97 protein-coding genes, 2 tRNA genes and 2 pseudogenes are annotated in these 91,791 nt (G+C 60.4%); 79 read left to right on the top strand and 22 right to left on the bottom strand.

Annotated features, from left to right (window positions below; translation table 11 throughout):
- From E8Q41_RS17035 to E8Q41_RS17020, 4 genes and pseudogenes are all read left to right on the top strand, one after another.
- Positions 1-155 (top strand): annotated as a pseudogene (locus tag E8Q41_RS17035) (D-galactonate dehydratase); the annotation flags it as partial.
- A 391-nt stretch (positions 156-546) separates the two neighbouring features.
- Positions 547-1,629 carry a porin gene (locus E8Q41_RS17030; RefSeq protein WP_137156753.1) on the top strand — a complete coding sequence of 361 codons (1,083 nt, stop codon included), beginning with the start codon at positions 547-549 and terminating at the stop codon, positions 1,627-1,629.
- Between the two features lie 329 nt (positions 1,630-1,958).
- Positions 1,959-3,032 carry a porin gene (locus E8Q41_RS17025; RefSeq protein ID WP_137156752.1) on the top strand — a complete coding sequence of 358 codons (1,074 nt, stop codon included), beginning with the start codon at positions 1,959-1,961 and terminating at the stop codon, positions 3,030-3,032.
- A gap of 327 nt (positions 3,033-3,359) precedes the next feature.
- Positions 3,360-4,433 carry a porin gene (locus E8Q41_RS17020; protein WP_137156751.1) on the top strand — a complete coding sequence of 358 codons (1,074 nt, stop codon included), beginning with the start codon at positions 3,360-3,362 and terminating at the stop codon, positions 4,431-4,433.
- A 254-nt stretch (positions 4,434-4,687) separates the two neighbouring features.
- Here the strand turns inward: E8Q41_RS17020 and E8Q41_RS17015 are convergent.
- A tRNA-Thr gene (locus E8Q41_RS17015) sits at positions 4,688-4,762 on the bottom strand.
- Positions 4,763-4,945: 183 nt separating this feature from the next.
- On the opposite strand from E8Q41_RS17015, the gene E8Q41_RS25960 reads away from it, so the two are divergent.
- The 10 genes from E8Q41_RS25960 (at position 4,946) to E8Q41_RS16965 (ending at position 10,866) form a co-directional block, all read left to right on the top strand.
- Positions 4,946-5,140: a hypothetical protein gene (locus E8Q41_RS25960; RefSeq protein WP_137156750.1), complete on the top strand. Its 195-nt coding sequence runs from the start codon at positions 4,946-4,948 to the stop codon at positions 5,138-5,140.
- Positions 5,141-5,304: 164 nt separating this feature from the next.
- Positions 5,305-6,597 carry a UDP-N-acetylglucosamine 1-carboxyvinyltransferase gene (murA, locus tag E8Q41_RS17005; RefSeq protein ID WP_137156749.1) on the top strand — a complete coding sequence of 431 codons (1,293 nt, stop codon included), beginning with the start codon at positions 5,305-5,307 and terminating at the stop codon, positions 6,595-6,597.
- Between the two features lie 87 nt (positions 6,598-6,684).
- The gene (locus tag E8Q41_RS17000) at positions 6,685-7,125 is read left to right on the top strand and encodes a DUF2948 family protein (protein ID WP_137156758.1); all 441 of its coding nucleotides are present in this window, start codon (positions 6,685-6,687) and stop codon (positions 7,123-7,125) included.
- 45 nt (positions 7,126-7,170) lie between these two features.
- Entirely contained in the window at positions 7,171-8,469 is a 1,299-nt protein-coding gene (hisD, locus tag E8Q41_RS16995; RefSeq protein ID WP_137156748.1) for a histidinol dehydrogenase, read from the top strand.
- Positions 8,470-8,471: 2 nt separating this feature from the next.
- On the top strand, positions 8,472-8,948 hold the full coding sequence (locus E8Q41_RS16990) for a UPF0262 family protein (protein ID WP_137156747.1): 477 nt from the start codon (positions 8,472-8,474) through the stop codon (positions 8,946-8,948).
- A gap of 5 nt (positions 8,949-8,953) precedes the next feature.
- Entirely contained in the window at positions 8,954-9,415 is a 462-nt protein-coding gene (locus E8Q41_RS16985) for a low molecular weight phosphatase family protein (protein ID WP_137156746.1), read from the top strand.
- Positions 9,416-9,569: 154 nt separating this feature from the next.
- Positions 9,570-9,788 carry a translation initiation factor IF-1 gene (gene infA, locus E8Q41_RS16980; RefSeq protein ID WP_004435948.1) on the top strand — a complete coding sequence of 73 codons (219 nt, stop codon included), beginning with the start codon at positions 9,570-9,572 and terminating at the stop codon, positions 9,786-9,788.
- Positions 9,789-9,814: 26 nt separating this feature from the next.
- Complete coding sequence (locus E8Q41_RS16975) at positions 9,815-10,438, top strand: Maf-like protein (RefSeq protein WP_137156745.1); 624 nt, start codon at positions 9,815-9,817, stop codon at positions 10,436-10,438.
- Positions 10,435-10,647, top strand: a complete 213-nt coding sequence (yacG, locus tag E8Q41_RS16970; protein ID WP_246660225.1) for a DNA gyrase inhibitor YacG — start codon at positions 10,435-10,437, stop codon at positions 10,645-10,647. Before E8Q41_RS16975 ends, yacG begins: the two co-directional genes overlap by 4 nt.
- A gap of 143 nt (positions 10,648-10,790) precedes the next feature.
- A tRNA-Phe gene (locus tag E8Q41_RS16965) sits at positions 10,791-10,866 on the top strand.
- Positions 10,867-10,913: 47 nt separating this feature from the next.
- Here E8Q41_RS16965 and E8Q41_RS16960 read toward each other — a convergent pair.
- A complete protein-coding gene (locus tag E8Q41_RS16960) occupies positions 10,914-11,210 on the bottom strand; it encodes a hypothetical protein (RefSeq protein WP_137156743.1) in 297 nt (98 codons plus the stop codon).
- Positions 11,211-11,546: 336 nt separating this feature from the next.
- On the opposite strand from E8Q41_RS16960, the gene E8Q41_RS16955 reads away from it, so the two are divergent.
- The 4 genes from E8Q41_RS16955 (at position 11,547) to E8Q41_RS16940 (ending at position 16,728) form a co-directional block, all read left to right on the top strand.
- Positions 11,547-12,614 carry an HlyD family efflux transporter periplasmic adaptor subunit gene (locus E8Q41_RS16955; RefSeq protein WP_137156742.1) on the top strand — a complete coding sequence of 356 codons (1,068 nt, stop codon included), beginning with the start codon at positions 11,547-11,549 and terminating at the stop codon, positions 12,612-12,614.
- Positions 12,611-15,346 (top strand): ribosome-associated ATPase/putative transporter RbbA, encoded by a 2,736-nt coding sequence (gene rbbA / locus E8Q41_RS16950; protein WP_137156741.1) that lies wholly within the window; start codon positions 12,611-12,613, stop codon positions 15,344-15,346. Before E8Q41_RS16955 ends, rbbA begins: the two co-directional genes overlap by 4 nt.
- 3 nt (positions 15,347-15,349) lie before the next feature.
- On the top strand, positions 15,350-16,462 hold the full coding sequence (locus E8Q41_RS16945; RefSeq protein ID WP_137156740.1) for an ABC transporter permease: 1,113 nt from the start codon (positions 15,350-15,352) through the stop codon (positions 16,460-16,462).
- Between the two features lie 74 nt (positions 16,463-16,536).
- Positions 16,537-16,728: a hypothetical protein gene (locus tag E8Q41_RS16940; RefSeq protein ID WP_137156739.1), complete on the top strand. Its 192-nt coding sequence runs from the start codon at positions 16,537-16,539 to the stop codon at positions 16,726-16,728.
- Positions 16,729-16,730: 2 nt separating this feature from the next.
- Here the strand turns inward: E8Q41_RS16940 and E8Q41_RS16935 are convergent, their stop codons facing one another.
- Complete coding sequence (locus tag E8Q41_RS16935) at positions 16,731-17,396, bottom strand: sulfite oxidase-like oxidoreductase (RefSeq protein ID WP_137156738.1); 666 nt, start codon at positions 17,394-17,396, stop codon at positions 16,731-16,733.
- 192 nt (positions 17,397-17,588) lie between these two features.
- Here E8Q41_RS16935 and E8Q41_RS16930 point away from each other — a divergent pair, with 192 nt between their 5' ends.
- The 5 genes from E8Q41_RS16930 (at position 17,589) to E8Q41_RS16910 (ending at position 23,912) form a co-directional block, all read left to right on the top strand.
- Entirely contained in the window at positions 17,589-17,900 is a 312-nt protein-coding gene (locus E8Q41_RS16930; RefSeq protein ID WP_137156737.1) for an SH3 domain-containing protein, read from the top strand.
- Positions 17,901-18,073: 173 nt separating this feature from the next.
- Positions 18,074-20,770 carry an EAL domain-containing protein gene (locus tag E8Q41_RS16925; RefSeq protein WP_137156736.1) on the top strand — a complete coding sequence of 899 codons (2,697 nt, stop codon included), beginning with the start codon at positions 18,074-18,076 and terminating at the stop codon, positions 20,768-20,770.
- A gap of 163 nt (positions 20,771-20,933) precedes the next feature.
- On the top strand, positions 20,934-22,433 hold the full coding sequence (locus E8Q41_RS16920) for an ATP-binding protein (protein ID WP_137156735.1): 1,500 nt from the start codon (positions 20,934-20,936) through the stop codon (positions 22,431-22,433).
- Positions 22,430-22,867 carry a response regulator gene (locus E8Q41_RS16915; protein WP_137156734.1) on the top strand — a complete coding sequence of 146 codons (438 nt, stop codon included), beginning with the start codon at positions 22,430-22,432 and terminating at the stop codon, positions 22,865-22,867. The genes E8Q41_RS16920 and E8Q41_RS16915 overlap by 4 nt, the downstream gene beginning before the upstream one ends.
- A gap of 13 nt (positions 22,868-22,880) precedes the next feature.
- Positions 22,881-23,912 carry a histidine kinase dimerization/phosphoacceptor domain -containing protein gene (locus tag E8Q41_RS16910; RefSeq protein ID WP_137156733.1) on the top strand — a complete coding sequence of 344 codons (1,032 nt, stop codon included), beginning with the start codon at positions 22,881-22,883 and terminating at the stop codon, positions 23,910-23,912.
- 83 nt (positions 23,913-23,995) lie between these two features.
- Here the strand turns inward: E8Q41_RS16910 and E8Q41_RS16905 are convergent, their stop codons facing one another.
- From E8Q41_RS16905 to E8Q41_RS16895, 3 genes are all read right to left on the bottom strand, one after another.
- Positions 23,996-24,562, bottom strand: coding sequence for an RNA polymerase sigma factor (locus E8Q41_RS16905; protein ID WP_137156732.1), 567 nt, complete (start codon positions 24,560-24,562; stop codon positions 23,996-23,998).
- Positions 24,559-24,768: a NepR family anti-sigma factor gene (locus tag E8Q41_RS16900; RefSeq protein ID WP_137156731.1), complete on the bottom strand. Its 210-nt coding sequence runs from the start codon at positions 24,766-24,768 to the stop codon at positions 24,559-24,561. Before E8Q41_RS16900 ends, E8Q41_RS16905 begins: the two co-directional genes overlap by 4 nt.
- A gap of 95 nt (positions 24,769-24,863) precedes the next feature.
- Positions 24,864-25,997, bottom strand: coding sequence for a PQQ-dependent sugar dehydrogenase (locus E8Q41_RS16895; protein ID WP_348640026.1), 1,134 nt, complete (start codon positions 25,995-25,997; stop codon positions 24,864-24,866).
- A 444-nt stretch (positions 25,998-26,441) separates the two neighbouring features.
- On the opposite strand from E8Q41_RS16895, the gene E8Q41_RS16890 reads away from it, so the two are divergent.
- From E8Q41_RS16890 to E8Q41_RS16875, 4 genes are all read left to right on the top strand, one after another.
- Positions 26,442-26,768 (top strand): DUF883 family protein, encoded by a 327-nt coding sequence (locus E8Q41_RS16890; RefSeq protein WP_137156730.1) that lies wholly within the window; start codon positions 26,442-26,444, stop codon positions 26,766-26,768.
- Positions 26,769-26,770: 2 nt separating this feature from the next.
- Positions 26,771-27,190 (top strand): hypothetical protein, encoded by a 420-nt coding sequence (locus E8Q41_RS16885; protein WP_137156729.1) that lies wholly within the window; start codon positions 26,771-26,773, stop codon positions 27,188-27,190.
- A 106-nt stretch (positions 27,191-27,296) separates the two neighbouring features.
- The gene (locus tag E8Q41_RS16880) at positions 27,297-28,103 is read left to right on the top strand and encodes a response regulator (RefSeq protein WP_137156728.1); all 807 of its coding nucleotides are present in this window, start codon (positions 27,297-27,299) and stop codon (positions 28,101-28,103) included.
- A 91-nt stretch (positions 28,104-28,194) separates the two neighbouring features.
- Positions 28,195-29,202: a sensor histidine kinase gene (locus E8Q41_RS16875; RefSeq protein WP_137156727.1), complete on the top strand. Its 1,008-nt coding sequence runs from the start codon at positions 28,195-28,197 to the stop codon at positions 29,200-29,202.
- A 29-nt stretch (positions 29,203-29,231) separates the two neighbouring features.
- Here the strand turns inward: E8Q41_RS16875 and E8Q41_RS16870 are convergent, their stop codons facing one another.
- A complete protein-coding gene (locus tag E8Q41_RS16870) occupies positions 29,232-29,933 on the bottom strand; it encodes a Crp/Fnr family transcriptional regulator (RefSeq protein WP_246660227.1) in 702 nt (233 codons plus the stop codon).
- A gap of 183 nt (positions 29,934-30,116) precedes the next feature.
- Here E8Q41_RS16870 and E8Q41_RS16865 point away from each other — a divergent pair, with 183 nt between their 5' ends.
- A complete protein-coding gene (locus E8Q41_RS16865; protein WP_137156725.1) occupies positions 30,117-30,473 on the top strand; it encodes a hypothetical protein in 357 nt (118 codons plus the stop codon).
- Between the two features lie 12 nt (positions 30,474-30,485).
- Here E8Q41_RS16865 and E8Q41_RS16860 read toward each other — a convergent pair whose 3' ends face one another.
- Positions 30,486-30,944, bottom strand: a complete 459-nt coding sequence (locus E8Q41_RS16860; RefSeq protein ID WP_137156724.1) for a YbaK/EbsC family protein — start codon at positions 30,942-30,944, stop codon at positions 30,486-30,488.
- A gap of 483 nt (positions 30,945-31,427) precedes the next feature.
- Here E8Q41_RS16860 and E8Q41_RS16855 point away from each other — a divergent pair, with 483 nt between their 5' ends.
- From E8Q41_RS16855 to E8Q41_RS16795, 13 genes are all read left to right on the top strand, one after another.
- Positions 31,428-33,029 carry a methyl-accepting chemotaxis protein gene (locus E8Q41_RS16855; protein WP_246660224.1) on the top strand — a complete coding sequence of 534 codons (1,602 nt, stop codon included), beginning with the start codon at positions 31,428-31,430 and terminating at the stop codon, positions 33,027-33,029.
- Between the two features lie 43 nt (positions 33,030-33,072).
- The gene (locus E8Q41_RS16850) at positions 33,073-33,363 is read left to right on the top strand and encodes an STAS domain-containing protein (protein WP_137156723.1); all 291 of its coding nucleotides are present in this window, start codon (positions 33,073-33,075) and stop codon (positions 33,361-33,363) included.
- The gene (gene cheY1 / locus E8Q41_RS16845) at positions 33,363-33,728 is read left to right on the top strand and encodes a chemotaxis response regulator CheY1 (RefSeq protein ID WP_137156722.1); all 366 of its coding nucleotides are present in this window, start codon (positions 33,363-33,365) and stop codon (positions 33,726-33,728) included. Before E8Q41_RS16850 ends, cheY1 begins: the two co-directional genes overlap by 1 nt.
- Before the next feature lie 13 nt (positions 33,729-33,741).
- Complete coding sequence (locus E8Q41_RS16840; protein ID WP_137156721.1) at positions 33,742-36,057, top strand: chemotaxis protein CheA; 2,316 nt, start codon at positions 33,742-33,744, stop codon at positions 36,055-36,057.
- 30 nt (positions 36,058-36,087) lie between these two features.
- Positions 36,088-36,555 (top strand): chemotaxis protein CheW, encoded by a 468-nt coding sequence (locus E8Q41_RS16835; RefSeq protein WP_137156720.1) that lies wholly within the window; start codon positions 36,088-36,090, stop codon positions 36,553-36,555.
- Positions 36,556-36,557: 2 nt separating this feature from the next.
- The gene (locus E8Q41_RS16830; protein ID WP_137156719.1) at positions 36,558-37,460 is read left to right on the top strand and encodes a protein-glutamate O-methyltransferase; all 903 of its coding nucleotides are present in this window, start codon (positions 36,558-36,560) and stop codon (positions 37,458-37,460) included.
- Positions 37,457-38,518, top strand: coding sequence for a chemotaxis response regulator protein-glutamate methylesterase (locus E8Q41_RS16825; protein WP_137156718.1), 1,062 nt, complete (start codon positions 37,457-37,459; stop codon positions 38,516-38,518). Before E8Q41_RS16830 ends, E8Q41_RS16825 begins: the two co-directional genes overlap by 4 nt.
- Positions 38,518-38,907: a response regulator gene (locus E8Q41_RS16820; protein WP_137156717.1), complete on the top strand. Its 390-nt coding sequence runs from the start codon at positions 38,518-38,520 to the stop codon at positions 38,905-38,907. The genes E8Q41_RS16825 and E8Q41_RS16820 overlap by 1 nt, the downstream gene beginning before the upstream one ends.
- Complete coding sequence (gene cheD, locus E8Q41_RS16815) at positions 38,904-39,452, top strand: chemoreceptor glutamine deamidase CheD (RefSeq protein WP_137156716.1); 549 nt, start codon at positions 38,904-38,906, stop codon at positions 39,450-39,452. Before E8Q41_RS16820 ends, cheD begins: the two co-directional genes overlap by 4 nt.
- Before the next feature lie 17 nt (positions 39,453-39,469).
- Positions 39,470-39,859, top strand: coding sequence for a hypothetical protein (locus E8Q41_RS16810; protein ID WP_137156715.1), 390 nt, complete (start codon positions 39,470-39,472; stop codon positions 39,857-39,859).
- A gap of 161 nt (positions 39,860-40,020) precedes the next feature.
- The gene (fliF, locus tag E8Q41_RS16805) at positions 40,021-41,730 is read left to right on the top strand and encodes a flagellar basal-body MS-ring/collar protein FliF (protein ID WP_137156714.1); all 1,710 of its coding nucleotides are present in this window, start codon (positions 40,021-40,023) and stop codon (positions 41,728-41,730) included.
- Positions 41,731-42,045: 315 nt separating this feature from the next.
- Positions 42,046-42,699 carry a helix-turn-helix transcriptional regulator gene (locus tag E8Q41_RS16800; RefSeq protein ID WP_137156713.1) on the top strand — a complete coding sequence of 218 codons (654 nt, stop codon included), beginning with the start codon at positions 42,046-42,048 and terminating at the stop codon, positions 42,697-42,699.
- 135 nt (positions 42,700-42,834) lie between these two features.
- Complete coding sequence (locus tag E8Q41_RS16795) at positions 42,835-43,443, top strand: helix-turn-helix transcriptional regulator (protein ID WP_246660223.1); 609 nt, start codon at positions 42,835-42,837, stop codon at positions 43,441-43,443.
- Positions 43,444-43,459: 16 nt separating this feature from the next.
- Here the strand turns inward: E8Q41_RS16795 and E8Q41_RS16790 are convergent, their stop codons facing one another.
- From E8Q41_RS16790 to motA, 6 genes are read right to left on the bottom strand one after another with little or no spacing between them, the layout of a single operon-like run.
- Entirely contained in the window at positions 43,460-43,921 is a 462-nt protein-coding gene (locus E8Q41_RS16790; protein ID WP_137156712.1) for a hypothetical protein, read from the bottom strand.
- A gap of 5 nt (positions 43,922-43,926) precedes the next feature.
- On the bottom strand, positions 43,927-45,009 hold the full coding sequence (gene flhB, locus E8Q41_RS16785) for a flagellar biosynthesis protein FlhB (RefSeq protein WP_137156711.1): 1,083 nt from the start codon (positions 45,007-45,009) through the stop codon (positions 43,927-43,929).
- A gap of 15 nt (positions 45,010-45,024) precedes the next feature.
- On the bottom strand, positions 45,025-46,059 hold the full coding sequence (locus tag E8Q41_RS16780; RefSeq protein ID WP_137156710.1) for a flagellar motor switch protein FliG: 1,035 nt from the start codon (positions 46,057-46,059) through the stop codon (positions 45,025-45,027).
- A gap of 44 nt (positions 46,060-46,103) precedes the next feature.
- Positions 46,104-46,694, bottom strand: coding sequence for a flagellar motor switch protein FliN (gene fliN, locus E8Q41_RS16775; RefSeq protein ID WP_137156709.1), 591 nt, complete (start codon positions 46,692-46,694; stop codon positions 46,104-46,106).
- 48 nt (positions 46,695-46,742) lie between these two features.
- Positions 46,743-47,675: a FliM/FliN family flagellar motor switch protein gene (locus E8Q41_RS16770; protein ID WP_170976519.1), complete on the bottom strand. Its 933-nt coding sequence runs from the start codon at positions 47,673-47,675 to the stop codon at positions 46,743-46,745.
- A 17-nt stretch (positions 47,676-47,692) separates the two neighbouring features.
- A complete protein-coding gene (motA, locus tag E8Q41_RS16765; RefSeq protein WP_137156707.1) occupies positions 47,693-48,568 on the bottom strand; it encodes a flagellar motor stator protein MotA in 876 nt (291 codons plus the stop codon).
- Between the two features lie 216 nt (positions 48,569-48,784).
- Between motA and flgF the strand changes: the two genes are divergently transcribed.
- The 38 genes from flgF to E8Q41_RS16575 all read left to right on the top strand — a co-directional run bounded on the left by flgF (position 48,785) and on the right by E8Q41_RS16575 (position 81,939).
- Positions 48,785-49,510, top strand: coding sequence for a flagellar basal-body rod protein FlgF (gene flgF, locus E8Q41_RS16760; protein WP_137156706.1), 726 nt, complete (start codon positions 48,785-48,787; stop codon positions 49,508-49,510).
- Positions 49,511-49,569: 59 nt separating this feature from the next.
- A complete protein-coding gene (gene fliI, locus E8Q41_RS16755; RefSeq protein ID WP_246660226.1) occupies positions 49,570-50,922 on the top strand; it encodes a flagellar protein export ATPase FliI in 1,353 nt (450 codons plus the stop codon).
- Positions 50,923-50,924: 2 nt separating this feature from the next.
- Positions 50,925-51,488: a flagellar protein gene (locus tag E8Q41_RS16750; RefSeq protein ID WP_137156704.1), complete on the top strand. Its 564-nt coding sequence runs from the start codon at positions 50,925-50,927 to the stop codon at positions 51,486-51,488.
- A gap of 173 nt (positions 51,489-51,661) precedes the next feature.
- Positions 51,662-52,045: a flagellar basal body rod protein FlgB gene (gene flgB / locus E8Q41_RS16745; RefSeq protein ID WP_137156703.1), complete on the top strand. Its 384-nt coding sequence runs from the start codon at positions 51,662-51,664 to the stop codon at positions 52,043-52,045.
- 3 nt (positions 52,046-52,048) lie between these two features.
- Positions 52,049-52,468, top strand: a complete 420-nt coding sequence (gene flgC, locus E8Q41_RS16740; RefSeq protein ID WP_137156702.1) for a flagellar basal body rod protein FlgC — start codon at positions 52,049-52,051, stop codon at positions 52,466-52,468.
- Positions 52,465-52,785: a flagellar hook-basal body complex protein FliE gene (locus tag E8Q41_RS16735; RefSeq protein ID WP_137156701.1), complete on the top strand. Its 321-nt coding sequence runs from the start codon at positions 52,465-52,467 to the stop codon at positions 52,783-52,785. Before flgC ends, E8Q41_RS16735 begins: the two co-directional genes overlap by 4 nt.
- Before the next feature lie 9 nt (positions 52,786-52,794).
- Positions 52,795-53,583 carry a flagellar basal-body rod protein FlgG gene (gene flgG / locus E8Q41_RS16730; RefSeq protein WP_137156700.1) on the top strand — a complete coding sequence of 263 codons (789 nt, stop codon included), beginning with the start codon at positions 52,795-52,797 and terminating at the stop codon, positions 53,581-53,583.
- A 28-nt stretch (positions 53,584-53,611) separates the two neighbouring features.
- Entirely contained in the window at positions 53,612-54,082 is a 471-nt protein-coding gene (gene flgA, locus E8Q41_RS16725; protein WP_137156699.1) for a flagellar basal body P-ring formation chaperone FlgA, read from the top strand.
- The gene (locus E8Q41_RS16720; RefSeq protein WP_137156698.1) at positions 54,079-55,194 is read left to right on the top strand and encodes a flagellar basal body P-ring protein FlgI; all 1,116 of its coding nucleotides are present in this window, start codon (positions 54,079-54,081) and stop codon (positions 55,192-55,194) included. The genes flgA and E8Q41_RS16720 overlap by 4 nt, the downstream gene beginning before the upstream one ends.
- Positions 55,191-55,739, top strand: coding sequence for a MotE family protein (locus E8Q41_RS16715; protein WP_137156697.1), 549 nt, complete (start codon positions 55,191-55,193; stop codon positions 55,737-55,739). Before E8Q41_RS16720 ends, E8Q41_RS16715 begins: the two co-directional genes overlap by 4 nt.
- Complete coding sequence (gene flgH / locus E8Q41_RS16710; protein ID WP_137156696.1) at positions 55,736-56,446, top strand: flagellar basal body L-ring protein FlgH; 711 nt, start codon at positions 55,736-55,738, stop codon at positions 56,444-56,446. The genes E8Q41_RS16715 and flgH overlap by 4 nt, the downstream gene beginning before the upstream one ends.
- Positions 56,447-56,488: 42 nt before the next feature.
- Positions 56,489-56,995 carry a flagellar basal body-associated FliL family protein gene (locus E8Q41_RS16705; protein WP_137156695.1) on the top strand — a complete coding sequence of 169 codons (507 nt, stop codon included), beginning with the start codon at positions 56,489-56,491 and terminating at the stop codon, positions 56,993-56,995.
- Entirely contained in the window at positions 56,992-57,750 is a 759-nt protein-coding gene (gene fliP, locus E8Q41_RS16700) for a flagellar type III secretion system pore protein FliP (protein WP_137156694.1), read from the top strand. The genes E8Q41_RS16705 and fliP overlap by 4 nt, the downstream gene beginning before the upstream one ends.
- Positions 57,751-58,024: 274 nt before the next feature.
- Positions 58,025-58,984 (top strand): flagellin, encoded by a 960-nt coding sequence (locus E8Q41_RS16695; protein WP_137156693.1) that lies wholly within the window; start codon positions 58,025-58,027, stop codon positions 58,982-58,984.
- Between the two features lie 258 nt (positions 58,985-59,242).
- Positions 59,243-60,208: a flagellin gene (locus E8Q41_RS16690; protein WP_137156692.1), complete on the top strand. Its 966-nt coding sequence runs from the start codon at positions 59,243-59,245 to the stop codon at positions 60,206-60,208.
- 357 nt (positions 60,209-60,565) lie between these two features.
- A complete protein-coding gene (locus E8Q41_RS16685; RefSeq protein WP_137156691.1) occupies positions 60,566-61,528 on the top strand; it encodes a flagellin in 963 nt (320 codons plus the stop codon).
- Between the two features lie 310 nt (positions 61,529-61,838).
- The gene (locus tag E8Q41_RS16680; protein WP_137156690.1) at positions 61,839-62,489 is read left to right on the top strand and encodes a hypothetical protein; all 651 of its coding nucleotides are present in this window, start codon (positions 61,839-61,841) and stop codon (positions 62,487-62,489) included.
- The gene (locus E8Q41_RS16675) at positions 62,486-63,913 is read left to right on the top strand and encodes a MotB family protein (protein ID WP_137156689.1); all 1,428 of its coding nucleotides are present in this window, start codon (positions 62,486-62,488) and stop codon (positions 63,911-63,913) included. Before E8Q41_RS16680 ends, E8Q41_RS16675 begins: the two co-directional genes overlap by 4 nt.
- A gap of 48 nt (positions 63,914-63,961) precedes the next feature.
- Positions 63,962-65,239 (top strand): chemotaxis protein, encoded by a 1,278-nt coding sequence (locus E8Q41_RS16670; protein WP_137156688.1) that lies wholly within the window; start codon positions 63,962-63,964, stop codon positions 65,237-65,239.
- Between the two features lie 2 nt (positions 65,240-65,241).
- On the top strand, positions 65,242-66,702 hold the full coding sequence (locus tag E8Q41_RS16665) for a flagellar hook-length control protein FliK (protein ID WP_137156687.1): 1,461 nt from the start codon (positions 65,242-65,244) through the stop codon (positions 66,700-66,702).
- A complete protein-coding gene (locus E8Q41_RS16660; protein WP_137156755.1) occupies positions 66,653-67,207 on the top strand; it encodes a transglycosylase SLT domain-containing protein in 555 nt (184 codons plus the stop codon). The genes E8Q41_RS16665 and E8Q41_RS16660 overlap by 50 nt, the downstream gene beginning before the upstream one ends.
- A 280-nt stretch (positions 67,208-67,487) precedes the next feature.
- Entirely contained in the window at positions 67,488-68,162 is a 675-nt protein-coding gene (locus E8Q41_RS16655) for a response regulator transcription factor (RefSeq protein WP_137156686.1), read from the top strand.
- 115 nt (positions 68,163-68,277) lie between these two features.
- Positions 68,278-69,564, top strand: a complete 1,287-nt coding sequence (locus E8Q41_RS16650; RefSeq protein ID WP_137156685.1) for a flagellar hook protein FlgE — start codon at positions 68,278-68,280, stop codon at positions 69,562-69,564.
- Between the two features lie 22 nt (positions 69,565-69,586).
- Positions 69,587-71,077 carry a flagellar hook-associated protein FlgK gene (gene flgK, locus E8Q41_RS16645; RefSeq protein ID WP_137156684.1) on the top strand — a complete coding sequence of 497 codons (1,491 nt, stop codon included), beginning with the start codon at positions 69,587-69,589 and terminating at the stop codon, positions 71,075-71,077.
- An 11-nt stretch (positions 71,078-71,088) separates the two neighbouring features.
- Positions 71,089-72,147, top strand: coding sequence for a flagellar hook-associated family protein (locus E8Q41_RS16640; RefSeq protein ID WP_137156683.1), 1,059 nt, complete (start codon positions 71,089-71,091; stop codon positions 72,145-72,147).
- Positions 72,148-72,277: 130 nt separating this feature from the next.
- Positions 72,278-72,625: a flagellar biosynthesis regulator FlaF gene (gene flaF / locus E8Q41_RS16635; RefSeq protein ID WP_137156682.1), complete on the top strand. Its 348-nt coding sequence runs from the start codon at positions 72,278-72,280 to the stop codon at positions 72,623-72,625.
- Positions 72,622-73,071, top strand: a complete 450-nt coding sequence (gene flbT / locus E8Q41_RS16630; protein ID WP_137156681.1) for a flagellar biosynthesis repressor FlbT — start codon at positions 72,622-72,624, stop codon at positions 73,069-73,071. Before flaF ends, flbT begins: the two co-directional genes overlap by 4 nt.
- Positions 73,062-73,655, top strand: coding sequence for a flagellar hook assembly protein FlgD (flgD, locus tag E8Q41_RS16625; protein WP_348640025.1), 594 nt, complete (start codon positions 73,062-73,064; stop codon positions 73,653-73,655). The genes flbT and flgD overlap by 10 nt, the downstream gene beginning before the upstream one ends.
- A gap of 21 nt (positions 73,656-73,676) precedes the next feature.
- Positions 73,677-73,943, top strand: coding sequence for a flagellar biosynthesis protein FliQ (gene fliQ, locus E8Q41_RS16620; RefSeq protein ID WP_137156680.1), 267 nt, complete (start codon positions 73,677-73,679; stop codon positions 73,941-73,943).
- Positions 73,944-74,035: 92 nt separating this feature from the next.
- A complete protein-coding gene (gene flhA / locus E8Q41_RS16615; protein WP_137156679.1) occupies positions 74,036-76,126 on the top strand; it encodes a flagellar biosynthesis protein FlhA in 2,091 nt (696 codons plus the stop codon).
- Positions 76,123-76,869 carry a flagellar biosynthetic protein FliR gene (locus tag E8Q41_RS16610; protein WP_137156678.1) on the top strand — a complete coding sequence of 249 codons (747 nt, stop codon included), beginning with the start codon at positions 76,123-76,125 and terminating at the stop codon, positions 76,867-76,869. Before flhA ends, E8Q41_RS16610 begins: the two co-directional genes overlap by 4 nt.
- Positions 76,870-76,872: 3 nt before the next feature.
- The gene (locus E8Q41_RS16605) at positions 76,873-77,277 is read left to right on the top strand and encodes a hypothetical protein (RefSeq protein ID WP_137156677.1); all 405 of its coding nucleotides are present in this window, start codon (positions 76,873-76,875) and stop codon (positions 77,275-77,277) included.
- A 118-nt stretch (positions 77,278-77,395) separates the two neighbouring features.
- The gene (locus E8Q41_RS16600; RefSeq protein WP_137156676.1) at positions 77,396-77,944 is read left to right on the top strand and encodes a rod-binding protein; all 549 of its coding nucleotides are present in this window, start codon (positions 77,396-77,398) and stop codon (positions 77,942-77,944) included.
- Positions 77,945-77,981: 37 nt separating this feature from the next.
- Positions 77,982-78,362, top strand: coding sequence for a hypothetical protein (locus E8Q41_RS16595; RefSeq protein WP_137156675.1), 381 nt, complete (start codon positions 77,982-77,984; stop codon positions 78,360-78,362).
- Between the two features lie 6 nt (positions 78,363-78,368).
- Positions 78,369-78,905 carry a hypothetical protein gene (locus E8Q41_RS16590; RefSeq protein WP_137156674.1) on the top strand — a complete coding sequence of 179 codons (537 nt, stop codon included), beginning with the start codon at positions 78,369-78,371 and terminating at the stop codon, positions 78,903-78,905.
- A 444-nt stretch (positions 78,906-79,349) separates the two neighbouring features.
- Positions 79,350-80,198 carry a WecB/TagA/CpsF family glycosyltransferase gene (locus tag E8Q41_RS16585; RefSeq protein ID WP_137156673.1) on the top strand — a complete coding sequence of 283 codons (849 nt, stop codon included), beginning with the start codon at positions 79,350-79,352 and terminating at the stop codon, positions 80,196-80,198.
- A 74-nt stretch (positions 80,199-80,272) separates the two neighbouring features.
- On the top strand, positions 80,273-80,920 hold the full coding sequence (locus E8Q41_RS16580) for a hypothetical protein (RefSeq protein WP_137156672.1): 648 nt from the start codon (positions 80,273-80,275) through the stop codon (positions 80,918-80,920).
- 119 nt (positions 80,921-81,039) lie between these two features.
- Positions 81,040-81,939: a bifunctional methylenetetrahydrofolate dehydrogenase/methenyltetrahydrofolate cyclohydrolase gene (locus E8Q41_RS16575; RefSeq protein WP_137156671.1), complete on the top strand. Its 900-nt coding sequence runs from the start codon at positions 81,040-81,042 to the stop codon at positions 81,937-81,939.
- A gap of 79 nt (positions 81,940-82,018) precedes the next feature.
- Here E8Q41_RS16575 and E8Q41_RS16570 read toward each other — a convergent pair whose 3' ends face one another.
- The 8 genes and pseudogenes from E8Q41_RS16570 to E8Q41_RS16535 form a co-directional block, all read right to left on the bottom strand.
- Complete coding sequence (locus tag E8Q41_RS16570; protein WP_137156670.1) at positions 82,019-82,534, bottom strand: GNAT family N-acetyltransferase; 516 nt, start codon at positions 82,532-82,534, stop codon at positions 82,019-82,021.
- A 19-nt stretch (positions 82,535-82,553) separates the two neighbouring features.
- The gene (locus E8Q41_RS16565) at positions 82,554-83,054 is read right to left on the bottom strand and encodes a GNAT family N-acetyltransferase (RefSeq protein WP_137156669.1); all 501 of its coding nucleotides are present in this window, start codon (positions 83,052-83,054) and stop codon (positions 82,554-82,556) included.
- A gap of 167 nt (positions 83,055-83,221) precedes the next feature.
- The gene (edd, locus tag E8Q41_RS16560) at positions 83,222-85,039 is read right to left on the bottom strand and encodes a phosphogluconate dehydratase (protein WP_137156668.1); all 1,818 of its coding nucleotides are present in this window, start codon (positions 85,037-85,039) and stop codon (positions 83,222-83,224) included.
- 58 nt (positions 85,040-85,097) lie between these two features.
- The gene (pgl, locus tag E8Q41_RS16555) at positions 85,098-85,796 is read right to left on the bottom strand and encodes a 6-phosphogluconolactonase (protein WP_137156667.1); all 699 of its coding nucleotides are present in this window, start codon (positions 85,794-85,796) and stop codon (positions 85,098-85,100) included.
- A gap of 22 nt (positions 85,797-85,818) precedes the next feature.
- Positions 85,819-87,288, bottom strand: coding sequence for a glucose-6-phosphate dehydrogenase (gene zwf, locus E8Q41_RS16550; protein WP_137156666.1), 1,470 nt, complete (start codon positions 87,286-87,288; stop codon positions 85,819-85,821).
- Positions 87,289-87,416: 128 nt separating this feature from the next.
- The gene (locus tag E8Q41_RS16545) at positions 87,417-88,703 is read right to left on the bottom strand and encodes an FAD-binding oxidoreductase (RefSeq protein WP_137156665.1); all 1,287 of its coding nucleotides are present in this window, start codon (positions 88,701-88,703) and stop codon (positions 87,417-87,419) included.
- A gap of 155 nt (positions 88,704-88,858) precedes the next feature.
- Positions 88,859-91,381 (bottom strand): HAMP domain-containing methyl-accepting chemotaxis protein, encoded by a 2,523-nt coding sequence (locus E8Q41_RS16540; RefSeq protein ID WP_137156664.1) that lies wholly within the window; start codon positions 91,379-91,381, stop codon positions 88,859-88,861.
- Positions 91,382-91,582: 201 nt separating this feature from the next.
- Positions 91,583-91,791: pseudogene (locus tag E8Q41_RS16535) on the bottom strand (methyl-accepting chemotaxis protein); the annotation flags it as partial.

Raw genomic sequence — 91,791 nt, 5'->3', positions numbered from 1 at the left:
TGTTCCACTACGAGGACGGCTTCGTGTCGATCCCGCAGGGCCCCGGGCTCGGCGTTGAGGTGGACGAAGCCTATGTGATCGAGCGGGCCAAGGAGGGCCATCGTTGGCGCAATCCCGTATGGCGGCATGTAGACGGATCGGTCGCCGAGTGGTGAGATTGAAGGGGGCTGCAGGGCCCCCTTCTTCTTTTATGCGTGTAATCGCAACATCTAAACATTCATCGAATCCGAAACCCATGGCTGAGCGGAGCCGGATCATATGACCTGTAGCTGCGGAAGCCTGTCATGGAAGTGTCATAAATCCTTCATTTTACTCGGAAAATTTCATGGCCTCGCCACAAAGAGTGGTAACTTTGCCACAACTGCGTCGTCACGTCTTGTCACAAAAGCCGAAGCGACGACTTGTGATATTTTGCCGTAGCGAAAGCCCGCTAAGACCTTTTTCCAGAGAACGGGAAATCGCTCTCTTTTTATCGGGGTGGTCAGGTCCCAGGGGATATTTTTCAGGCGGCCTGGCCAGAATTTAAAAGTTTGACTGGAGGTCAACATGTCTATCAAGAGCCTTCTCCTCGGCTCCGCCGCCGCTCTCGCGGTCGTTTCTGGCGCTCAGGCCGCCGACGCTGTCGTCGCCGCTGAGCCGGAACCCATGGAATATGTCAAGGTCTGCGACGCTTACGGCACCGGCTACTTCTACATCCCCGGCACCGAGACCTGCCTCAAGGTCGGCGGTCGCGTCCGCTTCGATCTGAAGGCCGCCAATTCCTACAAGCTCGACAGCGACAACGGCTGGAACTCGCGTTCGCGCGGCGAAATCTACATGGACTCGGCTTCCGACACCGAATACGGCGCTCTGAAGACCAAGTTCGTCGGCCGTTTCGACTTCGACAACACCTATAACGACGGCACGCACACCACCACCAAGCTGATCCAGGCGAACATCTCGCTCGCCGGCTTCCAGGTCGGTCTCGCCGACACGCTGTTCAGCTCGTTCACCGGTTACGCCGGCGACATCATCAACGACGACGTCGTTTCCTACGGCCAGTTCGAAGTCAACCAGATCAACTACGTCTACGACTCCGGCGCCGGCTTCAAGGCCGCCATTGGCGTTGAGGCCGATGACATCGAAGTCACCAAGATCGATGCCCAGGGCAATGAGTACGACGAAGTCGTCAACGGTCAGGACTATGTCCCTAACGTGGTTGCTGGTCTCGCCTACAGCGCCGATGCATTCGGCGTGTCTATCGTTGGCGGTTACGACGAGCGTCGTGACGAAGGCGCTGTCAAGGGTCGCGTCGATGGCAACTTCGGCGCCTTCTCCGCCTTCGTGATGGGCGCTTGGTCTTCTTCCGGCAAGGAAGTGAACAACTACGCTCCTGGCGATGGTTCGGGCGCCGCTTGGGGTGATTGGGCTGCCTGGGCTGGCGTTGGCTACAAGGTCTCCGACGACGTCAAGGTCAACGCTCAGATCGCCGGCACGGACAACGACACCCTCGCTGTCGCCGCCAACGTCAAGTGGAACCCGGTTTCTGGTCTGCTGATCCAGCCGGAAGTCACCTACACCTCGTTCGACAACGATAAGGCCGACGGCGACCAGTGGAACGGCATGATCCGCTTCCAGCGCACGTTCTAATCTCCACGTGGAGATTCGAAGGGGGCCAGAAGGCCCCCTTCATTGTATTTTGCGTTGTAATTGTCCTTTCTTGTATGTTTCGATCAATTGCGATCAACCTGTTTGATCTGTTCCGATTAAAGAAGTGGCGCTTCCGCCACGGCTTTGACGCCAGAAGCTTAGCTAGCCCAGCAATTTCCCACTTTCATATTTTGTCCGCCGGAGCCCCGGCGTAAGGTTTGTCTCGAAGGGGCAAGACACATCGCTTCTTCGGAAAAGGGGCGGTTGGGCGTGGGTTTTCCGCGATAGTGGCCCTGACCTAAAGATAACAACGAACTGGAGTTTTCACCATGAACATCAAGAGCCTTCTTCTCGGCTCCGCAGCTGCTCTGGCGGTTGTTTCCGGCGCTCAGGCTGCCGACGCCGTGGTTGCCGCTGAGCCGGAACCCATGGAATATGTCAAGGTTTGCGACGCTTTCGGCACCGGCTATTTCTACATCCCGGGCACCGAGACCTGCCTCAAGGTCGGTGGTCGCGTTCGTTTCGACGTCCAGGCTGCTGACTCCTACTCGCCCAAGGGCCAGGAAGGCTACAACACCCGTTCGCGCGGCGAAATCTACATGGATTCCGCGTCCGATTCCGAATACGGCGCTCTGAAGACCCAGTTCGTCGGCCGTTTCGACTTCGACGGCACCTACAATGACGGCACGCACACCACCACAAAGCTGATCGCTGCGAATATTTCACTCGCTGGTTTCCAGGTCGGTCTTGCTGACTCGGTCTACAGCTCGTTCACCAACTATGCTGGCGACATCATCAACGACGACGTGATCTCCTATGGTGGTTTCGAAGTCAATCAGATCAACTACACCTACGATTCCGGCACCGGTTTCAAGGCTGTGGTGGCTGTTGAAGCTGACGACACGGAAGTGACGCGTCGCCGCGCTGATGGGACGGAATATGATGTGGTCGTCAACGGCAAGGACTACGTCCCGAACGTCGTCGCCGGCGCTGGCTACACCATGGGCTCGTTCGGCGTGACCGTCGTCGGCGGTTATGACGAGCGCGTTGAAGAAGGCGCTGTCAAGGCCCGCGTAGATGGCAACTTCGGCGCCGTTTCGGCCTTCGTGATGGGCGCCTGGAACTCCGGCGGCGTTCATGCCTACGCTCCGGGCGACGGCTACGTTGGTTGGGGCGACTGGGCTGCTTGGGCTGGCGTTGGCTACAAGGCCGCCGACAACCTCGCCGCCAACCTGCAGGTCGCAGGCACCGACAACGACACGTTCGCTGCTGCCGCCAACCTCAAGTGGAACCCGGTTTCTGGTCTCCTGATCATGCCGGAAGTGACCTACACGAAGTGGGACAACAAGGTGGTCGACAACGACCAGTGGAACGGCATGCTCCGCTTCGAGCGCACGTTCTAATCCAATCAGGATTGTGGAAAGGGGGCTTCGGCCCCCTTTTTTGCGTTTTTAAGCGGTAGAACTCTTCTTTGTATTTTCCGATCAAGCCTGATCAACCCGATTGATCCCCTCCGATTAAAGAAGTGGCGCTTCTGCCACGGACCTTGCCGCATAAACTTAGCTAGCATATCATTTGTCCGGTTTCATATTTTGACCGCCGGGGCCCCGGCGTAAGGTCTGTTTCGAAGGGACAAGACACATCGCTTCTTCGGAAAAGAAGCGGGCGGGCGTGGGTTTTCCACGATAGTGGCCCTGACCTAGAGATAACAACGAACTGGAGTTTTCACCATGAACATCAAGAGCCTTCTTCTCGGCTCCGCAGCTGCTCTGGCAGTTGTTTCCGGCACTCAGGCTGCCGACGCCGTGGTTGCCGCTGAGCCGGAACCCATGGAATATGTCAAGGTTTGCGACGCTTTCGGCACCGGCTATTTCTACATCCCGGGCACCGAGACCTGCCTCAAGGTCGGTGGTCGCGTGCGCTTCGACGTTCAGGCTGCTGACTCCTACTCGCCAAAGGGTCAGGAAGGATACAACACCAAGTCGCGCGGCGAAATCTACATGGATTCCGCGGCTGACACCGAATATGGCGCTCTTAAGACCCAGTTCGTCGGTCGCTTCGACTTCGACGGCACCGCCAATGATGGAACGCACACCACGACTGAGCTGATCGCCGCGAACATTTCGCTCGCTGGCTTCCAGGTCGGTCTTGCTGACTCGGTCTACAGCTCGTTCACCAACTATGCTGGCGACATCATCAACGACGACGTGGTTGACTACGGTGGTTCCGAAATCAACCAGATCAACTACAGCTATGACAACGGCGCCGGTTTCAAAGCTGTAGTCGCGGTTGAGGCTGACGACACTGAAGTGACCCGCCGCCGCGCAGACGGTACGACATATGACGTGGTCGTCAACGGCAAGGACTACGTCCCGAACGTCGTCGCCGGCGTTGGCTATTCGGTCGGCGCTTTCGGTGTAACCGTGGTCGGCGGTTACGATGAACGCGCTGAAGACGGCGCGATCAAGGCTCGCTTGGACGGCAATTTCGGCACCGTGTCGGCCTTCGTGATGGGCGCCTGGAACTCGGGCGGAGTCAACGCCTACGCTCCGGGCGACGGCTATGTGGGTTGGGGCGACTGGGCTGCATGGGCTGGCGTTGGCTACAAGGCCGCCGACAACCTCGCTGCAAACCTGCAGGTCGCCGGCACCGACAACGACACGTTCGCTGCTGCCGCCAACCTCAAGTGGAACCCGGTTTCTGGTCTTCTCATCATGCCGGAAGTCACCTACACGAAGTGGGACAACAAGGTGGTCGACAACGACCAGTGGAACGGTATGCTCCGCTTCGAGCGCACGTTCTAATTCATTCTGGAATTGCGGAAAGGGGGCTTCGGCCCCCTTTTTGGGTTGACCGCGGCGTTTCCGGGGATGTGGCCTCTTCTCGATAAGCCAGTGTAGCCGACCGCTGTCGTTCTGAGTTTTGCCGCAAACAATTATGCGGCTGGTCGCGATGTGCGAGTTGCCGGCTCGGCAGGCGATGATCGCCTCGAAGAGTTGCATCTGCGAGCCGTAGTCTCCCCAAGGGAGACGATTGCTCTGCCTGTAGTCTGAGAAAATGGTGCTGCCGAGTGGGATTGAACCACCGACCTCACCCTTACCAAGGGTGTGCTCTACCACTGAGCTACGGCAGCATGACCATGAAAACGCTTGATGTTTCAGCGTCCGAACCGGTGCGGCGCATCAGCCGTCCGGTAGGCGCGCTATTGCCATAGACTCGGGGGGCATGCAAGCGCCGATTTCCATTTTGCGAAAGTTTTTTGGCAGCCTGCTCCCTAAACCTTGGCGAACGGGCCGTTCCACGCTACATCTCCGCCATGCAGAAAGAGGACGATCCACAGAGCCAACGTCGTCAGGCGGTCGCTCCGCGACAGGCGCGTGAGGACAGGTTGAAGGCAGAGTTGCGCGCCAATCTCGCAAAGCGCAAGCAACAGGCGCGTGCGCGAAGACAAGGCGCGGAAGACGCTCGCCCGGGCGCATTGATATCGACGGATCAGGTGGATCCGGATTGACCGAGCGACGGCCGGCCCCAGCAGGGTACGCCTCACTTTTCCCCCATTTCCGCGTTTAACCGCCCTTGGCGGCGTTCCTTGAATGTCTCGGATCAATCCGCTAAAGGGGCCTAGGTTTTTTCGCGGGCGCGCAGCAGGCGCGGCGCCGCAGGGGATAGGATTTCATGGATCGCATCAGGATCGTAGGCGGCAGGCCGCTCAATGGCGTCATTCCGATTTCGGGGGCGAAGAATGCGGCTCTGCCGCTGATGATCGCATCTCTGATGACCAGCGACACGCTGACATTGGAGAATGTGCCGCATCTGGCCGATGTCGAGCAACTGATCCGCATTCTCGGCAATCACGGCGTCGACATCTCCGTCAACGGTCGTCGCGAGCATCAGGACGGCTCCTATGCCCGCACCGTTCACTTTACCTGCCGTACCGTCGCTGACGTCATCGCGCCCTATGAGCTCGTCTCCAAGATGCGCGCGAGCTTCTGGGTGATCGGTCCGCTTCTGGCGCGCGAAGGCAAGGCCCGGGTCTCGCTGCCCGGCGGCTGCGCCATCGGCACGCGACCGGTCGATCTCTTCATCGAGGGCCTGCGGGCGCTCGGCGCCGAAATCGAGATCGACAGCGGTTATGTCAACGCCACGGCTCCGAAGGGCGGCCTCATCGGCGCACGCTACACCTTCCCGAAAGTGTCCGTCGGCGCCACGCATGTGATGCTGATGGCCGCCAGCCTGGCGCGCGGCGTGACCGTGATCGGCAATGCCGCCCGCGAGCCCGAAATCGTCGACCTCGCCAACTGCCTGAACGCCATGGGGGCCAAGATCTCCGGCGCCGGCACCTCCACGATCACCATCGAGGGCGTGTCCGCTCTGTCGGGCGCGCGCCATCGCGTCATGCCCGATCGCATCGAAACCGGAACCTACGCCATGGCCGTTGCGATGACCGGCGGCGACGTCGAAATCGTCGACACCAATCCTGCTTATCTCGAAACCGCGCTCGAAGCCATCCGCCGCGCCGGCGCCGAGATCACCGCCACCGAGCGCGGCATCCGCGTCGTGGGCCATGGCGGGGCCATCAAGCCCGTCGATATCGTCACCGACCCCTATCCGGGTTTCCCCACCGATTTGCAGGCGCAGTTCATGGGGCTGATGACGCGCGCCAACGGCGCGGCGCACATCACCGAGACGATCTTCGAAAATCGCTTCATGCATGTGCAGGAACTGGCCCGACTCGGGGCCAAGATCACGCTCAACGGCCAGACGGCCCGCATCGAGGGCGTCGAGCGTCTCAAGGGCGCGCCTGTGATGGCGACCGATCTTCGCGCCTCCGTGTCGCTCGTCATCGCCGGTCTCGCCGCAGAGGGCGAAACCATGGTGTCGCGCGTCTATCATCTGGATCGCGGCTTCGAGCGGCTCGAAGAGAAGCTCACCCGCTGCGGCGCGCTGGTCGAACGCATCAGCGATTGATCCGCGGTTGCGGAGCGGGCGGGGCGCTCTTATCTGAAGCATTAAGATTGGCCCGCCATGGGATGCGGGCCGCAATGCTGGACAGACATCATGACACTGAAACTGCTCGCTCTCGATGAAGAAGATCTGACCGTTGTTTCGGCGCAGATGCAGGACGCCGTCTTCAAGGTCGGCGACATCGACTACAAGCCGCGCGCCGGCCATTTCATGCTCTCGGCCAACCGGTTTGCCTGGGAAGCCAGCGACCGCGGCGAGAAGGGCTTCGAGCGCCGCCGCGCCGCGCTCTGTTTCAAGCAGGTCAAGTCGGTCCGTTCGATCGGTTTCGACCGCAAGGCCTCCGACACCGTGCTGTCCTTGCTCGCCATTCTTTTCGACAAGGAAGGGGAGGGGCCGGATGGATCCGTCGAACTGGTGCTTTCCGGCGGCGGCTCGATCCTGCTACATGTGGACTGTATCGAAGCGCAGCTTGCGGATACCGGCGGGGCATGGGAAACCGCCATGAAGCCCCGGCATCCCGGGGCGGCGTGAGGCGTATGGGCGCCGGTTGCGGCGCTGTGTGAAGAGGGGATTGCATTGGCGATTTGGCTGGACAGCAGCGATCAGGATTTCGAAACGCGGTTCGCCGCCTTCCTGACCACGAAACGCGAAGTCTCCGAGGACGTGAACGCGACCGTCAAGGCGATCATCGCCGATGTGGTCGCCCGCGGGGATGCAGCCCTTGCTGAATATTCGCACCGTTTCGACCAACTCGACTTCGCCCAGGTCTCCATGCGCGTCGACGCGAGCGAGCTCGACGCCGCCTATGCGGCCATCGACTCCAAGGTGCGCGACGCCCTGCATCTTGCCGCAGAACGCATCGAAAAGCATCATCGTCGCCAATTGCCGAAGGACGACGTCTATGAGGACGCGCTCGGCGTGACGCTCGGCTCGCGCTGGACGGCCATCGAAGCGGTCGGCCTTTATGTGCCGGGCGGAAGCGCCAGCTATCCGAGTTCGGTGTTGATGAACGCCATTCCGGCCAAGGTCGCCGGCGTGCCGCGCCTCGTGATGGTCGTGCCCGCCATGCGTGGCGAGATCAATCCGGCCGTGCTGGCCGCCGCCAAGATCGCCGGCGTCGACGAAATCTATCGCATCGGCGGCGCTCAGGCGATCGCGGCGCTCGCTTACGGCACCGCCACCATCGCGCCCGTGGCCAAGGTCACCGGCCCCGGCAACGCCTATGTCGCGGCCGCCAAGCGCCAGGTCTTCGGAACGATCGGCATCGATATGATCGCCGGTCCCTCGGAAGTGCTTGTTATCGCCGACAAGGATAATGATCCCGACTGGATCGCCGCCGATCTTCTCGCCCAGGCGGAACACGACACCGGCGCGCAATCCATTCTGGTGACCGACGACGCCGAGTTCGGCCGCGCCGTGGTGGCGGCGGTCGAGCGTCAGTTGAAGCGGCTTAGCCGCGCGGAGACGGCGGAAGCCTCCTGGCGCGATTTCGGCGCCGTGATCCTGGTGCCGCATCTCGACGCCTCGGTGAAGATCGCCGATCGCATCGCCGCCGAACATCTGGAAATCGCCACTGCCGATCCCGAAGCGCTGATGAACCGCATCCGCAACGCCGGCGCCTTCTTCCTCGGTCGTCATACGCCCGAGGTGATCGGCGATTATGTCGGCGGCTCCAACCATGTGCTGCCGACGGCGCGCTCGGCGCGCTTCTCCTCGGGTCTATCGGTGCTCGACTATATGAAGCGCTCCTCGATCCTCAAACTCACGGCCGATCCGCTTCGGGCGCTCGGACCGGCGGCCATCGCGCTCGCCGAATGTGAAGGGCTCGACGCCCATGCCCGCTCTGTCGCCATCCGTCTCAATCCCGAGGCCTGACAATGGAGGGGGCGGGGGCGTTTCGGCTATCGGATGTGACGCTCGATGAATCGATCGGGCGCTCCACGCCCGATGTCGAACATGAACGCGCCGTCGCCATCTTCGACCTGCTGGAAGAAAACAGCTTCCGCCCGGAAGGCCATGCGGGCGGCCCCTATCGCCTGAAGCTGTCGCTCATCGATCACAAACTGGTTCTGGCGATCACGACGGAAAGCGGCGAGGCGGTGGCGACCCACATCCTCTCGCTGACGCCGTTCAAGCGGATCATCAAGGACTATTTCATGATCTGCGAGAGCTATTACCAGGCGATCCGCTCGGCCTCGCCCAGCCAGATCGAGGCGATCGACATGGGGCGGCGCGGCATCCACAACGAGGGCTCGCAAACACTGGAAGATCGGCTGAAGGGCAAGGTCGTGATCGATTTCGATACGGCGCGCCGCCTGTTCACGCTGGTCTGCGTCCTCTACTGGCGGGGTTGATCCGGATGGAGAGCGACGCCGCCGCGCCATCGAGACAGCCGGGCGCCGTGCTGTTCATGTGCGGCATGAACTCGATCCGCTCGCCGATGGCCGAGGCGATCGCGCGTCACTATCTGCCGCAGATCTATGTCGCCTCCGCCGGCGTTCGCCGCGGCGACCGCGACCCGTTCGTGGACATCGTCCTGGACGAGATCGGCTTGTCGATCGGCAAGCATCAGCCGCATGTGCTCGACGATCTCGAGGACGATTATTTCGACCTGATCGTGACGCTCGCCCCCGAAGCCCATCACGCCGCGCTCGACTTCACCCGTTCCTGGGCCGCCGACGTGATCTATTGGCCGACGCCCGATCCGACCGCGACCACGGGTTCGCGCGAACAGATCCTCGCCGCCTATCGCGACGTGCGGGATCATCTCACTCGGCTGATCCGCGACAGGCTCGCCGCCAAAAACTCGGGCCCGGGCTAAAACCCTCGCGCCGTCTTGCTTCACAGGCGTTTTAAGCCTAAAAACCGCCGCCCGGACTGTTCACAAAGCCCAAGCTTTTGTGTAGGTTCCGCGCCAATTCAAAGGGGGCGAGCTCTCTGCCGCCCGCCAAACCACTCTAGGAACACACCCAAATATGGCGAAAGAAGAAGTACTGGAATTTCCGGGCGTCGTGACCGAATTGCTCCCCAACGCCACCTTCCGCGTGAAGCTGGAAAACGAGCATGAGATCATCGCCCACACCGCGGGCCGCATGCGCAAGAACCGTATCCGCGTTCTGGCCGGCGACAAGGTCCTGGTGGAAATGACGCCTTACGACCTGACCAAAGGCCGCATCACCTACCGCTTCAAGTAAGCCGGGCCGCGAGGGAGACGCCTGTCATGCTCAATCAGCGGCTGATACTGGCGTCCGGCTCGCCGCGTCGCCTCGATCTTCTGGCGCAGGCGGGCATCACGCCCGATCGCTTGCTTCCCATGGATCTCGACGAAACCCCCAAGCGCGCGGAACATCCGCGTTCGCTGGCGCGTCGGCTCGCCCATGAAAAGGCGGAAGCCGCCTTTCAGGCCGTCCGCACCGACCCGGCCTGGGCCGGCAGCTATATCCTCGCCGCCGACACCGTGGTGGCCGTCGGCCGCCGCATTCTCGGCAAGCCGGACTATGTTGAAGAGGCCTCCGCGTCGCTCCATCTCCTGTCCGGGCGCAGCCACTGGGTTTACACCGGCCTTTGTCTGATCACGCCGGCCGGCCAGGCGCGCATCAAGGTGGTCGAGACCAAGGTGCGCTTCAAGCGACTGACCTCGCATGAAATCATGGCCTATATCGACTCGGGCGAATGGCGCGGCAAGGCGGGCGGCTACGCCATCCAGGGCTTCGCCGGCAGCTTCGTCCAGAAAATCGCCGGCTCCTATACCGGCGTGGTCGGCCTGCCGCTTTACGAGACCGCGCAGTTGCTGATCGGTGAGGGCTACGAATTCCAGGAAAAATGGCGCGAGGGCGCGCCGTGACCGCATCCAACATCGCGCCGCTGCGCAAGGCGCGCCCTTGCCCGGAATGCAACAGGCCGTCGACGCGCGAATCCTATCCGTTCTGCTCCGAGCGCTGCCGCAACCTGGATCTCTCCCGCTGGCTCTCCGGCTCCTATGCGATTCCGGTCGCCGAAGACGAATCCAAGGCTGAGGACGACTACCGCCGCCCGCGCAGCGACGAAGGCTGAAATCCTTAGTTTTTCAAAGCACTTACGAAAAACTGAAAAAAATCTGTCACAGGGGTTGCGCCCAAAAAATTAGGTGTTATAACCCCGCTCGCTTCCGGAGAAAACCAAACTCCGGCGGAGACGAAAGCCTCCGAACATCACTTGCCCGGGTAGCTCAGTTGGTAGAGCAGCGGATTGAAAATCCGCGTGTCACTGGTTCGATTCCGGTCCCGGGCACCACTATTCTCAGTAAAGATAGATTTTCGGCGCCACTTGAAAAAGGTGGTTCACACAACAGCCACATCCTCGCTCCGCTGACGGCTGAGGTCGCGTTCGACGATGGCGCGGACCCGGACTTCGTTGACCGCACGGGGGCCTCTTGGCGTCGGAGACACGATCGCGAAGGGGCGGCCGTCGCCTGATCGCACATGGATGCGGATCGCCGCCTCGTCCGAGCCCCGCGCCAGCCGGTTGGCGATCACGCGGGCGTAGTAGAGCGCGGAGCCTTCGTCGTAATGCGGAGCGCCGTCTTCGTCCTGAAGCAGTTCGCCATTCCAATGGATGTCGAAGAAATAGGTCTGCATGGCCCGGCTCCCAAAAACGCCCCGATCTTGACCGCATAGAAGCACAGGGCGTCCGAACCGGGTCTGAACTGGCCGTTCACCCGCCATTCACCTGAACAAACGCGGTTTGTCGGGAACTTGATCAAGAACGCCTAAATCCAGCCGGCTGCGACTTGATTTATGTCATGGTTGGCGCGGCCCTGCGGCCTACTCTCCTCTCGTCTGGCCGCGCACGGATTGAACGCCGCGCCAGCAGGCTTTTTTTGAATCAGAGGAGTATGTCGGCATGCGCAATCACGAATTTCTCAGCGCATCATCGCGCACGCCGACCGGCATGGCCAAAGGGGAGGCATGATCATGACGTCTTCCAGATGGGCGCCATTGGCGATCGCAGCGGCGCTGGCCGCCGGTTTCGGCTATTACGGATACAAGACGTATCAGGGAGACGGGCTTCCTGTGGGCATCGCTTCCGGCAATGGCCGCATTGAGGCGGTCGAAATCGATGTCGCGGCCAAGAGCGCCGGACGGGTCGCGCGCCTCGAGGTGAAGGAAGGCGATTTCGTCCATGTCGATCAGGTGCTGGCGCGGATCGACACCGAACAGCTCGAGGCTCAGAAGCGCCAGGCGGAAGCCGATCTCCGCCGCGCCGTCATCGGCGTCGATACCGCCCGCAGCCAGGTCGAGCAGCGTCTGGCTGAAAAAAGGGCTGATCAAGCCACTGTCGCCCAGCGCCAAGCGCAACTCGACGCCGCGTCCAAGCGCCTCGCGCGGTCTGAAAAATTGACGCAGACCAACACCGTGGCGCTGCAGGTGCTCGATGACGACCGCGCGACGGATGCGGGCGCCCGCGCCGCCCTCGCTGCGGCCGAAGCCTCCGTTGCGGCGGCCGACGCCGCCATCGGCGCGGCCCGCGCCCAGGTGGTCGATGCCGAAGCCGCCGTGGACGCCGCCCGCGCCGCGATCGATTCCGTCGACACGCAGATCCGTGACGGCGTGTTGAAGGCCCCCCGCGATGGCCGCGTCCAATACATTGTCGCCGAACCCGGCGAGGTCGTTTCGAGCGGCGGTCGCGTCGTCAATATGGTCGATCTGACCGATGTCTACATGACCTTCTTCCTGCCGTCGGAACTCGCCGGTAAGCTGGCGCTCGGCGCCGAGGCGAGACTGGTTCTCGATGCGGCCCCGCAATATGTCATTCCCGCCACCGTGACTTTCGTGTCCGATGTCGCGCAGTTCACGCCAAAGACCGTGGAGACCGAGGAAGAGCGGCAGAAGCTGATGTTCCGCGTCCGCGCCCATATCTCTCCCGATCTGCTGCGCAAATACATTTCCTATGTGAAGACCGGCTTGCCCGGCATGGCTTATGTTCGCATCGACAAGAACGTCGCCTGGCCTGCTGATCTCGACAAGGGCTTGGTGAAATGACGGCGGCGACGGAGCCTGTCGTCCGTCTGTCAGGCGTCAGTCTCGCTTATGGCAAGACCCAAGCGCTCAATGACATCACGCTGGATATTCCCGCCGGTCGCATGGTGGGCCTAATCGGCCCCGACGGGGTCGGCAAGTCCAGCCTGATGTCGCTGATTTCGGGCGCCCGCGCCATTCAGTCGGGCGCGGTCAGCGTGCTCGGCGGCGATATCGGCAAGCCCTCGGTGCGGGCTGATCTCTGCCCGCGCATCGCCTATATGCCGCAGGGTCTGGGCAAGAATCTCTATCCGACCCTGTCCGTCTACGAAAACATCGATTTCTTCGGCCGGTTGTTCGGCCAGGACAAGGCCGAACGCAAGGCCCGCATCGCCGATCTCGTTGCGCGCACCGGCCTTCACCCCTTCGTCGATCGTCCAGCCGAAAAACTGTCGGGCGGCATGAAGCAGAAGCTCGGCCTCTGCTGCGCGCTCGTGCATGACCCCGATCTCCTGATCCTCGACGAGCCGACCACAGGCGTCGACCCGCTGTCGCGCCGGCAGTTCTGGGAAATGATCGATGCGATCCGCGCCGGCAGGCCTTCGATGAGCGTGCTGGTGGCCACGGCCTATATGGAAGAGGCTGCCGGTTTCGACTGGCTGGTGGCGATGAACGATGGCCGGGTTCTGGCTGAAGGCGCGCCCGCCGATTTCCTGGCGCGCACGAACACTGCCGATCTCGATGAGGCCTTCATCGCGCTTTTGCCGGAAGAGGTAAGCCGCGGTCATCAGCCCGTCGTCATTCCTCCGCGCGCTGAAGTCGCCGGCGATCTCGCCATCGAGGCCGAGCATCTCACCATGCGCTTCGGCGATTTCATCGCCGTCAGCGATGTCAGTTTCGCCATTCCGCGCGGCGAGATTTTCGGCTTTCTCGGCTCCAATGGTTGCGGCAAGAGCACGACCATGAAGATGCTGACCGGCCTGTTGCCGGCTAGCGAGGGCAGGGCGCGCCTGTTCGGCCGGGAGATCGACGCGGGCGATATGGAGGCGCGCCGTCGCGTCGGCTACATGTCGCAGGCCTTCTCGCTCTATACGGAACTGACCGTCCGGCAGAATCTCGAACTTCATGCTCGACTGTTTCAGATGCCGGCCGGCGACATTCAGCCGCGCATAACCGAATTGGCCGATCGTTTCGGTCTCGACGCCATCATGGATGAATTGCCGGAGGCCCTGCCGCTCGGCGTGCGCCAGCGTCTCTCGCTCGCCGTCGCGCTGATCCATCGGCCGGAGATCCTGATCCTCGACGAACCCACCTCCGGGGTCGATCCGGTGGCGCGCGACGATTTCTGGCGGGTGCTGGCCGATCTGTCGCGCCGCGACAACGTCACCATCTTCATCTCCACCCATTTCATGAACGAGGCGGCCCGCTGCGACCGGATCTCGCTCATGCATGCCGGCAAGGTGCTGGTCAGCGATACGCCCGCCGCGATCATGCAAAGTCGCGGCGCAGGCGATCTGGAGACCGCCTTCATCGCCTATTTGGAAGATGCGTCGGGCGACGCGCCGAAGGCCGATATCGCCGCGTCTCAAGAAGGGCCGGGAGCGGCGTTCCAGCCGCAGAAACGACGCGCTTTCGATGTCCGCCGCCTGCTGAGCTACAGCCAGCGCGAAGCCATGGAGCTGATGCGCGATCCGATCCGCGCCACGCTTGCGGTTCTCGGCAGCATCATCCTGATGTTCGTGATGGGCTACGGCATCAATCTCGACGTCGAAAACCTCACTTTCGCGGTTCTCGATCGCGACGACACCTCGATCAGCCGCGATTATACGCTCGATATCAGCGGCTCGCGCTATTTCGTCGAGAAGGAGCCGATCCGCGATTACGCCGATCTCGATCGCCGCATGAAGAGCGGCGACATCAGCCTGGCGATCGAAATCCCGCCCGGCTTCGGGCGCGATGTTCTGCGCGGCGACACCGTTTCGGTGGCCGCATGGCTCGACGCCTCCATGCCGTCGCGCGCCGAGACCATGGCTGGTTATGTCCAAGGCATCCACAATGCATGGCTGACAGCCAAATCACGCCTGATCTATGGCGATGCCGCCACTGCCGGCTCCTTCACGATCGAGACGCGCTACCGCTATAATCCCGACATCAAGAGCCTGGTCGCCATGGTCCCCGCCGTGATCGCGCTGTTGCTGATCCTTATTCCGGCGATGCTGACCGCGCTGTCGGTGGTGCGGGAAAAGGAACTGGGCTCGATCGTCAATCTCTATGTCACGCCGGCGACGCGGCTGGAGTTCCTGCTCGGCAAGCAGGCGCCCTATATCGCCATCGGCATGTTCAACTGCCTCCTGATGTGCTTCGTCGCCGTCTTCCTGTTCGGCGTGCCCTTCAAGGGCAGTTTTCTCGGCTTCGTGCTGGGCGGCTTTATCTATGTCTGCGCCACCACGGCGATGGGGCTGCTCATCTCCACCTTCATGTCGAGCCAGATCGCTGCGGTGTTCGCGACAGCCTTGTTGACGCTGGTTCCGGCCATCCAGTTTTCCGGCATGATCGACCCGGTCTCGTCGCTTCAGGGCGGGGGGCGCATCATCGGCGAGATCTATCCCGCCACCTATTTCATGAACATCGCGCGCGGCGCCTTCTCCAAGGGGCTCGATTTTCAAGGTCTCTCCGGCGCCTTCGGGCCGATCCTGTTGTCGATCCCGGTTCTCATGGCGCTCAGCGTCAGCCTCCTCAAGAAACAGGCGAGATGATCCATGCGGCTCGCGAACATCTACAATCTCGGCGTCAAGGAAATCCGCGGTCTCCTGAGGGACACCATGCTGATGATCCTGATCGTCTATTCCTTCACCATCTCGGTCTACACCGCCTCCCGCGCCATGCCGGAGACGCTCAACCATGCGGCCATCGCGGTGGTGGACGAGGATCGGTCGCCTTTGTCGGCTCGCATCGAGACGGCCTTCTATCCACCCTATTTCACCACGCCGAAGCTGATCGACATCTCCGAAATGGACAGGCGCATGGACGCCGGTCTCGACACCTTCGCGCTCGACATTCCCACCGACTTCCAGCGGGATCTCCTGGCGGGACGACAGCCGACCCTGCAGTTGAATGTCGACGCCACCCGCATGACCCAGGCCTTCAGCGGCAATGGTTACATCCAGTCGATCGTGACCTCGGAAATCAACGAATTCGTCAAGCGCTATCGCGGTTCGGCAAGCGTCGGCGCGGATCTGGTGATGCGCAATCGCTTCAATCCGCAGCGAAACAGCCTTTGGTTCGGCTCCATCGTCAATCTGATCACCTCGATCACCATGCTCGCCATCGTGCTGACAGGCGCGGCGCTGATCCGGGAACGGGAGCATGGCACGGTCGAGCATCTCCTGGTCATGCCGGTGACCAGCACCGAGATCATGCTCAGCAAGATCTGGTCGATGGGGCTCGTCGTTCTCGTCGCCTCGGCCTTTTCGATCACGGTCGTCATCAACGGGCTGCTCAACGTCCCGATCCAGGGATCGCTGGCGCTGTTTCTCGCTGGCGCTGCGCTGCATCTGTTCGCCACCACCTCGCTCGGCATCTTTCTCGCCACCACCGCCGGGTCGATGCCGCAATTCGGCATGCTGCTGATGCTGGTGATGATCCCGCTCCAGGTTCTCTCGGGCGGTGTGACGCCGCGCGAAAGCATGCCGGTAATCATTCAGGACATCATGCTGGCTGCTCCGAACACCCATTTCGTGATGCTGGGGCAGGCGATCCTGTTCCGGGGCGCCGGTTTTTCGGTGGTGTGGCCGCAATTTCTGGCGTTGATCGCAATCGGCGGCGTGTTGTTCGCCATATCTTTGCGCCGCTTCCGTGCCTTCCTGCGCTGAACGGCGCCGGCGTCGCCGATCGGGTGAGCCGGCGTCTCGGGAAACGCGTAAGATGGTGAAAGTGGAGGTGTCCGATGACGCGCAAGATTTTGATGGGCGCAGGCCTGCTGATTGCCCTGATGGGGCTGATCTGGATGGGGCAGGGGAGTGGTGTTTTCCCCTATCCCGAGCAGAGTTTCATGGTGAATGACCGCAGCTGGATCTGGTGGGGCGGCGGCATGATCTTCGCCGGCCTCGGTCTGTTCGCCGCCGCCAGACGCGTCTGATTTCAATCGTCGGAATAGCGCTCTTCACGCCAGGGGTCGCCGCGCATGTGATAGCCGTTGCGCTCCCAGAATCCTGCTTTGTCGCCGGCGATGAGCTCAATGCGGTTCAGCCACTTCGCGCTTTTCCAGAAGTAGAGATGCGGCACGACCAGCCGCATCGGCCCGCCATGTTCTACGGTGATCGGTTCGCCTTGCCAATGCGTGGCGAGGATCGCGTCCTCGGCCGCGAAATCCTCCAGGGGCAGATTTGTCGTGTAGCCGTCATAGCTCGTCAGCATCACATGCGTTGCTTCGGGCTTGGGAGAGGCTGCGTCGAGGAGATCTTGGGTGAGCACGCCGCGCCAGTCGTTGTCGTAGCGCGACCAGGTCGTCACACAGTGAATGTCGCTGCGGCTTTCAGACTGGTCGAGCGCAAGAAAGCTCTTCCAAGACAGTGTGACCGGGCTTTCGACCAGACCGCGAATATCCAGCCGCCAATTGTCTGGGCGGATTTCCGGCTGTTGGCCGAGATCGAGCACCGGCCAGTTCTTGACGAGATGCTGGCCTGGCGGCAGGCGTTCGGCGTCGGGTCGCGAGATCCGTCCTGTCAAAAACTTGCCTTCCTCGGCCCAGCGACGCTTGGAGCGCGTCAGCTTGCTGTCGGCGGTGTCGTGATCGTCTGTCGTCATATCGGGCTCCCTTGGTGGCAGTGTCAGACAAAAGCTCACTCCGCGCAAGAGTTCCCGATCGGAGCCAGTGTTCTCGGGATCACGTCATCGTGAGCCGGTAAAATCGCGGAACCTTCCTGCCGTCGCCGCATTTCCTCAGCGAAGAATTCAGCTCAACCGCCTGAAAAACTCGGGCTTCTGGAGATAGGAAAAATGAAGATCCTGTCCGCGATCCTGCTTGCCGCCGCTATAGCCGCTCCGTCGGCGGCATTCGCCGAAGACATCGCTCTTGCCAAGAATTCCATGCGCCTCTATGGCGGTCCTTCGATGGATTTTCCCAGCATCGGGTTGATCGCCTGGGGGCAGGGACTGAAAGTCATCGGCTGTGAACGCGACACCGGCTGGTGCGAAGTCATCGCCGATGGTCAGCGCGGCTGGGTGCCGTCGGATACGATGAACTGGCCAGACCAAACCCGCGCCCCTGTTCTCGATCGGTCGACCCATGACTATCGACTGGTCCTCTGATCCCGTCGAGCGATGTTTCGTCCGATGCGTGCGGTAAAACTTAACCTTGTTTGACCTCATTCCGCGTCAGTGAAAATGTAGGAGGCCGTCGAAATCCCTTGTTAAGCCGCCAAAGATACACCTGTGTTCAAATGGGGCAAAATAACTGAACATTTGTAAGGGCGTAACGGGGAATGTCTGATGGGGCGGCGGATTCCACTCGGGGGCGAAGAAGGCTTCTCGGGTTCATATCTCTTCACTACGTGCCGGCGCTCGTGGCCATCGTTGCGATGGTGGGCATTCTGGTTTACGCTGATTGGCAGCATCAGTCCGCAGCCTATCAGGAAAAACGGCTCGCCTCTCTGGAACGCTTGAACCAGATCGCCGCCAAGCTCGAAAGCGACATCCAGGGCAATCTGCATCTGATGCGTGGTTTCGTCGCCACCATCGAAGCGCTGCCGGATATGCAACAGGCGCACTTTTCCCAAATCGCCGATCGGGTGATCAAGGACCAGTCTCAAATCCTCAACGTCGCCGCCGCCCCCGGCCTGGTGGTCCGCATGGTGCATCCCTATGCGCCGAACACCACCGTTCTCGGACTGGATTATATGAAAGCCCGCGCCCAGCGCGAGGCCGTGCTGATGGCCCGCGACAGCGGAGAACCCGTGATCACCGGGCCGGTCAAGCTCGTTCAGGGCGGCGAGGGCCTGATCATCAGACTCCCGGTTTTTGTTCCGCGGGAAAATGGCAAGCGTGAATTTTGGGGTGTTCTCTCCTCCGTCATCAGCCTCGAGGCGCTTTACAAACGCAGTGGGCTCATCGAGTTTGAAAGGAACGACCGCGTCTCCATCAGTTCGGACGCCAAGAACGGCCTGCCGCCGGAGCACTTTTTCGGTGACAAGGCGCTGACGGCTGGCGACACTGTCTCGGTGTCGCTGGATGTCGGGCGCGAAACATGGAAGATTTCGGCCGCGCCCAAATCCAGCTTCGGCCTGTCATTCGCCGACATCTGGATATTCCGGCTGCAATTGCTGATCGCCGAGGCGATCGTGGTTTTGCCGATGCTGTGGGCCGGTCGTCTGATGCAGGAGCGCCAGACAAATCTGGGCGTAATACAGGAGCGGGAAGAGGCGATGCGCCTTCTCTCCCATCGCCTACAGGTGGCCTTGGAAACATCGCAGATCGGCGTCTGGGAATATGATCCGACCGCCAATCTTCTGGTGTGGGACGAGCGCATGAAGGTCCTTTATGGCCTGCCGCCCGAAGCCCGCACGGCATCCTATCAAGATTGGAAAGACGCCCTGCATCCGGCGGATTTCGCGCAGGCGCAGCGGGAATTCACTGAAGCCGCCACCAATGGCGGCGAATATCGCAGCGAATTCCGCGTCGTCGGCAAAGACGGTTCGATCCGCTTCATCCGCGCCATCGGCAACGCCTATGTCGATGGCAAGGGGCGAAAGAAAATCGTTGGCGTCAACTGGGACGTCACCGAGGATATCCGGCTTCAGGCGGACCTCCGCCGCGCCAAGCGCCAGGCGGAAGACCAGCACCGCGAATTGGAAAGAGCCCATCTCCGGATGGAGAATGCGGCGTTGCACGATGCGTTGACCGGTCTGCCGAACCGGCGCTATCTCGACCAGCTTCTCGCCGATATCGAAGCCGCTCCGGGCGAAGCGGATGTCACCGTCCTCCATATCGATCTCGACCGCTTCAAGGATATCAACGACACGCTCGGCCACGCCGCTGGCGACGTCATCCTCAAGCACGCCGCCCAGGCGCTCAAGCTCAACGTGCGCGGCAGCGATTTCGTCGCCCGCATCGGCGGCGATGAATTTGTCGTGGTGTCGCGGATGCCGGGCTCCGTCGAGGAGCATTCCGACATGGCGAGCCGGCTGGTCGAAGCGCTAAGCAAGTCGGTCGATTACGAGGGGCACGAATGTCGTGTCGGCGCAAGCATCGGTATCGCCTCGCGCACCGACGCCTCCGAGCCCGTCGAGCAACTGCTCGTCGACGCCGATATCGCGCTGTATGAGGCCAAGCGGCGCGGCCGCAATCGCGTCGAACGCTTCAATGAGACGTTGCGTCTCAACGCCGTCAACACCAAGAAGACCGCCGACGATATTCTCCGCGGGCTGGAGCAGAACGAGTTCGTGTCCTTCTTCCAGCCGCAGTTCGACGCCGCGACGCTGGAAGTGGTGGGGCTCGAGGCGCTGGCGCGCTGGGATCATCCGGTCAAGGGCCTGCTCGGCGCAGACACCTTCCTGAAGATCGCCGAAAATCTCAAGGTTCTCGCCGCCATCGACGAGATCATTCTCAACCAGGCTCTGATGCAGCTCAACCGGCTGAAACTGGCGGGGATGCCGGTTCAGAAAGTCTCGGTCAACATCTCCGCCCAGCGTCTGCGCGAGGAAGGCCTTATCGAACGGTTGGAGGCGCTGCCGATCCTGCCGGGAACGCTGTCCTTCGAATTGCTGGAATCCACCTCTTTCGACGGCCATGACGGCGAACTGGTGCCGCAGATCGAAAAGATCCGCGCATTGGGTATCGACATCGAGATCGACGATTTCGGCACCGGCTATGCCTCCATCGTCACGCTCCTCAAGTTGACGCCGCGCCGGCTCAAGATCGACCGGCAGCTCATCCAGCCCATCGTGGAATCCAAGGCGCAGCAGCAATTGGTGCGGTCGATCATCGATATCGGCCGTTCGCGTGGCATCGAAATTGTCGCCGAAGGCGTCGAAACCATGCAGCACGCCGAAATCCTCCGTGACCTCGGTTGCCACTACCTTCAAGGCTATGCGCTGGCGCGTCCGATGAGCCCTGCCGATCTTCTCCCCTTCCTCAAGGCGCGGAGCTGGATGCCTCAGCCGCGCCTCGACAATGTCGGCTGATTTTTTCGCCGATCCTCGGAACCTTCCGGTCGCGCGCGCGTTGATTGCGGTCGACACGGGCAAGGCGCGAGAGGGACATATGGTTTTGGCAAAGGCTGCGGCAGTCGCCCATGGGGTGCTGGCGAACAGGTTGGCGTTAGTGCTGCGCGGGAGCGGCGTCTGAATGTCCGACCAACAGCAGTCGCTGATCAGATCGACTTTCGTCGCGCTGGTCGTAAGCGCCCTGATCTTGGTCGGCATCGTCTCAGGGATCATTTATCTCGTCTATAAGACGCAGGATTACGTCGCCGGCGCGGCCGAGGCGCGCCGCGTGCGCAGCGCTGCGGCGGACCTTCTTCTCGTTCTGCAGGATTCCGAAAGCGGCCAGCGCGGCTTCCTGTTGACCATGGAGCCGACCTTCCTCAAGCCGTATCGCGACTCCATCGACGAAATCTCTCGCCGGGAAGATGCTCTGGAGACCGCGATCGCCGGCAGCCGCTTTTCCGAGATCGAAGTGGAGCCGCTTCGCCAGGTTATCGCGCGAAAGATCACCGAACTGAAGACGACGTTGTCGCTCGCCCAGTCCGACCGGCGCGATCAGGCAATGGAGATCGTGAAGAACCAGGTCGGGCTGGCCCTGATGAACGACATCCGCGGCACGCTTTCGGGCGTCATCGCCGAAGCAGACCGCCAGATCGCAGGTCAGTTGCAGAGCCATCTCAGCCTGGCCGCGGGCCTTCGGATGGTGACGATCGCAGGCGCGATCGCGGTCCTTGCAGTTTTCGTCATCGTCTTCCTGATCATTCGCCGCTACGTCCACGAAATCCTTGCAGCGCGGCGTGAACTGGAGGGCCTGAACGCCGGACTCGAACAGCGCGTGCGCGAACGGACAGAGGATTTGATCCAGGCGAACCAGGAGATCCAGCGGTTCGCCTATATCGTCACCCATGATCTCCGCGCCCCTCTGGTGAACATCATGGGCTTCACCAGCGAACTCGATAATGCGCTGAAGACCATTCAAGCCTATTTCAAGAGCGAGACAGGCGCCGCCGGCGCCGAGGCTGTTCGCACCGAGACCGTCTTGGCGGTCGAGGAAGATCTGCCCGAGGCGATCGGCTTCATCAGGTCCTCGACCCGCAAGATGGACGAGCTGATCAACGCCATCCTGAAGATCTCACGCGACGGACGCCGGCAATTGAAGCCGGAGCGGATCGACCTCGCCGAACTGATCCAGCACAACACCGACGCCATTCAGCATCAGGTGCTCGAAGCCAATGGCGAGGTCACGATCAAGGTCGATGTGAAGACGATCATCACCGACCGCTTTTCGCTCGAACAGGCGCTCGGCAATCTTCTCGACAACGCGGTGAAATACAGGGAGCCGGAGCGGCCGCTGCGGCTGTCTGTGCGCGCTTTTCGCGTCAACGCCTTCACCGTCGGCATCGGTGTGACCGACAATGGCCGCGGCATTGCGCCTGAGGATCACGAACGCGTCTTCGAATTGTTTCGCCGCTCGGGCGTTCAGGACAAGCCGGGCGAGGGGATCGGCCTTGCGCATGTCCGCTCGCTCGTACGCAATATGGGCGGCGACATCCAGTTGAAATCGGAACGGGGCAAGGGCTCGACATTCATGATCCGGATGCCTTCGGATCTCAGTCGTTTTGTAGGGAGTAGCAGCGAATGATGGCGGCAGGCAAAGAAGTGACGATCGTCATGGTCGAAGATGATGAGGGCCATGCGCGCCTCATCGAGAAGAATGTTCGCCGCGCCGGCGTCAACAATCAGATCGTGCCCTTTGCGAACGGCAATTCAGCGCTTGATTTCATTCTCGGCGAAGATCGTTCGGGCCTGGTGAGCGAAGGTCGCTACCTGCTGATTTTACTGGACCTCAATCTGCCGGATATGTCGGGAATCGATATTCTCGAAAAGGTGAAGGCCAATGCGCACACCAAGCGTCTGCCGGTGATCATCCTCACCACCACGGATGACGAGCGGGAAATTCAGCGTTGCTATGATCTCGGCGCCAATGTCTATATCACCAAGCCGGTGGATTACGACAGCTTCGCCCATGCCATCCGGCAATTGGGGCTGTTCTTCTCCGTGATGCAAATTCCCTGAAAGCGACGCGGCGATGGCGAAAAAGATTCTCTATATCGACGACGACTATGCTCTTTTCCGCCTCGCCCAGAAGTCGCTCGGCCGCCTGGGATACGAAGCCGAGCACGCTCAGGATGCGGGGGAGGGCCTCGAGCGCCTGGCGCAGGGCGGATTCGACGCGATCGTTCTCGATCACTATCTGCAGGGATCGACGGGTCTCGACCTCATGCGTCGTCTCGACGAGCAGGGCGTGGCGCTCCCGGTCGTCTATGTCACGGGATCGAGCGACGCCACGATCGCCGTCGACGCGCTGAAAGCCGGCGCCGCCGATTATGTCATCAAGACGGTCGGCGAGGATTTCTGGCCGCTGCTCGGCAATGCGCTGCAACAGGCGATCGAGAATGCCGAGCTTCGGGCCGCCCGCGAACAGGCTGAACAGGAGATCCGGCACGGCAAGGAACGGGCGGAGATCCTGCTCGCCGAAGTCAATCACCGTGTCGCCAACAGTTTGGCGCTCGTCGCCGCGCTCATCCGCCTCCAGGTGTCCGCCAGCGAAAGTGACGAAGTCCGACATGCGCTGTCCGAAACACAGGCGCGGATTTCCGCCATCGCCGGAATGCATCGAAGCCTCTATACGTCAGACGATGTCCGCGAAGTCGAAATGAGCCGTTACCTCTCCACCCTGATTTCCGAACTCGCGGAGACCATGGCCAAGGATCGGCGCAAGTCGAATATCCGTTCGCATTTCGAGAGCATCATATTCCCCTCCGACCGCGCGGTGTCGACAGGCATGATCGTCACCGAACTCCTGACCAACGCGATCAAATATGCTTATCCGGACGACGAGGACGGTGAGATCCGCGTCGAACTCACGAAGCTCAACGACAGCGAAGCGCTTCTGGTCGTGGAAGACGACGGACGCGGCATCGAAGTCTCGCAGCCCGCCCAGGGCACCGGCCTCGGCTCCCGGATCGTCGCTTCCATGGCTCGCGCCGTCGGCGGCGGCATCCGCTATGTGCCGCGTGAACGGGGCACTCGGGCCGAAGTCAATCTCACGATTTCCTGACTGACCCTCTCCACCATCGCCGGGCATGAAAAAGCCGCCAGCCGAAAGGCTGGCGGCGCAATTCTTAGTTTGTCGCGGACAGTTCAGCCGACGAAAGTGCGGCCTGTCACGGCGAGCGCTCTGGAATCCGGTCCATATTCACGGTCACCTTCGACCGCAAGCAATTCGGCCAGTCGGTTCCGGGCGCGGTTGACGCGACTCTTGATGGTGCCGATCGCGCACTGGCAGATTTCAGCGGCTTCTTCATAGGAGAAACCGGAAGCGCCGATCAGGATGATCGCTTCGCGCTGGTCGTCGGGCAGTTTTTCCAGCGCAGCCTTGAAGTCCTGCAGGTCGAGAGCGCCATACTGACCGGGATGGGTCGACAGTTGCTCGGTGTAGAAGCCGTCGGAATCCTGGATCTCGCGGCCGCTCTTGCGGATCTGGCTGTAGAACTCGTTGCGAAGGATGGTGAAAAGCCAGGCCTTCATATTGGTGCCGGGTTCGAAAGAGCTCTTCTTCGCCCAGGCCTTCATGATCGTGTCCTGAACGAGGTCGTCGGCGCGATCGTGGCGACCGGTGAGAGAAACGCCGAATGCACGCAAGCTGCCGAGGCAGGCGAGCATCGTACGCTTGAAATCTCTCTCGATGCTGTCTTCGTCTTGCGTCATGTTCCGCTTTCCTCGGTCAGGATGGACTGCTTCTTGCCGGCGTGCAGGCGCTCGGCCTGATCCAACTGCTCCAGCAGATCGAGAAAACGGGGCGGAATGGCTTCATCTTGCAGGGAGTCGTAATATTCCTTGAGTTTCTTCGGAATCTCCCCGAACGGGCCCGGCACGCCGGGATCCCCGATTCTGTTCGTTTCATCATTATTCATTTGTGCGGGCTCGCATTGTTGCGCTGAAGATCTTCGCGGGAACGTTCGGCGTTTGAGTTGGTTCCATAGGGCTGGAAATTTTATATGCTGTCGCTTCATTTGGGCTCCAGACGCCTGAGGCGTCCTTCGGTATCGTCTTCTATGACCCACACATATCCGTCCGGATCGACCGCGACATCGCGTATGCGCGCTTCCATGTCCCATCGATCCGCTTCATGCGCCGCGCCGCCGTCGCCGAAGGTTATCCGGCTGAGGCTCATCCCGGCAAGCCCGCCGATCAGCGCGGAACCCTTCCAGTCGGAAAAACGCCCGCCAGTGTAGAAGGTGAGCCCGGCGGGCGCGATGACCGGGGTCCAGTAGACCGCAGGGGCGGCGAGGTCGGGTCGTGTCGAATGTCGGGGTATCCCCGCCCCGCTATACTGGTCGCCGTTCGACACCAGCGGCCAGCCGTAATTCAAGCCCGGCTTGATGTGGTTGAGTTCGTCGCCGCCGCGCGGGCCCATTTCATGCGCCCAAAGCTCTCCATCGGGGGCAAAAGCCAGACCGTAGGGGTTGCGGTGGCCATAGCTCCAGATCTCGGGTCGCGCCTGTTTGCGGGTCTCGAAGGGATTGCCAGGCGCAGGCGCGCCATCGAGGGTCAGCCTGATGATGCTTCCCTGAGGGGTTGAGAGATCCTGCGCGCGTTTCGGTCGCATGCGGTCGCCGACCGTCAGGAAGATATGTCGGCCGTCGGGGGCAAAGGCGATCACGCCGCCCGGCTGTCCGCCGCCTTCGATCGCCTCATCCCGCCAGATGACCTTCAGGTCTGTAAGCGACGCTTTGCTCTCACTGCGGGTAAGGGTCGCCCGCGCCAACGCCAGCGCCCCGCTTTCCGAATTTGGCTCGACATAGGTCAGGTAGACCAGGCCAGAGGCTTTGAAGTCGGGGGCGGGCGCGATGTCGAGCAGGCCGAGCTGCCCGCCATAGACAACATCAGGCGCGCCTTCGACGGGTTGTTTGTCGCCCTTGGTGCTGACGAGCCAGATCCGGCCGCCTTTCTCCGTCACCAGCATTTCATCGTCGTCGAGAAAGGCCAGCGCCCACGGCGTATCGAAGACGGCGATGTCCCAGGCGGAGAAGGGCAGGGCGCCCGAGGCGTTGTTCTCGCCGGCATTTTCCGAGGCAATCGCAGTTGCCGCGGACATGAGGACGGCAGTGGCGCCGGCGAACAGCTTTGTCATGGCAAGCATCGTCATCTCCTCTTTCACATCTCTTACGTTCGTTGGCCGCGCCGGGACGACCGGCGGAAACACCATGAGCGTAGCTGCATATGGGGAGGCCGGCAGCCGAGGTGAAGTGAACCCTCGGTTGATTGCGCAAGGGGACGATGCTTGCTGTGTTCGACCAGCAAAAACTGAAAGAATCGAGAGTTCGGCCATGTTGCCGGAACCAAATCCTACACCCAGCGTTATGCCGGTGTCGAATGCGGAGCCCCCTCCTCCTCATTCGGAAGCTGGCGCCGGATCCGCCCCTTCATCCCCCCGAAGGCGCCAGACGCGTAAAGGAGAGAACCCTTCCTCCCGCCGGAATGGTTCTCTCCTTCTTATTTTGCGGAACCTTTCTCGCCTCCGTGCATTTTCCGGAGCAGGAGCGGCCAAGGCCGCGCGGTTCTTGAGAAGTGAAGGGATGACAACATGGCTTTTTCCGATGCGAATGAGAAAAATGCGCCGACCGTCGAAGATCTCGAAGCGCAGATCGGCGATCTCAAGCGCGACATCGCCGAACTGACCAAAAGCCTCGCCGCTTTCGGAGCCGCCAAGGCGGAAACCTACCGTGACGGCGCCGAGCGGATCGCCGCCGACGCTGCGGCCGCATCGCGTCGCGCCTTCAATGACGCCCGCGAAGAAGCCTATTCCTTCGGCCGCGATGTGGAGGATGAAATACGCGCCCGCCCTTTTCAAGCGGTGGGCCTGGCGCTGGGTCTCGGTTATCTCGCGGCTCTGATAACCCGCAGGGGCTGAGCATGCAGCAATTCATCACGCTGGCGGGACGCAATCTGGCGGATGGCGCAAGCCGGGCCGCCGCGCGCGTCGGGCTCTATCTGGCGTTCACGATCATCCTGGCCGCAGGTCTGTCCTTTCTGCTCGTCGCGGCCTCTATCGCCATTGCCGACCTATACGGCGTGGTAATCGGCTGGCTGTTCGCGGGATCGGTGCTGATCGCGGTCTCCGTCATCGGCTTGCTGGCGATCACGGTTCGCCGTCGGCGGGTCGTGGTCCGGCGGGCGCCGGTGCGTCCCGTTTCGGAGGTGGACCTCGCCCTTGGTCTGATGCCCGGCCTCATGCGTACAAGCCCATGGGCTGTGCTCGCGGTGTGCGCCGCAGGCGCATTTTTCGCGGCGCGCAGCGTGCATGGCTCCAAACGGCCGGCGGACCGGCGCTAAAACCGATATATAAAAATATCTGCGACGGCTAAAAGTCGTGGAACCTTTCGCTTATCTTCGCATTTACCAGCGCGTCAGCAGAATCCAAGAAGGGGAGAATATCTGAATGACCTTGACCGAGCGCGTGGCCGCCCATTTGCCGTTCCTGCGCCGTTACTCGCGCGCGATCACGGGGTCCCAGACCTCTGGCGACGCTTTCGTCGTCGCGACGCTCGAGGCGCTGATCGCTGATCTCAGCATATTCCCGGAAGCGTCCTCCGACCGCGTGGCGCTGTACAAGCTCTTCGTTCGGATTCTGAAATCGGCCCAGGTCGACGTGCCGCTGGCCGTTTCGCCCTTCGCCTGGGAGAAGAAGGCGGTCGCCAATCTCTCCGCCGTGCCGACGCAGGCCCGGCACGCGTTCCTGCTGGTGTCCGTGGAAGGCTTTTCCTTCTCCGAAGCCGCCGAAATTCTCGCTGTCGGCATCGAGGACGTGAAGCGCCTGATCGATGAGGCGACCCAGGAAATCTCGCGTCAGATCACCACGGAAATCATGATCATCGAGGACGAGCCTTTGATCGCGCTCGATATCGAGCATATCGTTCTCGATCTCGGTCACAGCGTCAGCGGCATCGCACGCACCCATTCCGAGGCGCTGGATCTCTATCGCCGCAGCAATCCGGGCATGATTCTCGCTGACATTCATCTCGCCGATGGCAGCTCTGGCATCGACGCGATCAACGACATTCTCAAGGTCGCCAGCGTGCCGGTGATTTTCATCACGGCGTTCCCGGAGCGGCTTCTGACGGGCGAACGGGCCGAGCCTACGTTCCTTGTCACCAAGCCTTACAATCCGGACATGTTGAAGGCATTGATCAGCCAGGCGCTTTTCTTCAATGAAGGCGAAAAGGCGTATCAGGCGATGTCTGCCTGATAGGTCTCAACAGCTGTAGCAGGCATAGCGCGGCGCGCGAATAGACGTAATCTGTCTTTTCGCCGCCGGCGCGTAATTTCGAGGTGTGAAGGTGCGGCGATTCCTTTGGCATGCCAAGGATCTCAACGATGGAGAGCTTGGCCCGTTCTTCATTACGGCCTTGCTCGACATGAACGCCAGCCTTATCCTGCAGGACCGCGATTTCAATTATCTCTGCGTCACGGGTCTTCCCGACAACTGGGGCCTGAAACAGTCCGATGCGCCCGATGATCGCTCTGTGTTCGGGGCCGAGATCGGCGGTCGCTTGACGGACGCCAAGTCGCGCGCGCTCGAGACCCGTCAAACGGAAATTCTCGAAGTGACGCTGGAAAACGGCGGCGTTTTCGAGTTTCGCGTCCTGGCGTTCAGCGGCCATGGCGGGCAGATTCAGTTCATCACCACGATCATCGATCGCGGCGAGGATCGGCGTCGCGAAAAGGTTCTGCAATCGCTGCTGCGGGACGTGAGCCACCGGTCCAAAAACCTCCTGGCGATCATCCAGAGCATCGTTACGCAGACCTCGCAATATACCGATTCCATCGAAGCCTATGTGCAGAAGCTGAGAGGGCGGATTTTTTCTCTGTCCCGGTCGCAGGATCTTGTCACGGACTCAGGATGGCGCGGCGCCTTTGCCCATGAACTGCTCGAGCAGCAGGTCTCGGCCTATATTCCCAATGGCCAGCAACTGATTGTCTTCGAAGGGGAAAACCTGCTTCTGTCGCCGAATGTGACCATGCATCTCGGCCTCGCCTTCCATGAGTTGCTGATCAACGCCATCAATTTCGGCAGTTTCCTGCCGGCCGGTCAGACGATCGTCGTGACCATCGCCATGCAGGAGCGCGACGGACGCGACTTCGTCAGCGTATCCTGGCGCGAACCGCTGGATCCGGCTCACCGCAGGGCCGGCCAGGACGCCGGCATACCGGTTCGGCGTCTAGGAACGGCGATATTGGAGCGTGTGGTTCCCGCTTCCGTCAACGGCAGGGCGGAATATAGCGTCTCGCAAAGCGAGGTGCGCTATGGCCTCGTCTTTCCGGCGGACGCGCGCAAGGCCGCTTGAAGGTCCATCTATTGAACCCGGTCGGTGCCTCAGATGAAGGGGCGGCGCCGAGGAACGGGAGGACTCCAGTCCGCGATCCTGGCCAGATCGGCTTCGTTCAGCACCTCGCAACCACGCTCCAGCCAGCGGATCACGCCGCGTTCGGCCAGTTTGCGCAGCGTCTTGTTGGTGTGCACGATCGATAGGCCCAGCGTGTCGGCGACATGCTGCTGGGTGACCGGGAGATTGATAAGCCTGGTGTCGGCGAGACCCGATTCACGCGCTTTGTGCGCAAGGAAGGCGAGGAGATAGGCGGCGCGTTCGATGGCGCTGCGCCGGCCAATGCTGAGGAGATGTTCGTCGAGAATCCGCTCTTCGCGCGCCGCGATCCAGGTCAGGTCGAACGCCAGTCCGGGATGGTCGCGAAACAGCGTCCCCAACCGCTCCCGTTCGAAGACGCAGAGTTCCAGAGGCGACAGAGCTTCCACAGAGTGCTGCATTTCTCCCATCAGGGTGCCCTGAAGGCCGAGCAGGTCGCCGGTCGAGACATAGTTCAGCACCTGTCGGCGGCCGTCCTCCAGGATTTTGTATCGGAAACCCCATCCCGACAGCACCGTGTAGAGGTGAGGGCTGTGCGAGCCTTCGCTGAGGACTGTGGCTCCGGGTTCGATCGACATCTGCCCGCTTTTGAATTCCGACACGAATTCGAGTTCGGGGGGCGAAAACTCCCGGAACGTCTCAAGATTCCTGATCCAGCAGTTTTCGCAGTCATGCCGCACTGCGCGGCGAGATGATGACTCCACCCGGTCTTCTCCGTAGAACGCAGCATGACAATGCGGAGGGGCCGTAAATGTTCCGGACATGTCAAAGTTAAATGACGCCTGCACCCCAAATCAGTTGATTGCGCGGCAAGGAAACCGGGTTCGGAGAGTGATGTGCGTATTCTCGTTGTGCAAAAGGAATATCTGATCGCTCTCGACGTGAAGGAGGCGCTTTCGGGTCTGTTGCCGGGATATGTCGAAACGGCCTCGCTGATCGATTTGGGCGCGCAACTGCGGGGGCAATCGTGGGATCTCGTGCTTCTCGACACCGGCGACACGCCGGAGACGGATCGACGCAACGCCTCGGCGGTGCTCGCTTCGGGATCGGCGCTGGTGTTCCTGACCGGCCATGTGGATTTCGCTGACGGCGTGCCCGGCTTTCAGGAGTGGCCGGTGCTGGTGAAACCCTTCATCGAAGGGCAGTTGCTCGACGCCGTCCTGAGAGGCCTGGCGCTCGCCGGCAAAAGCTGAAGCCTTCCGGCGTCACTGGCAGACGTCCACCCATTCCGCCCCGACCAGATCCGCCATGCGTTCGGGCGCGATCCTGACGGCGGCGTGAATGTCTCCTGCAGCCGGAACGACCTCGGGATAATCGCGCAGCGACACGTCGCAGAACACGCGGATCGGCCTCGGCAGGCCGAATGGGCAGACCCCGCCCACCGGATGGCTCGTCTCAGTCTCCACCTCGTCGAGGCCGAGCATGCGCGGCTTGGTCGCGAACTGCGCCTTGAACTTCTTGTTGTCGAGCCGCGCCGTGCCCTTTGCGACCAGCAGGATGGTCTCCTCGCCGATCTTGATCGCCAGCGTCTTGGCGATCTGTCCAGGCTCGACCCCATGCGCCGCGGCGGCGAGATCGACGGTCGCAGTGCTGACGGAGAGTTCGATGACGTCGATGTCAGGCGCATTGTCGCGGAAGAACTGTTTGACGCTGTCGAGGCTCATGCGCTGTCCAGGGAGATGAATGCTTCGAACAATCATAGAAGCGTGGCTGCGGCTGGCAAGCCCGTTTCGCGTCTCCAAGAAAGTTAACAGCCATTACCGCCGAGGTCGTGCAAGCAACCACTGGTCTCAGGTCCATCCGGTCCACGCGAGAATCTTTGTTTGTCAGCGATGATTTGCCGGCTTGTTCGGATAAAGATCGTAATTCGCCGAGCTCCTATTTTAGGAAAAATGCGTGTTCGTTTGCGGCGTTAACCTTCAGGCAAGGAATTAACCATAAACATTTCACTTACGCCGGAATGGGATCGCTGCGCGGTCCAATAGGCATGAAGCCGCTTCGCCGTGCCGGTATCAAGCCCGGATCTAACGAATTCATTTTTTCAGATCGTGCTGTGCGCGGCGAGGGGCGGATCCTTATCCGGCGTCGCGCGAAACAGGCCGTGTCAGCCCGTCGGCTGGCGTCGCGCGTTTGGACGGGGACTAGAAGTGGTGGACGGGGCTGCAACAGCGGATCGGGAAAGACGCGAGGGCGGAAGCCTTGGCGGTCGCCTGCGTTTCGCAGGGCTTGCCGCCGAAGAGGCCGCACTTCTGCGCGAGCGCCGCAATGACCTGCTTCCCCATGTTAAAAATGGTCTGCGCGACCTCTTCCAGCGCTATCAGACGTTCCCGGATGCTGCGCGTCAGTTCCAGAGCGAAGGACAGATTGATCGTCTCCACGATCTCTGCCAGTCGCATTGGGATGTGTTGACCGACGCGCGTTTCGACAGTCTTTACGCCGAGCGTGTGAAAGTCCTGTCGGACACCGAGACCCGGGGCGGGCTCGATCCTCGCTGGCGCATCGCTGGCCAGGCGGTGGTTCTCGAGCATCTGGTCGCCGGAGTCTTGCGCGAAAGCTGGCCGAAAAGCTGGTTCGGCGGCGCCCGGAAACGTGAGGAAACGCTGCGGCTGATTTCCGCGCTTATCCGCGCCGTCATGGTCGATCTCGAAATTTCGACGTCTTTGCGTTTCAACGAGACCCGGCTGAGCCATCAGAAGGAACTCGCGGTCAAGGATGCCGCCCGACGCGGCGAAGCGCGGGCCATGATCGGCGAGATCGCCGAGCGGCTCACAGCCAAGGACTTTTCCCAACCGGTCGGCGCGGAAGCTCCCGAGGACTATCGGGACCTTGTCGAAAGCCTGAACGGCGCGCTCAAGGTCATCAGCGACGAGTTGCGTCAGTCCTCCGAAACGGCGGAACGGGCGCGAGACGGTGCAAGCCGCATCGCGCTGTCCGCCTCCTCCCTGGCGACGGGAAGCGATCAGGCGGCCAATCGTCTGGGCGAGGTCGCCTCCGACGTCGCCACCCTCGCAACGAAGGTGTCCGCCGCGGCGAACCGCGCGGGTCTTGCCGAAGGGGCCTCCGGCAAGGCGCGCGACGCGGTGATAGAAAGCGGCAAGATCGTCGGCCAGGCGATCGACGCCATGGCGGATATCGAAAGTTCCGCCGAAAAGATCGGCCAGATCATCGGCGTCATCGACGACATCGCCTTCCAGACCAATCTTCTTGCCCTAAACGCCGGCATCGAAGCCGCGCGGGCGGGCGACAGCGGACGCGGTTTTGCAGTCGTCGCCCAGGAAGTCCGGGGCCTCGCGCAGAGATCGGCGGACGCCGCCCGCGAGATCAAGGATCTCGTCACCGGCACCAAGGCGCAGGTCGACAGCGGCGTGGCCATGGTCAACCGCACGCAAGGCGCGATCGGCGAAATCGCCACACAGGTCACTGAAATCAACACGACGATATCCCAGCTGGCGCGCGACACGGGCGAATGCGCCTCCGAAGTATCGAGCCTTGCAGAAGCGGCCAATTCGATTGGCCGGATGCTCAATGAAACTTCTCTTGCTGCGACGGGCGCGTGTGAACACTCCGATAACCTTAAGGCGGTAATAGTAGAGCTTGGCGACACGATCAGGGCGTTCAGGCTCGGCCAATTCGACAATGGCCGCGCCGCGGGACCTTCCCGACGGACAGGTAGCGATCAGATCGTTTCGCCCGTGACGGACACCGGACCAACGGCATTTACATTGCTGGACGAAAGGGTGGCGTCATGACGCATGAACGGGGACCTGAAATCAAAGCGACGGGAAAGACCCAATGAGTGGCAAAGCAATGAAGAAACTCAGTCTGGAGAAGATCCTCGATCTGAACGAGGCCTCCGCCCTGCACGGCAAGCTGATGTCGATGCGCGGCAGCGACCTCGCGATTGATGGATCTGCGGTGGAGCGTTGCGGCGCCCTCTGCATCCAGGTGCTGATGTCGGCATCCAAAACCTGGGAACAGGAAAAGCTCTCGTTCAAGTTCTCGAAAATATCCGATGCGCTCGCCAAGACGATGCAGCTCATCGGCGTCAATCACGAAATGATGCTCGCAAAGGAGAGCAAGTAATGAAGAAACGCGTTCTCACGGTGGACGACTCCAGAACCATCCGAAACATGCTTCTGGTCACTCTCAACAATGCCGGCTTCGAAACCATCCAGGCCGAAGACGGCGTTGAAGGGCTCGAAGTTCTCGAAACCTGCAATCCCGACGTGATCGTCACGGATATCAACATGCCCCGTCTCGATGGCTTCGGCTTTATCGAAGGCGTGCGCAAGAACGACAAATACCGCGCAATCCCGATCCTGGTCCTGACCACGGAAAGCGACGCGGAGAAGAAGAACCGCGCCCGCCAGGCCGGCGCGACGGGCTGGATCGTGAAACCGTTCGACCCGACGAAACTGATCGATGCCATCGAGCGCGTAACCGCTTAACGGGAACAATCCTATGGATATGAACGAAATCAAAGAGATCTTTTTCCAGGAATGCGAGGAACAGCTCGCTGAACTGGAATCGGGTCTGCTCAAGATGAATGATGGAGACACGGATCCCGAAACGGTCAACGCCGTTTTTCGAGCCGTTCACTCCATCAAGGGCGGCGCTGGCGCCTTCGGTCTTGACGACCTCGTGGCGTTCGCCCACGTGTTCGAGACGACTCTGGATTGCGTTCGTTCCAACAAGCTGGATCCCGGTCCCGACGTCATGAAGGTCATGCTCAAGTCGGCGGACGCGCTCGCTGACTTGACCAACGCCGCCCGCGACGGCAGTTCGGTCGATCCGAGCCGGACGTCGGGTTTGGTCAAGGACCTCGAGGCGCTCGCTCATGGCGAACCCTTGCCGAGCGCCGGCGGGGCTGAGCCTGCTCCCAAGGCCGCGCCCGCGCCCAAAGCTGCGGCCCCCGCGCCGAAGCCGGCGGCAGCTGCGCCCGCGCCAACCGATGAAAGCGGTTTCCAGCCCATCCCGTTCTCCTTCGACGATTTCGGCGATGAGAGCGATCCGGCTGCCGCGCCGACCTTCGAAATCAACTTCAAGCCGCGCACCGAGCTCTACACCAAGGGCAACGATGCGGCGCTCCTGCTCCGCGATCTCCGTCGCCTCGGCGACATGAGCCTGCATTGCGATATGACCACGCTTCCGGGTTTCGACAATCTGGAGCCGGAAAACGCTTACTTCTCCTGGAAGATCTGGATCAAGACCGACAAGGGCGAAGACGCCATCCGTCAGGTCTTCGAATTTGCCGAATGGGACTGCGAGCTCGATATCAAGCAGTTGGCCGACGGCGAAGGAATCGGCAAGGAGGAAGCCGAAGAGCTTCCGATGATCCCGATCCCGTTCGATCTCAGCATCCTCGAAGATGATGAGCCGGCAGTGATGTCCGACGATCTTCATGCAGAGGAAGAGGTCGCGTCCGCTGCCGCTGTCGCCAAGCAGACAGCCGCCGCCGCCTCGGAAGTCGTGGCGAAGGTCGAGCGCGCCGCCGCACCCGCCGCTGAAAAGCGCGAACCGGCCGCCGCCGCTGCGGCCAAGGCCGCCGACGCGAATTCGGCCGCCGGCGCCAACCAGACGATCCGTGTCGACCTCGACCGCGTCGACCGCCTGATCAACCTCGTGGGCGAACTCGTCATCAATCAGGCCATGCTGGCCCAGAGCGTCATCGAAAACGACTCGACCGGCACGCAGGGCATCAATATGGGCCTCGACGAGCTGCAGCAACTCACCCGCGAGATCCAGGACTCGGTCATGGCCATCCGCGCCCAGCCGGTCAAGCCCGTGTTCCAGCGCATGTCGCGCATCGTTCGCGAAGTCGCCGACATGGTGGGCAAGTCCGTCCGTCTGGTCACCGAAGGGGAAAACACCGAAGTCGACAAGACCGTCATCGACAAGCTCGCCGAGCCGCTGACGCATATGATCCGCAACTCGGTCGACCATGGCATCGAGAGCCCGGAAAAGCGCGCCGCGATCGGCAAGCCTGCGGAAGGCACCGTTCGCTTGACCGCGAAGCATCGTTCGGGCCGCATCCTGATCGAACTGTCTGACGACGGCGCGGGCATCAACCGCGAAAAGGTCAAGCAGAAGGCCATCGACAACGATCTCATTCCCGCCGACGCCAATCTGTCGGACGAAGAAATCGACAACCTGATCTTCATGCCGGGCTTCTCCACCGCCGACAAGATCACGGACGTCTCCGGCCGCGGCGTCGGCATGGACGTCGTCAAGCGATCGATCCAGGCCCTCGGCGGACGTATCTCGATCCAGTCGCGTCCCGGTCAGGGTTCGACCTTCATCATGAGCCTGCCGCTCACCCTCGCCGTCCTGGACGGCATGGTGGTGACGGTCGCCAACCAGACGCTGGTGGTTCCGCTCACCGCGATCGTCGAAACGCTGCAGCCCGAAGCGAGCGCCATCCACTCCTTCGGCGCGCATCAGAAGCTCATCGCGATCCGCAACTCGTTCTGCCCGCTCGTCGATGTCGGCCGGATCCTCAACTATCGCAGCAACTCGGCCAATCCGGTCGACGGCGTTGCGCTTCTTGTGGAATCGGAAGGCGGTGGACAGCGCGCGCTGATGGTCGATGCGATCCAGGGCCAGCGCCAGGTCGTCATCAAGTCTCTCGAGGCCAATTACACGCATGTGCCGGGCATTGCGGCAGCCACCATTCTCGGCGACGGCCGGGTGGCGCTGATCCTGGACGTGGACGCCGTGGTCGCAGCTTCCCGAGGTCAGTCCTTGAGATCGGAGAGCGCGCTCGCCGCGACGGGTTGAGTATGATGTGAGGAGTTTGGGTTAGTCGGAATGTCGTACACAGCAAAAGCCATATCCCATCAGGGTCGCGAACTCATCGCTTTCCGGATCGGCGATCAGGAGTTTACGGTGAACATCATGTCTGTCCGGGAAATCCGTGGATGGACGCCTGCGACCCCGATGCCGCACACGCCTTCTTACATGCGCGGAGTGATCAACCTGCGCGGGGCAGTCCTGCCGATCATCGATCTCTCGGCCCGGCTGGGTATGAAGCCGGCCGAGCCCACCGCCCGCCACGTCATCATCGTGGCCCAGGTCAGGGACAAGATCGTCGGTCTTCTGGTGGACGCGGTGTCCGACATCCTTACGGTGACGGACGACCTGATCCAGCCCACGCCGGAGATCGCGTCCGATCTCGAAAGATCCTTTGCTCGCGGAATCATCGCGATCGAAGGGAGAATGATCTGTCTGATGGAACTGGAAGCCCTGTTCCACGAGAGTGAAAGCGAAGCTGCGTGACCATGAGTTTAGCTGTTGACCCGCGCCGTAACCAGGAAGAGATCCTCGCAGGAGGTGAGTTTCCGCTGACCCGCCGCGATCTCTCCGAGATCGCCGCGATGATCTATTCGGACGCGGGCATCTATCTCAACGAGACCAAGGCTTCGCTCGTCTATTCACGGCTCTCCAAGCATATCCGGCAACTGGGGCTGCGCGACTTCAGGACCTATTGCGAGCTCGTGTCCTCGCCGAACGGCGCGGCCGAACGCCGGGAAATGCTGTCTTTTCTGACGACGAACTTCACCCGCTTCTTCCGTGAAAACCACCATTTCGATCACCTGCGCACCGAGGTGTTGCCGGGCATGATCAGCCGACTGAAATCCGGCGGCCGCGCCCGCATCTGGTCCGCCGCGTCCTCGGACGGCCAGGAGCCCTATTCGATCGCGCTGACGGCGCTGTCGGTGATGCCGAACATCGCCGATTACGATTTCAAGATCCTCGCCACCGACATCGATCCGAAAATTCTCGCCGCCGCCCGCCTCGGGGCCTATGACGCCAACTCGCTCGAGACCGTCAGCCCGCAGATGCGCAAGCAGTATTTCTCCGAGGTCAACTTCGACGGCAAGCAAAAGTGGCAGGTCAGCGATCAGGTCAAGCGCCTGATCACCTATAACGAGCTCAACCTGATGGCCAACTGGCCGTTCAAGGGCAAGTTCGACGTGATCTTCTGCCGCAACGTGGTGATCTATTTCGACGAGCCCACCCAGGTTCGCATCTGGAACCGCTTCTCCGACCTGTTGACCGACGGCGGCCACCTCTACATCGGCCATTCCGAGCGCGTGTCGGGCGAGGCGAAGGCCTATTTCGACAACACCGGCATCACGACCTACAAGTTCATCGGCAAGTCAGGCGGGAGGAAGACCTGATGTCCCCAGCGCGTGTACTTGTTGTCGACGACTCCCCCACGATGCGGGGCCTGATCTCGGCGGTCCTGAATTCAGATCCGGACGTCAACGTGATCGGCCAGGCGCGTGACGCCATGGAGGCGCGCGCCGCCATCAAGGAACTCAATCCCGATGTCGTGACCCTCGACATCGAAATGCCCGACATGAACGGGCTCGATTTTCTGGAAAAGATCATGAAGCTCCGGCCCATGCCGGTCATCATGGTCTCGTCGCTCACCCATCGCGGCGCGGAAGCCACGATCGCCGCGCTGGAAATCGGCGCGTTCGATTGCATCGGCAAGCCGGCGCCGGGTGACACGCGCCCGTTCCACGAACTGATCGACAAGGTCAAGGCTGCGGCGAAGTCGAGCTATCGTTATCAGTATATGCGCCAGCCGGCGCATCCGGCTCCGGCCGCCAATGTCAATGCGGCCCCTGCAGATTACCGTGTCGGACGCAAAGTGGTGGCGATCGGCTCGTCCACAGGCGGCGTCGAGGCGTTGATAGAAGTTCTTAAGAAATTTCCGGTTAATTGCCCGCCGACTGTCATAACTCAGCACATGCCGTCAACCTTTACGAAGAGTTTTGCGGAACGGTTGAACCGCTTGTGCGCGCCGCAGGTGCAGGAAGCGACCGATGGAGCCCGTCTCGAGATCGGCCGCGTCTACCTCGCGCCAGGCGGCGAGCGTCATATGACAATCGTAAACGCTCACGCGCCCGTGTGCCGTCTGCTCGACAAGCCGCCGGTCAACGGACATCGACCTTCGGTCGACGTCTTGTTCGACTCCGTGGCCGAACTTGCGGGACGCAACGCCGTGGGAGTCATTCTGACCGGCATGGGCCGCGACGGCGCATCGGGACTGTTGAAGATGCGTCATGCCGGAGCGCGCACCGTCGGTCAGAATGAAAAGACCTGTGTGGTCTATGGAATGCCCCGCGTGGCCTTCGAGCTAGGAGCTGTGGAAACGCAACTTCCGCTGACAGCCATCGGGGAAGAAATATTGAAACTTACTGCCGCCCGAAAAGAAGGGAGCGACTGATGTCTATCGCTGAAAAAATCAAAGTCCTTATTGTCGATGATCAGGTAACGAGCCGCTTGCTTCTTAGTGACGCTTTGACCCAGCTCGGGTTCAAGCAAATTACAGCAGCCGGCGACGGGCAACAGGGCGCACAGATCATGGCCCAACAGCCTCACCACCTGGTCATCTCGGACTTCAACATGCCGAAAATGGATGGCCTGGGACTTCTGCAGGCTGTCCGCTCGAACCCGGCCACGAAGAAGGCCGCCTTCATCATCCTGACCGCTCAGGGCGACCGCGCGCTCGTCCAGAAGGCGGCGCAGATGGGGGCGAACAACGTCTTGGCTAAGCCCTTCACCATAGAAAAGATGAAAGCGGCGATTGAAGCCGTGTTCGGATCCCTGAAATGAGCGATGGCTTCAAGCGTGTCCATGTAATCCAAGGCGAGTGGAAAGTCTCGCGAGATCCCGACGTGGTTCTCTCCACGGTGCTCGGCTCCTGTGTCGCCGCCTGTCTGCGCGACCCCGTCGCCGGCGTCGGCGGCATGAACCACTTTCTCCTCCCCGGCTCCGCTGAAGCAATGGCGCAGGGCGGCGACGTGTCGCGCTACGGCGTGCATCTGATGGAGCTTCTGATCAACGGTTTGCTGAAGCAGGGCGCGCGTCGCGACCGGCTCGAAGCCAAGATCTTCGGCGGCGCCAAGACCATTGCGTCCTTTTCGAATGTCGGGCAGCAGAACGCGGAATTCGCGATGCGCTTCCTGAAGGACGAAGGCATCAAGATCGCCGGTTCCTCGACCGGAGGCGACGCAGGTCGCAAGCTCGAATTCTGGCCGGTTTCCGGCCGGGCCCGTCAATATGCGCTCACCGGCGCCGAAACGCAGCGCACCGTGCAGCTCGAAACACGCCCCGTGCCCGCGCCCAAGCCCGCCGAATCGTCGATCGAGTTTTTCTGATCTGGAAGGATCACGCCATGCATTCGAGTGTAGTAACGCATACGGTCCAGATCGAAGAGTCGCTTCCGGAAATCCTGATGCGGGTTGTTTCCGAACTTCACGACGTCGCCTATCTGATCGAGCGGATAGAACCCTTTCTCACCAATGCAAATGGCGTGGACTTCATGGACGCAGCCGACCGCATGATGGTTTTGCAAGGCATCGATCTCGCGGTTCAGAAAACCAGGGGCCTCGCAGAGTTCATCGATACCGTGACGGCCTCCATTCCCGAGGAAACACTGATCGACATCACCACGGCGCTGAACCTGGTCAAGCTTGCCGACATGCAGCGCGCCCTATCCGGAGGCACCCGCCGCGGTCATTCGCAGCCGATCATCAAGACCGCCGGGGACTGTGACCTGTTCTAACGTCGCCTGAGCCACGGCCGATAGGGCGACCGCCGATAAACCGAGGAGTTGGAGGCGAAGTCGCCGCCGGGCGGACAACACCCTCGCGCAAGTTTGAAGCCGTAGAGTGTAGGCAAGGAATGATACCTTGACCTCGTGGCGCTTAACTTCGCGGGAACAGAATGAATCTGTTGAATCAGCTTACGGCTATACTCAAGAACCTGACGTCGCTGGGCATGACCAAGCTCGTGGCCCTGGGCGCGATCTTCGGATTGACCCTCCTGGCGATCCTCGTCGGCAGCTACTATGTCAACAAACCGGGGTATGAGACCCTGTATGTTGGCCTCGAAGCGTCCGACCTCAATCAGGTAGGAATCGCGCTCGCCGAAGGCGGGCTCGACTATCAGGTCGGAACCGATGGCGGCTCTATCGCCGTGCCTGTCGGCCAGACCGGAAAAGCGAGACTCTTCCTCGCTGAACGCGGCCTCCCGAATTCCGCCAATGCGGGCTACGAATTGTTCGACAGTGTCGGTTCGCTCGGTCTCACCTCCTTTATGCAGGAAGTCACCCGGGTGAGGGCGCTTGAAGGCGAAATCGGCCGCACCATCCAGACAATCAACGGCATCAACGCGGCGCGCGTTCATATCGTTATGGCGGATCGAGGCTCTTTCCGTCAGGCGGAACAAAAACCAACGGCTTCCGTGATGATTCGCGCTTCCGAACAGGTCGGCCGTCAGGCCGCTGCTTCCATTCGCCATCTGGTCGCCTCCGCAGTGCCTGGTCTGAATGTGGATGACGTCACCATCCTCGATTCGGCCGGCCAGTTGCTCGCCTCTGGCGACGATCCTTCGAGCAGTTCTCTCAATCGTTCGCTCGGCATCGTCCAGAACGTCCAGCAGGAGATCGAAAGCAAGATCGACAACGCTCTTGCGCCATTCCTTGGCATGGACAATTTCCGCGCATCGGTGACCGCGAAACTCAACACTGACGCCCAGCAGATACAGGAAACGATTTTCGATCCCGAATCAAAGGTCGAGCGCTCGGTTCGCGTGACCAAAGAGGACCAGAAGTCCGAACAGGTATCGCAGGAACAGGCGACCACGGTGGAACAGAATGTTCCCCAGGGCAACGAGAGCGCCGGTGCGGGCCCGAAGTCGTCGGACCAGGCGAACAAGAAAGAAGAACAGACCAACTACGAGATCAATCAGAAGACGGTCGCGACCGTGCGCAACGGCTACACGATCGACAAGCTGTCGGTCGCCGTCGTGGTCAATCGCGGTCGCATCGCCAAGCTCGCCGGCGAACCTTTCGATCAGGCGAAATTCGACAAGATCGTCGCGGAAATGCAGAAGATCGTCACCTCGGCCGCCGGCATCGACGCCCAGCGTGGCGACGTCATCAATGTCTCGGCGATCGACTTCCTCGACAACCAGCTGTTGGATGAAGCGGCGACGTCGGAATCCTTCGCGGACATCTTCATGCGCAATATGGGCACGATGATCAACGCGCTGGCTTTCGTCGCAGTCGCCTTCCTGATCGTTTGGCTCGGCTTCCGTCCGCTCATCAAGGCGATCGGTGGTCCGGAACTTGGCGCGGCAGCCCTTGGCGCCCCCGGCTCGGTGCCGCTCGGCGAAAGCGCAGGACTCGAATTGCCAGACTTCTCACCGCCGACGGTTGGCGGCCCCGGGGCCACGCTTATGGACGGTTTCGGTTCGGACTTCGGCTTCGACTCGACGGACGATATTCTCAACCCGAGCGAAGACGACGGTTCCGGCCTCGCCAAGCGGGTCAAGGAAGGTCCGGAGCGCCGCCTCAGCCGAATGGTGGAGATCAGCGAAGAAAGAGCCGCCAAGATCCTCCGCAAATGGGCGATCCCGGAACAAGCCGCCTGATCCAAAATCACAAAACCACAACAACGCCGGCCCCGCGCCGGCGTTTTTTTGTTTGCAAACAGACCCAGAGCGTCCGAAAACTGGGGGGCTACTTGAGTTAAAGGATTAAAAAATTGTATTCGAGATCGAATCAGTTTCACCATAAAGGCGTTCGGATCTATCGTGATGACGGAATTAGATTGGGGACGCGAAGATGCGTGAACCCACGGCAACCGACCGGGTGGTGAAGTGACCGCTAAGAGCGACAGCGGATCGTTGACGGAAGCATCGGGTTCGCAAAGAGCCCATGTGCACGGGACAATCAGCGCGGACCAGATGCTGGACCGATTGAACAAGAGTGTCTCCGCTCAGGATGTTGCGTCGGCGGCCATGGCGCTGTGCGACTATGTCGGGGCAGAGGGATTTCTTCTCGCGCGACATGAATTGAACAGCGAAGCTGGACTCGACAACATCATCTCGTCCAACTGGCCTTTCGATCTTGTCCGCAACAGAGGGCGCGAACTGTTGGGCAGGCTGTCGCGCAGCACCGAGCTTGAAAAATGCCTGTCCGTTCTCAATCCCGCCTTCTCACTGCTCGCTGACGATCATATGTCTGCCGACCAGGCGGGCCGGGAATATTGTACAATCATCTTCAATGCCGGCCGGACGCGTTACTGCCTGATGTTCATTTGTCCGCAGGATGTAATTCTGTCGCAGCAACGACTACGCGAGACCGGTCTCCTGGCTGGATATCTTGCAAGTCTTCTGTTCCGCGATACTGTCCGCAGCGCCCGAGATATGGATCTGACTGATCGCGAACTGGAATGCCTCTACTGGATTGCCGAGGGCAAGACCAGCGACGAAATCGCCACCATCATCGGAATCTCGAAGAACACGATCAACAATTACATCACCAGCGTCATGCGCAAGACCGCCACTCGCACGAGATCGGAGGCGATCGCCTATGCGGTCCGACACAATCTGGTTTGAGGAGCATCTCCCTTGAAGGATGGCAAAACAGGCATGGAGGGCGGCGCCAAGCGGAACATTCGCTCGCTTAGCCGTTCGGATTTTTTTCCGAGGCTGGTGTCCATGCAGCGAACGGCTCACGCTCGAAATTTCGCCGTGTTCAAGACGAATAATTCTGGTCTTCCTAGCAAGCGCAAGCTTGCCTGCATTCTCGACAATTTTCAGTCAGACAACCAGATCGCCGCGTCCGCCATCCTTGAGCATTACAGCCAGATTTTTCTCGACCATCTCGAGACATCGTCGCTGCCCCTGTTATGGAACGGAGTAGGGGAGGCGCAAACCGCAGAAACGCCCGACTTCACGGGCTTCGTAAGCCGCATCAAGCAGCGAAGCCTTCCCGTCTGCGGCATCGCATTTCCGGTTCGTCTGGGATCGATGGGCAATGGGTATATCGTGTTTTCAGCGAACTATCTCGACCTTGCCTGGGAAACCATTCTCGACCTGCATGGGAAATCGCATCAATTGATGATGGATCTGTTGACGCTCGATGAACGCCGGTCGGCGCCGGACGAAGTCCTGTCAAGTCGGGAGATTGCCTGTCTACAATTGGCCGGTGACGGTTTGGTCAGCGAGGAAATTGCCGTTCAACTCGGTCTTTCGGTGCATACGGTGAACGCCTATCTGTCATCGGCGACAGTGAAGCTGGATTCCGTCAACCGAATCCAGGCGATCGCCAAGGCCATCCGGCTCGGCTATATCGCCTGAATCTCTGTGGCATGTTTTATTGGAGCGCGCTGGCGCCATGCGCCGGGTTGCCTTGCATCTTAGGCGTGATGAAGCGCGCACGCGCCAGACTTTCGGCGAGAAGCGCCGTGTCCTGGTTCGGATCGTCGTTCGGCTCGTGAAATGCGATGTGGTTGATTTCGATGCCTGCCAACTCGTCGGTCAGCGACAACTGCGCATACACGGTCACCGCATCGGCCATGATCTCGAGATCGAGTGAAATTTGCGGCAGCTTGTTCCAGTCCATTTCATAATTGCCGCCAATGCCAAAACGGATCGTGCCCGGCAGGAAATAGAGTTCCGCTGCAGAATTCACGAGATCCGCAATATTGCCCCAGCGCTCGTAACGCAGCAGCGACACAAGGTCCGCAGCGTCGATCAGCCTGAGTTCTGTCGCAACGGGGCGCAACGCCTCGGCCACGATTTTCTCGTGTTCGATGGAGAAAGGGCTTTTTTTCATCGTTTTCAGTGAACCCGTCTGGCTTTATTCTTGGACGCATAAATGCGTTGTATCAGTTCGGCGACGGCCTTGTAGAAGACCGGCGGAATGACACTATCCACCGAGACTTGCGCAAACATGGAGCGCGCTAGAGGCGGATCCTCGAACACGGGAACGCCATTTTCCTCCGCCACCTGGCGAATTTTGAGAGCGATGAGGTCTGTTCCCTTGGCCACCACCACTGGAGCAGGGTCTTCATTTCGTACGTATCGCAAAGCGACCGCATAGTGAGTCGGGTTTGCGATGACGAGCGTGGCGCGCGGCACAGAATTTATCATGCGTTTTCGGGCGAGATCGCGAGCGAAAGAACGCTGACGCTGCTTGATCATCGGATCGCCGTCCGTCTGCTTGCGTTCTTCCTTCACCTCTTCCTTCGTCATCTTGAGCTCTTCATACCAATGATGATGAGTCCAGAAATAGTCGGCTATGGCGATGATCGCTGCAGCGAAGAGGATAATGACGAGAATCGTCCGGACGTCCGACGAGAGCCGCTTTAACAGAAAATCTGGATCCGCATACATCGCGTCGAGGGATTCGAAATATTCCGACCGAAGGCTCAAGCCGACAACCACGCCCACGACCAGAATTTTGATCAGCGACTTGCCGAACTCCACCATGCCCGGCATGCCGAACATGCGGCCGAAGCCGCTGACCGGATCGAGGCGGGAAAATTTCGGCGCGATTCGCTCAAGAACGGGCGTCGGAAGATTCTGCAGGATAGAGGCCGCGATGCCAAAAGCCGCCATGAGAATGAAGGCGGGGGTCACGATTGCGGCCGATTCCCAGAAAATGCGGCCAAACAGAGCCACGATGTCGGTGCCGGTTTCGAATCGCCATTGCTCGGGCTTTTCAAACACGCCCCTCAGCGTGTCCCAAAGCTTTGCTACGCCGTTTGGCAGGAAGAAGACGAAGTAGACGTAGATGCCGAGCGTGGAGGCGAAGACGGTAATTTCTCGAGAAAAGGGCACATTGCCCTTCTCGGCGGCTTCCGTATAACGCTTCTGGGTTGGCGCTTCGGTTTTGCTGTCCTTGTCGGCGCTCTCGGCCATGCCCGTCTACTCCAGTCAGGCCGCTTCGACCGAGCCTCCGGATTCCTTCAGCTGGATCTGGCCGCCGGCGGCCAGGCGAATCGCTTCCTGGGCGATCGAGCGCCGCGCGATCGCAATATTGCGCGGGTTGGCGGTGTTGTCCGGCGCTCCAAGATCCGATTCGATCATGCGGCGCTGACGCGCGCCGATTGAAGACAGGACGGCTTCGCGGATGTCCATCGACGCGCCCCGAAGCGCCATGGTGATGACGTCGCCGGCGATATCGTTGAACAGCAGGACCCTGCTGCGCTGCGGCATGGCAAGAAGGTCTTCGAACAGGAAGATCTTCGGGCGCACCTTCTTGGCGGCTTCCTGGCTGATGGCTTCGAGCGAATCGAGCAGGTTTTCGACCTGGTTCTTCTCGAGTTCGTTCATCAGTTCAGCCACCTTCATCGTACCAGGCGCATTGCGTTCGGCGTTGAGGTCGCGGAGGATTTCGTGGACGCGGTTCTCGATGACCTGAACCGCCTTCGGGTTCACGTCCTTGAGGTTGACCGTGCGGTTGAGAATGTCGGCGCGGCGCCCTTCCGGCATTTCCAGAAGCACCTTTGCGCCTGCCGAAGACGGCATCATCGACATGATGTAGGCGATGGTCTGCGGATGCTCGTTGATCAGATACTTCGCAACGAAGGCAGGTTCGGCGCTTTCCAGCTGTTCCCAGATCGTGGTTTCGAAAGCTTGGAATGCAGCGCGTCGTCCGAGCAGGCCATCGACTTCGTCCGGCGTCAGGCCTTCCTCGAGAATGCCCTCGATCGCCTTGGCGTTGTCCATCAGACCCGTGCCTTCGGTGAACAGGTCCTCGAATTCGTTGACGAGATCAATCAACTCGTTCGGTGGGATCTGCCGCAGGCGCTGCGCGGAATGAATGATGACCTGCAGTTCGGCTTGGGTAAAGTATTTAAGTAATTTTCCGGCGACCTGTCTGCCCATGGCGAGCAACACTGCAGCAGCCTTTTCAGGCGGCGTCAGCGTGCTCGCAGACGTGGTCTCAAAACTGTCGAAGTCGAACATATCGACGCTCCCCCGGAATCATTCCGGTTTGTAACTCTGATACTCTAAGGCTTGCCGCTCGGCTTAACTTCCAACAGCTTGATGCCGAAGCGGGTTTCATCATTCTCCATAACGGTGATTTCACCACGCCCGATGAGCCTTCCATTTACGATCAGATCGACCGGTTCGCCAATTTTCCGATCCAATGCAATAATGGCCCCTTCGGTCAGATTCATCAAGCCGGAAACCTGCATTTTGCTAGTTCCTAGAATGATTTGAACATCAATTGGGATGTCCTTGATCAGATCCAGGTTCGCATGCAGCGCGCTGCCGGGCTCGGCGACGGCGCCCATGGATGCGCTGCTCCCGAAGTCGTCGCCTCCGAAGCCCGAATCACCGAAGTCCCCGCCGAAGCTGCCGCCGCCGAAATCGGAGCCGCCGCCGAAGTCGGTTTCCATCGGCGTTTCCGATGTTGAAAAATCGCCGCCGGCGTCGCCGCCGCCGAATTCTGCGCCAAAATCCCCCCCGAAATCGGAGAGGCCGTCTTCATCGGCTTTCAGAACGCCGCGAAGGTCGTCGATCGCCTGATCGAGCTCGGCGTTTGCGTCGCCGGTTCCGATTGCTTCTTCTTCGATTTTTGCTTTCTTCGGTGCCATACGATCATCATTCCAGTTAAAACTTGCGCAAGGCTTTTCTAGACCTGATCAGGAGAGCAGGTCTCTGAGAAGGTCCTGGTCGGAACCAGAAGATTCCTTCACGCGAACGGTGTAATTATTGCCGGCCCGGCCGAATTCGCAGCTGTAGAGATCCCGCCCATTGGCGCTGACCTGGGCGCGAACATCGTCCGTGTCGAGGAAGGGAATAACGTCGCCCGGCTGCAGCTTGGCGATGACGCCGAGAGTCAGGGGCGTCAGATGGATCCGCGCCTCGACCTTGACGTCCGAGCGGCGCACCTGGTCTTCCAGAATCTCGGCCCAGTCGTTGACCGCTTTGGCGGCCGCGCTCGCCACCGGCGGGCGGACCTTGGTCTTGAGCAGCGTTTTCTGCGGGATGACGATTTCGAAATGCGAGGTCAGGTCACCGAACTCTATCTTCATCCGGATCAGCGCCGCAAACATGTCGACATAGTCTTCTGCAGGTTTTGGCCGGTTCTTGATGTTATAGGGTCGGGTGAGGATCGGCTCATAATTGCCCGGGGCGTCAACGGCGGATTTGATCACCTGGGCGATCTTTTCCATGATCAGCGGCGCCATTTCGAGTTCGATCGACGACGCCGGACGCGCCTCGACTTTACCGAGTGAAGCGGGATCGCCGCCCATCAAGGCCTCGACCATCGCGATAATCGCGGATGAGGAGCAGGCGATTGTGAAGTCCGGGCACCAGTTCTTGAGCGATCCGTCCATCAGCACCGTCCCGGGCGCCATGTCGGAAATCATGTCGTTCTTGTAGCCGCTTTCGCAGCGTTCGAAGTAGAAGCTCATCTTCTGCTGCGTTTCCATCTCCACGAGGTCGGGGAGAAACGCGGTGAGAACCTGGCCCAGTTCGAGACACACTTTGGAGATCGCCTGGTTGCTGCCCAGTTCTCCCGTCAGCAGAGCGTAGACCTTCGGGTCTATCGCCGGCGCTTGAGTTCGCATTGCCACACCCTCCGTCATCACGCCGCCTTTTCGCCGCCGCCGCCCGGATTCATCATTTCCTGCTCAACCGCGTCGATCGACGGGCGCTCATAGGAGGAAATAGTCTTGCGGCCATATTCGAGCGCGACCTGGGGCACGGAGCCGTTCATGTATGCGATCAGCGTCTGCTTGACGATCACGTAGAGACGAAGCTGCTTACTCCGAACCGCTTTGATCATATAGATCAGCGGGTTCATGATGCAGTAGGAAAGTAGAATCCCGGTAAACGTTCCGACAAGTGCCGCGCCGATCAGATGGCCCAGAACTTCAGGCGGTTCCGTAATGGCGCCCATGGCGTGGATAACGCCGAGAACGGCGGCCACGATACCGATGGCCGGGAAGGAGTCGCCCATGTTCTGAAGCTGGGTGAAAGCCTTCATCTTGTCGTGGTCGATGGTCTGAATTTCTTCGTCCATCAGCGCTTCGATTTCGTGGCTGCGCGCATTGCCGATGATGATCAGACGGACATAGTCGCAGATGAAAGCTCTGAGTTCGGTATTCTTGAGAACCGACGGAGAATTCTGGAAAATGGTGGATTCATCGGGATTGTCGATATGCGCTTCGATCTCGTTGCGCGATTTGGTGCGCAGGTCGCGCATCAGCGCATACAGACATCCAAGCGTATCCAGATAGTTGCGCTCCTTCGGCACGGCGTTCTTGAACGCCTCGCCGATTGCCTTGCCCGAATCCTTGATGACTTTCATCGGCGTGCCGGCAATGAAGGCGCCGAGGCCGCAACCGATGATGACAAGGAATTCGTAAGGCTGCCAAAGCACTTCAAGATGGCCGCCCGTCGCAAGGAAGCTGCCGATGATGCAGCCGAAAACAATGACCAAGCCGATAATGATGTTCATGACGCCGCCTGCGCTGATCTCACAATAAATCCAGCTTTGGATACGGTTTCTTGCTTGTGTGAAGCTGTTGGATCGGGCCCTTCCTTCGGGGTGTCGAGGGGACAGTTTCGCGCAAGCGACGTCGCCGATATTTCCCCCAAACAGGGAGTCGCGGTCTCAGCGGCTTTCGCTCGAGGCAGTGTATCACCGGGTATGAGACCCGGTCAGAGGGCGAGCATGGAAACCAGTCTTTACGTTGCGCTGTCGTCACAGCTGTCGCTTGAAAAGCGGCTCAACACAATCGCCGACAATCTCGCCAACATGAACACGGTCGGCTTCCGGGCGACCCAGGTGAAGTTTGACGAGGTGATGACCAAGGCTGAAGGCGCGCGCGTCGGCTACGTCTCGCCTGGCGAAGAGTATCTCTCGGCGGACAACGGCGCGATCACCCAGACCGGAAATCAGTTGGACTTCGCCACCAAGGGCGATGTCTGGTTCTATGTGGCGTCTCCCGCCGGCAATGCAGTGACCCGCGACGGGCGCTTTTCGATGCTGGAAACCGGCGATCTCGTGACGCTCGAAGGATATCCGGTTCTCGACGCCGGCGGCGCGCCGATCCAGCTCAACGCGCAGGGCGGCACGCCCACGGCGTCTACAGACGGAATTCTCTACCAGGATGGAAGACCTGTCGCGACGCTCGGGCTGATGTCGGCCAATATTGGCCCCAATTTCACGCGCGCGGGCAACTCGGCGGTCATCCCCACCGAAGCGCCGCAGCCCGTCGTCGATCGGGCGGACGCAGGCGTGCTTCAGGGCTATGTCGAGCAAGCCAATGTCAATCCGCTCAAGCAAATGACCGAAATGATCACCGTGCAGCGGACGTTCGACTATGTCACGCAACTGATGCGCGACAATGAAGGCTCGCTGACCAGCGCGATCAAAACTCTCGGCGGGGCGTCCTGATCGGGCGGATTTGAATGGATAGGTTGATGGAAGAGAAGACAGGGAGCGCCGGCGACAGGATGGCCGCGATCGGCGCCCTGTTCCAGCGTTTCAATCAACCGGGCGCGCTTGTCGCGCATGCGGGGCGGGTCAAGACAATCGCGGCTGGGCACTACACGGTTACGGGCCTGTCCCGGCATGTTCGCCTCGGCGAATTCGTCGCACATCGCAGCGATTCCGGGATTCACCTTGGCGAGGTCGTGCGCGTGGAGCCGGATCTCGTCTATGTCTGCCCGATCGAGCCTGGTGATCCGATCGGCATAGACGACATTATCCTCAAGCGAGGCGCCTTCCGGCTCAATCCCGACGATAGCTGGTGCGGACGCACCGTCAACTCGCTCGGCGAGCCCATCGACGGACTCGGTCCGATCGCACAGGGACGCGTTGCGCGGTCTATTTCCAACACGGCGCCGCCGTCGATGACCCGACAGCGGGTGTCGAAGGGCTTCCGCACCGGTGTGCGCGCCATCGATATCTTCGCTCCTCTCTGCCACGGTCAACGCCTCGGCGTCTTCGCCGGATCGGGTGTAGGCAAGTCGACGCTGTTGTCTATGCTCGCCCGCGCCGACGCCTTTGATCGCGTGGTGATTGCGCTGGTCGGCGAACGCGGTCGTGAAGTCCGTGAATTCATTGAAGATACGCTCGGACCGCATCTGAAGAAGTCCGTCGCTGTGGTCGCGACCTCCGATGAGAGCCCGATGCTGCGCAAGATGGCGCCGCTTTCGGCGGTGACCATCGCCGAACATTTCCGCGACGAGGGCAAGAATGTGCTGCTCATCGTCGACAGCGTCACCCGTTTCGCCCATGCGATCCGAGAAGTGGCGACAGCGTCCGGCGAGCCGCCGGTGGCGCGCGGTTATCCGGCATCGGTGTTCACGGAACTGCCGAAACTGCTCGAACGCGCCGGCCCGGGGCCGGAAGGCGCGGGAGCGATCACCGCCATCATTTCGATCCTGGTCGATGGCGACAACCATAACGACCCGATCGCCGACGCCGCCCGCGGCATTCTGGACGGTCATATCGTCTTGGACCGCGCGCTGGCTGAAGAAGGCCGCTATCCGCCTATCGATCCGCTGGCCTCGATTTCGCGTCTTGCCCGCAAGGCATGGACGCCGGACGAAGAGAAGCTGGTGTCGCGTCTGAAGACGCTGATCCACAAATATGAGGAAACGCGCGACCTTCGATTGATCGGCGGTTATCGCGCCGGCGCGGATCCGGACCTCGACATGGCGGTCAAGCAGGTGCCGCCGATCTACGAAATCCTGAAGCAAAGTCCTGGAGAAAGGCCGGCCCGCGACGCGTTCGCCGATCTGGCCTCCGCGCTGAAGAGCGCCAACCAGCCGGGTAACGGCGCCAACGGGCGCCCGAGGTGACAATGACAGATTTTGACGCAGACGAACCCGTCGCTCCGCCCAAGAAAGCGCTGCGCAAGCCGTTTTGGACCGTAGACCGCATCATCGGCTGGTCCGGGGCCGCGCTCGCGATGACGGCGGCCTTCTTCCCCTGGTACGTGTTCTTCAATGAGGACAAGTTCGGCATCCATGTCGCGGTTCGGGAATTGTCGCGCGATCTTCCGGAATGGGCGGGCAGGGCAATCGTTAACCCGTCGCCGGCGGCCATCGTCGACCGCGACGAGAAGAGCGGCGATCCGCTTGGCGGCGAAAAGATCATTACCGGCTCTGTTCCCGACATCGGCAAGGATTTTGGCGAGGACAGCGGCGTGTCTCCCCTTGATCAGGCCTTTCCGGGCGACGCCATGAAATTCAAGGTTCTGCACGTCGCCAACGGCCGGGCGATGATCGAGGACAAGGGCGGCGTCTATCTTGTCCAGCCCGGTTCGGTCCTGCCGGACGCCTCCAAAGTGGCGTCGCTCGAACAGCGCGACGGCAAATGGGTTGTCGTGACCGACCAGGGAACTGTCTACGGCGTCGGACAGTAACGGCGCTCGCGGACGTGGTGAAACGCTATGGGCGGCCTGTGCCGCCCATTTTTGCGTTTTGCGGCCAGACCCTGAAAATTGCGGCTTCCGGGACAAGTCCCGCGCAAGATTCTGTCTCTATGGTCCATTGTGTCATGAAGACAAAAGTTCGGTCATGAAGACGGAGAACACCTATGCAACCGATTCAACTATTTGAATTGGCGTCGCGACAGGCGGAGTGGCTTTCGGTTCGCCAAGGCGCCGTATCCGGTAATATCGCCAACGCCAACACGCCGGCCTTCAGGGCCAAAGACGTCGCGCCTTTCGAATTCGTGTTGCAGAACCAGACGACGCCGATGGCCGCGACCAATCCGGCCCATTTTTCCGATACGCCGACCTCGACCTATGTGGTCCAGTCTGACGAGGACAAGAAGGCGGTCGCAAAGCTCTCCGGCAACTCTGTCGATCTCTCCGAAGAATTGATGAAGCAGGGTCAGATTCGTCGCGACTACGATCTCAACACCGCAATCGTCAAAGCTTTCAACAAGATGATGCTGACGGCCGTGAGGAAGGGGTAATCTATGGATCCGCTTTCTGATTCCCTCGCCATCTCCGCTTCGGGCCTTTCCGCCCAGTCGACGCGTCTCCGCGTCGTGTCGGAAAACCTCGCCAATGCGCGCTCCACCGGCGACACGCCGGGCGCCGATCCCTATCGACGCAAGACCATCAGCTTTGCGGATGAACTCGATCGCGCCTCGGGCGTGGAGAAGGTCCAGGTGAAGCGGATCGGCGTCGATACGTCAGATTTCGTGACCGAATACGAGCCGGGCAATCCCGCCGCCGATCCGAACGGGAACGTGAAATATCCGAATGTGAACGTGCTGCTCGAAATGGCCGATATGCGAGAAGCAAACCGTTCCTATGAGGCCAATCTGCAATCCATTCGTCAGACCCGCGATCTGATCTCCTCAACCATCGATCTTCTGAGGTCATCACAATGATTGAATCCATCAGCGCATTGAGCGCCTCCCTGGCCTCTGAATCCAAGAAGATCGGCGAGATGGCCGAGATCCAGCCCTCCATGGAAGCCGGCGCCGCGAGCGCCAGCTTCGCGGATTTCATGTCGAATATCGGCACGTCCTTCGTCGACAATCTCAAGGCGGCCGAGACCAAATCCATGGACGGCATGCTCGGCAAGGCCAGCGTTCGCGAGGTCGTCGAGACTGTCATGACCGCAGACCAGACACTGCAAACGGCGATGGCGTTCCGCGACAAGGTTGTCTCGGCCTATCTCGACATCGTGAAGATGAACATCTGAGGGTAACGAATGAGAGCGCTATCGATCGCCGCCACCGGCATGAACGCACAGCAGACCAATCTCGAAGTGATCGCGAACAACATCGCGAACATCAATACGACGGGTTACAAGCGCGCGCGCGCCGAATTCACTGATCTTCTCTACCAGACGGATCGCGCGGCGGGGGTTGCCAACACAGCAAACCAGGCCACGGTGCCCGAGGGCATCAATATCGGCCTCGGCGTCAAGACCTCGGCTGTTCGCAACCTGTTCGAGCAGGGCGATCTCAGCGAAACCAGCAACAACTTCGATATGGCCATCGTTGGCCGTGGGTTCTTCCAGATCCAGGCTCCGGATGGCTCTACCCTCTACACGCGTGATGGCGCGTTCAACAAGAACGAGAATGGCGAATTGGTGACGGCTGACGGCTATCTCGTCATTCCCACCATCACTGTTCCCAGCGATGCGACCGAGATTACCATCAACCGCTCCGGCGAAGTCTACGCGACGATCGGCACGGATACGACCCAGACGCAGCTTGGCCAGCTGCAGCTCGCCAATTTTGTCAACGAAGCGGGCCTCAAGGAACTCGGCGGCAACCTCTATCAGGAAACCACCGCCTCGGGCACAGCGATTGTCGGCGTCGGCGACGACACGGGCTTCGGCTATGTGAAGCAGGGCTATCTGGAAAGCTCGAACGTGGATTCGGTCAAGGAAATCACGGATCTGATCTCGGCCCAGCGCGCTTATGAAATGAACTCGAAGGTCATCACCACCGCGGACGAAATGTCCAAGACGGTGAGCCAGAGCATGAAGTAAGGAAAAGTGGACCACCATGATGACAGGCATGCGGCATAAGAGACATGGGCTGAGGGCGCTGGCGTTGGCCATGGCGTCTTTGGCGATGGTGGGCTCGGCGACGGCTGCTGATTTCGGCATGGCGGTCGTCCCCACTCAAATCATCTATCCCGGCCAGGAAATCACCGAAGGCCAGTTGAAGACGGTGCCGGTCACCAACCCCAACATTGCGCCCGGCTACGCGCAGAAATTGTCGGAAGTCACGGGGTTCGTGACAACCCGGACGCTTCTCCCCAATCGGACGATCATGATCGCCGCGTTGCGCGAAGCGTGGGCTGTCCGCCGTGGCGACAAGGTCATCCTCGTCTATGACAATGGCGGCCTCAAGATCACGGCGGCGGGCACGCCGCTCAATGACGGCGTGGTCGGCGACCTCATCAAGGTTCGCAACACCGATACCGGCGTCATCATATCCGGCACGGTCAGGCCGGACAGTTCGATCCTGGTGGTGCAGAAATGAGAAAAATCGTCGCCCTGATCCTGGCAAGCCTGATGACGCTGTCGGCCGCCTCGCCTTCGCACGCGGCGGCGACCGCGCGCATCAAGGATGTGGCGTCCTTGCAGGCCGGCCGCGACAACCAGCTGATCGGCTATGGTCTTGTCGTCGGCTTGCAGGGTTCCGGCGATAGTCTGCGGTCTTCGCCCTTTACCGAACAATCGTTGCGCGCAATGTTACAGAATCTCGGCATTTCCACGCAGGGCGGCGAAAACCGCTCCAAGAATATCGCCGCCGTCATGGTCACCGCGACGCTTCCGCCTTTCGCCAGCCCTGGCAGCCGCATGGATGTGGCGGTCAGTTCGCTCGGCGACGCCACGTCGCTACGCGGCGGCACGCTGGTGATGACATCGCTCACCGGCGCGGACGGACAGATCTACGCCGTCGCTCAGGGCCCCCTGATTGTCTCCGGCTTCTCCGCATCGGGCGACGCGACGCAATTGACGCAAGGCGTGGCGACTGCTGGCCGCGTGCCGAACGGCGCCATCATCGAACGCCCCCTGCCGTCGCGCTTCAAGGATTCGGTCAATCTCGTTCTGCAGTTGCGCAATCCCGATTTTTCGACGGCGGTGCGCATGACCGACGCAATTAATGCTTTCTCGAGCCAAGCCTATGGCGGACCGATCGCTTCCGTGAACGATTCGCAGGAAGTCGTCGTCGAGAAGCCCCGTCGCGCGGATCTCGCCCGGTTGATGGCGGAAATCGAGAACCTGCCCATTGATACCGACACACCGGCAAAGGTGGTTGTCAACGAACGCACGGGGACGATCGTGATCGGCGCGGATGTCCGCATCTCCGAGGTCGCCGTCAGCTATGGCACTTTGACTGTTCAGGTCAGCGAAAACCCGACCGTCGTGCAGCCGCTGCCCTTCTCGAACGGCGAGACAGCCGTGCAGCCGCAGACGGACATCATCGCCCAGCAGGCCAACAGCAAGGTGGCGATTCTCAAGGGCTCCAACCTGAAGACGCTCGTGTCCGGGTTGAATTCGATCGGGGTGAAGCCTGACGGCATCATCGCCATTCTCCAGGGGATCAAGTCGGCGGGTGCGCTGCAGGCGGAGCTTGTGTTGCAATGACGAATAAGTCGAAAACCTTGACGGTCGGACTTCGAATGGCGCTCGTGATGGGGTTATGCCTCGGCATTGGCCCGATGACGGCCATGTCTGCCGAAGAAAATCAGGAAAAGTCCACGCCAAAGCCGGCGGTCAAGACGGCGCGCGAGGAAATTCGCGCCTTTTGCGCCAACATCGCCGACGCCGCGCGCGATCAGCGCTATGCCCTTCAAAGGACAGAACTCGAAAAGCTGCAGACGCAGGTCGACGAACGCATCGCCGTTCTCGAAAAGCGCAAGGCGGAATACGAAGACTGGATGAAGAAGCGTGACGCCTTCTCCAAGCAGGCGGAAGCCGGGCTCGTAGACATCTACAAGAAGATGGCGCCGGACGCAGCCGCGCAGCAATTGGAGCTCATCGATCCCAATCTGGCGTCGGCGATCGTGATGAAGTTGAGCCCAGCCAAATCCAGCCTGATACTGACTGAAATGGAAGCCAAGAAGGCGGCATTGGTCGCCTCGATCATCTCGGCGGCCGGTAATCGCAGCACATCGAGAGACCCGTCATGAATTATAAACTCTTTTTGATGGCGGGCTTTGTTGTCGTCGCGGGATGCAACGCCAAGTCGGTCAAGGAGCTCAATCGAGCGCCGGCTATGAGCCCGATCGGCACCGGTCTGCAATTCACCAAGACCAACGAGATGGGCCAATATCCCAAGCAGCCGTCTCAAATCGCCACTGGGTACTCGCTGTGGAGCGACTCCAAGGCGGCTCTGTTCAAGGACGCCCGCGCCCTCAAGGTCGGCGATATCCTGACCGTGACGATCGAAATCGACGATTCGGCGACGTTCGACAACAAGACGGACCGCAGCCGTGACACGTCCTGGAAGAAGGGGTACTCGGTCTCGAACACGGGCATTATCAAAGATATCGAAGCGGACGGCTCTTTGAGCAACAGTTCGTCCTCGTCATCGACCGGCGACGGCTCGATCGAGCGCAAGGAAAAACTGTCGTTGCAGCTCGCCGTGGTCGTTACCGGCGTGCTCGACAACGGCAATCTTCTGATCAGCGGCTCGCAGGAAGTGCGGGTCAACCAGGAAATCCGCGTTCTCAACCTCGCCGGTATCGTTCGCCCGCAGGACGTCGACGCCGACAACAAGCTGTCCTACGACAAGATTGCCGAGGCGCGCATCTCCTATGGCGGCCGCGGCCGTCTGTCCGAAATCCAGAACCCGCCGGTGGGTCAGCAGGCGGTCGATATCTTCGGCGTTTTCTGACGGATCGCGATCCGTTCAGCGCGTCGGGCCCGAGGAGACGATATGGTCGACATTCCGGAAGAACAACCGGTCGAAAAGAAAAAGTCCGGCCTGGTCATGACCATCGTGCCGGTGGCGATCGTCACCGTGGTCGCAGCTGCTGGAGGCTGGGTGCTCGGCGGCATGCTTGCCCCGACCGTGAACGCCCCCAAGCCGGCAGTGGCCGAAAAGAAAGCCGAAGGCGAGAAAAAGGAAGGCGAGGGCCTTCCGCCGATCTCGACCGAGGAAAATGGAGTCGCACAACTTGAGGCGATTACCACGAACCTAGCCTTTCCAGCCGATAAATGGGTCCGCTTGGAAGTCGCGCTGCTGTTCAAGGACAAGCCCGACGTCAAGATCGCCGAAACCATTCACCAGGATATCGCGCGCTATCTCCGCACCGTCACCTTGCAACAGATCGAAGGCCCGCGCGGCTTTCAGTATTTGAAGGAGGATCTGGAGGAGCGGGCGGATCTCCTGTCGGAGGGTAAGGTCGAGAAAATTATGTTCAGGACCTTTGTAATCGAATGACCGGCTCTCGAAAAATCCTCCTGATCGCACTCGGCGCCGTGGCCGCCTTCCTCGCGGCCGGCAATGCGGCTCTGGCACAGACCGCCGCCCCGGAAATTTTCAACACGCCGATCAGCGGATCTGCGGCGAGCTGGATTATCCGGGTCTTCGGGCTGTTGACGGTTCTGTCGATCGCGCCGGGCATTCTGGTGATGGTGACGAGCTTTCCACGCTTCATCATCGCTTTCTCGATTCTTCGCTCCGGAATGGGGCTGGCGACGACGCCGTCGAACATGATTCTCACCAGTCTCGCGCTGTTCATGACGTTTTTCGTGATGTCGCCGACACTCGAGCGCGCTTGGCGCGACGGCGTGCAGCCGCTTCTTGCCGAGCAGATTGACGAGACGGAAGCGCTTCGCCGCATCTCTGTTCCGTTTCGGGACTTCATGGCGGCAAACACCCGCGACAAGGATCTGAAACTCTTTGCCGACATCGCCACCGAGAAGGGACAGACCGCAGCCACTGCCGGAGCCCCGGATCTTCGGGTGCTTGTGCCGGCCTTCATGATTTCGGAAATTCGTCGAGGCTTCGAGATCGGCTTTCTGATCGTTCTGCCCTTCCTGGTGATCGACCTGATCGTGGCGACGATTACAATGGCGATGGGCATGATGATGCTCCCGCCAACCTCTATCTCATTGCCTTTCAAGATTCTTTTCTTTGTGCTTATCGATGGCTGGAACCTTCTCGTGGGCAGTCTGGTTCGCTCTTTCAACTGACCAGAATCTAACGAAAACATCTTTTCGGAAACAAGGTATCGGGGCGCGGAAGCGCCCCGTTTTCCGTTCATTAACCATATATCGCACCGACTTCACCGGAAATGTCCCGCTTAAGGTTTTCGAAAGCAGTGGGCCCCGATACTCCACTCATACACGGTGATCGAAGGTCTTGAGGGAGACGCTTCGAATGGCATGAGGCCGAACATCGTGACCGGTAAGGAAATCGAGCCCGGCATGTCCCTAATCCTGTAACTCGTTAAAAAGGGACACTCAGATGAGTTCTATCGTCACCAACACGTCCGCTATGGCGGCACTCAACACGCTGCGCTCCATCAACAGCAGCATGGAAGAAACACAGAACCACGTGTCCTCCGGCTACCGCGTCGACACCGCCAAGGACAACGCCGCATATTGGTCGATTGCGACCACCATGCGTTCCGACAAGACCGCAATGAGCACCGTTCAGGACGCTCTCGGTCTCGCCGCCGCCAAGACCGACACTGCTTACACCGGTCTGAACGCGTCGATCGAAGTGGTCAACGAAATCAAGGCCAAGCTGGTCGCTGCGCGCGAGCCGGGCGTTGACAAGGACAAGATCAACTCCGAACTGACCGAGCTGAAGAGCCAGCTGTCGTCGATTTCCGAATCGGCATCGTTCTCGGGCGAAAACTGGCTCTACAACAACGACGGCACGGCCAATTCGACCGTCGACATGGTCGGCTCGTTCGTCCGTTCGGCCAGCGGCACCGTTTCGGTCGGCCTGATCAGCTACGATACCGCTGACTCGACCCTGATCGACAACAACACGTCCGCCAACGGCATTCTCAGCGCTCTCAACGACGCGACCTATGTGACCGGCACGACCACCACGACCGCCGCTTACTTCCTGATCGCGACCGACGACGCTGGACAGACCGGCCAGGAAATCACCCTGTCCGACTCCACCGCCGACTATCAGATCGACGGTATGATCGCCGCTGTCGACGACATGCTGTCGCAGATGACCGACGCCGCCGCGACGCTCGGCGCCACCAACGCCCGCATCGACATGCAGGACGAATTCGTGGCTGACCTCATGGACACGATCGACTCCGGCGTGGGCAAGCTGGTCGACGCAGACATGAACGAAGAGTCCACCAAGCTGAAGGCGCTGCAGACGCAGCAGCAGCTCGGCATCCAGGCTCTGTCGATCGCCAACTCCAATTCGGAAAGCATCCTCCAGCTGTTCCGCTAAGAGTACAACCCAATCTGATATCGAGAGCCGCCGGGAGACCGGCGGCTTTTTTGCGTCCGGAAATTGTTGGTGAAGGTTTTTGGTTAATTCCGGGATCGAGAAAGGGTTCTTTAACCATGCATGTGTTTATCTACCCTCATCGAAACGACAGGTTAACCCTGATTGAGGGTTAACACGCATGAAGCGGCCTTTCGTTACCGGACGCAATCCCGGAATGTCCCTTTAAATTTTTCCCGTAGTATGAGGGGCAAAACAACCATGACTAGCATCATCACCAACATCCAGGCTATGGCGGCTCTCGACACGTTGCGGTCGATCAACTCCGGCATGGAAGAAACGCAGGGCAGGGTGTCTTCCGGTTATCGCGTCCAGGATGCGTCGGATAATGCTGCTTACTGGTCGATCGCGACCACGATGAAGTCGGACAACAAGGCGCTGTCCACCGTTCAGGACGCACTCGGTTTCGCCGCGGCGAAGTCCGACACCGCCTATACCGGTCTGAATTCCGCGATCGACGTCGTCACCGAAATCAAGGCCAAGCTGGTGGCCGCCCGTGAACCGGGCGTTGACAAGGAAAAGATCGACTCCGAATTGTCCGAGCTGAAGAACCAGCTGCTTTCCATCTCTCAGTCGGCTTCGTTCTCGGGCCAGAACTGGCTCTATAACAACGACACGACCGTGAACTCGACTGTCGACATGGTCGGATCCTTCGTTCGTGACAGCGCCGGCGGCGTTTCGGTCGAACTGATCAGCTTCGACACTGCGGATTCGACCCTGATCGACAATGTCGATCCGACCCTCGGCATCCTGACAGCCGCAAACTATGCGTCTTACACGACTGGCACCACCACGACGACCGGCGCATACTACCTGATCGCCATCGACAGCGGCAACACCCAGAACGGCAACATCATCGAACTCACCAACACCACGGCCGATTACCAGATCGACAACATGATCTCGGTCGTCGACGACATGCTGACGCAGATGACCGAAGCCGCAGCCGTTATCGGCTCGACCAATATGCGCATCGACATGCAGAACGAGTTTGTCGCCGATCTCATGGACGTGATCGACAAGGGCGTCGGACGTCTCGTCGACGCCGACATGAACGAAGAGTCCACCAAGCTCAAGGCGTTGCAGACCCAGCAGCAGCTTGGCATCCAGGCTCTGTCGATCGCCAACTCCAACTCGGAAAACATCCTGTCGCTGTTCCGTAACTAACACTGACGCGACTCATCACGAGCTTGCCGCGGCCGGGACTCCCGGCCGCGGTTTTTTGTTTTGAAGTTTGTTTTTTTAACTTCCCGGTGTTTCGAGACCACGCGCTCACGCGCCAGTTAACTACCTGATTGTAATAATTAATAAACCATCTTCGCGCCAGGCTTGCCTTAAGCTTTCCTTCACAGCCGTTAAAAAACTCTTGCGCCTGTTAACGCTTGATTAACCATCCCTGTTTACATATTGTTCACAACTGACGGAGCGACCGCCAGGGCAAAACGTGGTCGCAAGCATGATGCTCCGCCGTCATTGCCGGTAGCGTGCCGGATGTCCCCGAAAACAATATTCTAGGGCAATCCTATGACGAGCATCATGACCAATTCCGCCGCTATGGCGGCGCTCCAGACCCTGCGCGATATCAACAACAATATGGAAACGACGCAGCAGCGTATCTCCTCGGGCTATCGGGTCGAGACAGCTTCTGACAACGCCGCCTACTGGTCGATCGCCACAACGATGCGGTCGGACAACAAGGCTCTGTCGACCGTTCAGGACGCACTCGGTCTCGGCGCCGCGAAAACCGACACGGCCTATACGGGGCTCAGCTCGGCGATTGATGTCGTGACCGAGATCAAGGCCAAGCTGGTGGCGGCGCGCGAACCCGGTGTTGACCGCAACAAGATCAACGAAGAGCTTCGCGAACTGAAGAACCAGCTCGAATCGATCGCCGAATCGGCATCCTTCTCTGGTGAGAACTGGCTCTATAACGACACAGGTGTCGCGCCGACGACCGTGGAACTCGTCTCGTCCTTCAACCGCGCCTCCAGCGGCACCGTTTCGATCGAAACGCTTGATTTCGATACGGCGACCTCGACGCTGATCGATGCCTCCGACGCCAACAATGGCATCCTCACAAAGGCGACTGTTGCAAATGTGGCGACGGGCACCACGACGACCACTGCGAGCTACTTCTTGATCGACACCGGCGCGGCCACGACCGCGACAGGTACGGAAGTGACCCTTTCGACGTCGACGACCAATTTCCAGCTCGACGGCATGATCTCGGCGGTCGACAAGATGCTGAGCAACCTAACTGACTCTGCCGCAACCCTGGGGTCTATCTCCTCGCGCATCGATATGCAGGACGATTTCGTCGCTACCCTCATGGACGTGATCGACAAGGGCATCGGCCGTCTGGTCGACGCCGACATGAACGAAGAATCCACCCGCCTCAAGGCGCTGCAGACGCAGCAGCAGCTGGGCATCCAGTCGCTGTCGATCGCAAACACCAACGCCGAAAACATCTTGTCGCTGTTCAAGTAAAAATAGGATGGCTGCGGTTGGGCGCTACGCCTGGCCGCGCCCTCCTGGTCTCGGATGGGTATGGATCATTCTTCATCCGCGGTTCGTCTCCCGAACTGACTGCAATCCGTGTCGTTACCGACACGAGGGCGTTTCTGTCTTTGCCATTTTTCCAATACTGCCACGACGTCGGTCATCGTCGGGGTAGGACAAGTTGGGCCGCGCTATTGCCCTGGCGCGGCCCAACGCATTCATTTTCGCGCAAGTTTGTCCCGATAGGCTTTCCCATAGAGGGCCTGCGCCCAAACTTCACCAGAAACGGCGGTCTGCAATGAGTGCAATCCTGACCAAATACCTCAAAGATTTCGGCGCCCCACCGCCGCCGCCGGTTGAGGATCTACCGTTTTCATCGCCGTTTTCGCTGGACAGCGGTGAGAGTTCCGGGGCGTTCTCGTTCGAGCCTGAACCTGTCGTTGATCTCGACGCTGAGCGAAAAACCGCATTCGACGAGGGGTACGCGGAGGCATTGGCGGCAGCCGAGCAGGCGCACGAAGCCGCGCTCACCGAAGAACGTCAGAAACATGCGGTCGAAATCGCCGACCTGGTTGCCCGCCACGAGCAGGAATCTGTCGCGATGATCCACACGCGTTTTCAGGAGATGACGGGGGAAATCGCGCACACTCTGGCTGATCGCACAATGCATATGCTTTTGCCGATGCTGGGCGCGCAATTGGCCGAACGCGCCGTTCGGGACCTTCATGAACTTGCCCAACAGACCCTTAGGGATCGCGAAGTCGCCCAGGTGACAGTCCGTGGCGATGCCCGCCTGATCGCAAGGTTGAGGCCATTGTTCGAAGCCGACGCCGTCGAGGTCAAATATATCGAAAACGAGACGATCGACATCACGGTCGAGATCGAAGACGCGGTTCTGGTGACGCGTCTGGAAACCTGGGCGCAAGCCCTGGCTGAGGTTGCCGAATGAGCGAGAATGAAAGCCACCACCACGGCAAAAACGAGATCATCATCATCAAGAGGCACGGCGGCGGCCATGATGGAGCCCATGGCGGCGCCTGGAAGATCGCTTACGCCGACTTCATGACCGCGATGATGGCGTTCTTCCTGATCATGTGGCTGGTCAACGCCGCCAATGAGAAGACGAAGGCCGCTGTCGCGAGCTATTTCAATCCAATCAAGCTGACGGATTCGACCCCTGCCGAAAAAGGCCTGAAAAAGCCCAACAAGCAGGCGCAGGGCGAAAATACGCAGGACAAGTCCGACAGCGAGGGTGAGAAGAAGGCGGCCGGCCAGGCGGAATCCGAAGGGACGGACGAAACCTCCACTGCAGGCGAGCAGATCCAGTATTCGGAAGCCGATTATTTCGAAAATCCCTATGCCGTGATCACCGAGATCGCACAGGAGACGGACGACAAGGCCAATGTCTCCTCCAAGGGCGACGGTGGGGCGCAATCTGCCGGTCCGGCGACAGGCGCCGATGGCGGCGAGGCGTTCCGCGATCCGTTTGACCCCGATTTCTGGACGCAGCAGGTTGAAGTGTCCCAGCAATCCGGCGTTGATCAGTCCCAGCAGCCCGCCGAGATTTCCGGCCTGCCGGGCGATGGCATGGTGGAAAATGCCGAGAACATCGATTCGTCCAAAACTGGCGAAGCGTTGAGCGGCGATCGCAAGGGCGGCGAAATGCCGACCGGTGAAGCCAAGGCCGGCGAGGGGCTTACGGAAAACGACGGCATGAAGGATGTTGCCGGAGAAGGGTCGGACAAGGACAAGCATGGCTCGACCGACAAGATCGGCAAGGGCAAGACCGACATGTCCGAAACCGGCAAGACCGACAAGAAGGAGCAGGGCCAGTCCGATCAGGCGAAAGCTGGAAAGACCGACAAGGACAAGGACGGCAAAACCGATCAGTCCAAGGTCGCCTCTGCCGAGCAGCAGGCCGAAGACCTGGAGAAGCAGCTCAAGGATGAACTGAAGGGCAAGGTCGGCTATCTCGCCGAAGGCCTGATCGTCACCCCTGCCGAAGGCGGCCTGCTGATCAGCATCAGCGATCAGGTCAAGACGCCGATGTTCCAGATCGGATCATCCATTCCCACCAAAGAAACCGTCGTCGCCATAGACCAGATCGGCAAATTGCTGAAGGCGCGGCCTGGCCAGATCGCAATTCGCGGTCATACCGACGCGCGCCCTTTCAAGGCGGTAGGCTACGACAACTGGCGCCTGTCGGCTGATCGCGCCCAGAGTGCTTACTTCATCCTCAAGCGGGCAGGGGTCGCGGAGGCGCGCGTATCGCAGATTTCGGGGTTTGCCGACAAGCGTCTGAGATATCCGGACAAGCCGCTCGATGCGGGCAACCGCCGGATCGAAATCCTCGTTCAGTCGGTGAAGGGCTGATCGATGCAGCTCCCGGTCCATATGAGCAGGATGTTCTTGGCGGTCGGAGTGAGCCTTTTGGCGCTGGGCGTCGGCGCGCGCGCGCAAGAGGCCGCTCCTGTCGAGGTTACGGAGCCTTACAAACTCGTCCGCTCCCTGCAAAACATCCAGGACCAGGTCATTTCAGGCGACATATCCGCCCTGGACATGCAGCGCTTTCTGCTCGAGGAAATCGACCGCCGCCTGAGGGAGGCGAACGCCTCCGTATTCGACGACACCCGTAATGTCGATGCGGCTCTCGTCTATGCGATGAGCGGCGGCAATCCGGACACGCTTGACCTCCTCGCCCAGCGCGATGTCAGCGGAAATTTCGACAACCGCGTCACCAGCATTTTGCGCCGTTATCTGAATGGCCGCGGCGCCGGCGCCGTCAAGCAACTGAAGGAAGTGGTTCCCGAATATCGATTCACCACGATCGGTCCCTATCTCGAACTCATCGGCGCGAATGCGATGATGGAGACGGACAAGGCGACCGCGCTCAAATTTTTCGACTGGGCGAGACTTGAGGCCCCTGGCACAATCATCGAGGAAGCCGCTCTTCGCCGCGCCCTGATGATGACCTCGCGGTCCGGCGACACCGCCGCGGCCTTGCCCTATGCGCGGCGCTATGCGCGCCGCTATATGAATTCTCCCTATGCGTCTCAATTCGCCGACATTTTCGTGGCGCTTGCCATCGATCATCCCAAGGCTCTTCCGCCAGCGGAAATCGAGGCGTCGCTTTCACTGGTGGAGCGTCGCCGACAGCGGGAAATCTATCTTCGGCTCGCGCGGAGAGCGGCGATCAACGGCGACAAACCGCTGACCGATTTCGCCTCGGGTCGCGCCAAGACCCTGTCGGAACCCAACGAGACCTCGCCCCTGGCGCTGGCGAAGCTTTATAGCGGCTTGGTCGATATTCCCAGCGACGGCATCGAAGACGTCCTGAATCGCCTGGGCAAAATCCCGGACCAGGACTTGTCGCCGAAGGACAGATTCCTCCGCGATGCGGCGCAGATCGTCGCCGAGGAAGTCTTGGCTCCGCCAAATGCTGACAGTCTCGCGCAAGCGAAACGCGATATGGCTGACAAGGAATACAGGGACAGGATGTCCGAACTGGCGCTCGATGCAGAGACGACGGGATCCACCGATCCGCAACCAGCTTCAGACTCGCAACAGCCTGCGGGCGCAGAAACGGCGCCGCGGAGCCAAGCCCTGGATGCGCGCATGGATCAGGCTGAAAGCCTCGTCGCCACCGGTCGCGCCCGGCTCAAGGACATCGACGCGCTCCTGGCTAAGGAAAGCGAATAATCATGATCGACGCTTCAGCAACTGCCGTCGCTCGCGGCCCCGTCGCGGTGAACGGATCGAAATCCAGCGGTTCTCAGGATTCCGCAGACGCTCCGGATGATGGCTCCCGGTTTGGAGATTACCTCGAAGAGGCCGGTTCCGAACAGGCCAATGGCGCGGTGGCGACGGACGACGGCTTGTCTTCCGGGGCAACTGCGGATGGCGCAGACGGAGTCCGGAGCCAGTCGATCCCGACGCTTTTCGCAATTGCCCAAGGTATTGGAAACTCAGGACAACAGGGTCAGATTGATCCGTCCCTCTATCGTCTTGCGCAATCCGAAGTCGGCGCCTCCAAGACCGGCCTAGACTCCGGGAGCGACATGCTCGCCGAGCTTCTCTCTGAGGCCGACAGCATGTTGTCCGCCGATCAACTCGCGGCCTTGGCGTCAGAGCTGCAGGGGGCGGGCGATGGTGCGGATGCAGCGAACCTGCAGACGTTGCAAGATGCTTCGTTGACGGAAGACGGCGGCGTGTTGGCGTCCCTCTTTGCCGATGTCGCCGTGGACGGCGGTGAAGCGGCGAGCGCCGCGCACCGGCTTCTGTCTTCTCTGGCGAAAGCGCTTGGCGCTGAGAAAGAGGGAGAAGCTGCAACGGATGAAACGTCCGCCGACACCGCTTCCGAGGCGACAACAGCCGCCTCGCTCCTTGACCTTACCCAGGCGTTGCCGGTCACGAGCGCCGCTCAGACGACCGAAACGCCGGACGCCACAGGGCGCAGCGCCGACAGTGTCAAGGATGCCCTGGCCCAGGTCACGGCGACGACCACCGGCAATGCTGACGGAGTGACCGATGCCACCGTCGAGGACGTGCTGAAATCGGCCAAGGGCGGCGAGGATGTGAAGCTTGATGGCTTCGATCAAGTGACTGTCCTCGATTCGCGTCGATATCTCGGATTTGGCGGCGACAACGCCAAGGCTTTGACTGCGGCCCTGGCCAATGAGGCCAGCCGCGCGCTGGCGCCTTACACCACCATGACCGATGTAAGCGTCCAGGCGACGGCGACCACCGTCAATACGCTGAAAATTCAGATGAATCCCGAGCATCTCGGCACGATGACGGCGTCGCTCAGGCTCAAGGGTGAAGAACTCTCCGTCGAGGTCACGGTCGATACGATCGAGGGCTATCGCCATCTTGCCAGGGATCAGTCCGCGATTGTTCAGTCGCTGAGAGATCAGGGCTTCTCGGTCGATCAGGTCAGCATCCAGCTCAACCCGGCGCCCAAGACGGAAAGCCAGCAACAGGATCAGGGACAATATGGCTCGAACCAGAACCTGCGCGAAGGGCAGGGTGACGCCCAGCGGCAGCAGAATGGCGATGGACGCGGCGCCCGTAGCGAGCAGGTCTCCGTCAGTGAGCTTCAAACGTCCGAATTGGATGGCAATCGCGGGACTGGCGATTCTGGCGACGGCGGTCTCTACCTCTGAAGCCAGAGCGAGTTCGGGCCTATGTGAGCGCGAGATTTCGCGCGCTGCGGCCCGCTACGGAGTTCCTGAAGGCATCCTCTATTCAGTCGGCCTCACGGAAACCGGCCGCAAGGGATCCCTCCAGCCTTGGGCGCTCAATATCGAAGGAAAGGCCGTCTTCGCCCGTTCTCCCGATGAAGCGCTTATGGTGTTTCAGCAAGCTAGACTGCGCGGCGCCGAACTGATCGATCTAGGCTGCATGCAAATCAATCAACGCTATCATGGCGACCAGTTTTCATCCTTGGAAGCCATGCTCGACCCGGAGAAAAATGTCGATTACGCCGCAAGATTTCTCGCGCAACTGCATGCGAAGCATGTTACATGGACCATGGCCGTTGCGCGATATCATGCCGGGCCGAACAACAATCCAGCGCAGAAGCGTTATGTTTGCAGGGTGATTACCAACCTTGTGGCGACGGGATACGGCGTTTGGACGAAGCAGGCGTTAGATTTCTGCGGCAACTGAAGGTTGCGTTTTCCGAGTTCAGGTAAAGTTGACGGATTTTTGGTCCCTTTGTGGTGACAATGAGGAGTCAATACGCCTCGTTGCCGCGATTAACCATACGTTAACTTTTCCCTGTGGAAAATTGTGTGTCGTTTTGATGCGGATACCATATATAGATCAAATCGCCCCCTAATTCTTAATCAACTGTTAATTTGACCCCCTCATTAGCTCTAGTTGCTCGGGAGTCCCGCGATTCGTACGAATGAGGTGTTGTTTCACTACACTGATTCGGAGGCGGACGATGATCGTAGTGGTAGACGAGCGAGCGCTCGTAAAAGATGGATATACCTCACTTTTTTGTCGCGAAGGCGTGCCCTCTACGGGCTTTGACCCTCACGAATTCGGGGAGTGGGTCAATACGGCTGCGGACGCGGATATCGACGCGGTCGAAGCCTTCCTGATCGGTCAGTCCGAGCTTGCGCTCGGCCTGCCGAAGGCGATCAGGGACCGGAGCCAGGCTCCGGTGATTGCCGTGTCTGATTCTCCCTCTCTGGAGATGACCCTTGCATTCTTTGATTGTGGGGTGGATGACGTGGTGCGTAAGCCGGTTCATCCGCGCGAGATCCTCGCGCGCGCCGCGGCGATCCGCCGGCGCTACAAGGCTCTTGACGTTAAGTTCACCGACGTCGGCGCCATCCGGGTCTTCTCCGATGGTCGCGATCCGGAGATCAATGGCGAAGTCTTCGCCTTGCCGCGCCGCGAGCGCCGCATCCTGGAGTACCTCGTGGCCAATCGCGGTCGGCGCGTCTCCAAGACGCAGATCTTCAACGCGATCTACGGCATCTTCGACGAAGACGTCGAAGAAAACGTAGTGGAAAGCCATATCAGCAAGCTGCGCAAGAAGCTGCGCAAGAAGCTCGGCGTCGACCCGATCGATTCCAAGCGCTTCCTCGGTTACTGCATCGATTGGCAGTGAAATTTTGCGCGCCGCGTTCGCGCGGCGCGCATTGATAAATTTAGCAGACCCCACGCAAAGGTTCACGCAAGGCACGTCTTCTAGTCTGTAAATATTACGGAAAAGAGGATCCGAGATGAGCCTTTACGGAATGATGAGAACCGGCGTTTCGGGTATGAACGCCCAAGCCAACCGGTTGAGCACAGTCAGCGACAACATCGCCAATTCCAGCACAACCGGCTATAAAACGGCGTCGACGGAGTTCTCGTCCCTGCTGATGCCGCAAACGAACGGCAGCTACAATTCCGGCAGCGTGGAGACCGAAGTCCGGTATTCCATCTCGCAGCAGGGTTCGCTGACCTACACGACATCAGACACCGATCTGGCGATCAATGGCGATGGCTACTTCATCGTTCAGGATTCGAGCGGCCAGAGCTTCCTGACGCGCGCAGGCTCCTTCACCACGGACTCCGACGGCAATCTGGTCAATGCGGGCGGCTACACCCTGATGGGTTACAGCTACGGCGATGATGAGCCATCTGTCGTCGCCAACGGTTTCGCCGGTCTCGAAGCGGTGAACATCGGCGCGACCGACATGCAGGCCAACGCGTCCACGGACGCCACATTCTCCGCGAATCTTGATGCGGGTGAAGAGATTGTCGACTCCGGCGACGCGCCTGCCTCGGGCTATTCAGGCTCCACAGACGATGTCGATTATTCTCACAAGAGCTCATTGACCGTCTATGACAGCCTCGGCAATGAGGTCATTCTCGACATCTACTTCACGAAAACCGACGACAACACATGGGAAGTCGCGGTGTTCAACAAGGCCGACGCCGACGCCGACTCCGGTTCCTTCCCATACGCGAACGGTCCTTTGAGCACTGAAGATCTGACCTTTGACCCCGATACGGGAGCGCTTGTTGACGGTTCGACATCGACAATCACGCTCCCGGCTGACTTCGCCACCAACAATCCCGAGGCACTGAACATCGACCTCTCTGGCATGACCCAATTGGGTTATGACTTCTCGGTGACCGAGGCGGAAGTCAACGGCAATGGCGCGAGCGTCGTGACTGGTGTGGAGATTGGCGCAGACGGCACGATCTCGGCCAAATACGACAATGGCGACACCACGCCGCTTTACCAATTGGCCTTGGGCACGGTGACAAGTCCGGATCAGATGGATGTGATTTCGGGCAACGTCTATCGCCCCAACACCGAATCCGGCGATCTGCAGATCGGTTTCGCGGGACAGACTGCGTTTGGCGACATCATTTCAGGCGCCCTCGAAGACTCCAATGTCGACCTCGCTTCCGAACTGACGACGATGATTTCGTCCCAGCGAAGCTACACGGCCAATTCCAAGGTGTTCCAGGCAGGTTCGGATCTGTTGGAAACCCTCGTCAATCTGGCCCGCTGACGCTGCAGCTTAGGAGATCGTTATGTCGCTATCGTCTGCCATCACAACCGCGCAAACGATCTTTTCCAACACGGGTTTGCAGTCGGCGGCTTTGTCCACCAACATCGCAAACGCCTCCAACCCGGATTATTCGCGCCGGGTTGGCGTCCTCACGCTGGATTCCAATGGCGCGCAGGTCCTGAAAATCGAACGCGCCGCCGACAACGGCCTGCTGAAGCAATCCATGTCCGCGACCGCGGAATCGAGCGCGCAGACCACGATCGAACAGAAGCTGACGGATATCCGCACTCTGCTCGGCGGCAACGACTACGAAACTGCGCCATCGACCTACATCACGAAACTTCGCGACGACGTCCAGGCTTATGCGACCAAGCCGAACGAATCGACGCTTGCTTCCACAGTGGTGTCGAGCGCGCAGGATGTGGCGAATTCTCTGAACTCGGTCTCTCAGGAGATTCAGGGAATGCGTGGGACGATCGACCAGGAAATCAACAACCAGGTCGAGGAACTGAACAATCTGCTCAAGCAGTTCCAGACGGTCAATGACGCTGTGCGGCAGGGCACGGCCAACGGCGCGGACGTCAACAACGAACTCGATGCGCGCGACAGCTACCTGCGGCAGATCTCCGAGATCATCGGGATCAGATCCTTCACCCGCGACAACAACGAAATGGTGCTCTACACCGAGGACGGCACGATGCTGTTCGATCGGAGCCCCCGCGAAATTCTCTTCACGCCGACCCCGGCCTATGGCGCATCGACTGAAGGCAACCCGCTGATCGTCGACGGCGCCGCTATGGAGGCCGGCAGCAGCGGAAACTCCACTGCAAAGGGCAGCCTCGCGGCGCTTCTGCAGGTGCGCGACAGCATCATTCCCTCGTACCAGGATCAACTCGACGAGACGGCCCGAGGACTGGTCAAGTCCTTCGCTCAGGTGGATCAGTCCGGCGCCGGCCTGGACGATCTGCCGGGCCTCTTCACCTGGAATGGCTATGCCGCTGGCGACACGATCCCTGACGAGACCGAAATCCAGGAGGGTTTCGCAGCCCTCATCAAGGTCAACGACGCTCTGATCAAGACCAAGGATGGCGATCCCACGCTGTTGCGCGACGGAGGCTACGACGTCGACGACTTGGGAGTCGCCAGCACCGACTATCTCGGCAATGCCGATGACGACGCCAGCTATTCCGACATTCTCGACGGGCTGGTGACCGCGATGTCCGAGGATCAGACATTCAATGAGGACGCCTATCTCGACACGGAGATATCGATCATCGGTTATGCCAATGCGTCGATCGGCTGGCTGGAGCAGTTGGTGTCCGAAAGCGCCACCGCCAAGGAAAACAAGGATGCGCAACTGACCCGCATCACGGAAGCCCTGTCCAACACCACCGGCGTCAGCCTCGACGAAGAAATGTCTCTCATGCTTGATCTCGAGCAGAGCTACAAGGCGTCCAGCAAGCTGGTGTCGGCCGTGGACGAAATGATCAAGTCTCTGCTTGACGCTGTGTAGGCTAGGAAAACATGAAAACCTCCTTCATCTCGAATCTCTCCGTCCAGAACGCCATGCGTTCGACCATCAATTCGGTTCAGGCCGAGTTGATCGATTCTCAAAAAGAGGCGGTCAGCGGCGTCTACTCGAATATCGGCAAGGAGCTAGGCGCGACGACCACGCGCAGCCTCAATCTCCATACCGAAGTCAGCATGATGGAAAATCTGCTCAAGACGAACGCAGTCGTCGAGCAGCGCCTGTCGTCGACTCAAACTGCGCTGGACACCATTTCCAACACGGCGCAGACCGGCCTCAACACGCTCGTGGCGCTATCTGGCAGCAACGACGATTCCCAGTTGGCGACGGTCGAGCGCACGATGCGCGATGCGCTCGAACAGGCGACCTCTGCGGCCAACACCTCTGTGAACGGCGAATATGTTCTGTCGGGCATCAATACCGACGAGGCGCCGCTTGCAGACTATTTTGCGGACGGAAGCCCCGCTCGCCAGGCGTTTGTCGACGCCTTCACCAGTCATTTCGGATTTGCTCCTGACGACGCTGCCGTGTCCACAATCGCGGCCGACGACATGCAGGACTTTATCACCAATGAGCTCGAGCCGATGTTTCTGACTGAGGACGGGGACTGGGAAGCAAACTGGTCGAACGCCTCGGACACGTCGACCACCGCGCGCATCTCGCGCACCGAAGTCATCCAGAGTTCGTCGACCACCATCACCGACGGTTTTCGCTACATGGCGATGGCGTCGGTCATGTCGATCGAAATGCTGAATTCCAATTTCTCCGCCGCGTCCCGCAATGTCGTCAGCAATGCCGCGATTTCCTATATGGGCCAGGCAATCTCCGGCGTAGACGCGGATCGCAGCCAGCTTGGGCTGTCGCAGAACCGTGTAGCCCAGGCCAATGAAACGCTTCAGGCGCAGATCGACATCGTCAAGCTCAATCTGGACGATCTCGAAGGCGTCGATGTCTACGAAGCGTCGAACCGAATCACGGCGCTCAGCAATCAGATGGAAATCTCTTATTCCATCACCGCGCGTTTGAACGAGCTGAGCCTCGTCAACGCCCTGTAACGCATGCGCGCGGCTGTCCGGGCCGCGCCGAAAACTTCTTTGATCTCAGAACGAAGCGTTGCTGAAAGCGTAAGCCTGGGTTCAGGCAAACCAGTTAGGCTTCAAAAATGACCGGAATATGAGGGGCTGAATGTACCAGTTTTCCTACGCAGAAATTATGGCGGATGATGTCGCCGATTCGCGAGAACGCGAAAAACAGGTTCTTGATCGCGCCGTGAATCTTTTGCGTGCCGCCGAACAGAAAGGCCGCGAATCGCGTGAGGCCGTCGAGGCGCTCTATTATACGCGACGGGTCTGGGTAGCCCTGATTGACGATCTCAGGCTTGCCGACAATCAGTTGCCCGCCAACCTCAAGGCGGACCTGATCTCGATCGGGATCTGGATCCTCAAGGAGGTCGACCGGATCAGAATGCGCCAGTCTGTAAATTTCAAAGGCATTGCAGACATTATAACCATCATCAGGGATGGACTGAAATGAAGAGCACTTTGCGTATTTCTCTCAAATCCGGAGAACGGATTTTCATCAATGGGGCCGTTCTCAGGGTGGATCGCAAAGTCGCCATCGAGTTCCTCAATGACGTGACCTTCCTGCTCGAAAACCATGTGCTGCAGCCTGAAGGCGCGACGACGCCGCTCAAGCAGCTGTATTTCATCGTGCAGATGATGCTCATCAATCCCGAGGGCGCCGAACAGTCCAAGCAGATGTTCAAGAAGTCGATCGTGATGTTGCTCGCGAGCTTCCAGAACGAAGAGATCCTCGCGGAACTCAAGCGGATCGACGCCATCGTCACGTCCGGACGTCCGTTCGATGCGCTCAAGGCAATCCGCGGCCTCTACGCCATCGAGGAGAAGATCCTGAGCAACCAGGAACTGACGCCTGCAGTTCGCGAACAGATCCGCCGGGAGATCGCGCCGTGGCAATAAGCGCCCTCAACGCCCTGTCGGCCACATCGACATCGACCACGACCTCGTCGACATCGAGTTCGTCGACGTCCACCGCCGCGACCGACTCGGCATCCGCGACGCTCGACTACAACAACTTCCTGACTCTGCTTGTCGCCCAGATGGAAAACCAGGATCCGACGGATCCGATGGATGCGACGGAGCAGATGGCCCAGTTGGCGTCCTTCTCTCAGGTCGAACAGCAGATCAAGACCAACACGCATCTTGAAAACGTGATCAGCCAGAATTCGCTGTCGACGGCCGCTTCCTATATCGGCAAGACGATCGAAAGCGCCGATGGCGAAACGAGCGGCGTTGTCGAATCGATCTCCATCACCTCCGACGGCGTCATCGCAACCCTGAAATCGGGTAGCGAAGTGACGATCGAGGAGGGCATCACCATCAAGAACACGACCTCGTCGTCCTCCTCTGACGGAACCTCCACGACGACGAACAATACGTCGAGCGACAACACAAGTTCCTCGACCGACGATGGCAGTGACGATGGCACTGGCTCGTCCGATAGTGTAAGCAATAACAATTCCTCGGGAACCGACGGAACCTGAAGCATTCGGTAGGACCCCTTGATGAATGAGGCTGACGCTCTAGACATGGTGCAGGCAGCGATCTGGACCGTGCTGATCGCATCGGGCCCCGCCGTCCTTGCGGCTATGATCGTCGGCGTCGTTGTGGCGCTGCTCCAGGCGCTGACCCAGGTTCAGGAAATCACCCTGACCTTCGTGCCCAAAATTCTCGCGGTCTTTGCGGCGGTCGCCTTGTCGGCCCCCTTCATCGGCTCGCAAATGTCCATCTTCACGACCATGATCTTCTCGCGGGTTCAGAGCGGCTTCTAGCCGCAATACGCCTCCGCCGAACACTTCGCGCAAGCTTCCGCTGCTATCCGCTATCAGGTGGAATAGCGGCTTCATGAAGAGGCGGAAGATTTATGGCTGATGTTCAGTCGATTACAGTTCCAAAACTTGCGCCCAAAGGGCGCGATATCGGATTCGCGATCGGTATCATCGCGATCCTGTCGATCCTGTTTCTGCCGATACCGGCGTTCCTGATCGACCTGGGTCTCGCTTTCTCGATCTCCTTCTCCGTCCTCATCCTGATGGTGGCGTTGTGGATCCAGAAGCCGTTGGATTTCTCATCTTTCCCGACAATTCTGCTGATCGCGACGATGACGCGCCTTGCGCTCAACATCGCGACGACGCGCGTGATCCTGTCGCACGGCAATGAGGGACATGAAGCGGCCGGCCATGTGATCGCCGGCTTCGCCAGCCTGGTGATGTCGGACGACTTCGTCATCGGTCTGATCGTTTTCATGATCCTCATCGTGGTGAACTTCATTGTCATCACCAAGGGCGCCACCCGCATCGCGGAAGTTGGCGCTCGCTTCACCTTGGACGCCATCCCCGGCAAGCAGATGTCGATCGACGCCGACTTGTCCGCCGGCATTATCGACGAGGGCGAAGCCCGCCGGCGCAGAAAAGAACTCGAGGACGAGAGCTCGTTCTTCGGGGCTATGGACGGCGCCTCCAAATTCGTGCGCGGCGACGCTGTCGCAGGTCTGCTGATCACGGCCATCAACATTTTCGGCGGCATCATCATCGGCTATTTCCGCCATGGGATGGAGCTGACCGAAGCCGCCGACGTCTTCGTCAAGCTGTCCGTCGGCGACGGTCTCGTTTCGCAGATCCCGGCGCTGATCATCTCGCTCGCCGCCGGCCTGCTCGTGTCGCGCGGCGGCCAGACCGGCACCACCGACAAAGCCGTCGTCGATCAGCTCGCCGGTTATCCCCGCGCTCTCGCCATGGCGGCGGGCCTCGTCTTCACGCTGGCGCTCGTGCCGGGATTGCCGTTCTTTCCGTTCACCGCGCTCGGTGTGATCCTTGCCTTCGGCAGCTATGTCATTCCGCGCCGGATCGAAGCCGAAAACCAGGCCAAGCGGCTGGTCGAGGAGCAGAAGAAGGCGTCCGAGGTCAAAGAGCAGGACAAGGATTCGGTCAAGAACGCGCTCAAGACGCCGGAGATCGAACTGCAACTCGGCAAGCAGGTCTCTACCCGCCTCCTTGGCGCGCATCAGGAACTGGCCTTCCGGGTCGGCAAGATGCGCAAGAAGTTCGCGAGCCAATACGGTTTCGTCGTGCCGGAAATCAAGGTGTCGGACGAACTCGGCATACCCGACAAGTCCTATCACATCCGCATCCACGGCACGACGGTGGCCTCCAACATGCTGCGCGTCGGCGAAGTGCTTGTTATCACCGGCGGCGGTCGCCGACCGACCGTCCCGGGGGACGATGTCCGCGAGCCCGCGTTCGGCATGCCGGCGGTGTCGGTGGTCGAAACCTTCACCGAAGAACTCAAGCGCGAAGGCTTCCATCCGATCGACAACGTCTCGGTCGTGCTCACGCATCTGTCGGAAGTCATCCGTAACAACCTGCCGCAGCTTCTGTCCTACAAGGACGTCAAGATCCTCATCGATCGCCTCGACCCCGAATACAAGAAGCTCGCCGACGAGATCTGCACCACGCATATGTCCTATTCGGGCCTGCAAGCGGTGCTCAAGCTGCTGCTCGCCGAACGCGTGTCGATCCGCAACCTGCATCTCATTCTCGAAGCGGTCGCCGAACTCGCCCCGCATGTGCGCAAGACCGAACAGATCGTCGAACATGTCCGTGTGCGCATGGCGCAGCAGATCTGCGGCGACCTTTCGGACAACGGCGTGCTGCGCGTCCTGCGTCTCGGCAACAAGTGGGACATGGTGTTCCATCAGGCGATCAAGCGCGACGCCAAGGGCGAGATCATCGAATTCGACATCGATCCGCGCCATCTCGAGGAATTCTCCGAACAGGCCACCAAGGTCGTGCGCGAATATCTCGATCGCGGCCTGCCTTTCGTGCTCGTCACCTCGCCGGAAACGCGTTCCTATGTCCGCATGATCATCGAGCGGCTGTTCGCCACTCTGCCCGTGCTGTCGCATGTGGAGCTCGCCAAGGGCATCGAAATCAAGATCCTCGGAACCATTTCATGATCCAGGATCCCGAAGGTCTGGTGCTGGCCCTCGTTGTGGTGTTCTGCCGCATCGGGGGCTGCATCATGGTTCTGCCGGGTTTTTCCACGGCCCGCATTCCCGTGATGATCAGGCTTTTCATCGCCGTCACCGTGTCGCTGGCGCTGCTGCCATTGATGTGGGACGACGTCTATCCGAAGATCGAACGCGGCCTGGGCGGCTATATCGGCCTCATCGTGTTGGAAACCCTGACCGGCGTTGTCCTGGGCCTGATCGCGCGCTTCTATGCGATCGGGCTGCAGTTCCTCGGCACTGTCATCACCATGATGATCGGCTTGAACACGCCACCCGCCAACGATATTCTCGAAGACACCAGCGAAGGCCAGCTAACCAATCTCGTGACGTTCGCGGGGCTCATGGTGCTGTTCATGATGGATTTTCATCACCAGTTGTTCCTGGCGATCGCTCAGTCCTACAAGACCTGGCCGCCGGGAGCCGGTTTTGAGGCGCAGAAGGCGCTGGTGTCCCTGGTGGACACACTCTCCACCACTTTCACCATCATGCTCAGGCTCGCAAGCCCGTTCATTCTGTTCAACGTGTTGTTCAACATGGCGATCGGGTTCATCAACAAGCTGGCGCCTGTGGTGCCGGTGTTCTTCATCTCCACGCCCTATTTGGTAATGGGTGGTACGATCCTCCTTTATTTCGGTGTGACGGCGATGCTCCAGCTTTTCGGCGACGGGTTCAGCCAGGTGTTGAGGTGACCCATGGCGAAGCTGCCTCGTTCTGAGAAACTCGCGCGGCTGGTCCGGGTGCAGCGGCAGTTGGAGAACATGGCGCAAGCCGATCTGGCGTCGACGACGCGGGCGCGCGCCGAGATCCAGCGCAGCCTCGACGTCACGGTCGAGGCGCTCGGCTCGCTTTCGCCGGTCCATCAGATCTTCACCAGCATCTATGCGACGCAGATCGGTCGCCTCACGTCACGCGATCAGCATCTCGCAACCGTCCAGGAAATCCATGAGGGGCGTATGCGCAAGGAGCGCGCCAAAGGCGACAGGCTCGACGAGCACCGCAAGGAAGCCCTGACCGATGAACGGCGCGAGGCCGACGACAACGCCATTTACGATCTTATTGAGCAGAAAACGCTTCTGGACCGCTTCAATCTGCCCTGACGAGACCAATGCCGCCGGCTCAATCCCGCATTGATGCTGCGATAAGCCACGGTCAAGCTTGAGGCGTCATGGTGTTTTTAGCAAAACTCCCGAGAAGAACTGCGGCGTCTTATCCTCCATGGCCATTAATCCTCCTACCGACATCATCCAGGACGTGATCAACGCGGCCGATCCGGCGCAGGTTGAAGTGGCGCAGGCGAAACTCAAGGCAGGAATTGCGGTCGCCGAAGCCCGCAAGCTCAACAACGCTGATGCAGGCTTCGATTCCAATATCGTCCGCGACCATATTCGTACGAATGCGCGGGCCGGGGTGAAGGACAAGGAAATCCCGGAGCCCTATCGCAAGTTCGAAGCGATGGTTCTCCAGAACTTCATCAAGACGATGTTGCCCGACAGCGAAGAAGTCTATGGCAAGGGCTCGTCCGGCGAAATCTGGAAGAGCATGATGGCCGAGCAGATGGGCAATGAAATCTCCAAGGGCCGCGGGGTCGGCATTGCCGAACAGCTTGCATCACGCCAGGCGCAGCGGACACCCGAGACAGAGAAGGCTGAACTCTCCGAGCGCGAGAGCATGACGACCCAGAGCATTCAGCGCTTCGAAATGAAGGCGCTTGACGAATTTCTGCCCGGCTCCTTCGCCGAAGACGACAAGAAGAAGCGTGTCTGAGTATCCCCATGCTTAGCGACATTGGAGAACAAGAATAATGGCGACAGCGCTCACCGAAGACAATTTCAAGGAAATGCGCATCAAGACGGTGCTTGGCCGGCTCGAACTGATCATCGACAATGAGAACGAGCGCATCGGCAAGGACGTCGAATTCGACATCAAGGCGTCGAACGCGCATAAGAGCCGCTGCCTCTATGAATTGACCATGCTGTGCAAGGACAGCGCCCCGAGTGAATTGCCGACGGGCCTGTCGATGCAGATGAAGTTCCTCAAACAGAAGCTGATGCTGAACGCGAGGCGGCTCGAAGCGCATCTCAATGCGGTGCGTACGGTAACCGACATCCTGAAAACTGCAGCGCGTGAACAGGATGGCGACGGCACCTACACGCAGGAACAGTTTCGCTATGGCGAGATGTAACGCGCCATGATCAAGCTCATCATCACGGGTGTTTGGGTTGCAATCGTCACCTTGGGGGCGGTGTATGGCTCGATTCAGCTCGCCAAGCCGGAAGATCCCAACGCCGAAGCTGAGAAGAAGAAGGCGGTGCAGGAACTCGTTCATGGCGAAATGGTGACCTTCCCTGTGATCAAGAAGGGCGACGTGGCCGGCTATTTCCTGACCAAGACGTCTTACATCGTCGATAAGTCCAAGATGGGTGAAGTGACCCTGCCGATCCCGGCCGTGCTCACCGATGAGCTGTACACCGCCTTTGTCGGCGATCAGATCATTCGGATCGGCGATAACCGGGAACTCGACGTCAAGGCTTTCCGCGAGCGCATCAAGAACGCGCTCAACAAGCGGCTGGGATCCGACGTCGTGGTCGATATCGTCTTCGAACAGATCGATTATCTCTCCAAGGACGATCTCCGCCAGCAGCGCTCGGATAAAGCCGTCAATATCGTTCACGAAACGCCGCCTGCGGATATTCCGGCCGGCAAAGCCGCCGAAGGCGGTCACTGACGCCGATTTTTGTTAACGCCCTCTTCAATGCCGGTCCGCCAAGCGGGCCGGCATTGTTAATGAATGCTTAAACTGTTGGATAAAATAAGAATAAAAATTCGAAAATTCCAAATATCACACGTATTATGCTTCATTTTGGAGCAACGCGCCCGTCTTCGGAAATAAATGCGCCGGATGATTTGTCGATCGTCGAGGCCCGCGCGCAGGCTGGAATTTCTACTAAAGCAATGAAATTATTCGTAAAAAACTCATGGTGAATGCATCCTTGCTCATGAGCGCGGCATTCTATCGTTTTACTTAAATGCCATTTTAGCCCTCCGTGTTACTTCATGGATGATGAAGACGGAGAAGATGTACGAGCCTTTCCGGGCGCTACGAGTTTTCCCGTCCTCCAGAGCAGCTGGCGAGCGCCAGCCGCGTGTGTCCGCGTGAGGAGTTGGCAGCATGAATATCGTTTCGAATTTGGCGGTGTTCAGTTCGCATCGGGAGATTTTCGGTCTTCCGGTTTGCGATCTGGGCTGGTCGGACGCCTTTACATTCGTAAACGCATTGGCCGAAGTGCCGGTCGGGCAGACGGTTATTTCCTTCATGAATGCGCACAACGCCAATGTCATGTTCAAGGACCGCTCCTATCGTGAGGCGCTGGACCGCCATCTGGTGCTGCCTGACGGGATCGGCGTCGATATCGCCTCGATGGTGGCGCATGGCGCGCCCTTTCCGGCCAATCTCAACGGCACGGATTTCGTCCCGTCGCTCTTGACCTACATGACCCGTCCCAAGCGGATCGGTCTGATCGGCGCACGCCCGGAGATCCTCCTGAGAGCGGCCGGGAATTTCGAAGCACATGCGCCCTGGCACGAAATCATTCCTTTGCATCATGGCTATTTTCATGAGGATCAGTCGGCGGAGATCCTGGCCGAAGCCGCCTCCCTCAAGCTGGATATCCTGCTTGTCGCCATGGGCACGCCGCGCCAGGAAAAATGGATCGACAGATATGTGCGCCCCGAACATGCCCGGCTCGTGCTCGGCGTCGGCGCTCTGTTTGACTTTGTCGCCGGTGAAGTGCCGCGCGCGCCGACATTTGTCCGCAAGATGCGGGTGGAATGGTTCTATCGCTTCCTGCAAGAGCCGCGACGCCTGGCTGGCCGCTACTTCCTCGGCGGGCCCGTTTTCCTCTGGCATGTGATGGCGCATGCGGCGAGCAAACTCGCGTCCGGCAAAAGCAGCAAGAAGACAACGCCGTCCCCTGTGCGTCGACCCCTGCTGATCTCGACGCCCGGTAAACAGGATTAACCTTTCGTTTACCAAAATAAATGTACAAAGGGTAAAGACCAAGATCGCTCCCTAAGCTCAACCAGAGACGGTGAATGCACGCGCGCTCCCTGCTCGATTATCTCTCGGAACCCGAGCGCGCCCATCTGGGCGAGCGCCGCGACGCTCGCGATTGGGCGTCGATCCTGGAGCGGTTGCACGAACTTGAATTGCGCCTCGGCGATCTCCGCAACGCCTCCGAGCGGCATGAACGCGCCGAGATTCACCCCGACGATGGCCGTCAGGACTTGAGGGACGAGATTTCGTCGATCCTCCGCCGTCGCGGCGTCACGCCGTCGCCGCGCCGCGCCTCCTCGCCGCCGCCGCTTGCGCCGCGCGATTGGGTCGAGCCGCCGCCGCTTGCGCCGGTGCAGGCTTTTCAAAACAAGGCCGATCGCGCCGATCCGAACCTGTTCAAATTCATCGAAGCGGTGCGCCTGCTGGGTCGGGCTGCTGATCGCTTCATGAGTGACGCGGACGCGTCCGACGACGGCCGCTTCCTATCGGGCCCCTCTGCGCAGCACGGCGTCTATGCCTCGCCCGAGCCGTCCTCGAGACCTCGGCAGAGCCGGTTCCCCGACGAACCGTCCGGCGAAGCCACGTCGCCACGCATCAACGCCCCCGATCTTCTTCGACTTTGGGAGGAGGTCGAGGAATTGCGCAGATCGCTCGCGCAATTGTCCTCGCGGCGCGATTCCTATTGATCGTCACGATTCGCCATGTCACCAATGCGCCGGTCCGGGGCGCGTTGAGACCATCGCATGATGTCATGCGGCATTAGGATCGCGCGCATGGATGGGACCCGCATGTCAAGGAGGGCAGTTTGGCTCAAATCATTAATGGCGTCGAGGCGGCGGCTGCGGTCATCGACAAGGTGAAATCGTCGGCAGCGACGCTGCAGGCAGACACCGGCGTGCAGACCGGCCTCGCGGTCGTTCTCGTCGGCGAAGATCCGGCCAGCCAGGCTTATGTCGGCGCCAAGAGCAAGATGGCCAAGGAATGCGGCTTCAAGTCCGTCCAGCATTCGCTGCCTGCCGACACGACCCAGAAGGATCTGCTCGCCCTCGTCGACGAACTCAATGGCGATCCTTCCATCCACGGCATCCTCGTGCAGCTGCCCCTGCCCAAGCATCTCGATTCCGAACAGGTGATCCAGTCGATCCTGCCGGAAAAGGATGTCGATGGTCTGCATGTCGTCAATGCCGGTAAGCTCGCGACCGGCGATATCGAAACGGGCCTAATCTCCTGCACGCCCGCCGGCGCGCTGATCCTGGTGCGCTCGGTGCGCGGCGAGGATCTCTCCGGCCTCAACGCCGTGGTGATCGGCCGCTCCAACCTGTTCGGCAAGCCGATGGCGCAGCTTCTGCTCACCCGCAACGCCACAGTGACCACCGCGCATTCCCGCACCAAGGACCTCGCCGCCGTCTGCAAGACCGCCGACATTCTGGTCGCCGCCGTCGGCCGTCCGGAAATGGTCAAGGCTGAGTGGGTGAAGCCCGGCGCCACCGTGATCGATGTCGGCATCAACCGCGTGCCGGCGCCCGAAAAGGGCGAGGGCAAGACCAAGCTCGTCGGCGATTGCGATTTCGCCTCCTGCGAGCCGGTGGCCGGCGCGATCACGCCGGTGCCGAAGGGCGTCGGTCCGATGACGATCGCCATGCTGATGGCCAATACGGTGATCGCCGCTCACCGCAAGCTCGGCAAGACCGCGCCGAAATTCTGAGTTCGAGAGCTCGCAACAGCATAGGGCGCGACTTCGCGCTCATGACAGTTGAACAACACGTAACCGCCGTGAACCTCCTTCAGGAGTTCGCGGCGTTTTCCTGTTCGCTCCACCTGTCCCAGTCGACCGACATCAGCAGGAGATCGATCTGCTCTCCATCGGGACGACGCCCTGCCTTGGGCAAAATCTTTTCATCCCGAAAGCCGCAGTGGCGATAGAGCCGGATGGCGCGCTCGTTATAGGGCGCGACCCGGAGCAGGAATTTTCTCGCCCCGAACCCTTCGAAGACCAGCCGCATGACCTGCGGCAGCAAGCGGGCGCCGAGCCCTTGACCGGGATTGCGCAGGATCATCCGGTTCATCACCGTGTCGCCATTGTGATTGCCGAGCCCGCTCAGCGCAAAGAAGGCGTCAGGGAGCCCCTCGGCGTCGTCATGCACGAGATAGAAGAATCCGGGCTGCGCCAGATTGCGCTCGTGCTCGGCGCGCGTCCAGCGGCCCACCAGGCGCTCATAGCCGGGCTGACGCTCGATCTCCATGATCGCGCCGATGTCGGCGGCATTGGCCCGCCGGAGATCTTGGAGACGGCTCCACATGGCCTTGTCCTTCCCCGGTTCAGCCCGACTTCGCCGCCCATTCTGGCCGAAGCAGCGACATCAAGGCAAGATCGACGCGCTGGCCATCCGGCAGCGCATAGGCCTCGTGCATCACGCCCTCGCGCCTCAGCCCGCAGGCCTCATAGGCGCGCCGGGCGCGGTCATTGGTGATGATGTGATCCAGCCAGAAGCGATGCGTCGGCGTCTCTGTAAACACCCAGGCGATGACGTCGGTCAGCAGCCTGCGTCCGGCGCCCTTGCCGGGATCGGCCACCGCGATACGCTTCAGGCAGGTATTGCCCATGATGTTGCCGAGATCGCGCAGGATGGCGAAGCCGCCGATGGCCCCGGTCTCATCTGTTGAAACCAGATAGGCGTAATCCGGATCGTTGAGCGCCCGGGCGTGGAATTCGGCCGAGGAACGGCCCACCACCATTTCATAGCCCGGCAGCCGCTCGATCTCCATGATGCGGGGCAGATCGGCTGCGGTCGCGCGGCGGAGAGAGGTCTGTTCGGTCATCGAAAAATCCTTGCTCGATACCGGAAGGCATGCCGGCGCAGGATCTCTAGCACAGAGGGGAGTGACGGGTCACCGCTCTGTCGGGCATGACGGAGCTGATGAGGAAAAGTTCCCGTCGAACATAAAGGAGAGGGGAGGGCGCGTTTCCGCACCGCTCCCAAAAATTGTCAGGCCAACACGCCCGCGCCGTGATCGGCCGGACCCGCCATCTGGCGGAAGATCGAGAAGAGCTCGCGACCCATGCCATAGTCGTTGCCGGAGAGATCTGCCTCGGCCTGCGGTCGGCTTGCCAGTTCCGCATCGCTGACCAGCGCCTCGATCGTGCCGTTGATCGCGTCGATGCGGATCATGTCGCCATTGCGGATCTTGCCGATCAACCCGCCGGCTTTGGCTTCCGGCGTCACATGGATGGCGGCCGGCACCTTGCCGGATGCGCCGGACATGCGGCCATCGGTCAGCAGCGCCACCTTCTGGCCACGGTCCTGCAGAATGCCGAGCACCGTCGTCAGTTTGTGCAGTTCCGGCATACCATTGGCCTGCGGGCCCTGGAAGCGCACGACGGCGACGAAATCGCCGGTGAGCTCGCCGTTCTTAAAGGCGTCGTTGAGGCCCTGCTGATCATGGAACACCCGCGCCGGCGCCTCGATCACATGCCGTTCCGCTTTCACCGCCGACGTCTTGATCACGCCGGTGCCGAGATTGCCCTTGAGCATCTTGAGACCGCCGGTCGCCTGGAACGGGTTGTCGATGGTTGCGAGTACCTTGGCGTCGCCGCTTTCTTCGGCGACCGGCATGCGGATCACCGCCCCGCCTTCGCCCAGACGCGCCTCGACCGTATAGGCCTTGAGGCCATGGCCGAACACCGTGCGGACGTCGTCATGCAACAGGCCGTCCTTCAGCAATTCGCGGATCAGGAAGCCGAGGCCGCCGGCCGCATGGAAATGATTCACGTCGGCAAGCCCGTTCGGATAGACGCGCGCCAGCAGCGGCACGACGTCGGAGAGATCGGATATGTCCTGCCAGGTCAGGTGAATGCCGGCGGCGCGGGCGATGGCCACGAGATGCAGCGTGTGGTTCGTGGAGCCGCCGGTGGCGTGCAGGCCGATGACGCCGTTGACGATCGAACGTTCGTCGATCATCTCGCCTACGGGCGTGAATTCATTGCCTTGCGCGGTGATTGCCAGCGCCCTCTTCGTCGCTTCCTTGGTCAGCGCGTCGCGCAGCGGCGTGCCCGGATTGATGAAGGAAGAGCCGGGCATATGCAGGCCCATGATCTCCATCAGCATCTGGTTGGAATTCGCCGTGCCGTAGAAGGTGCAGGTGCCGGGGCCGTGATAGGATTTGGATTCGGCTTCGAGAAGCTCGGCGCGGCCGACCTTGCCTTCGGCATAGAGCTGGCGTACGCGGGCCTTTTCGTCGTTCGGCAGGCCCGTGGTCATCGGCCCGGCGGGAATGAACACCGCCGGCAGATGCCCGAAGGTCAGCGCTGCGATCGCCAGTCCCGGCACGATCTTGTCGCAGACGCCCAGAAACACGGCGGCGTCGAACATGTTGTGGCTGAGGCCGATACCCGCCGCCATGGCGATCACGTCGCGAGAGAACAGCGACAGCTCCATGCCCGGCTGGCCCTGGGTCACGCCGTCGCACATGGCAGGCACGCCGCCCGCCACTTGCGCCACGCCGCCGGCTTCCCGCGCGGCGTCGCGGATCAGCGCCGGATAGGTCTCATAGGGCTGGTGCGCCGAGAGCATGTCGTTATAGGCGGTGATGATGCCGAGATTGGGGACGCGGTCGCCGGCCAGCATCTCCTTCTCGGCGGGGGAACAGACGGCGAAGCCATGGGCGAGATTGCCGCAACCCAACACCGAGCGATGCACGCCCTTGGAGGCGGAGGCGCGGACACGGGCCAGATAGGCCTCGCGCGCGGGCTTCGAACGTTCCACGATCCGGGCCGTGATGGCCGCGATTCTCTTGTCGGCTGCCATGATGCTTCCTTTCGGCTGTCGGTCGGCGAAGGTCTGCTCCGCCCGGTGGGGCGCGCCCTCAGGGCGCCCAGTAGATCTGGGTTTCGGACGCGGCCGTCGCAATGACGCGTCCGATCGGGAATGCGCTTGCGGCCCCTTCCGAGAGCGCCTGATCGATCACCGGCTTCTTGGCGGCGCCCTCGATATGCAGCACCAGCAGGCGTGCATCCTGCAGGGCGGAGAAGGTGAAGGTCAGTCGGGTCTCGCCCGCGCCTGCGGCCTCCATGGTGATCACGCTGCGGCGCGTTTTCGGGTTCAGCGCCTGTTCGAGATTGTTTCCACCCGGGAAGAACGACGCGGTGTGACCGTCGCCGCCCATGCCGAGGATCACCACGTCGAACGGCCTGACGATCCGGTCGGCGTCTCCCGTCGCCACCATCGCCGCGTCTTCGGCTTCGGCGACGGCGTGGTAGAGCGGCACGAATTTCGCGCGCGCCGCAGCGCCGACCAACAGAATGTCGGCGACCAGCTTATGGTTGGAGCGTTCGTTGGTTTCGGGCACGAAGCGCTCGTCGACCAGCGTGATCGTCACTTTCGACCAGTCGAGATCGGCCGACGACAGCGCCTTGAAGAAGGCCTTGGGCGTCGAGCCGCCGGAGACGGCGATGGACGCCGCCCCACGCGCCGCGACGCCTTCGGCAAGCGCGCCCGCCACGCGTCCGGCAAGGGCGTCGGCGAGCGCCGCGCCATTGTCGAAGATATGGAATTGATGAGCCATCAGCGGGTTCCCGTTTTCTCGATCATTCGTGCCAGGTGCGGCCGTCGCGTTCGATCAGCGCGATCGAATGGCTCGGACCCCAGGTGCCGGCGGTGTAGCCCTGAACGGGCTGTCCGGTTTCATCCCATGCCTTGAGAATCGGGTCGACCCAGCGCCATGCCGCCTCGACTTCGTCGCGGCGCATGAACAGCGTCTGGTTCGATCGGATGACGTCGAGCAGCAGGCGCTCATAGGCATCCGGATTGCGCACGTCGAAAGCCTGGGCGAAGCTCATGTCGAGCGACACTTCGCGCAGACGCATGCCTCCCGGGCCGGGATCCTTGATCATCAGCGACTGCTTCACGCCTTCGTCCGGCTGCAGGCGGATGATCAGCTGGTTCTCGGAAATACGACCCGCCGACGCGTCGAAGATCGAATGCGGGATCGGTTTGAAAGTGATGACGATTTCCGACACGCGAGCCGCCAGACGCTTGCCCGTGCGCATATAGAACGGCACGCCGGCCCAGCGCCAGTTGCCGATTTCGGCCTTGATGGCGACATAGGTTTCGGTGTTGGACACGCCGCCTTCGAGTTCTTCGAGATAGCCGCGCACCGCGCCCTTGTCGGAGGCGCCGGCGCGATACTGGCCGCGCACCGTGAACTTGTCGGCGTTGGAAGCGTCGATCGGCTTCAGCGCGCGCAGAACCTTAAGCTTCTCGTCGCGCACGGCTTCCGCCGCCATCGAGGAGGGCGCTTCCATCGCCACGAGGCAGAGAAGCTGCAGCATGTGGTTCTGCACCATGTCGCGCAGCGCGCCCGCCTTGTCGTAATAGCCGGCGCGGTTCTCGAGGCCGACCGACTCCGCGACCGTGATCTGCACATGGTCGATATGGGCGGAGTTCCACAGCGGCTCATAAAGCGCATTGGCGAAACGCAGCGCCATCAGGTTCTGCACCGTCTCTTTGCCGAGATAGTGGTCGATGCGGTAGATCTGTTCTTCGCGGAACACCTTGCCGATCGTGTCGTTGAGTTCGAGCGCCGAGGCCAGATCTCGGCCGATCGGCTTTTCCACCACGATGCGGGTGTTCTTGGTGATCAGCTTGTGATCGCGGATGCGCTCGGAAATCGGCCCGAAAATGGCCGGACCGACAGCGAGGTAGAAGGCGCGGACGCGGTCCTTGCCCTCGTCGAGCAGCTTGCGGAGATTGTCCCAGCCCTTTTCGGAAGCCGCGTCGACCGAGACGTAAAAAAGCCGCGCGGTGAAGCGGGCCACGGCCTCGTCGGTGTATTCGCCGGGCTTCAGGAACTTCTTCAGCGCCTCGGTTGCGAATTTGCGGTAATCGTCATGGCTGAGGTCGCCGCGCGATGCGCCGATGATGCGCGTCGGCTCGGTGAACTGGCCGGCTTCCTGGCGATGAAAGAGCGCCGGCAGAAGCTTCCGCTCGGCAAGGTCGCCCGTGCCGCCAAAGACGACGTAATCGAATGGTTCGACGGGAATGATCTGGCTGCTCATGGACGTTCTCTTCTCTTGATCGGGCATGGTTGTCATAATCTAATCGATTTAAAAATTCCAGTGCCCCGCTGCGCTTTTCTCTCGAAAAGCGGAAGGGGAGGGGGATGTGTCTCGTCTCCGGCAGCCTCTCAGAGGCGGTCGAGCATCGAGAACCAGGTGAGCGCCAGAAACAGAAGCGGCGCCCGGAACTTGGCTCCGCCCGGGAAGGGAGGAACGTTGAACGAGCGATAGAGCTCGAGATCGGTCGCCTGGCCAGAGATCAGGTCGGCGTAGAGTTTACCACAATAGTTTGACAGCATCACGCCATGGCCCGAATAGCCGCCGATCGAGGTGACATGCGGCATCACCTCGCGGACGAAGGGTTGACGGGGCAGGGTGATGCCCACATATCCGCCCCAGCCATGGGTCAGTTTGACGTCCTTCAGCTGGGGATAGATTTCGGTGATCTGCCGGCGGATATGGGTGGTGATGTCGTCGGGTTTCTCCGAGGAATAGATCTCGCGTCCGCCGAACAGCAGCCGGTTGTCCTTGGACTTGCGGAAATAGCGCACCACGAAGCGCGAATCGCAGACCGATTCGCCTGCGGGGATGACATCGGGAAAGTCGTCGAGCGGCGGCGTCGCGCCGATGAAGGAGCCGATCGGCATCACATGGGCGGCCGTAATAGGCTCTAGATTGCCGATATAGGAATTGGTGGCGATCAACGCCTTGTCGGCGGTGATCGTTCCGCGCGGGGTCTCCACGCGTACCTTGCCGCCTGCGGAGGTGATTGAGCTTGCGCCCGTCATTTCATGCAGCTTCGCGCCGGCGCGGGCGGCTGCTTTTCCGAGGCCGACCAGCAGCTTCATCGGATGGACGTGACCGGTGCCCGCGTCATGGACGCCGAAATGAAACCGCTGGGAGCCGACTTTGCGGGCCGTCTCTTCCTTGTCCATGAAGCGCAGATGCGGATAATCGTAGCGCTCGGCGGCGATCTCCGCATTGGCGCGGAAGTCTTTCTCCATGCGCGCTTTGTGCGCCACGATCATGTGACCGGGCTGGTAATCCATGTCGATATTTTCGCGCTGGGCGAAGTCGAACAGATGCGCCTTGGCCGCTTCGCCCATCTTGAACAGCGCGCGGGAGCGTTCGAGGCCGATTTCCTCTTCGACTTCCTCCGGCCACCAGCGCTGGCCGGTGCCCAGCTGGCCGCCATTGCGTCCCGATCCGCCGTCGCCCAGCCGATGCGCCTCGATCAGCCTGACATCAACGCCGGAGCGGGCCAGATTGTAGGCCGCCTGAAGCCCCGTAAAGCCTCCGCCGATGATGACGACGCTCGTCTGCGTCGAGCCGTCGAGGGGAGGGTATTCCGGTCGATCTCCGACCGAATCTTCATACCAGGAGATGCCGGGAGAGATCGGGCTTTGCCATGCCATGATGAACCTTTTTCGCTGCATCCGGTCGGCCCGGACGGCATTTGATAGCGTGAAAAGCTATCGGGCGGCAAGCCGAGCGCCTGCGTCCTCTCCGCGCAAAACGACAAAGCGGGCGACGATGCGCCCGCTTTGAGATGTTTCGGGATTTGACCCCATCAGGCGGCTCGTCTGCCGTCCCTGGCATTGGCGCCGTCGAGCTGGAAGCGGGCGACCAGTTCGCGCAGGAGATCCGCCTCCTGCGACAATTGCCTGGTGGCGGCGTTCGTTTCTTCCACCATGGCGGCGTTGCGCTGGGTCATCTGGTCCATCGCGTTCACCGTCGAGTTGATTTCCGACAGCGACGACGACTGCTCGCGGCTCGATGTGGCGATGAGATCGACATGGCCGGAGATCTCGACGATCTGTTGGGCGATGGTCATCAGCGCCTGGCCCGTCTGTTCGACATAGTGCGATCCGGTCGACACTTCCTGGGCCGAGTTGCCGATGAGATCGCCGATTTCCTTGGCGGCCTTCGCCGATCGTTGCGCCAGTTCGCGGACTTCCTGGGCCACGACCGCGAAACCCTTGCCGGCTTCACCCGCGCGAGCCGCCTCGACGCCGGCGTTCAGCGCCAGCAGGTTGGTCTGGAAGGCGATGGAATCGATCACGTCGATGATCTGGCTGATCTTGTCGGAGGCGTCGCGGATGCGCACCATGGCGGACACGGCATTCTGCACAATGTCCGAAGAGCTCTCCGCGTTCTTCTTGGCGGTCGCCACGATCCGCTGGGCCTCGCCGGCGCGGCCGGACGTGGTCTTGACGGTCGCGGTGATCTCCTCGACGGCGGCGGCGGTTTCTTCGAGCGACGCGGCCTGCTGTTCGGTGCGCTTGGCGAGATCATCTGCGGCATCGGCCATCTGGCGGCCATTGTCCTGGATGAGGTCGGAGGCGTTGCGGATTTCCGACATGGTGTTGCGCAGACCGGCGATCGAACTGTTGAAGTCCTGACGCAGGGAATCGAGTTCGCCGGCAAACGGCGTGTCGATAGTGAAACGCAGCTCGCCGCGGGCGAGATTGCCGAGACCGTCTGCCAGCGCGCGAACGGCGAAATTGACCTGCCGCGCCGTCTCCGCCTTCTCCGCCTCGTTGCGCAGGCGCTCCTCTTCCGAGACGCGGCGATTGCGTTCGGCTTCTTCCTGCATGGCGATCTTCTGCTGGGCGTTGTTCTTGAACACCGACAGCGCGCGCGCCATTTCGCCGATTTCGTCGGGACGACGGTCGCCGGTGATGGCGGTGTCGATGGCGCCGTCCGCGAGCCTGCGCATCGCGTTGGTGATGGCCAGGATCGGTCCCTTCAGCGTGATCACAAGCGCGGCGCCGGCCGCCATGGCGATCAGCACGCCGAGCGCCATGGCGCCGATCGAAATCGAATTGGCCTGGTCGCGTTCCGCGCCGGCGCTGTCACGCTGCAGTTCGGCGAATTGCGTCAGCTTGTTCCAGGTCTGGTCGATCTGCTGGGCGGCGGCGGCGAATTCGGTTTCCTTGCTGCGGGCGTTGACCGCGAGTTCGGCGGCGGCCTTGTCGAGACCGGTCGTCACCGGTTCGACGACTTTGGTGAGGTCGGAGAAGAACGGGTCGTCCTTCACCGCGCTCGCCAGCCGCTGCACTTCGGTGTTGTACATATAGAGCGACTGCTGCACCTTTTTTACGCCGGCCTCATCGGGCTTGGCCACGAGTTCGGCGAAGACGACGCGAATTTCGTTGTTGTTGTTGACGATCGACCGCAGCTTGTTGGCGACATTGTCCGCCTTGGAGATCTGGGCGTCGGCCGCGGCGAGATTGAGGATCGACTGGCGCATCAGGTCGCCGCCGAACTGCTTGAACATCGTCGCGAGCGTGCGGAAGCTGTTGATCGCGCCGTTGGTCTTGGTCATCACGGCCGGGCTCACATCGCCCGACTTGATCTGGGTCAGCACGGGCGCGAGCAGCTTCTCATATTTTTTGGCGTAGGGCAGCTTGGCCTTGGGCAGGGCGGCCGCCAGCTGCGCGGCGCTCTTTTCGAGAACAGGTCCATATTTCTTGAGCACGGCCAGCTTGTCGGCGTCGGCGAGCACCTTGGCGTAATCGACGACGAGCGCGTCCAGCATCGTGGCGATGCGGTCGATTTCGACGGCGTTGTTCAAGCCCTTCTTTTCGGCCTTTTCCTTCTTTTTCGCTTCGGCGATCAGTTTGAAGGATTTCTTGCCGATGTCGCCTTGAACGGTGGTCAGCGTTTCCTGGGCCTTGACGACGCTGTCCATGATCGCGTTCTGCTTGGTCTGCAGGCCCCAGAGCGTTTCGACATTGCTGGAAATGGTCTTGGATTGTTCGAGCGCTTCGGTCAGCAGCGTCACATCGGTCTCGGCGCGCAGGTCATCGGCCGTTTGTTCGAGAAGGGCAAGCTGGGCCGCGACATCCGAAGCGGCTTTCTGATGCGTCGTCTCCGATGGCGCGCGCAGGAAGTCGCTCATGCTCGCGAACACGGTCTTGAAGCCGCTCAGCGATTGCAACACGCTGTTGGAGATTTCCATGCGGCCCTGAAGCAGTCCCGACGCATAAAGCCCGGTCGCGCCGACGGCGGAGATGCTGAGGACAAAGGGCGCGACCAGCACGATCACCTTTGTCTGAATTTTGAAGCGCGACATAAATTTGTCGATCAAGACCGGCCCTCCTCTGCGACATCCAGCGGCGCGGCGTCCTTCTTTGGGGCGGGGCGCTGCCGTTGTTGAGCGCCGAGTGTCGCATCGGTAAATTAAGGACGGACTAACGGTTATTCCCGTTTCCCGAAAAATAAGGCAAAAGGCGGCTATTTTCGCCTCAAAACGGTACGGCGGGCTGATGCGCCCGCCGGCTTCTCTGCGTTACGCCGCGCGCCTTGCGTGCTGGGTCTGGCTTGCGAGGCGGAACTGCTGGACGAGGCCCATGAGGTTGTCGGCTTCGTCGGCGAGCTGACGGGTGGCGGCGTTGGTTTCCTCCACCATGGCGGCGTTGCGCTGGGTCATCTGGTCCATCGAATTGACCGACGAATTGACCTCGGCCAGCGCGTTGGACTGGTCGCGGCTCGCCATGG

It is taken from the genome of Rhizobium sp. FKL33 (assembly GCF_005222915.1).
In the GTDB taxonomy this organism is placed as follows: domain Bacteria; phylum Pseudomonadota; class Alphaproteobacteria; order Rhizobiales; family Rhizobiaceae; genus Rhizobium_E.
This window is presented reverse-complemented; position numbering and strand designations above follow the sequence as displayed.

Excerpts from the sequence above, each read along its gene's own strand:
- E8Q41_RS17030 (WP_137156753.1), top strand. The coding sequence starts at position 547 with ATGTCTATCAAGAGCCTTCTCCTCGGCTCCGCCGCCGCTCTCGCGGTC.
- E8Q41_RS17025 (WP_137156752.1), top strand. The coding sequence starts at position 1,959 with ATGAACATCAAGAGCCTTCTTCTCGGCTCCGCAGCTGCTCTGGCGGTT.
- E8Q41_RS17020 (WP_137156751.1), top strand. The coding sequence starts at position 3,360 with ATGAACATCAAGAGCCTTCTTCTCGGCTCCGCAGCTGCTCTGGCAGTT.
- E8Q41_RS25960 (WP_137156750.1), top strand. The coding sequence starts at position 4,946 with ATGCAGAAAGAGGACGATCCACAGAGCCAACGTCGTCAGGCGGTCGCT.
- murA (WP_137156749.1), top strand. The coding sequence starts at position 5,305 with ATGGATCGCATCAGGATCGTAGGCGGCAGGCCGCTCAATGGCGTCATT.
- E8Q41_RS16990 (WP_137156747.1), top strand. The coding sequence starts at position 8,472 with ATGGAGGGGGCGGGGGCGTTTCGGCTATCGGATGTGACGCTCGATGAA.
- E8Q41_RS16985 (WP_137156746.1), top strand. The coding sequence starts at position 8,954 with ATGGAGAGCGACGCCGCCGCGCCATCGAGACAGCCGGGCGCCGTGCTG.
- infA (WP_004435948.1), top strand. The coding sequence starts at position 9,570 with ATGGCGAAAGAAGAAGTACTGGAATTTCCGGGCGTCGTGACCGAATTG.
- E8Q41_RS16975 (WP_137156745.1), top strand. The coding sequence starts at position 9,815 with ATGCTCAATCAGCGGCTGATACTGGCGTCCGGCTCGCCGCGTCGCCTC.
- E8Q41_RS16960 (WP_137156743.1), bottom strand. The coding sequence starts at position 11,210 with ATGCAGACCTATTTCTTCGACATCCATTGGAATGGCGAACTGCTTCAG.
- E8Q41_RS16955 (WP_137156742.1), top strand. The coding sequence starts at position 11,547 with ATGACGTCTTCCAGATGGGCGCCATTGGCGATCGCAGCGGCGCTGGCC.
- rbbA (WP_137156741.1), top strand. The coding sequence starts at position 12,611 with ATGACGGCGGCGACGGAGCCTGTCGTCCGTCTGTCAGGCGTCAGTCTC.
- E8Q41_RS16945 (WP_137156740.1), top strand. The coding sequence starts at position 15,350 with ATGCGGCTCGCGAACATCTACAATCTCGGCGTCAAGGAAATCCGCGGT.
- E8Q41_RS16940 (WP_137156739.1), top strand. The coding sequence starts at position 16,537 with ATGACGCGCAAGATTTTGATGGGCGCAGGCCTGCTGATTGCCCTGATG.
- E8Q41_RS16935 (WP_137156738.1), bottom strand. The coding sequence starts at position 17,396 with ATGACGACAGACGATCACGACACCGCCGACAGCAAGCTGACGCGCTCC.
- E8Q41_RS16930 (WP_137156737.1), top strand. The coding sequence starts at position 17,589 with ATGAAGATCCTGTCCGCGATCCTGCTTGCCGCCGCTATAGCCGCTCCG.
- E8Q41_RS16925 (WP_137156736.1), top strand. The coding sequence starts at position 18,074 with ATGTCTGATGGGGCGGCGGATTCCACTCGGGGGCGAAGAAGGCTTCTC.
- E8Q41_RS16920 (WP_137156735.1), top strand. The coding sequence starts at position 20,934 with ATGTCCGACCAACAGCAGTCGCTGATCAGATCGACTTTCGTCGCGCTG.
- E8Q41_RS16915 (WP_137156734.1), top strand. The coding sequence starts at position 22,430 with ATGATGGCGGCAGGCAAAGAAGTGACGATCGTCATGGTCGAAGATGAT.
- E8Q41_RS16910 (WP_137156733.1), top strand. The coding sequence starts at position 22,881 with ATGGCGAAAAAGATTCTCTATATCGACGACGACTATGCTCTTTTCCGC.
- E8Q41_RS16905 (WP_137156732.1), bottom strand. The coding sequence starts at position 24,562 with ATGACGCAAGACGAAGACAGCATCGAGAGAGATTTCAAGCGTACGATG.
- E8Q41_RS16900 (WP_137156731.1), bottom strand. The coding sequence starts at position 24,768 with ATGAATAATGATGAAACGAACAGAATCGGGGATCCCGGCGTGCCGGGC.
- E8Q41_RS16895 (WP_348640026.1), bottom strand. The coding sequence starts at position 25,997 with ATGCTTGCCATGACAAAGCTGTTCGCCGGCGCCACTGCCGTCCTCATG.
- E8Q41_RS16890 (WP_137156730.1), top strand. The coding sequence starts at position 26,442 with ATGGCTTTTTCCGATGCGAATGAGAAAAATGCGCCGACCGTCGAAGAT.
- E8Q41_RS16885 (WP_137156729.1), top strand. The coding sequence starts at position 26,771 with ATGCAGCAATTCATCACGCTGGCGGGACGCAATCTGGCGGATGGCGCA.
- E8Q41_RS16880 (WP_137156728.1), top strand. The coding sequence starts at position 27,297 with ATGACCTTGACCGAGCGCGTGGCCGCCCATTTGCCGTTCCTGCGCCGT.
- E8Q41_RS16860 (WP_137156724.1), bottom strand. The coding sequence starts at position 30,944 with ATGAGCCTCGACAGCGTCAAACAGTTCTTCCGCGACAATGCGCCTGAC.
- E8Q41_RS16850 (WP_137156723.1), top strand. The coding sequence starts at position 33,073 with ATGAGTGGCAAAGCAATGAAGAAACTCAGTCTGGAGAAGATCCTCGAT.
- cheY1 (WP_137156722.1), top strand. The coding sequence starts at position 33,363 with ATGAAGAAACGCGTTCTCACGGTGGACGACTCCAGAACCATCCGAAAC.
- E8Q41_RS16840 (WP_137156721.1), top strand. The coding sequence starts at position 33,742 with ATGGATATGAACGAAATCAAAGAGATCTTTTTCCAGGAATGCGAGGAA.
- E8Q41_RS16835 (WP_137156720.1), top strand. The coding sequence starts at position 36,088 with ATGTCGTACACAGCAAAAGCCATATCCCATCAGGGTCGCGAACTCATC.
- E8Q41_RS16830 (WP_137156719.1), top strand. The coding sequence starts at position 36,558 with ATGAGTTTAGCTGTTGACCCGCGCCGTAACCAGGAAGAGATCCTCGCA.
- E8Q41_RS16820 (WP_137156717.1), top strand. The coding sequence starts at position 38,518 with ATGTCTATCGCTGAAAAAATCAAAGTCCTTATTGTCGATGATCAGGTA.
- cheD (WP_137156716.1), top strand. The coding sequence starts at position 38,904 with ATGAGCGATGGCTTCAAGCGTGTCCATGTAATCCAAGGCGAGTGGAAA.
- E8Q41_RS16810 (WP_137156715.1), top strand. The coding sequence starts at position 39,470 with ATGCATTCGAGTGTAGTAACGCATACGGTCCAGATCGAAGAGTCGCTT.
- fliF (WP_137156714.1), top strand. The coding sequence starts at position 40,021 with ATGAATCTGTTGAATCAGCTTACGGCTATACTCAAGAACCTGACGTCG.
- E8Q41_RS16800 (WP_137156713.1), top strand. The coding sequence starts at position 42,046 with ATGCTGGACCGATTGAACAAGAGTGTCTCCGCTCAGGATGTTGCGTCG.
- E8Q41_RS16790 (WP_137156712.1), bottom strand. The coding sequence starts at position 43,921 with ATGAAAAAAAGCCCTTTCTCCATCGAACACGAGAAAATCGTGGCCGAG.
- flhB (WP_137156711.1), bottom strand. The coding sequence starts at position 45,009 with ATGGCCGAGAGCGCCGACAAGGACAGCAAAACCGAAGCGCCAACCCAG.
- E8Q41_RS16780 (WP_137156710.1), bottom strand. The coding sequence starts at position 46,059 with ATGTTCGACTTCGACAGTTTTGAGACCACGTCTGCGAGCACGCTGACG.
- fliN (WP_137156709.1), bottom strand. The coding sequence starts at position 46,694 with ATGGCACCGAAGAAAGCAAAAATCGAAGAAGAAGCAATCGGAACCGGC.
- E8Q41_RS16770 (WP_170976519.1), bottom strand. The coding sequence starts at position 47,675 with ATGCGAACTCAAGCGCCGGCGATAGACCCGAAGGTCTACGCTCTGCTG.
- motA (WP_137156707.1), bottom strand. The coding sequence starts at position 48,568 with ATGAACATCATTATCGGCTTGGTCATTGTTTTCGGCTGCATCATCGGC.
- flgF (WP_137156706.1), top strand. The coding sequence starts at position 48,785 with ATGGAAACCAGTCTTTACGTTGCGCTGTCGTCACAGCTGTCGCTTGAA.
- fliI (WP_246660226.1), top strand. The coding sequence starts at position 49,570 with ATGGCCGCGATCGGCGCCCTGTTCCAGCGTTTCAATCAACCGGGCGCG.
- E8Q41_RS16750 (WP_137156704.1), top strand. The coding sequence starts at position 50,925 with ATGACAGATTTTGACGCAGACGAACCCGTCGCTCCGCCCAAGAAAGCG.
- flgB (WP_137156703.1), top strand. The coding sequence starts at position 51,662 with ATGCAACCGATTCAACTATTTGAATTGGCGTCGCGACAGGCGGAGTGG.
- flgC (WP_137156702.1), top strand. The coding sequence starts at position 52,049 with ATGGATCCGCTTTCTGATTCCCTCGCCATCTCCGCTTCGGGCCTTTCC.
- E8Q41_RS16735 (WP_137156701.1), top strand. The coding sequence starts at position 52,465 with ATGATTGAATCCATCAGCGCATTGAGCGCCTCCCTGGCCTCTGAATCC.
- flgG (WP_137156700.1), top strand. The coding sequence starts at position 52,795 with ATGAGAGCGCTATCGATCGCCGCCACCGGCATGAACGCACAGCAGACC.
- flgA (WP_137156699.1), top strand. The coding sequence starts at position 53,612 with ATGCGGCATAAGAGACATGGGCTGAGGGCGCTGGCGTTGGCCATGGCG.
- E8Q41_RS16720 (WP_137156698.1), top strand. The coding sequence starts at position 54,079 with ATGAGAAAAATCGTCGCCCTGATCCTGGCAAGCCTGATGACGCTGTCG.
- E8Q41_RS16715 (WP_137156697.1), top strand. The coding sequence starts at position 55,191 with ATGACGAATAAGTCGAAAACCTTGACGGTCGGACTTCGAATGGCGCTC.
- flgH (WP_137156696.1), top strand. The coding sequence starts at position 55,736 with ATGAATTATAAACTCTTTTTGATGGCGGGCTTTGTTGTCGTCGCGGGA.
- E8Q41_RS16705 (WP_137156695.1), top strand. The coding sequence starts at position 56,489 with ATGGTCGACATTCCGGAAGAACAACCGGTCGAAAAGAAAAAGTCCGGC.
- fliP (WP_137156694.1), top strand. The coding sequence starts at position 56,992 with ATGACCGGCTCTCGAAAAATCCTCCTGATCGCACTCGGCGCCGTGGCC.
- E8Q41_RS16695 (WP_137156693.1), top strand. The coding sequence starts at position 58,025 with ATGAGTTCTATCGTCACCAACACGTCCGCTATGGCGGCACTCAACACG.
- E8Q41_RS16690 (WP_137156692.1), top strand. The coding sequence starts at position 59,243 with ATGACTAGCATCATCACCAACATCCAGGCTATGGCGGCTCTCGACACG.
- E8Q41_RS16685 (WP_137156691.1), top strand. The coding sequence starts at position 60,566 with ATGACGAGCATCATGACCAATTCCGCCGCTATGGCGGCGCTCCAGACC.
- E8Q41_RS16680 (WP_137156690.1), top strand. The coding sequence starts at position 61,839 with ATGAGTGCAATCCTGACCAAATACCTCAAAGATTTCGGCGCCCCACCG.
- E8Q41_RS16675 (WP_137156689.1), top strand. The coding sequence starts at position 62,486 with ATGAGCGAGAATGAAAGCCACCACCACGGCAAAAACGAGATCATCATC.
- E8Q41_RS16665 (WP_137156687.1), top strand. The coding sequence starts at position 65,242 with ATGATCGACGCTTCAGCAACTGCCGTCGCTCGCGGCCCCGTCGCGGTG.
- E8Q41_RS16660 (WP_137156755.1), top strand. The coding sequence starts at position 66,653 with ATGGCAATCGCGGGACTGGCGATTCTGGCGACGGCGGTCTCTACCTCT.
- E8Q41_RS16655 (WP_137156686.1), top strand. The coding sequence starts at position 67,488 with ATGATCGTAGTGGTAGACGAGCGAGCGCTCGTAAAAGATGGATATACC.
- E8Q41_RS16650 (WP_137156685.1), top strand. The coding sequence starts at position 68,278 with ATGAGCCTTTACGGAATGATGAGAACCGGCGTTTCGGGTATGAACGCC.
- flgK (WP_137156684.1), top strand. The coding sequence starts at position 69,587 with ATGTCGCTATCGTCTGCCATCACAACCGCGCAAACGATCTTTTCCAAC.
- E8Q41_RS16640 (WP_137156683.1), top strand. The coding sequence starts at position 71,089 with ATGAAAACCTCCTTCATCTCGAATCTCTCCGTCCAGAACGCCATGCGT.
- flaF (WP_137156682.1), top strand. The coding sequence starts at position 72,278 with ATGTACCAGTTTTCCTACGCAGAAATTATGGCGGATGATGTCGCCGAT.
- flbT (WP_137156681.1), top strand. The coding sequence starts at position 72,622 with ATGAAGAGCACTTTGCGTATTTCTCTCAAATCCGGAGAACGGATTTTC.
- fliQ (WP_137156680.1), top strand. The coding sequence starts at position 73,677 with ATGAATGAGGCTGACGCTCTAGACATGGTGCAGGCAGCGATCTGGACC.
- flhA (WP_137156679.1), top strand. The coding sequence starts at position 74,036 with ATGGCTGATGTTCAGTCGATTACAGTTCCAAAACTTGCGCCCAAAGGG.
- E8Q41_RS16610 (WP_137156678.1), top strand. The coding sequence starts at position 76,123 with ATGATCCAGGATCCCGAAGGTCTGGTGCTGGCCCTCGTTGTGGTGTTC.
- E8Q41_RS16605 (WP_137156677.1), top strand. The coding sequence starts at position 76,873 with ATGGCGAAGCTGCCTCGTTCTGAGAAACTCGCGCGGCTGGTCCGGGTG.
- E8Q41_RS16600 (WP_137156676.1), top strand. The coding sequence starts at position 77,396 with ATGGCCATTAATCCTCCTACCGACATCATCCAGGACGTGATCAACGCG.
- E8Q41_RS16595 (WP_137156675.1), top strand. The coding sequence starts at position 77,982 with ATGGCGACAGCGCTCACCGAAGACAATTTCAAGGAAATGCGCATCAAG.
- E8Q41_RS16590 (WP_137156674.1), top strand. The coding sequence starts at position 78,369 with ATGATCAAGCTCATCATCACGGGTGTTTGGGTTGCAATCGTCACCTTG.
- E8Q41_RS16585 (WP_137156673.1), top strand. The coding sequence starts at position 79,350 with ATGAATATCGTTTCGAATTTGGCGGTGTTCAGTTCGCATCGGGAGATT.
- E8Q41_RS16580 (WP_137156672.1), top strand. The coding sequence starts at position 80,273 with ATGCACGCGCGCTCCCTGCTCGATTATCTCTCGGAACCCGAGCGCGCC.
- E8Q41_RS16570 (WP_137156670.1), bottom strand. The coding sequence starts at position 82,534 with ATGTGGAGCCGTCTCCAAGATCTCCGGCGGGCCAATGCCGCCGACATC.
- E8Q41_RS16565 (WP_137156669.1), bottom strand. The coding sequence starts at position 83,054 with ATGACCGAACAGACCTCTCTCCGCCGCGCGACCGCAGCCGATCTGCCC.
- edd (WP_137156668.1), bottom strand. The coding sequence starts at position 85,039 with ATGGCAGCCGACAAGAGAATCGCGGCCATCACGGCCCGGATCGTGGAA.
- pgl (WP_137156667.1), bottom strand. The coding sequence starts at position 85,796 with ATGGCTCATCAATTCCATATCTTCGACAATGGCGCGGCGCTCGCCGAC.
- zwf (WP_137156666.1), bottom strand. The coding sequence starts at position 87,288 with ATGAGCAGCCAGATCATTCCCGTCGAACCATTCGATTACGTCGTCTTT.
- E8Q41_RS16545 (WP_137156665.1), bottom strand. The coding sequence starts at position 88,703 with ATGGCATGGCAAAGCCCGATCTCTCCCGGCATCTCCTGGTATGAAGAT.